Origin of the sequence: Streptomyces sp. NPDC006384 (assembly GCF_042870695.1) — a bacterium.
Taxonomy (GTDB): Bacteria; Actinomycetota; Actinomycetes; order Streptomycetales; family Streptomycetaceae; genus Streptomyces.
Genome location: NZ_JBIAHR010000030.1, coordinates 1 through 100,465, shown reverse-complemented (window position 1 = coordinate 100,465; position 100,465 = coordinate 1). Strand labels below are relative to the sequence as shown.

104 protein-coding genes, 4 tRNA genes and 2 pseudogenes are annotated in these 100,465 nt (G+C 72.2%); 48 read left to right on the top strand and 62 right to left on the bottom strand.

Features of this window, described 5'->3' with window-relative positions; genetic code table 11:
* Positions 1-249 precede the first annotated feature (249 nt).
* Both ACFYOJ_RS31660 and lexA read left to right on the top strand, forming a co-directional pair.
* On the top strand, positions 250-420 hold the full coding sequence (locus ACFYOJ_RS31660) for a hypothetical protein (RefSeq protein ID WP_356558934.1): 171 nt from the start codon (positions 250-252) through the stop codon (positions 418-420).
* Positions 421-582: 162 nt separating this feature from the next.
* Positions 583-1,257, top strand: coding sequence for a transcriptional repressor LexA (lexA, locus tag ACFYOJ_RS31655; protein WP_356558932.1), 675 nt, complete (start codon positions 583-585; stop codon positions 1,255-1,257).
* A 75-nt stretch (positions 1,258-1,332) separates the two neighbouring features.
* Here the strand turns inward: lexA and ACFYOJ_RS31650 are convergent, their stop codons facing one another.
* The 6 genes from ACFYOJ_RS31650 to ACFYOJ_RS31625 form a co-directional block, all read right to left on the bottom strand.
* Entirely contained in the window at positions 1,333-1,758 is a 426-nt protein-coding gene (locus tag ACFYOJ_RS31650) for a hypothetical protein (RefSeq protein WP_356558930.1), read from the bottom strand.
* A gap of 33 nt (positions 1,759-1,791) precedes the next feature.
* On the bottom strand, positions 1,792-2,529 hold the full coding sequence (locus ACFYOJ_RS31645; RefSeq protein ID WP_356558928.1) for a hypothetical protein: 738 nt from the start codon (positions 2,527-2,529) through the stop codon (positions 1,792-1,794).
* On the bottom strand, positions 2,526-3,359 hold the full coding sequence (locus ACFYOJ_RS31640) for a hypothetical protein (RefSeq protein WP_356558927.1): 834 nt from the start codon (positions 3,357-3,359) through the stop codon (positions 2,526-2,528). Before ACFYOJ_RS31640 ends, ACFYOJ_RS31645 begins: the two co-directional genes overlap by 4 nt.
* A 70-nt stretch (positions 3,360-3,429) precedes the next feature.
* A complete protein-coding gene (locus ACFYOJ_RS31635) occupies positions 3,430-4,653 on the bottom strand; it encodes a DUF3440 domain-containing protein (protein ID WP_356558926.1) in 1,224 nt (407 codons plus the stop codon).
* Positions 4,620-6,062, bottom strand: coding sequence for a hypothetical protein (locus ACFYOJ_RS31630; protein WP_356558924.1), 1,443 nt, complete (start codon positions 6,060-6,062; stop codon positions 4,620-4,622). Before ACFYOJ_RS31630 ends, ACFYOJ_RS31635 begins: the two co-directional genes overlap by 34 nt.
* Positions 6,059-6,484 carry a hypothetical protein gene (locus tag ACFYOJ_RS31625; RefSeq protein ID WP_356558922.1) on the bottom strand — a complete coding sequence of 142 codons (426 nt, stop codon included), beginning with the start codon at positions 6,482-6,484 and terminating at the stop codon, positions 6,059-6,061. Before ACFYOJ_RS31625 ends, ACFYOJ_RS31630 begins: the two co-directional genes overlap by 4 nt.
* 285 nt (positions 6,485-6,769) lie before the next feature.
* Between ACFYOJ_RS31625 and casA the strand changes: the two genes are divergently transcribed.
* The 5 genes from casA to cas6e are packed head-to-tail and all read left to right on the top strand — an operon-like array spanning position 6,770 to position 11,415.
* Entirely contained in the window at positions 6,770-8,239 is a 1,470-nt protein-coding gene (casA, locus tag ACFYOJ_RS31620) for a type I-E CRISPR-associated protein Cse1/CasA (protein ID WP_356558921.1), read from the top strand.
* Complete coding sequence (casB, locus tag ACFYOJ_RS31615; RefSeq protein ID WP_356558919.1) at positions 8,236-8,826, top strand: type I-E CRISPR-associated protein Cse2/CasB; 591 nt, start codon at positions 8,236-8,238, stop codon at positions 8,824-8,826. Before casA ends, casB begins: the two co-directional genes overlap by 4 nt.
* 33 nt (positions 8,827-8,859) lie before the next feature.
* On the top strand, positions 8,860-10,017 hold the full coding sequence (gene cas7e / locus ACFYOJ_RS31610) for a type I-E CRISPR-associated protein Cas7/Cse4/CasC (protein ID WP_356558917.1): 1,158 nt from the start codon (positions 8,860-8,862) through the stop codon (positions 10,015-10,017).
* Positions 10,014-10,718, top strand: a complete 705-nt coding sequence (gene cas5e, locus ACFYOJ_RS31605; protein ID WP_356558915.1) for a type I-E CRISPR-associated protein Cas5/CasD — start codon at positions 10,014-10,016, stop codon at positions 10,716-10,718. The genes cas7e and cas5e overlap by 4 nt, the downstream gene beginning before the upstream one ends.
* A 1-nt stretch (position 10,719) precedes the next feature.
* Positions 10,720-11,415 (top strand): type I-E CRISPR-associated protein Cas6/Cse3/CasE, encoded by a 696-nt coding sequence (cas6e, locus tag ACFYOJ_RS31600; RefSeq protein WP_356558913.1) that lies wholly within the window; start codon positions 10,720-10,722, stop codon positions 11,413-11,415.
* Between the two features lie 335 nt (positions 11,416-11,750).
* On the opposite strand, the gene ACFYOJ_RS31595 is transcribed toward cas6e, so the two are convergent.
* Positions 11,751-11,960 carry a hypothetical protein gene (locus ACFYOJ_RS31595; RefSeq protein ID WP_388598360.1) on the bottom strand — a complete coding sequence of 70 codons (210 nt, stop codon included), beginning with the start codon at positions 11,958-11,960 and terminating at the stop codon, positions 11,751-11,753.
* A gap of 848 nt (positions 11,961-12,808) precedes the next feature.
* On the opposite strand from ACFYOJ_RS31595, the gene ACFYOJ_RS31590 reads away from it, so the two are divergent.
* The 5 genes from ACFYOJ_RS31590 to ACFYOJ_RS31570 all read left to right on the top strand — a co-directional run bounded on the left by ACFYOJ_RS31590 (position 12,809) and on the right by ACFYOJ_RS31570 (position 17,184).
* Positions 12,809-13,186: an SH3 domain-containing protein gene (locus tag ACFYOJ_RS31590; protein ID WP_388598358.1), complete on the top strand. Its 378-nt coding sequence runs from the start codon at positions 12,809-12,811 to the stop codon at positions 13,184-13,186.
* Positions 13,187-13,433: 247 nt separating this feature from the next.
* Positions 13,434-14,684: an MFS transporter gene (locus tag ACFYOJ_RS31585; protein WP_356559556.1), complete on the top strand. Its 1,251-nt coding sequence runs from the start codon at positions 13,434-13,436 to the stop codon at positions 14,682-14,684.
* Between the two features lie 14 nt (positions 14,685-14,698).
* Complete coding sequence (locus ACFYOJ_RS31580) at positions 14,699-15,961, top strand: acetyl-CoA carboxylase biotin carboxylase subunit family protein (protein ID WP_388598355.1); 1,263 nt, start codon at positions 14,699-14,701, stop codon at positions 15,959-15,961.
* Between the two features lie 35 nt (positions 15,962-15,996).
* Positions 15,997-16,371 (top strand): hypothetical protein, encoded by a 375-nt coding sequence (locus ACFYOJ_RS31575; protein WP_356559155.1) that lies wholly within the window; start codon positions 15,997-15,999, stop codon positions 16,369-16,371.
* A 33-nt stretch (positions 16,372-16,404) separates the two neighbouring features.
* The gene (locus ACFYOJ_RS31570; protein ID WP_356559157.1) at positions 16,405-17,184 is read left to right on the top strand and encodes a glycosyltransferase; all 780 of its coding nucleotides are present in this window, start codon (positions 16,405-16,407) and stop codon (positions 17,182-17,184) included.
* Between the two features lie 266 nt (positions 17,185-17,450).
* On the opposite strand, the gene ACFYOJ_RS31565 is transcribed toward ACFYOJ_RS31570, so the two are convergent.
* Both ACFYOJ_RS31565 and ACFYOJ_RS31560 read right to left on the bottom strand, forming a co-directional pair.
* Entirely contained in the window at positions 17,451-19,268 is a 1,818-nt protein-coding gene (locus ACFYOJ_RS31565; protein WP_356559159.1) for a hypothetical protein, read from the bottom strand.
* A gap of 165 nt (positions 19,269-19,433) precedes the next feature.
* A complete protein-coding gene (locus tag ACFYOJ_RS31560; RefSeq protein ID WP_356559161.1) occupies positions 19,434-20,225 on the bottom strand; it encodes a hypothetical protein in 792 nt (263 codons plus the stop codon).
* A 223-nt stretch (positions 20,226-20,448) separates the two neighbouring features.
* On the opposite strand from ACFYOJ_RS31560, the gene ACFYOJ_RS31555 reads away from it, so the two are divergent.
* The 6 genes from ACFYOJ_RS31555 (at position 20,449) to ACFYOJ_RS31530 (ending at position 26,343) form a co-directional block, all read left to right on the top strand.
* Positions 20,449-21,156: a hypothetical protein gene (locus ACFYOJ_RS31555; RefSeq protein WP_356559163.1), complete on the top strand. Its 708-nt coding sequence runs from the start codon at positions 20,449-20,451 to the stop codon at positions 21,154-21,156.
* Positions 21,157-21,618: 462 nt separating this feature from the next.
* A complete protein-coding gene (locus ACFYOJ_RS31550; RefSeq protein WP_356559165.1) occupies positions 21,619-22,155 on the top strand; it encodes a hypothetical protein in 537 nt (178 codons plus the stop codon).
* Between the two features lie 117 nt (positions 22,156-22,272).
* Positions 22,273-23,058 (top strand): hypothetical protein, encoded by a 786-nt coding sequence (locus tag ACFYOJ_RS31545; protein ID WP_356559167.1) that lies wholly within the window; start codon positions 22,273-22,275, stop codon positions 23,056-23,058.
* Positions 23,059-23,421: 363 nt separating this feature from the next.
* On the top strand, positions 23,422-23,943 hold the full coding sequence (locus ACFYOJ_RS31540) for a hypothetical protein (protein ID WP_356559266.1): 522 nt from the start codon (positions 23,422-23,424) through the stop codon (positions 23,941-23,943).
* A 336-nt stretch (positions 23,944-24,279) separates the two neighbouring features.
* Complete coding sequence (locus ACFYOJ_RS31535) at positions 24,280-25,029, top strand: nuclease-related domain-containing protein (RefSeq protein WP_356559268.1); 750 nt, start codon at positions 24,280-24,282, stop codon at positions 25,027-25,029.
* A gap of 48 nt (positions 25,030-25,077) precedes the next feature.
* A complete protein-coding gene (locus ACFYOJ_RS31530) occupies positions 25,078-26,343 on the top strand; it encodes an ATP-grasp domain-containing protein (protein ID WP_356559270.1) in 1,266 nt (421 codons plus the stop codon).
* Positions 26,344-26,573: 230 nt separating this feature from the next.
* Here the strand turns inward: ACFYOJ_RS31530 and ACFYOJ_RS31525 are convergent, their stop codons facing one another.
* The 4 genes from ACFYOJ_RS31525 to ACFYOJ_RS31510 all read right to left on the bottom strand — a co-directional run bounded on the left by ACFYOJ_RS31525 (position 26,574) and on the right by ACFYOJ_RS31510 (position 28,659).
* A complete protein-coding gene (locus ACFYOJ_RS31525) occupies positions 26,574-27,062 on the bottom strand; it encodes a hypothetical protein (protein WP_356559272.1) in 489 nt (162 codons plus the stop codon).
* 39 nt (positions 27,063-27,101) lie between these two features.
* Complete coding sequence (locus ACFYOJ_RS31520) at positions 27,102-27,323, bottom strand: hypothetical protein (RefSeq protein ID WP_356559274.1); 222 nt, start codon at positions 27,321-27,323, stop codon at positions 27,102-27,104.
* A gap of 230 nt (positions 27,324-27,553) precedes the next feature.
* A complete protein-coding gene (locus ACFYOJ_RS31515; RefSeq protein ID WP_356559276.1) occupies positions 27,554-28,009 on the bottom strand; it encodes a hypothetical protein in 456 nt (151 codons plus the stop codon).
* 44 nt (positions 28,010-28,053) lie between these two features.
* On the bottom strand, positions 28,054-28,659 hold the full coding sequence (locus tag ACFYOJ_RS31510) for a hypothetical protein (RefSeq protein ID WP_356559278.1): 606 nt from the start codon (positions 28,657-28,659) through the stop codon (positions 28,054-28,056).
* A gap of 440 nt (positions 28,660-29,099) precedes the next feature.
* On the opposite strand from ACFYOJ_RS31510, the pseudogene ACFYOJ_RS31505 reads away from it, so the two are divergent.
* The 5 genes and pseudogenes from ACFYOJ_RS31505 (at position 29,100) to ACFYOJ_RS31485 (ending at position 33,577) form a co-directional block, all read left to right on the top strand.
* Positions 29,100-29,364, top strand: a pseudogene (locus ACFYOJ_RS31505) (HU family DNA-binding protein).
* Positions 29,365-29,542: 178 nt separating this feature from the next.
* Positions 29,543-30,322 (top strand): hypothetical protein, encoded by a 780-nt coding sequence (locus ACFYOJ_RS31500; RefSeq protein WP_356559332.1) that lies wholly within the window; start codon positions 29,543-29,545, stop codon positions 30,320-30,322.
* Positions 30,323-30,358: 36 nt separating this feature from the next.
* Positions 30,359-32,497, top strand: a complete 2,139-nt coding sequence (locus tag ACFYOJ_RS31495) for a hypothetical protein (protein ID WP_356559334.1) — start codon at positions 30,359-30,361, stop codon at positions 32,495-32,497.
* Positions 32,494-33,096, top strand: coding sequence for a hypothetical protein (locus ACFYOJ_RS31490; RefSeq protein WP_356559336.1), 603 nt, complete (start codon positions 32,494-32,496; stop codon positions 33,094-33,096). Before ACFYOJ_RS31495 ends, ACFYOJ_RS31490 begins: the two co-directional genes overlap by 4 nt.
* 67 nt (positions 33,097-33,163) lie before the next feature.
* Positions 33,164-33,577: a hypothetical protein gene (locus tag ACFYOJ_RS31485; RefSeq protein ID WP_356559338.1), complete on the top strand. Its 414-nt coding sequence runs from the start codon at positions 33,164-33,166 to the stop codon at positions 33,575-33,577.
* A gap of 25 nt (positions 33,578-33,602) precedes the next feature.
* On the opposite strand, the gene ACFYOJ_RS31480 is transcribed toward ACFYOJ_RS31485, so the two are convergent.
* The 4 genes from ACFYOJ_RS31480 to ACFYOJ_RS31465 form a co-directional block, all read right to left on the bottom strand.
* On the bottom strand, positions 33,603-34,229 hold the full coding sequence (locus ACFYOJ_RS31480) for a hypothetical protein (RefSeq protein ID WP_388598350.1): 627 nt from the start codon (positions 34,227-34,229) through the stop codon (positions 33,603-33,605).
* A gap of 232 nt (positions 34,230-34,461) precedes the next feature.
* Positions 34,462-34,812, bottom strand: a complete 351-nt coding sequence (locus ACFYOJ_RS31475) for a hypothetical protein (protein WP_388598348.1) — start codon at positions 34,810-34,812, stop codon at positions 34,462-34,464.
* Positions 34,813-34,912: 100 nt separating this feature from the next.
* Entirely contained in the window at positions 34,913-35,233 is a 321-nt protein-coding gene (locus tag ACFYOJ_RS31470) for a hypothetical protein (RefSeq protein WP_356559548.1), read from the bottom strand.
* A 45-nt stretch (positions 35,234-35,278) separates the two neighbouring features.
* Positions 35,279-35,728, bottom strand: coding sequence for a hypothetical protein (locus ACFYOJ_RS31465; protein ID WP_356559546.1), 450 nt, complete (start codon positions 35,726-35,728; stop codon positions 35,279-35,281).
* A gap of 578 nt (positions 35,729-36,306) precedes the next feature.
* Here ACFYOJ_RS31465 and ACFYOJ_RS31460 point away from each other — a divergent pair.
* The gene (locus ACFYOJ_RS31460) at positions 36,307-38,901 is read left to right on the top strand and encodes an MXAN_6230/SCO0854 family RING domain-containing protein (RefSeq protein ID WP_388598346.1); all 2,595 of its coding nucleotides are present in this window, start codon (positions 36,307-36,309) and stop codon (positions 38,899-38,901) included.
* A gap of 458 nt (positions 38,902-39,359) precedes the next feature.
* On the opposite strand, the gene ACFYOJ_RS31455 is transcribed toward ACFYOJ_RS31460, so the two are convergent.
* The 5 genes from ACFYOJ_RS31455 to ACFYOJ_RS31435 form a co-directional block, all read right to left on the bottom strand.
* The gene (locus ACFYOJ_RS31455; protein WP_356559037.1) at positions 39,360-39,674 is read right to left on the bottom strand and encodes a hypothetical protein; all 315 of its coding nucleotides are present in this window, start codon (positions 39,672-39,674) and stop codon (positions 39,360-39,362) included.
* 170 nt (positions 39,675-39,844) lie between these two features.
* Positions 39,845-40,477, bottom strand: a complete 633-nt coding sequence (locus ACFYOJ_RS31450) for a hypothetical protein (protein ID WP_356559039.1) — start codon at positions 40,475-40,477, stop codon at positions 39,845-39,847.
* 82 nt (positions 40,478-40,559) lie between these two features.
* Entirely contained in the window at positions 40,560-42,353 is a 1,794-nt protein-coding gene (locus ACFYOJ_RS31445) for a VWA domain-containing protein (protein WP_356559041.1), read from the bottom strand.
* Positions 42,350-43,321, bottom strand: coding sequence for an AAA family ATPase (locus tag ACFYOJ_RS31440; protein ID WP_356559043.1), 972 nt, complete (start codon positions 43,319-43,321; stop codon positions 42,350-42,352). The genes ACFYOJ_RS31445 and ACFYOJ_RS31440 overlap by 4 nt, the downstream gene beginning before the upstream one ends.
* Before the next feature lie 50 nt (positions 43,322-43,371).
* On the bottom strand, positions 43,372-43,770 hold the full coding sequence (locus ACFYOJ_RS31435) for a WGR domain-containing protein (protein ID WP_356559045.1): 399 nt from the start codon (positions 43,768-43,770) through the stop codon (positions 43,372-43,374).
* Between the two features lie 241 nt (positions 43,771-44,011).
* On the opposite strand from ACFYOJ_RS31435, the gene ACFYOJ_RS31430 reads away from it, so the two are divergent.
* On the top strand, positions 44,012-44,212 hold the full coding sequence (locus ACFYOJ_RS31430) for a hypothetical protein (protein WP_356559047.1): 201 nt from the start codon (positions 44,012-44,014) through the stop codon (positions 44,210-44,212).
* Here ACFYOJ_RS31430 and ACFYOJ_RS31425 read toward each other — a convergent pair.
* From ACFYOJ_RS31425 to ACFYOJ_RS31410, 4 genes and pseudogenes are all read right to left on the bottom strand, one after another.
* On the bottom strand, positions 44,205-44,630 hold the full coding sequence (locus tag ACFYOJ_RS31425; protein WP_356559049.1) for a hypothetical protein: 426 nt from the start codon (positions 44,628-44,630) through the stop codon (positions 44,205-44,207). The two genes, ACFYOJ_RS31430 and ACFYOJ_RS31425, sit on opposite strands and share 8 nt — an antisense overlap.
* Positions 44,631-44,809: 179 nt before the next feature.
* Positions 44,810-45,400, bottom strand: a pseudogene (locus ACFYOJ_RS31420) (DNA methylase); the annotation flags it as partial.
* 182 nt (positions 45,401-45,582) lie between these two features.
* Positions 45,583-46,059: a hypothetical protein gene (locus ACFYOJ_RS31415; RefSeq protein ID WP_388598343.1), complete on the bottom strand. Its 477-nt coding sequence runs from the start codon at positions 46,057-46,059 to the stop codon at positions 45,583-45,585.
* 183 nt (positions 46,060-46,242) lie between these two features.
* Complete coding sequence (locus tag ACFYOJ_RS31410; RefSeq protein WP_356559254.1) at positions 46,243-47,004, bottom strand: RNA ligase family protein; 762 nt, start codon at positions 47,002-47,004, stop codon at positions 46,243-46,245.
* A gap of 213 nt (positions 47,005-47,217) precedes the next feature.
* Between ACFYOJ_RS31410 and ACFYOJ_RS31405 the strand changes: the two genes are divergently transcribed.
* The gene (locus tag ACFYOJ_RS31405; protein ID WP_356559252.1) at positions 47,218-47,385 is read left to right on the top strand and encodes a hypothetical protein; all 168 of its coding nucleotides are present in this window, start codon (positions 47,218-47,220) and stop codon (positions 47,383-47,385) included.
* Between the two features lie 629 nt (positions 47,386-48,014).
* Here ACFYOJ_RS31405 and ACFYOJ_RS31400 read toward each other — a convergent pair.
* Both ACFYOJ_RS31400 and ACFYOJ_RS31395 read right to left on the bottom strand, forming a co-directional pair.
* On the bottom strand, positions 48,015-48,257 hold the full coding sequence (locus tag ACFYOJ_RS31400; RefSeq protein WP_356559250.1) for a hypothetical protein: 243 nt from the start codon (positions 48,255-48,257) through the stop codon (positions 48,015-48,017).
* A 102-nt stretch (positions 48,258-48,359) separates the two neighbouring features.
* Positions 48,360-49,019 (bottom strand): hypothetical protein, encoded by a 660-nt coding sequence (locus ACFYOJ_RS31395; RefSeq protein ID WP_356559248.1) that lies wholly within the window; start codon positions 49,017-49,019, stop codon positions 48,360-48,362.
* Between the two features lie 430 nt (positions 49,020-49,449).
* Here ACFYOJ_RS31395 and ACFYOJ_RS31390 point away from each other — a divergent pair, with 430 nt between their 5' ends.
* Positions 49,450-50,079 carry a hypothetical protein gene (locus tag ACFYOJ_RS31390; RefSeq protein WP_388598340.1) on the top strand — a complete coding sequence of 210 codons (630 nt, stop codon included), beginning with the start codon at positions 49,450-49,452 and terminating at the stop codon, positions 50,077-50,079.
* Positions 50,080-50,159: 80 nt separating this feature from the next.
* Here ACFYOJ_RS31390 and ACFYOJ_RS31385 read toward each other — a convergent pair whose 3' ends face one another.
* Both ACFYOJ_RS31385 and ACFYOJ_RS31380 read right to left on the bottom strand, forming a co-directional pair.
* On the bottom strand, positions 50,160-50,717 hold the full coding sequence (locus ACFYOJ_RS31385) for a DUF6248 family natural product biosynthesis protein (RefSeq protein ID WP_356559244.1): 558 nt from the start codon (positions 50,715-50,717) through the stop codon (positions 50,160-50,162).
* Positions 50,714-51,328: a DUF262 domain-containing protein gene (locus ACFYOJ_RS31380; RefSeq protein WP_356559242.1), complete on the bottom strand. Its 615-nt coding sequence runs from the start codon at positions 51,326-51,328 to the stop codon at positions 50,714-50,716. The genes ACFYOJ_RS31385 and ACFYOJ_RS31380 overlap by 4 nt, the downstream gene beginning before the upstream one ends.
* Before the next feature lie 279 nt (positions 51,329-51,607).
* On the opposite strand from ACFYOJ_RS31380, the gene ACFYOJ_RS31375 reads away from it, so the two are divergent.
* Together ACFYOJ_RS31375 and ACFYOJ_RS31370 are read left to right on the top strand one after the other, a co-directional pair.
* Positions 51,608-51,811 (top strand): ribbon-helix-helix protein, CopG family, encoded by a 204-nt coding sequence (locus ACFYOJ_RS31375; protein WP_356559240.1) that lies wholly within the window; start codon positions 51,608-51,610, stop codon positions 51,809-51,811.
* Positions 51,808-52,188, top strand: coding sequence for a hypothetical protein (locus ACFYOJ_RS31370; RefSeq protein ID WP_356559238.1), 381 nt, complete (start codon positions 51,808-51,810; stop codon positions 52,186-52,188). The genes ACFYOJ_RS31375 and ACFYOJ_RS31370 overlap by 4 nt, the downstream gene beginning before the upstream one ends.
* Positions 52,189-52,218: 30 nt before the next feature.
* Here the strand turns inward: ACFYOJ_RS31370 and ACFYOJ_RS31365 are convergent, their stop codons facing one another.
* The 5 genes from ACFYOJ_RS31365 to ACFYOJ_RS31345 form a co-directional block, all read right to left on the bottom strand.
* On the bottom strand, positions 52,219-52,386 hold the full coding sequence (locus ACFYOJ_RS31365) for a hypothetical protein (RefSeq protein WP_356559236.1): 168 nt from the start codon (positions 52,384-52,386) through the stop codon (positions 52,219-52,221).
* Between the two features lie 868 nt (positions 52,387-53,254).
* Positions 53,255-53,494, bottom strand: a complete 240-nt coding sequence (locus tag ACFYOJ_RS31360; protein WP_356559361.1) for a hypothetical protein — start codon at positions 53,492-53,494, stop codon at positions 53,255-53,257.
* On the bottom strand, positions 53,491-54,060 hold the full coding sequence (locus ACFYOJ_RS31355; RefSeq protein ID WP_356559359.1) for a hypothetical protein: 570 nt from the start codon (positions 54,058-54,060) through the stop codon (positions 53,491-53,493). The genes ACFYOJ_RS31360 and ACFYOJ_RS31355 overlap by 4 nt, the downstream gene beginning before the upstream one ends.
* Before the next feature lie 59 nt (positions 54,061-54,119).
* On the bottom strand, positions 54,120-54,383 hold the full coding sequence (locus ACFYOJ_RS31350) for a hypothetical protein (RefSeq protein WP_356559357.1): 264 nt from the start codon (positions 54,381-54,383) through the stop codon (positions 54,120-54,122).
* Between the two features lie 268 nt (positions 54,384-54,651).
* Positions 54,652-54,861: a hypothetical protein gene (locus ACFYOJ_RS31345; RefSeq protein ID WP_356559355.1), complete on the bottom strand. Its 210-nt coding sequence runs from the start codon at positions 54,859-54,861 to the stop codon at positions 54,652-54,654.
* A gap of 146 nt (positions 54,862-55,007) precedes the next feature.
* On the opposite strand from ACFYOJ_RS31345, the gene ACFYOJ_RS31340 reads away from it, so the two are divergent.
* The 3 genes from ACFYOJ_RS31340 (at position 55,008) to ACFYOJ_RS31330 (ending at position 57,513) form a co-directional block, all read left to right on the top strand.
* Positions 55,008-55,433, top strand: a complete 426-nt coding sequence (locus tag ACFYOJ_RS31340; RefSeq protein WP_356559353.1) for a hypothetical protein — start codon at positions 55,008-55,010, stop codon at positions 55,431-55,433.
* Positions 55,434-55,497: 64 nt separating this feature from the next.
* Positions 55,498-56,424, top strand: a complete 927-nt coding sequence (locus ACFYOJ_RS31335) for a hypothetical protein (RefSeq protein ID WP_356559351.1) — start codon at positions 55,498-55,500, stop codon at positions 56,422-56,424.
* Between the two features lie 954 nt (positions 56,425-57,378).
* On the top strand, positions 57,379-57,513 hold the full coding sequence (locus tag ACFYOJ_RS31330) for a hypothetical protein (RefSeq protein ID WP_356559349.1): 135 nt from the start codon (positions 57,379-57,381) through the stop codon (positions 57,511-57,513).
* Between the two features lie 9 nt (positions 57,514-57,522).
* Here the strand turns inward: ACFYOJ_RS31330 and ACFYOJ_RS31325 are convergent, their stop codons facing one another.
* The 9 genes from ACFYOJ_RS31325 to ACFYOJ_RS31285 all read right to left on the bottom strand — a co-directional run bounded on the left by ACFYOJ_RS31325 (position 57,523) and on the right by ACFYOJ_RS31285 (position 62,104).
* Positions 57,523-58,788 carry a hypothetical protein gene (locus tag ACFYOJ_RS31325; RefSeq protein WP_388598336.1) on the bottom strand — a complete coding sequence of 422 codons (1,266 nt, stop codon included), beginning with the start codon at positions 58,786-58,788 and terminating at the stop codon, positions 57,523-57,525.
* A gap of 120 nt (positions 58,789-58,908) precedes the next feature.
* The gene (locus ACFYOJ_RS31320; RefSeq protein WP_356559468.1) at positions 58,909-59,148 is read right to left on the bottom strand and encodes a hypothetical protein; all 240 of its coding nucleotides are present in this window, start codon (positions 59,146-59,148) and stop codon (positions 58,909-58,911) included.
* Positions 59,145-59,726 carry a hypothetical protein gene (locus ACFYOJ_RS31315; protein ID WP_356559470.1) on the bottom strand — a complete coding sequence of 194 codons (582 nt, stop codon included), beginning with the start codon at positions 59,724-59,726 and terminating at the stop codon, positions 59,145-59,147. Before ACFYOJ_RS31315 ends, ACFYOJ_RS31320 begins: the two co-directional genes overlap by 4 nt.
* A 148-nt stretch (positions 59,727-59,874) precedes the next feature.
* Positions 59,875-59,945, bottom strand: a tRNA-Trp gene (locus tag ACFYOJ_RS31310).
* 78 nt (positions 59,946-60,023) lie between these two features.
* Positions 60,024-60,095 (bottom strand) — tRNA-Arg (locus ACFYOJ_RS31305).
* A gap of 25 nt (positions 60,096-60,120) precedes the next feature.
* Positions 60,121-60,193, bottom strand: a tRNA-Glu gene (locus ACFYOJ_RS31300).
* An 809-nt stretch (positions 60,194-61,002) separates the two neighbouring features.
* The gene (locus ACFYOJ_RS31295) at positions 61,003-61,209 is read right to left on the bottom strand and encodes a hypothetical protein (protein WP_356559476.1); all 207 of its coding nucleotides are present in this window, start codon (positions 61,207-61,209) and stop codon (positions 61,003-61,005) included.
* Entirely contained in the window at positions 61,209-61,802 is a 594-nt protein-coding gene (locus ACFYOJ_RS31290) for a hypothetical protein (RefSeq protein WP_356559478.1), read from the bottom strand. The genes ACFYOJ_RS31295 and ACFYOJ_RS31290 overlap by 1 nt, the downstream gene beginning before the upstream one ends.
* 228 nt (positions 61,803-62,030) lie before the next feature.
* Positions 62,031-62,104: transfer RNA gene (locus ACFYOJ_RS31285), tRNA-OTHER, on the bottom strand.
* Positions 62,105-62,475: 371 nt separating this feature from the next.
* Here ACFYOJ_RS31285 and ACFYOJ_RS31280 point away from each other — a divergent pair.
* The gene (locus ACFYOJ_RS31280) at positions 62,476-62,832 is read left to right on the top strand and encodes a hypothetical protein (protein ID WP_356559480.1); all 357 of its coding nucleotides are present in this window, start codon (positions 62,476-62,478) and stop codon (positions 62,830-62,832) included.
* Positions 62,833-62,873: 41 nt separating this feature from the next.
* Here ACFYOJ_RS31280 and ACFYOJ_RS31275 read toward each other — a convergent pair whose 3' ends face one another.
* Positions 62,874-63,560, bottom strand: coding sequence for a hypothetical protein (locus ACFYOJ_RS31275; RefSeq protein ID WP_388598334.1), 687 nt, complete (start codon positions 63,558-63,560; stop codon positions 62,874-62,876).
* Between the two features lie 630 nt (positions 63,561-64,190).
* On the opposite strand from ACFYOJ_RS31275, the gene ACFYOJ_RS31270 reads away from it, so the two are divergent.
* The gene (locus ACFYOJ_RS31270; protein ID WP_356559536.1) at positions 64,191-64,364 is read left to right on the top strand and encodes a hypothetical protein; all 174 of its coding nucleotides are present in this window, start codon (positions 64,191-64,193) and stop codon (positions 64,362-64,364) included.
* 390 nt (positions 64,365-64,754) lie between these two features.
* Positions 64,755-65,504 carry a hypothetical protein gene (locus ACFYOJ_RS31265; RefSeq protein WP_388598332.1) on the top strand — a complete coding sequence of 250 codons (750 nt, stop codon included), beginning with the start codon at positions 64,755-64,757 and terminating at the stop codon, positions 65,502-65,504.
* Here ACFYOJ_RS31265 and ACFYOJ_RS31260 read toward each other — a convergent pair.
* Positions 65,492-66,052, bottom strand: a complete 561-nt coding sequence (locus ACFYOJ_RS31260) for a hypothetical protein (RefSeq protein WP_356559462.1) — start codon at positions 66,050-66,052, stop codon at positions 65,492-65,494. The two genes, ACFYOJ_RS31265 and ACFYOJ_RS31260, sit on opposite strands and share 13 nt — an antisense overlap.
* 1,005 nt (positions 66,053-67,057) lie before the next feature.
* The gene (locus tag ACFYOJ_RS31255; protein ID WP_356559460.1) at positions 67,058-67,399 is read right to left on the bottom strand and encodes a hypothetical protein; all 342 of its coding nucleotides are present in this window, start codon (positions 67,397-67,399) and stop codon (positions 67,058-67,060) included.
* A gap of 157 nt (positions 67,400-67,556) precedes the next feature.
* Between ACFYOJ_RS31255 and ACFYOJ_RS31250 the strand changes: the two genes are divergently transcribed.
* Entirely contained in the window at positions 67,557-67,943 is a 387-nt protein-coding gene (locus ACFYOJ_RS31250; protein ID WP_388598330.1) for a hypothetical protein, read from the top strand.
* A 194-nt stretch (positions 67,944-68,137) separates the two neighbouring features.
* Here the strand turns inward: ACFYOJ_RS31250 and ACFYOJ_RS31245 are convergent, their stop codons facing one another.
* Together ACFYOJ_RS31245 and ACFYOJ_RS31240 are read right to left on the bottom strand one after the other, a co-directional pair.
* Positions 68,138-68,620 (bottom strand): hypothetical protein, encoded by a 483-nt coding sequence (locus tag ACFYOJ_RS31245; protein ID WP_356558717.1) that lies wholly within the window; start codon positions 68,618-68,620, stop codon positions 68,138-68,140.
* A gap of 220 nt (positions 68,621-68,840) precedes the next feature.
* On the bottom strand, positions 68,841-69,158 hold the full coding sequence (locus tag ACFYOJ_RS31240) for a hypothetical protein (RefSeq protein WP_356558716.1): 318 nt from the start codon (positions 69,156-69,158) through the stop codon (positions 68,841-68,843).
* 106 nt (positions 69,159-69,264) lie between these two features.
* Here ACFYOJ_RS31240 and ACFYOJ_RS31235 point away from each other — a divergent pair, with 106 nt between their 5' ends.
* Genes ACFYOJ_RS31235 through ACFYOJ_RS31225 form a run of 3 tightly spaced genes read left to right on the top strand, consistent with a single transcriptional unit; the run spans position 69,265 to position 72,072 of the window.
* Complete coding sequence (locus tag ACFYOJ_RS31235) at positions 69,265-69,720, top strand: hypothetical protein (RefSeq protein ID WP_388598327.1); 456 nt, start codon at positions 69,265-69,267, stop codon at positions 69,718-69,720.
* On the top strand, positions 69,630-71,903 hold the full coding sequence (locus ACFYOJ_RS31230) for a hypothetical protein (RefSeq protein WP_388598325.1): 2,274 nt from the start codon (positions 69,630-69,632) through the stop codon (positions 71,901-71,903). Before ACFYOJ_RS31235 ends, ACFYOJ_RS31230 begins: the two co-directional genes overlap by 91 nt.
* A 34-nt stretch (positions 71,904-71,937) precedes the next feature.
* Positions 71,938-72,072, top strand: a complete 135-nt coding sequence (locus ACFYOJ_RS31225; RefSeq protein WP_356558714.1) for a hypothetical protein — start codon at positions 71,938-71,940, stop codon at positions 72,070-72,072.
* A 957-nt stretch (positions 72,073-73,029) separates the two neighbouring features.
* Here the strand turns inward: ACFYOJ_RS31225 and ACFYOJ_RS31220 are convergent.
* Complete coding sequence (locus ACFYOJ_RS31220; RefSeq protein ID WP_356558713.1) at positions 73,030-73,497, bottom strand: NUDIX domain-containing protein; 468 nt, start codon at positions 73,495-73,497, stop codon at positions 73,030-73,032.
* 1,112 nt (positions 73,498-74,609) lie between these two features.
* On the opposite strand from ACFYOJ_RS31220, the gene ACFYOJ_RS31215 reads away from it, so the two are divergent.
* Positions 74,610-78,326, top strand: coding sequence for a hypothetical protein (locus ACFYOJ_RS31215; protein ID WP_356558712.1), 3,717 nt, complete (start codon positions 74,610-74,612; stop codon positions 78,324-78,326).
* Positions 78,327-79,082: 756 nt separating this feature from the next.
* Complete coding sequence (locus ACFYOJ_RS31210) at positions 79,083-79,454, top strand: hypothetical protein (RefSeq protein ID WP_356558711.1); 372 nt, start codon at positions 79,083-79,085, stop codon at positions 79,452-79,454.
* A gap of 208 nt (positions 79,455-79,662) precedes the next feature.
* Here ACFYOJ_RS31210 and ACFYOJ_RS31205 read toward each other — a convergent pair whose 3' ends face one another.
* Positions 79,663-79,875: a hypothetical protein gene (locus ACFYOJ_RS31205; RefSeq protein ID WP_356558710.1), complete on the bottom strand. Its 213-nt coding sequence runs from the start codon at positions 79,873-79,875 to the stop codon at positions 79,663-79,665.
* Between the two features lie 1,685 nt (positions 79,876-81,560).
* Between ACFYOJ_RS31205 and ACFYOJ_RS31200 the strand changes: the two genes are divergently transcribed.
* Together ACFYOJ_RS31200 and ACFYOJ_RS31195 are read left to right on the top strand one after the other, a co-directional pair.
* Positions 81,561-82,292, top strand: a complete 732-nt coding sequence (locus ACFYOJ_RS31200) for an aminoglycoside phosphotransferase family protein (RefSeq protein WP_356558709.1) — start codon at positions 81,561-81,563, stop codon at positions 82,290-82,292.
* Positions 82,293-83,755: 1,463 nt separating this feature from the next.
* A complete protein-coding gene (locus tag ACFYOJ_RS31195; protein WP_356558708.1) occupies positions 83,756-85,126 on the top strand; it encodes a hypothetical protein in 1,371 nt (456 codons plus the stop codon).
* A gap of 793 nt (positions 85,127-85,919) precedes the next feature.
* Here the strand turns inward: ACFYOJ_RS31195 and ACFYOJ_RS31190 are convergent.
* Together ACFYOJ_RS31190 and ACFYOJ_RS31185 are read right to left on the bottom strand one after the other, a co-directional pair.
* The gene (locus ACFYOJ_RS31190; RefSeq protein WP_388598321.1) at positions 85,920-86,624 is read right to left on the bottom strand and encodes a hypothetical protein; all 705 of its coding nucleotides are present in this window, start codon (positions 86,622-86,624) and stop codon (positions 85,920-85,922) included.
* A gap of 1,004 nt (positions 86,625-87,628) precedes the next feature.
* A complete protein-coding gene (locus tag ACFYOJ_RS31185) occupies positions 87,629-87,880 on the bottom strand; it encodes a hypothetical protein (RefSeq protein ID WP_356559119.1) in 252 nt (83 codons plus the stop codon).
* A gap of 563 nt (positions 87,881-88,443) precedes the next feature.
* On the opposite strand from ACFYOJ_RS31185, the gene ACFYOJ_RS31180 reads away from it, so the two are divergent.
* The 4 genes from ACFYOJ_RS31180 to ACFYOJ_RS31165 all read left to right on the top strand — a co-directional run bounded on the left by ACFYOJ_RS31180 (position 88,444) and on the right by ACFYOJ_RS31165 (position 91,900).
* A complete protein-coding gene (locus ACFYOJ_RS31180) occupies positions 88,444-88,875 on the top strand; it encodes a hypothetical protein (protein ID WP_356559121.1) in 432 nt (143 codons plus the stop codon).
* Positions 88,876-89,193: 318 nt separating this feature from the next.
* Positions 89,194-89,439: a hypothetical protein gene (locus tag ACFYOJ_RS31175; RefSeq protein ID WP_356559123.1), complete on the top strand. Its 246-nt coding sequence runs from the start codon at positions 89,194-89,196 to the stop codon at positions 89,437-89,439.
* 313 nt (positions 89,440-89,752) lie between these two features.
* Positions 89,753-90,376 (top strand): endonuclease domain-containing protein, encoded by a 624-nt coding sequence (locus ACFYOJ_RS31170; protein WP_356559125.1) that lies wholly within the window; start codon positions 89,753-89,755, stop codon positions 90,374-90,376.
* A 708-nt stretch (positions 90,377-91,084) separates the two neighbouring features.
* Positions 91,085-91,900 (top strand): hypothetical protein, encoded by an 816-nt coding sequence (locus ACFYOJ_RS31165; RefSeq protein ID WP_388598319.1) that lies wholly within the window; start codon positions 91,085-91,087, stop codon positions 91,898-91,900.
* 233 nt (positions 91,901-92,133) lie between these two features.
* On the opposite strand, the gene ACFYOJ_RS31160 is transcribed toward ACFYOJ_RS31165, so the two are convergent.
* The gene (locus ACFYOJ_RS31160) at positions 92,134-92,718 is read right to left on the bottom strand and encodes a hypothetical protein (protein WP_356559129.1); all 585 of its coding nucleotides are present in this window, start codon (positions 92,716-92,718) and stop codon (positions 92,134-92,136) included.
* Between the two features lie 322 nt (positions 92,719-93,040).
* On the opposite strand from ACFYOJ_RS31160, the gene ACFYOJ_RS31155 reads away from it, so the two are divergent.
* Positions 93,041-93,979: a transcriptional regulator gene (locus ACFYOJ_RS31155; protein ID WP_356559131.1), complete on the top strand. Its 939-nt coding sequence runs from the start codon at positions 93,041-93,043 to the stop codon at positions 93,977-93,979.
* Positions 93,980-94,135: 156 nt separating this feature from the next.
* Here the strand turns inward: ACFYOJ_RS31155 and ACFYOJ_RS31150 are convergent, their stop codons facing one another.
* From ACFYOJ_RS31150 to ACFYOJ_RS31115, 8 genes are all read right to left on the bottom strand, one after another.
* Positions 94,136-94,822, bottom strand: coding sequence for a hypothetical protein (locus ACFYOJ_RS31150; protein WP_388598316.1), 687 nt, complete (start codon positions 94,820-94,822; stop codon positions 94,136-94,138).
* Positions 94,823-95,054: 232 nt separating this feature from the next.
* On the bottom strand, positions 95,055-95,420 hold the full coding sequence (locus ACFYOJ_RS31145; protein ID WP_388598315.1) for a hypothetical protein: 366 nt from the start codon (positions 95,418-95,420) through the stop codon (positions 95,055-95,057).
* Positions 95,421-95,471: 51 nt separating this feature from the next.
* Positions 95,472-95,741: a hypothetical protein gene (locus ACFYOJ_RS31140; protein ID WP_356559420.1), complete on the bottom strand. Its 270-nt coding sequence runs from the start codon at positions 95,739-95,741 to the stop codon at positions 95,472-95,474.
* A gap of 94 nt (positions 95,742-95,835) precedes the next feature.
* Positions 95,836-96,036, bottom strand: coding sequence for a hypothetical protein (locus ACFYOJ_RS31135; protein ID WP_356559418.1), 201 nt, complete (start codon positions 96,034-96,036; stop codon positions 95,836-95,838).
* A gap of 100 nt (positions 96,037-96,136) precedes the next feature.
* Entirely contained in the window at positions 96,137-96,376 is a 240-nt protein-coding gene (locus tag ACFYOJ_RS31130) for a hypothetical protein (protein WP_356559416.1), read from the bottom strand.
* A 1,388-nt stretch (positions 96,377-97,764) separates the two neighbouring features.
* Positions 97,765-98,175, bottom strand: coding sequence for a hypothetical protein (locus ACFYOJ_RS31125; RefSeq protein WP_356559414.1), 411 nt, complete (start codon positions 98,173-98,175; stop codon positions 97,765-97,767).
* 481 nt (positions 98,176-98,656) lie between these two features.
* Entirely contained in the window at positions 98,657-99,046 is a 390-nt protein-coding gene (locus ACFYOJ_RS31120) for a hypothetical protein (protein ID WP_356559542.1), read from the bottom strand.
* 38 nt (positions 99,047-99,084) lie between these two features.
* The gene (locus ACFYOJ_RS31115) at positions 99,085-99,327 is read right to left on the bottom strand and encodes a hypothetical protein (protein WP_356559544.1); all 243 of its coding nucleotides are present in this window, start codon (positions 99,325-99,327) and stop codon (positions 99,085-99,087) included.
* Between the last annotated feature and the right edge of the window lie 1,138 nt (positions 99,328-100,465).

Sequence of the window (100,465 nt, the reverse complement as noted above, 5' to 3'; positions counted from 1 at the left end):
CGGCTGGGCGGCCTGCTTCCCCTCGTCACCCGCCACCACCTCAACGTCGCCCTTCAGTGTGAACGCAGCGCACGGCAGGGTCAGGCCCGGCCGGTCCCCGCTGCTCACCGATGAACGCGAGCCGGCCATGCGTCCGGGCGGCCTGGAAGCTTGTCCCCACCGGAAGGACCGGAACCGACTTCCCTCCTGGCCGAGCACTGTGGTGCTGAGTCGGCCCAGGGCGGCACGCTCGTCTGCGAGGCTGAGCGCATGAACCCCGTCGACGAGTGCCTGTCCATCCCGTACGAGGGACTGCCGCCCGGCCTCCAGCCGAGCAACCTGCACTCCGAGTGCCGCCTCCGAGACTGGCGCCCCGAGCCCAGCCAGCCCGCCCTGCACCCGCGCCGCACGCTTTTGCAGCGCCTGCTCGGTCTGGACTGACGCGGCACGGACCGAAGGCGTCCACCGCGAGATCCAGGACCGCCGCGCCATGCCGTGAGGCCGTACTTTGCAAAGTGAGGTGCGCGACATCGAATATCAGTACGCATCTGTCGGTATCGGCAGATACGGTCGAACCGCGTAGATCACCAAGGGGAGGGCGCCATGGAGGCTGTCACCACAACGAGCCGCGTCGGGCGCCCACCGGGCATCCGGACCGGTGACGACGGGCTGACCGATCGTCAGCGGCGCATCCGGCGCTGCATCGCCGAGTCGATCGAGACCAGGGGTTACCCGCCGTCCATGCGTGAGATCGGCAAGGCGGTCGGGCTGACCAGCACCTCGTCCGTCGCACACCAGCTGCTTGCCATGGAGAAGAAGGGCGTCCTGCGACGCGCTCCCCACCGACCCCGTGCCTACGTAGTTGCCGGAAGCGAAACGCCATCGACGATCGGACCAAACCCTGCTGTGGTCCACGCCCCGCTGGTCGGCCGCATCGCCGCCGGCACACCGATCACGGCAGAGCAACACGTGGACGACGTGTTCCCCCTGCCCCGCCAAGTTGTCGGCGACGGCGACCTCTTCGTACTGACCGTGGCCGGCAGCTCCATGATCGACGCACACATCACCGACGGGGACCAAGTAGTCGTCCGCTCGCAGCCCGACGCCAACAACGGTGACATCGTCGCCGTCATGATCGACGGGGAGGCCACCGTGAAGCGCCTCAAACGAAACGGCACGGACGTCTGGCTGATGCCGGAGAACAAGGACTACCAGCCGATATGCGGCCGCGAGGCCACCATCCTCGGCAGGGTCACCGCCGTGATGCGTCGCCTGTAGAGTCCGGCAGGAAGACGGATGGGACTGCCACGTCCCCGGCCGTCAGACACCTTCCGGGGCCAAGGACGAGGGGAGTTAGTCCCGGATATCGGCCCGGCGGACCAGGGTGGTCATGTTGACGGTCGTCTTGACGGCGTGGAAACCGGCCGCTTCGTGATGAGGCGCGATGGAGTGGCGAACGATGGCGTGCAAGTCCCGATCGTGACCGAAGTGCTTAACGGCAGCCAGGACCAGCTCGTCCGCCGCGTCGTCGTGACCGGGGAGGGTGTAGAGGCTTTCGAGCATGGTGCGGCGGGAGCGATTGGCGCTCTGGTTGACAGCGCAGAAGCCGCGGAGTTCGCCGTCCGGTGTCTTCAGGATGATCCAGGTCTTGGTGTCTTCGTCCCAGGGCACACCTCCGAGGGCTTTGTGAACTTCGTGGCGGGCGAGGTAGGGGCCGAGGGTGGGATAGAACGCGGGGTCCTGGTTGGTCAGGAGAACGGGGTCGGGCTGAGCGGGCACAGGGTCCTCCAGGTGTCGGACGAAGATGTCGGTTCAGGCGAAAGAGAGGGCGTAGGACGGCTCGCGGGCGCAGCGGGCGCAGACGCGGCCGGGAATGCCGTTGGAGTCGGTGGCTTCGTGGCCGCGGCCGGGGCCGTCGCAGTTGTCGCAGGTCCTGCGCTGTGGCGGTACGGGAGGTGTGGCGGGGGTAGTGCAGTTGGGCCAGTGCTCGACCTTGGCGTCGCGTCCGGCTCCGACGAGGTGGCCGCCGCCGGGGGCGATGTCCGTTCCGCAGTCGTGGCGGCAGGGGGCGGTGCGGCGGTTGGGGCGCTGCGCTTCGGCGAGGACGACGGGCGGTGCGCCGGGAGCGGGATGGGCGCTGAGCAGGGCGGTGGCCTTGGTGGTGACCTGCCGGCCGAAGGCGGAGGCGGCGCGGATGTAGTGGCGGGTCCACAACGGAGTGAGGGCGCCGTCAGGGGTGAGGAGTGCGATGGTGAGGTGTGCGTCCTCGGTGGTGTACCGGCGGCGGGTGCGGGCGTTGACGGCGGTTCCGGTGGCGGTCTTGTCGGCGGTCAGCAGCAGGGTGCCGGCAGGGAGGGCGATGTTGTCGCCCGGGTTGAGCCAGTGGCCGGGTAAGGCATCAACGCCAGTTCGGCCAGGGTAGACGGCGTCGAGGGTGCGCCGCCAGGAGGTGTGCCGCATGCCGTCGGGGATCGGTGGGACGGTCAGGCGTACCCAGCCGTTGGGGACACGAGCGCCGGGCACTGGGCGTCGGCCGGAGTTCCGGCTCATGACTGCTCCCTGGAGGTGCTGAAGGGATCGGTGTCGGTTTCCCAGGCTTCGGAGAACTCCGTGTCGGCGAACGCGGCGGCGAGTCCGCTGACCTGGGCGAGGCGGGTGACCTCGTCGGGCTGCATGCCCAGATGCTTTTCGAACCAGGCGAAGCTCTTCCGTTCCCGCAAGAGCTGGAGGACCATCTCGGACAGGCCTTCGATGGTGTGCACGCCGCGTGCGGCGTTGTGGCGGATGGTGGCGGCCTGGCGGTCTTCCAGGGCCTCGCGGTCGGTGTTGATGACGGTGACCGGCAGGTAGCCGTGTACGCGTTCGGCCACCGCGGGGGCGTGCTTGCCGATGAGGTGGCGGTGGAAGCCGTCGACGACTTCGATCGGCGCGGCCGGTGTGACCGTGCCGTCTTCGGCAGGTTCGGACGGGGCGTTCGCGGCGCTGGCGTCTCCAGGTCGCCAGGCCACGATGGGCTGGGTGAATCCGTCCACGGTGATGGAGTGCTCAAGGAGGTCCATCTGCCGGGGGGCGACCGCGTTGGGGTTGTAAGAGTTGCCCTCGACGGTGTCGGCCTTCTCCCACAGCACCAGGTCCACGGGCTCGCTGCGGAATGGACTCTGCTCGTGCAGGAGTGTGCGAAGGGCGTTGAGGGTGGTCACCCGCTCGTCGAGGGGGAGGTCGGCGAGCGCGTCGATCAGGGGCCGGGCGGCGTCGATGATCTGGGCGCCGGTGCCGTGGGCGGGCGGTGGTGGCGTACGGCGTGCCGGGCTCTTGGCGGGCGTCCGCCTTGCTGGAGCCTGGTCCGGCAGGGGGATGTGGAGGGCGGTCTGCTCACTCACGGCGTGGTCCTTGCGGGGCGTGGTCGTACCGGCGGCGGGGGCGATGCCGGGGGGAGTGGTTTCGGGGCGGTCAGACGGTGCCACGGAGCCTCCACTCTTCCTTCTTGATCTGCATCCGCTTCCTGTACTCCGCGTAGGAGTTCTTGCTCTTCGGCGGGGCCATGGAGAATTCCTTACACCAGTAGTCGTAGGACAGCAGCATCTTGACGATCCGCTTCCAGGAGGGGGTCTTCTTGTCGAAGGGCCCTTCGTCGGGGATGACACCGTCGGTGTAGCCGTTGTTCTTCTGGTGCCAGCGGATGAAGACGGCGATCTTGATGCGGAAGTGCTCGGCGGTCTCGGGCGGCATGGAGGCCAGCAGGTTCTGGGCGAACTGCTCCCAGGTGATGGAGTCGGGCTTGGTGACCTTGATCCGGCCGCTGACGTTGCCGATCTCGCGGGCGGTGCGGGCGCCGAACTCGGCGCCTTGGACGCGGGCGGCGACCATGCCCCAGGTGTGGGGCTCGATCAGCTGGTACAGCCACAGGCCGCGTTTCTGGTCGTCGCCGTAGGGCTGGCACAGCCGCATCTGGTGCAGGGTGAGGCCGGCCTGGTGCATGCGGTCGTAGACCGCGTTGTAGGGGACGTGGTGACGGCCGTTGAAGGCCCAGATGTCCTCGACGCGCCAGTCGTAGATGGGGTAGCCGTTGAAGACGCGGGCGCTGATCATCGTGGTCCACGGCAGGTCGTCGTGGCGCTGTTTGCGGCGGCTGGCGATGGTCCGGTAGCGGTTGAGGGACTCCTGGGTGCGGATGCCGACGAGGCAGGCGGTCATTTTCCCGCCGTGCTGGCGGGAGTACCAGTCGCCGAATTTCGGCACGAAGTCCTCGAACTCCATGCCGTACTCGTAGAAGTCGAAGTAGCCTTGGTCGCCGATGGCCTCAGGGGGACGGGGGCGGACCCAGGCGTCCTCCTTGCCCGGCTCCCAGCACGTCCACTGCGGCTCGAAGCTGCTGACGGCGTTGCGGAGGTTGATCGGGAGGGCGACCCAGTAGACGTCCAGGACGTCCTCGTGCCGTTTGAGCATGAGGCGGATGTAGTCCTCGGTGAGCTGGTACTGGGCCTCCAGGTCGACGATCAGGACGCCGAGGCGGCGGCCACGCCGGCGAGCCTCGTTCGCGGCGAGCTCCAGCAGGACACCGGAGTCCTTGCCGCCGGAGAACGACACGTACACGCACGGGAAGTCGGTGAAGAGGCGGGAGATGCGCTGACGGGCGGCGGTCAGGACATCCATTCCAAGGCCGCGGCGAGCCATGCCTGTACCTCCTTCTCGGTGATCTCGACGATGTCGCCCTCGGCGGTGACCCGGACGAACGCGCGGTGCTCGGCGGTGACGCGGGCGCGCCGGCCCAGACGGCTGCGCACCGAGCGCCAGTCCTTCGCCGGGGGCCCCAGGGGACGGGAGACTTCGTAGACGCGGCGGGGCCGTAGGGTCCAGGCGTCCAGGACGCCGCGGTGTCCGTGGGCGTCGGCCTGGTCGTAGTCGGTCTGCGGGCGCAGGAACTTTCGGGCCAGGCCGTGGCGGGGGTCGTGGCCGGTGATCTCGGCGACCCAGCCGCGGTCCCCGCAGATGCGCTCGACGACCGCTCGGGCGAGGAAGGTGCCTCCGTCGGGCCGGGTGGCGAGCGCCTGGTCGAGCTCGGCGGCCAGCAGCGGGGCGGCCTCCATCCAGGTCGCGGCCCGCACCAGCGCGAGGGTGGCGCCGTTCCGGGTGGTGCGGGTGTCCAGGACGTGCGTGAGGACGGTCATGTGGCCGGTATCGGCGAGGATCCGCCCGCCGGGCAGGCCTTCGGGCAGCGCGGGCTCGCCTGCGGCGGGGGTGTGCTGGATCCGGCGTACCTGGCCCGGCATCCAGTCAGTGCTCTCGCGGGCGGGGACGCGGACACTCCAGCGGGGCAGGCCGTCGACGGGGAGCGCGCAGTGGCCCGGGGTGTGGTGGGGGCCGTGGTCCCAGTAGCCGGTGCCGGCGGGGATGGTGGTGCGGCACTCCAGGCACCAGGTGGCGGCGCGCAGCGGCGGCCCGGGCAGCGGCTGGTCGGGGCAGGCGCGGTGGACGGGCCGGTAGCGGCCGGGCGCCCCGGGGGCCGGGGCGAGGAGGCCTTCGCCGGCGCTGACCCAGCCCGAGCAGTCCGCGCAGCGGCCCGCGTCCGGGTTGACGCCGAACGGGGGGACGGGGCAGGGACGGCAGGTGGTGACGTGCCCGGCCGGGGTGCGGTGCGCCAGCCCCTGGCCGGTGGGCAGGGCCTGGCCGCAGGCCCTGCAGACGGCGGGAGCCGGGTTCGGCTCGGCGAGGACGCGCACCATGTGGCCGGCGGCGTCGCCGGCGAGGAGGGCACGGAGAGCGTTGATCTCCCGGGGGCCGAGCGGGCTGCGCCGCTGCCACCGCCCGGCTTCTTCCGTCCCGTCCGGGGTGACGCGCAGGGCGGTGATCGTCCAGCGGCGGGGCGCGTCGTGGATGTCGACGGCCAGGACGAGGGCGCCGTCGGAGAGCACGGTCCGGGCGCCGGGGGTGAGCCACATGCCGTCGAGATCCCGGACGACGCGGGCCCGCGTGGAGATGGCGGTGATCATCAGCCGCCAGCCGGACATCGCGCCGGGGGCCGGGCCGGGGATGTCGGCGGGGACGGACGGCGCGGCGCGCTCGGCGATGCGGGTGCGGTTCACTCCTGCTCCAGGGAGGGGCGGTCCGCGGCAGGGTCGGCGGTGCGGCGGGCGGGCCCGCGCTGTCCGGGGCGCCGGCGGTGGGGCCACCAGGCGTGGACCTCTGCGTAGTGCCAGCGCTTGTTGTCGGTGCCGGGGGCCGGGCGGGGAGCGTTGGGGTCTCGGTGCAGGGCCCGGTAGAGGGTGTCGTCGCGTACGCGCAGGTGGAGGGCGAGGTCGGTCAGGGGCAGCGGGTCGGTGGTGACCTCGTCGGGGTGTTGGGCGACGCCATCGCGCGGCGCCTTGAGCGCGCGGGCTCGGGCGACGGCGGCTAGGTGCTCCTCGATCAGTTCCCGGTCGTAGCCGATCTCCCGCTCCACCCATTCCAGGCCCTTGTCGGCGACAAGGCGGTCGATGAGCTCGGAGAGGGTCTCGCGGGTGGTCATGGGCCCTGACTCGTGGGGATGGCTGCGGACCGGTCGATGGTATCGCCGTCCCCCGCACAACAGCGTTCCCGTCGTCACACACAGCGGCCCGGGCGCTGGCCGGTAGCGGAAGCGGCGCATCAGGAACGGACCTCCGGCGGTCGAGGAGACAGGGCGTTCACGAAGCCCAGAGGTAGCACAAATAAATTGGCAAGTCAGCTAGCTTGCCATTTTTTTGGTGGGCTGTCAGGGTGCATGGCGACGGATTCACATCGCGCCGTTTCAGGCGCCGACGAAGGAGGGGCTGTGGCGGAATTCGACCTGCTCACACAGCCGTGGCTGCCGGTCGTGACCGACAACGGGCCCACACGGGTGTCCCTGCGCGAGGCGCTGGAACGAGCACACGAGGTGCAGCTGGCCGCGCCGGATCCGGAGCACGCCGCGCTGCTGCGCCTGCTGCTGGCCCTGCACGCGGCCGCGGACCGGCCCCTCGGCCAGGAGCAGTGGGACGCCGCCTGGCGCGCGCCCACCCTGGACTCCGACCGGATCGGCGCCTATCTCGATGCGCACGCCGACCGCTTTGACCTGCTCAGCGACGCCCGCCCGTTCTGGCAGTCCGCCCACGTCACCGAGGCGACCCAGGACGTGCGGGGTCTGGACGTGGCGGCCTGGAGCTCGGGCGCCCCGCAGTTCGCTTCGCACCTGCTGGCGGAGCCCGGCCCGCTGGACGCGGCCGATGCGGCGGTGGGCCTGGTGATGCTCCAGGCCTGGCACCCGGGCGGGATCCGCACCGGGCACCCGGCCGACCCTGCCACCCGGGCCGGGAAGGTCTACGGCTCCAAGCCCGGCCCGCTCAGCACGATGACCCACCTGCGGATCACCGGCACCTGCCTCAAGGACGAGCTGCTCCTGAACTGCCCGCCCGGCCCCCGGGCAGCGGGCGACCACCCGGTGTGGGAGCGGGAATCCCCCACCGCGCCCCTGCGGAAGCGGGAGCCGGCCGGGCCGCTGGACTGGTGGACCTGGCCAACCCGCCGGGTGCGGCTGTTCGCCGACGACGCCGGCCGGGTGAGCAGGATCGCACTCCACGACGGCGACCGGCCCGACAGCCCCGACCAGTGCGCGGCGCGCCTTGACCCGGGAGCCGCGCTCACCGGACGCGGGACACGGCTCACGGTCTGCGACGGCGCCGGACACCTCCTGCCGTGGGTACCGGCCACCCTCCTCGATGACTCCCGCGCGGACGCCGGGGACTGCGCGGTCCTCGACCACGTCACCGCGGCCGCCGAGCGCGGCGCCCTGGCGCCGGAGATGCGCATGGAGGCGGCCGTGCTGCGGGCCGAGCACACCACCGGCCACCGCGCCGCCCTGTCCGGGATCATCCACCTCAGCGCCCCCCTCGGCATGGCCGGCGTGCTGGCCGACCCCGACCGGCGCACCCGGCTGGTGGAGGCCGCCCGACTGCCCTGGCAGGTGCAGAGGGAGATCACGCACACCGCCGCCGACACCCTGGGCCTGCTGGCGAAGACGGTGCAGTCCCGCGCAGACCTGTCCCTGGCCCCCCACCTCACCGCCGGCTGGGAGGAGTTCACCGACGACCCGGACGCCGAGACGGACCGTTGGTGGGAGTGCCTGGCGCGCGCCGCGCGGCAGGTCGCCGGGTCGAAGGGCAGCGGCAGCCGAGCCCTGTCCGCCGCCCGGATCTACGTCGCCGCGCTCGGCGCCCTGGAAAGCAACGCCCCTGCCACCACCACCGCAGAGGACCTGCTCGTATGACCACACCCGTCCCCCAGAACCCGATCCGTACCGCCGTGACGGTCCGCGACGTCACCGACCACCTGCTGACCGGCCTGCAGGCCCGCCTGGCCCGGGGCATCGACCGGGGGGAGAAGGCCCGGCTCAGCCGCAACGACCCGCCCGGCGCCCCCGGCCTGTGGCTCTCGCTGCGGCTGGAGGACCTCCACGGCAACGCAGGCCCCGGCCTGAGCGAGCAGGACTACGTCGCGGCCGCGACCGCGGTGACCGCCACCGCCCAGCTGTGGGCCCGCACCGACATCCCCCACGTCCGCTCGACCGCCCAGCGCGTCACCGTCCTCGGCCACGTCGTCGCCCGCATCGTGCTGGACCGTCCGACCGCCGAGGACGACCTCGCCCGCGTCCTGCGCTGCCACACCCTCGACGAGCTCCTGCCCCGCCTGCGGCCACTCCTGCGCGACGCCGCCCGGCTCGACTTCGCCCAGCTCGCCGCCGACCTCTACACCTGGCAGCAGCCCGACGGCCCCCACCGCACCACCCAGCAGTGGGCAACCGCCTACGCCCGGGCCAAGAACCGCGCCCACCGCGCCCCCACCACCCGCTCCTGAACCGCACCACCGAAGCGAAAGGCACCCTCAACCATGAGCGTCCACCTCGTCCTGCACGCCCTGCAGACCCTGCCCCCCAGCAACATCAACCGCGACGACCTCGGCACCCCGAAGACCGCCATCTACGGCGGCGTGCCGCGGGCCCGGGTCTCCTCGCAGTCCTGGAAGCGCGCCATGCGCACCCACTTCACCACCGCCGGCCTCGTTCCCGCCCAGGACCTGGCCGTCCGGACCCGCCACGGCATCAGCCTGCTCACCGCCGCCCTGGGCCCCCTGTGCCCCGGCCTCGACGAGGAGAAGACGGCCGCCATTGCGGAGAAGGTCCTCATCGCCGCCACCGGCGCCAGCCCCGACACCGCAGCCCGGCGCCCGGACACCGCCGCCCCCGCCACTAAGGAAATCCTCTTCCTGGGCCGCCGCCAGATCGACCGCCTCGCCCACCTCGCCGCCGACGGCGCCGCCGACATCACCGCCTACCTGAAGACCAAGGCCAACGTCACGGCCCTCAAGCAGGCCGTAGCGTCGAAGGACACGGTCGACATCGCCCTGTTCGGCCGCATGGTCGCCGCCGACCAGGATCTCAGCCTCGACGCGGCCGTCCAGGTCGCCCACGCCCTCGCGGTCCACCGCACCACCGTGGAGACCGACTACTTCACCGCCGTCGACGACTTCACCTCCGACAGTGGCGCCAGCATGATCGGCCGCGGCGAGTTCGTCGCCCCCACTCTCTACCGGCACGCAGTTCTCACCGGCCCCGACCTCGCCGCCAACCTCACCGACTACGCCGACGCCATGACGCTGCAGCAGGTGACGGCCGCGTTCGTCCGCGCCTTCGCCGAATCCGTACCGTCGGGGAAGATCACCTCCCACGCCCACGCCACCCGGCCCACCGTCCTGATCGCCACCGTCACCGGCACGCCCTTCAACCACGTCGGCGCGTTCGAGACCCCCGTCGAGACCACCGCCGGCGGGCACCTGCCCCCGGCCGCCGCGCGCCTGGCCGAGCACATCACCACCACCGAGACCGCCTACGGCGACCCGGACGCCCGCTCCTGGCTCCTCACCCTCCAGCCGCAGGCCACCGAACCTCTGAACGCCATCGCCGAACGCGTGCCCAGCCTTACCGCCCTCGCCGACACCGCCGCCGCCGAACTCGCCCACCGCACGAGCACCGTCCGGGAGCCCGCATGAGCGTCCTCATCCTCGTTCTCGCCGGTCCCCTGCAGTCCTGGGGCACCACCGCCCAGCACACCCATCGCGACACCCAGCCCCACCCCACCAAGTCCGCCGTGATCGGCCTGCTCGGCTGCGCCGCCGGCCTGGACCGCACCGACAAGTCGGGCCTGGCCGAACTCGCCACCCTCACCTACGCCGTACGCACCGACCAGCCCGGCACCCGCCTGCGCGATTTCCACACCACCCACACCCGCGACGGCCGCCCCATGCCGCTGTCCAACCGCTTCTACCTCGCCGACGCCGTCTTCACCGCCGCGCTCGCCGGACCCGCCCCCCTCATCGACCGCCTCCAGCAGGCCCTGTGCAACCCTGCCCACCCGCTCTCCCTCGGCCGCCGCTCCTGCCCCCCGGCTCGCCACCCCCTCCACAGCGTCCTCCCCGACGCCACCGACCCTGTCGAGGTCCTCAAGGCCCTGCCCTGGCAGGCCGCCTCCTGGTACCAGCAGGCCCACCCCCGCCACCGCATGACCATCCACCACGACACCCGCCCCACCAACCCGGCCGCCCGCCTCCACCACGACCACCCCGCCGACTTCACCCCCGGCCACCGCCGCCACACCGCCCGCCCCGTCGCCACCTTCACCCTCCCGGCCGCCGAACCCGACCACCCGGACGACCCGGACTTCTTCGACGCCCTGAACGACTGGACGACCTGAGATGACCCACCTCACCCGCTGCCCCCTTAACCCTGCCCGCGCCCGCCGCCTCACCGACTCACCGCAGCGGCTCCACGCCGCCGTCGCAGCCGCTTTCCCCCCGCCCCCCGGCGGACAGGCCACCGGACACCGCGTCCTGTGGCGACTCGAAGAGAAGGACCACCAGACGACCCTGCTCATCCTCAGCCCCACCCCGCCCGACCTCACCCACCTCGTCGAACAGGCCGGCTGGCCCCGCCTCGCCACCCCCGACGCCCCCGGCTGGGACACCCGCCCCTACACCCCTCTCCTCAACCACCTCCACGCCGGCATGCGGCTGCGCTTCCGCCTCACCGCCAACCCCACCCGTGCCGTGTTCCACCGAGGCCAGCGCGGTACCCGCACCGCCCTGACCACGCCCGCCGAACAGATCCAGTGGCTCCTCGACCGCGCCCCCACCGCCGGGTTCACCATCCCCACAGACGAACGCGATCCTGCCGCCGGCCCCCGCGTCACCGTCACCTCCACCCGCGTGCTCCGCTTCCCCCGCAACACCGGCACCGGCACCCGCCGTGATGTCCACCTGCGAACCGCCACCTACGACGGCCTCCTCGACGTCACCGACCCCGATGCCCTCCGCCGGACACTCACCGACGGCATCGGACACGGGAAGGCGTACGGCTGCGGCCTCCTCACGCTGGCCCGCCCGGCAGCTTGACCAGTACGTCGTTCGTCGCCCACCAACTCCTCGCTCTGGAGAAGAAGGACGTCCTGCGGCGCGACCCGCACCACCCGAAACGACACAGGCGCCTGGCTGATGTCCGAGAGTGGGAACGACCAGCCGATCTGCGGCCGTGAGGCCACCGTCCTCGGTAAGGTCGCTGCTGTCCTGAGTCCCCTCCAGCGGCGCACGACAGGGCCCGGACTCCAGGGCGGGAGGACAAGACCAGTGACGGTCCCGCCCCGGACCGCGGCCCGCCCGGTGGCGGCTCCGGCTGGAGCGTACCGCCGTGTCCGGCCCCGCGGGGGCACCCCCGAGGGCTCGATACGGTGTCACGCATGGGACGCCGGAAAGCCCACAGGCAGCGCCGGGTGCGCCCGCAGCAGATGACGGCAGATCGAGCAGAGCCGTACGAGGACCGCAACCGACGAGCGTTGTGCCGAGTCTGTGGTGGCGATCTCATCCGCGCCGAGCGCATCCGCCGAGACGCGGCACCAGAAACGATGATCAAGCACCTCGACAGCGACAGCGACCATGAGCACGACGCCGACCTCGTCTGGGTGTGGGACGAGGTGCAGTGCGACTTCTGTGGGGGACGCGGAGTCGAATGGTTCTATCAGGTGGCCCCGCTGGCGGCACCACGTCCCGCTTGGCTGTCGCCGGCGGGTGAGCTGCTCGATACCCACGGGGCTGTCAACCAGACGCCCTGGACGGCCTGTGGCGGATGCGCGGACCTGATCGAAGCCGAGAACTGGGACGGCACCAGGAAGAGACCGGAGACCTCATCGGCTCTACCGGCGCCGCGTCGATCCGAGCCGCACAGCGCCAGTGCGTGGCGATGCGGACCGGCGCCCGGGTGCCGTACGGAGACATGGCCGCTTAGAGTTACCAGTGTCTGCCCGCGCGGGCTCGGGTCCCGCCGGGGCAGACCTCGCTGAGGCTGCTGTCGATCAGGCATGCCGAGCCCGCACCTTCGTGCTGCGCGCACTGCTGCACGCGCGAATTCCCTCGTGCCCCATTTCCTGCAGGCCGATCTGAACCTGCGGAACCCGCATGCATCTTGAGCAGGAGGGGTCGGCAGGCGAATAGCAAGAATCCAGGCTGCGCGACGCCCTGAGTTATGCGCTGATTCCGACAAACGTCCACCGGGTCCCCTCGCGTGCTGGGAATTGCCCCTTTCTTCACGCATCATTCAGTGCACATGACGGGCTTTTCGGTCATACGGTGCCCTTCGTTGAAGCGCGAGAATCGTCGGAACTTATCCACAGGCTTTCTCTCCTAGCTTTTCAGGCGTGTGCTTTCCGCTGCGTGGACGGGATGTTGTAGCTCGTCTTGCCCGCGTTTCTGGATCGCGCATCTGTAAATCAGCCCACGGCTCAGGAGATGACGAATGCAGACCAAGTTCATCGGCCGCGCCGGCATCGCGGTGGCCACCATCGCCATGGGTGCCACGGCCACCATGGCGGCCGCGCCCGCCGCACTGGCGAGCACCCCCTCGCAGGCACCGACCACCCTCGCCGCCGCGAAGAACACCTGCCCCACCTGGACGGTGTACGGCAAGGGCGTCAACTTCCGCAGCGGGCCGTCCACCGGCTACCGCGCGATCGGCCAGCTGTACACCGGCGACTCCGGGACCAAGGTCGCGAGCAGCGGCTCCTGGGTCAAGATCAAGCTCGACCACAGGTCCAAGACCGGCTTGAAGACGGGGACGACCGGCTGGGTCAGCAAGTCCTACCTTGAGCAGTGCGTCTATATGCAGCTGGACTGATCCCTGGCGCTCCCTCGTTCTGCGGCTACAACGCCGTGTCACGGACACCCGGCCGGGCACTACCCCGGCCCGGCCGGGACCGGCCGAGGGCCGCCTCAACGCCCCCCGAAGAGGCGCCCGTCCTGCCCTTCCTCCGTAAGCGGGACCGTCCCGGCCGCCAGGGGTGCCGCCGCCTGCGCCGGCGGCACCCCCGCCCCTCCTCCCTTGCACGGCGCCGCCTGTCAGCGCCGCAACCCCAGGAGTCTGTGTGTCCACCACCGCCGCGCCGGTCGGCCGATCCGGCCAGGCCGGGAACGGAACCACATGCCGATGGCCCGCGGCGATCTGGATGCTGATGGCCGGCACCTTCCTCGTCCGCGGCCTCGGGTTCACCTACCCGTTCCTGCCGTACCACCTCAACGACCTGCACCTGTCTACCCGTACTGCCAGTGCCATCCTCGCCGTCTTCGGCGCCGGATGGCTGCTGGGCTCCGTCATGTGCGGCTGGCTCGCCGACCGGATCGGCCACCGCGCCACCCTCATCACGACCATGCTGCTTGCCGCGGTCGCTCTGCTCCTTCTCGCTCAGGCACAAGCCCTCCCCGCGCTGCTCGCCGCCACGTTCACCGCCGGCATCGTCTACGACGCCTCCCGCCCGGTGTTCACCGTGGCGATCGCCGATACCTTCCCCGACGACGGCGTCCGCGCCTCCGTCAACGCATGGCGCCACTTCGCCGTCAACGTCGGCGCGGCGGTCGCCGGAACCGCCGGCGGAACGCTCGCGGCCCCGCTGGGCATCCCGGCCCTGATCCGGGTCAACGCCGCCGCATGCGCGCTGTTCGCTCTCCTGGCCTGGCACTACCTGCCCGCCACCGACCACCCCCGCCGCTCGAACGGCAGCAGGGCCGGTAACTACCGCGCCGCACTGGGCGATCGCGGCTTGTGGCTGCTGCTCCTGGCCAGCCTCTGCGCCCTCACCTGCGCCGCGAGCCTCTTCTCCTCCCTGCCGATGCTCATGGCCGAAGACGGACTCGCCGCTGCCGACTACGGCTGGACCCAGACCGCGAACGCCACAGCGGTCCTGCTGCTCTCCCCGCTCCTCAACCGCTGGCTCAGCCGCCAGGCCGCGGCCGGCACCCCGATGACCGGTCTCTTCGCCGCCAGCTCCGTCCTCCTGGGCGCGAGCATGGGCGCCGCCGGCTTCGCCTCCACTACCCCTGGCTACGCCGCCACCGCCGCCCTCGCCGTCCCCGGGGAGATCGTCGTCTTCGTCGCCGCGTCCGACCTGCTCAACCGTCTCTCTCCCCCCACCGCCCGCGGCCTGTACGCGGGCATCTGGGGCACCACACTCGCCGGCGCCGTCATCATCGCCCCTGCACTCGCGGGATGGGCCCTCACTCACGGCGGCGACCAGCTCGCCGCGGCGACCACCTTCACCGTCGGCCTCCTCGGTGCCGCTCTGACCTGGCCCCTCGCCACCCTCATCCGCCGCGTCCACCTACAGCCCACCCTTCGCTGATCGGAGCCCCCACCATGTCCGACCCTCACCGCCCCGTCCTGCTCGTCCTGGGCGCCGGCGACCGCGCCTACCGGGCCTTCCCTCTCCAGGAATTCGCCGCTCGCCACGACCTCGTCCTCCTCGACCACCAGCCGCCTGACTGGATCCGGCCCTACGTCACCGACGCGCTCGACGTCGACTTGCACGATCACCGCGCGGTCACCCGCGCGGTCACCGAGCTCGCCCTGCGCCAGCCCCTCGCGGGCGTGACCACCTACCTCGAGCACCACGTCGAGCTCGCAGCGCAACTCGCCAAGGAGCTCGGGCTCCCCGGCGCCGCTCCGGAGGCCGCAGCCGCCTGCCGTGACAAGGCCCGCACCCGCCAACTCCTCGCGGAGCACGGCGTCCCGTCCGCCCGCTCCGTCCTCGTCCGCAGCGCCGAAGAAGCGGCCGCGGCCGCCGACATCATCGGCTACCCCGTCGTCATCAAGCCCCGCGGTCTGGGCGGCAGCGCCGGAGTGCGGCGCGCCGACAACCGCGAACAGGTCATCGCCGCCTTCCAGGAAGCGGCCGGTGCCACCTTGATCGGTCTCGAGAAGAATGCGGTCACCGGCGTCCTGGTCGAGGAGTACCTGCGCGGGCCCGAGATCAGCGTCGAGTGTGTCGTACAGGGGCGCGGCGACGTTCACATCGCGGCGGTCACCCGCAAACAGCTCGGCCCGGAGCCGGCCTTCCTGGAGACAGGCCACCTCGTCGATGCCGACGATCCGCTCCTGGACGACCAGGTCCTGCGCCGCATCGTCACCGAGGCGATTAAGGCGGTAGGGGTGAGCAGCGGGATCCTGCACGTCGAGGTACGCCTCACCAGTCAAGGCCCGCACATCATCGAAATCAACGCCCGCCTCGGCGGCGACCTCGTCCCCCGCCTGGTCCACCTCGCCACCGGCGTATCTCTCCCGCAGGCCCAGGCCGCACTGGCTACCGGAGACGTCCCGGACCTGACCGCCTCCGTACGGCAGAGCGCTGCCGTCGCATTCCGCTACCCGCCTGCAACCGGCACCCTACAAACGGCCCGCGCCGACGCGGTCAGCGCCGACTGGCTCGAACGCCTGGTCTGGACACATCAGCAAGGCGACGCCGTGACCGCCGGCGCGCACAGCACGATCAACGACCGGGTCGCCCACGCCGTGGTCTACGGGCCCACGCCCCAGGACTGCCGGGTCCGGCTCGCCCTGGCGCTGCAGAACCTCACCGTGGACATTGCCGCGCCCGTTCGCACCACCGCGTGTGTGCGCTGACCCGGGGCGCCGCAAACGCACGAAGGAGTGATGAGTTGAACCAGCACCGCGTACAGGCCGCCTCCTACGGGATCGGAGTGATCTTCCCGATCGTGGTCCTCGACCTGGTGCACCGGTGGTATCGCCCTCACCACCCCGGTCTGCCAACACAGCAGGCCGGCGACGCCTACGGAATGCTCGTCCTGCGCTGGACCGGCCCGCCGGGGGAGGAGGACGAAGCCCCCAAGCTCCTCATGGCCGCGGCCGCCCGGGCCCCCGCCATGCCGCCGGGCCTCGCCGAACTCCAAGCGTTCTACGCGTCCTTGCCGCCCGGACTGCACCTGATTGATCTGCCGGCCCGGCACGTCCTCGGTCCGTGGTCACAACGACCGGGCGCCAGTCCGCCCTTCGGCCCACGCCGCGCCGCATAGCACCCGCTCGACCCAGCATCCTCGGAAGGTTCCGTGTCCCCCCACTCCCGCCCCCAGGTCGCCGTCATCACGCCAACGCGCCTGGCCCCACAGCGCCGCACCTACTTCCTCGACCTCTATCGAAGCCTCCAGGAGCAGAACGTCTGCTTCGAATGGATCATCGCGCCGAACGGGCCCGACGCCGACGCCGACGCCATCCCCGAGCTGATCACCCAGGATCCCCGCGTCACCGTGCGCGCCCGCCCCAAGCCGGGTGCCGCACCGGCCCGCAACATCGCGATGAACGAGGTCACCGCCCCGTTCACGTGCTTCGTTGACGACGACGACGTGCTGCCGCCCGATTCCCTCGGCGTCCGCTACCGGCACGCGCTCGAGACAGGGCTGGGCTGGGTGGCGGGCTGGTCGGCCGACTTGCTGTCCGACGGAACCCTGAAGACCTGGGTCTGCCCCACGCCCGTTGGCCGACACGAAGCAGGGGAGGTGTGGACGTACTGGCCCTCGCCCGAACGCAAGCCGCCGCTCGGCCACACCATGCTCCTGACGCGCACAGAGATCGCGCGCGCCAGCGGCGGGCACGGCGGACTGTGGAAGGGCGAGGACTACGTCTACGTCATGTCGGTCACCGGCCGCAGCGCCGGCGAACTTCTGCCCGTCGTGACGTACCACTACCGCGATCACGAGCACCAGATGACCGAGGCCGACGCCTACATGGACGACGACGAAAAAGGCGCCCGGATCTTCTCTTGGCTCCAGGGGCGCGACGCCCGGGAACTGCGCCTGCGGGAGAGCAGTCTAGGATCCGCAGCAGCGTGAGCAGTGTCGACGGGTCATGAGCACCGTCCGAGTAAATCCGGGCGATCACGAGCAGTAGCCACGCTGTGTAGCGATCAGTTGAGGCCGACCAGCTACTGCAGCTCCTTGATGCACAGCAGCAGGAAGGCGGCCCAGCCGCTCATCCCGCCAGGGGAGCGGCTGGGCAGGGCTGACCGGCGCCCGTGCTGGGCAGCGGGGACCGACACTACCGCCGGGCAGGACGGGTAGATGCACGCAGTCCAGCCGGGACGCCCGGCGACGGCGTTTCACGCGCTGCCCCGGATCGCCTCCTTCGACCGGTCGCCGGCGACGGATTCGACGGCGCCGCAGCAAGGGAAGGGGTTGCCCTGGCTCGGGCGCGGCCTCACCAGGGCCGTGAGCTGCTCCCACGGTGTGACACGGGGGCCCGTCTCCACCAGCGCGTCCACCGCGGCGACGAGGGACTCGTTGGAGCTTCGCGCCAGCCCTTGGAGAGGCGTCGGCACCTCGGGGTGCCACACGGCGTGCTCGATCGCGGCCGCAAGATCCACCGACGCGCCCTGGGCCGGCAGGAGAAGAACTCGGTCTTGGTCGCTGATGACGAAGCCGACGGCGGGAGCCGACTGCCCGTAGCCGCCGACAGGCTCGGTGCGCAGCAGCACGACCTCCAGCGGCGCGCCTGCTGGGGAAGTGGGCGCGGGCATGACCCTCGGAACGTGGAGGGCGGCGAGCCCGGTGCCGGGGGAAGTGGCGCACCAGGCCGGACCGATGAGCGCAGGCCAAGTACCCAGCTCGGAGCCGGCAGCCGCATCGGGGTGAGCGTCGAGAGTGTCAAGGACGCGCTGCGCACGGTAGCTGCTGGAGGCGCTTGCGAGGGTGACGTGCTTGGTGAACAGGTCGCGCAGCTGGGGAGGCAGTCGGTTCGTGTCGACGAGCACGGTCCCGGTGCTACCGGGGTCTTTGAAGGTGAGCAGTGCATCGCGTGCCAGTCGCTGGGACGGCGCGTTCTCCATGACCCATTCGAGGCCCTCGTCGAAGCCACTGGTGACCGCGGGGGCGGGCGGCAGGTTGAACTCGACGGCGACCTGCCAGATGTCGGGGGCGCAGTCCTTGGGTAGCGCTCCGTAGTTGGGGAAGCTGTCTGCACGCCAGCCCGAGGTGGCCATGTACCAACGGGCCATGCCCAGCTTCAACACAGAGTCTCGCAGGGGGGCTTCCAGGCCGGCTGCGGCGCTCTCGCAGCGGCGCAGGAACGCCTGCGCCCCGGCCAACGGCGGGGGGACGTGCTCTGGTGACCGCGGAACGTCCGGTGTCCAGCTGGAGACGAGTGCTGGGGTGGCGCAGCCGGGTGGCCACCAGGGCAGCCGGTGTCCCAGCGCCTGGGCCAAGTCCCTGAGTTCGTCGTCGGAAGGGCGCCGCTGGCGGAGGCGACTGTGGAGGTGGTCTGCGTCACGGTCACCGAGGTCGGCCTTGTGGAGCTGGAGCATGCGCACGTGCCCGGACATGGAGCCGTACTCGGGTTCGGCGATGGTCGGCAGCAGGACCAGCGTGCCCAGCAGGTCGGGGTCCGCACGGTGATCGGGCTCGATGTCGGCGAGGATCTCGTGGACCAGGTGGTCCAGCGGGCTTCCATGAGGCCACTTGTGCGGCCAGCCGAGCAGGCGGCGCATCTCGCCCGGGGCGAGCACGGTTGCCAGCCACACGGACGGGCCGCTGCCGTCGGCGGCGGTGTAGCGAGCGACGTGGACGTCGATCGGCGGGTGACGCAGGTCGGGGTCGTCGGGCAGGTCCTTCTGCCGCAGCTGCAGCGTCTGCTGACTCTCGCGGCGCAAGTGCGGGCCATCCGGTCCCGGCATCAGCCAGGACGCGGTGCGCGGCGGCAGACGCCGGCCGGTACGTGCGCACCAGCGGGCCACGGTGTCGCCGCGCCACATCGGCCGCGTCGCAGTGCTGTCCGGAGCATCGGGCTCAGGAAGGGCGTCGGACTCGTCGACGCTGCGCAGTTGGGACACTCGCCCGCGAGTGAGACCGGTCAGCCGGGCGATGTCGGCAGCGGAGTAGGCATCAGCAAGTGGGCGGTTGGCACGCGTCCAAGGAAACGTCATGGCCCTAGACTAAACGAAACGTTTAGCGGCGCTAGCGCTTTTGGCATTCCAGTTGGGGCGGCCGTCTCGGAGAAGTGGCCGTCCGCGTCACCGTCTTGATGGCCCGCCCCTCCAGGGCACACCTGACCGCAGGTCGGCCCGAACGGACGGCACCGGCCGGGGCGGCTACCACTGCCCCGGCCGGTGCCCGCGGTGCAGCGCCCCACGAACCGTGACTCCGAACTGGGTGCGTAGGCGCCGCAGCTCCCACGCCGACAGTAGGGTGACGGACAGTGGTGGACCGAACAGGAAGAGGTACTGGACCGCCTGGGGCGCAGCGACGGGCGACCCGTCGGCGAGCTGGAACCCGAACATCACCCAGACCAGCAACGGCGACAGGAGCGGGGGGAGGACCTCGTGCACGTCGCCAGTGCGGAAGACGTAGTGGACGCAGAGGAACGCCGACGCGAGGCCGAAGGGCACAGCGAAGAGCACCGCGGCCAGGTCTACGAGCAGGAAGACGAACCGGAAGGGACCCAACTGCGGGGCTAGGCGGGCTCCGCCGCTGTTCTGCAGCAGCAGGAAGAGGAGGAGCACGGTCGCCAACAGGGCGCTGAAGCCCGTCACCGGCCCCGATAGCCGCCGCACGTACACCGCTCTGCCCGGAGGACGTGCTGCGGCCACGAAGACCACGAGGGACAGTGGGCCGACCACGATGAGTACGCCGGTGCTGATGAGGGCCTCGGTGAGTTTGTCCTGGGCGAACGAGGACACTGACTGCTGCAGCGGGTACGCGTAGACCATCCATATCGTCGCCGCGACTCCAATGACGGTCCTCATCATCTGGGCGGTCTCGATGGCTCTGTCGGTGAGCCGGCCGGGACGGGTCGGGCGGAAGGCGCGGGACGCGAGGGTGAAGGGCAGCGTCAGCAGTCGGGGGCGCCGTCCGCTGGGTGCGTGTGGCGTCGTGTAGGCCATGGGGGATCCCCTGAGTTCGGGCCGGCATGGAGCCGGCAAGCGAGTGGAGTTGCTGGCTGCGAGGGGTCGAGCCGCGTTCGGGCCTGTCGGCAGCCCGCGGCCCGAGGGGGGTATCTCCGCACAACCAGGTGACGCAATTAAGTTGACTAGATGGGGCATCGTAGCGTAATGTAAAAGGGTCAAGCGAGGAGTTGTGCCCTCGCTCCCCGAGCCCGGGAGTTCCATGATTCACCTGCCTCTTGCCCAGGATCTCGACAAGGAGATCTATAGCCCGCACGAGTTCCACAACCGGGTGCGCAAGGCACTGCTCATCACCGCGGAACTGCGGACCAGCCACTTCGCCGGTGTCATCACGCCGCGTGAGCTCTCCGCCCTCACGCAGGACCACATGGCGCTCGCGGCGCGCCGGATCAACGAGAACCCTCCGAGCGTCCGGCCCAACGGCAGCCCGACCGCCGACCTGATCACCGCATTCCTGCACGTCATCCGGACGGCCCAGCCCTCCGCCGGTCGCGGCCGCAGCGTCCACCAGCCGCGGTGGGTCGCGGAGTTCACCACGGACCTCCACCAGGCGATCCCGATCGCCTTCGACGTCTTCTGGAACAAGTTCAACGGCCGCCCGACCGCCGACCTCATCGACGGACTCAGCGTCCGCCAGATGACGGCCGCGGCACGCCGCATCAGGCCCGACGGACGTATGCCCACCCAGGTGGGCGCTCGCGCCGAACTCCTCGTCCGGCACCTCCTGCGCGTTATCCACGACGCACAGCCCGACACCCCCGAGGCCACGCCTGCGCCCGTCACGGCGGCTCAGCTCGGCCAGCCCCGGCAGGGCGACGCCACCAGCCTCCACGAGGCCGTGGCAGCTGCGATCGCGGCAGCGTCGGAGTCGAAGACTCCGACGATCGTCGTTCTCAGCTTCCCCCAGTAGGCGGCCGCGCCGCCCGGCTCCAACGGCACACCCACACCGGGGGTGCGTACAGCACCCCCGGTGCCCAGACGCGCTGCCCGAAGCCGAGGCGAGCCGCATCTCGCACCGCCGCGCGACGACCTCCCCGTACGACGGTGCGCCGGACCCTGCGCCGCGCCCGACGTACCGCCTCGCGGACAACGCGCCCACCCGACCAGCCACTCGGGATGCCCGCGCACGGCCCGCCCGGGCCCGATGACGAGGACGGCGACCTCGACGAGGACGACGCCGTACCCAACCTGGTCGGCGGCAACGCCGCGGTGTGGCACCCGCTGTGCAGTCGGTTCGACCGCAGGAACGGCGAGTTCCACCTGGACCTCGTCAAAGCCCGCGACGCCGGAACCGCCCAGCCCGCCCCTTCCGCACCCGGCCTCCACTACCGCGCACCCCACCGTCGCTCATTCTCCTCGAAGGAGTTCCGCCTTGCAGACCGACCTGGAATCCGCCGTCGCCGCACTGAACGCCGGCGACCACGTCCACGCCCACGGCACGGACAGTCGAGGTGTTGACACCCCGCGCGCCGGATACCTTCTCGCCGCACCCCGCCCCGAGACCGGACAGCGCCACAGCGGTCGTGACGAGGGCTGGCTCGTCTACATCGGTAAGCGCGGTGATGCCCCTGCCCTGTCCAACCGGCTCATGCTCTACCCGGACACGGGACGCATCGCACACACCCCCGAGCAGGATCTCACCCTGTGGCGTGCCACCTCGCTCCGGGAGACCGGCGCGAGCGCGCGCACCAAGAACCTGCGGATCCGCTTCGGAGGCCCGGCTACGCGCAGTGCTGTCGAGCCGACCCAGGACACCACCGTGTGCGTCACGTACAACACCGAAGGCTGGTACAGCCTGGACGCCACGGACGACAGCGGTACGCAGGTCTTCGAATGCCGCCTTGGCACGAGGATCTGGTGGGCACCGCTGCCGGACGCTCCTGTGGGCCTGTTGCCCGACGCCTGGTGATCTGCGCCTGTCCGCCACCTCCGAGGACCCACGTGCTCACCCGCCCGCGGCGCGAGCGCCCCGTGCTGCCCACCTCCGTCAGCACCGTTCACCTCAGCACGCGCATCAACCAGTTCCTTGCTGCAGGACACCTGTCGGAGCACCGACGCCCTGTCCAAGACCACCTGGTCCGAGGCGCGCGTCGTACCCGGAGCCGTCCTGTACACCACGCGTGACCAGGCCAACCAGCAGAAGAACGCGACGGCATCCGCCCACGCCGCCGTAGCGCACCACGCTCGGCCCCGTGCCATCCGCACATCCACACGACCTCGGGAGTCCCCGATCACCCACCGCACCGCCCTCGTCGACCGCGACGCCCGCTACCTTCAGGCAGCCCGGCGCGGCGCCCTGAGCGCTGTCACCGAGTACGGCGCCGTGCGCTACCTCGTCGACCGCTCCGGCAAGTTCCGCTCCTACCTCGGTGCGCCGCCGCCGGAGCTGTTCACCACAGGTCTCCTCCGGTACCGCAGTGACGGCGTCAGCTTGGAACTCACCTCCGCCGGCAGCACTGCCCTCGACGCGTACCTGGAGCACAAGGCCGCGCTGGACGCCCTCCCCTACACGCTGACCCGCAACCCACTGCGTGAGGAGCTGCACCGCGCCGACGAGCCCATCCGGATCCTGCGGGAGACCGCCACCGGCCGGGAGATCGCCCCCGGCGCCACGCTGACGGACCCGTCCGGGCACCCGGTCACCTACCTCGGTCCCACGATGTCCAGCGACGACCGCGGCGCCACCTGGAGGCCGACCTTCACGGCCCGCGTCAGCTACCCGGACCACGGAGCCTGGCTCTACCCGCCCGCCGCGCTCGGCGCGGCCTACGACGCGGAGCCGGCCGCCCCCGACGCCCAGGAGCCGCGGTGACCGGCCACGTCCTCGACGGGCCGCCCGCCGAGGATCTGCCTGAGGTCCCCACCGCGTCGGACTGGTGCCGCCGCTGGACGAACCGCAAACCGTCATGGAGGCACCGGAGCGACGGAGGCTTCGACGCCCGCAGCTTCGAGGTCCGCCCGCTGCCGGAGAAGCAGGCCAAGGATTTCGTCCTCGCGCACCACTACTCCGCCTCCTACCCGTCCGCGACCAGGAGGTTCGGCCTCTACCGGGTGGACGCCGGCGAGCCCCGGCTCTCCGGCGTGGCCGTCTTCGGCACCCCGGCCGGCGCGAACGTGCTTACCCGAGCGCTGCCCGAACTGCGCCCGAACGTTGAGGCGTTGGTGTGCGGGGTTCGTGCTGACCGATGCCTGCCCCGGCAATTCCGAGTCGTGGTTCCTGGCGCGATGCTTCTCCGAGCTGCGCGCGACCGGCGTGAAGGGGATCGTCTCCTTCGCCGATCCCGTCCCCCGGCGTAGCGCGGACGGCACCCTCACTGCAATCGGACATATCGGGCGAATTTATCAAGCCGTGAACGCCGTCTACACGGGCCGCGGGGCGGCGCGCACGCTTGTCCTGCTGCCCGACGGCACCATCCTCCATGACCGGGCTGCCCAGAAGATCCGGAAGCAGGAGCAAGGTCACAGGTACTGCGAGGAGAAGCTGATCCGGTTCGGTGCCGCCCTCCCGCGCGCCGGAGCGAACCCTGCCGAGTGGCTGAGGGACGCCCTGGCCGACATCGGAGCCCGAAAAATCAGACATCGCGGCCCACATCGGTACGTATTTCGTCTCGGGGCCAACCGTCGCGAGCGCGAGGCAATCCGTCTGGGCCACCTTCCCCTGACCGCGTACCCGAAGGCCCCGGACCCGCCCGACTGAGCGCTGCCCCTGCGGCCAGCTGGCCTTCATCCACGGGCGCACTCCTCCGCGCTGCGGCGCCCCTGGGACCGTTCGCTGACCAGCCCCAGCGGGACCGGAGGAACCTGGCCCCCGGCACCCGTTCCCGGCCGTGTGCCGGATCCGGTGGAACAACGCCCTGAGCTTCACGTCCGCCGGCTGTCGGGCAGCCGAAACTCGCTCGCCCCCGGCCCGAGCGCACCCTGGCGCGGACACCGACCGGCGCCGTCGCACCCCCGTCGCCAGACGCCGGCCTCTGTCCACAGGCCATCGGCCACACCATCACTCGAACCGGACCCCACCCCGAAGGACAACGGCATGTCCCTGATCGGCTCCCGGCGCCGCACCGGCGCCGGCGCCAGCGCACAGCGCATGGCCGACACCATCCGCGCTGACGAGCGAAGGAAGCAACATCGCACGGCCGCCTGGGTCGTTCCTCTCCTCGTCGCCCCCACCGCCGCGGGCGCCGCCTATCTGACTGCCGCCGTGACCAGTGCCCGCGTTGGCTTCGCCGTCGCCCTGACCATCACCGTCCTCGCGCTGCGCCGCCTCTACCGCAACGGCGGCAGCACCTGGGCGCGCGGGGCCGCGGGCGAGCGGAAGACGGCACGCATCCTGCGCACCCTCGTCTGGTGCGGCCTCGGTGCCTGGGCCGTCATCCACGACTTCCGCGTCGGCTCCAAGTACAACGGCGACCATCTCGTCATAGGCCGCTGCGGCCCGGTGTACGTCGACACCAAGACCTGGGGTGCCAAGAACGCCCGCGTTACCACCGACCGCCGTGGCCGTCTCTGGTACGGCCGCTACCCCCAGGACAAGACCATCGAGACCGTCCTGTGGGAAGCCGAATCCGCCGCCCAGGCGCTCGGGCATCCTGTCCGCGCAGTCATCGCCGTCCACCACGCTCCCGTCCCCCGCGGAGGTCTGCGCAGCGGGGGCGTGACCGTCGTCCAGGCCAGCGAACTGCGCCGCCACCTGCGCGACCTGCCGCGCACCCCCGGCTGGAACCGGGCCCGTGTCGCCGCGACCTACCGGCTCGCTCGTCACCGTCTCCAGCCCGCCGCGTAAGCCCCTTCCGCCCGCCGCGCCACTTCGCGGTCAACCCGAGGGAAAACCATGACCATCGCCATCGTCGACGGCTACTCGACCGGAGCCGCCCTCGCAGCACGGCTCCATCACCTGGGCGTGCCCTGCTCCCACATCCAGAGCCAGCCCGACAACCACGACTTCCTGCGTCGCACCTACAACCCGGCCCACTACACCCGCGACCATGGCTTCGCCCCGGACCTCGAGGACCTTGCGGACCGGCTCAGGCGCGAAGGAACCACGCGCGTCGTGGCCGGCAGCGAGTCCGGCGTCACGACCGCCGAGTTCCTCTCCCATGCCCTGGGCCTGCCCACCAACGCCCCCGAACACAGCGCGGCACGCCGCGACAAACACCTCATGGCCGCCACGGTCCGCGCCGCCGGCCTCGCTACCCCGCGCACGCACCTCGCAGCCTCCCCTGCCACCGCGGCGCAATGGTTCGCCACGTCGGGCCTCCCCGAAGCCGTCGTCAAGCCCCTGGCCTCCGCCGGCTCGGACGGCGTGCGCTTCTGCCGCACACCCGCCGACGTTCACGACGCCACGCGCACCGTGCTGGACAGCCCGAACATCTTCGGCCAGCCGAACGCCACCGCCCTCGTCCAGGAGCGCCTCGTCGGCACCGAGTACTACATCAACACCGTCACCCTCGACGGCCGGCACAAAGTCGCCGAGATCTGGCGCTACACCAAACAGACCCGTCCTGGCGCCGGCCCCATCTACGACTACGAGGAGCCCGTACCGGCGAACACCCCGGATGCCCGTCTCCTGCGCACCTACACCTTCGCCGTGCTCGACGCACTCGGCATCCGCAACTCCCCGGCGCACACCGAGGTCATGCTCACCGAGTCCGGCCCGGTCCTGATCGAAACCGGCGCCCGGCTCGGGGGCGCGACGTCGCCGGCCGTTGTAGAACAGCACTGCGGCATGTCCCAGACCGCCCTGGCAGCGGCAGCCCTGGCCGCCCCGAAGGCTTTCGACGACTTCGTGGACCGCCACCTCACTTGGACCGGCGCCCTGCGCAACGTCGAGTTCATCAACCACCGGGCCGGCCACGCCGACCGGGCCGCGATGAGCCAGGCCGCCACCTTGCCCAGCGCTGTCGAGGTCTGCCCAGCAGTCGAACACGGTGACCTGCTGCGGCCCACCACGGACCTGCTCAGCACCCCCGGATTCCTGTACCTCGCCGCGGAATCGAAGGAACAGGTCGAGCGCGACTACCTCGTGCTCAGGCAGTGGGAGCGCAAAGGACTGCACACCGGCGCCTTGGCCGTCCCGGCCGGCAGCACCGGTCCGTGAACTGTCCGGGGCGCGGAGAACTGGTCGGACAGGCGCAACCGTACGATGCTCCACGCCTGGGCACGACGTGCCGACGAGGAGCGAAAACCTCCGCTCCCGGCAGGGAGCAGCACTAGCATGGAGCGCACGAGCAGCCCGCGAGGAGTGCCACCCCCCGGCACTCCTCCCCGGCCTCGAGCTGTGAGGCTTCGGCGTCCGCGTTGTCCCCCGAGACGCCGGACTCCGAAGCCTCACGGCTGACCGCCCTCGCCCCCGGCCACGAAGGCTCGCACCAGTTCGCCGCCCAGGTCCGTCAGCCGTACGGCGCCGCCGACGTCTTCAGCCAGGTGCATCTCGATCAGGAGCTTCGTCCTGACATTGCGGCGGTCGAGGGACAGACTGCCTGACGTGGCCTCGGCGAGCAGCATGCGCTGCCGAAACCCCAGCGCGGCCCAGCGCCCGACCGGTGTGATCTTCCAGGCCGTGTGCCCGCGAAACGCCAGCGCCTCATCGGGCTCCAGCCGGAAGCCGTCCCCGTCTTCCCGGTAGATCCACCCCTCCGCCAGCATCGCCTCGATCAGCCGGTCACTGGCCTCGCCCGGCACGTGCCCGTTGAGGTTCGTGGCAGCGCGTGTGAGGTACTGCCGCTCCCGCACGGTGGGATTCCGCCCGCCCGTCTCGAGACCCGGATGTGGCGCACCGGCGCCATCGGCGCCGGCGACGGACGTGTTGCTCGTCACGAGCCGCGTCTCCCTTCTCGTCGAAGAGCTGACCAGTCCCTATGCGCCGGCGGAACCGGCGGTGCTGCACTCGGCCAGCTCGGTGTCGCTGTGGTCACCGAAGGAGAGGCCCTCGATCCGTACGCCGAGCTTGTCGAAGGAAGCGAGGTCATGCGTCTCGTTTTCGAGCTGCGCAGCCCGCGCCTCGGCCTCCTGGGCAGTTGCGGCGACGAGGCTGAACCGGAGGGACGTGGGAGCGACGAGAAGGTGTAGCGGGGGCACGGGCCCTCCATAGGTTGTAACAGGACATGAGCTGGGTGGTGCCCCTCGTCGCGTCAGGCGGCGAGCCGGACGCACGGGCCTGAACCTGTCGGCGACCGATCGCAGCCGAACTGGCCGCGGTCTTCGGTAGGACCTGGCTGTTCTTGGTGGCATCAGGGATCACGTCGAAGGCGTCATGGTCGCGGCTCACCTTCCGTCCTGCGAGGTAGCTGCCAAGCCCGGTCAAGGGGTCACGAAAGGTCGGGGTCGGAGCAGCGGATCGTGCGCGTACGACCCACGGCGTCAGTGACCGTCCACAGGGACTCCGTCACGCCCGGATCGAGCTGACGCTCGCGCGCCTCGTCCGCCGCCTGCTGAGCGTCGTCAACGCCGTCGATGGCGATACGCCAGGAGGCGACGAACGTCTGCGGTGCGGTCGTGGGGGCCGGGACATGGGGGATGAACACGAGGGCACCGAGGTCGACGGCACTCTCCCAGCCGGCACGGCGCAGCGTCGCGGCGTACGCGGTGCTCTGCTCCTCTTCGAGATCCCAGGTGTCGGAGCTGAGCGGGTTGTAACGGACGACGAGGTGTTCCGCACCGAGGTCGGGGCGGAAGACGAGGAGTTCGCTCAGCTTGTGGCCGGCTGTGCCCAACGCAGCGCGGACGGCGGAGACGGCCGGGTCGGCCTGGGTGGTCGTGGGCATGGAGAGTCCGTTCTCTGGAGGCATCGACTGCCGTCGGGCGGGGACTACGCGGTGAGCAGGGCGTGCAGCGCGGTCACGCGCCGCTCGGTGTCCGCTACGGCGGTGAGGGCGCGGATTGCGGTCTCGCGGCGTGCGCTGAGCTGTGCGGTGTAGGTCTTGAGATAGACCTGTGCGGCCTGTCGCCGGGCTGCGGCGGCCAGCTCCTCAAGATCCTGGCGCTCACGCCAGGTCTCGATGAGGGCGCCGAGGACGGCCCGTGCGTGCCGGTGCGTGCGCGGAGGAAGCCACTCGGGGCGGCCGGTCTTGCCCCGGCGAAGGGGCCGGAAGTCCGCAGCCTCCTCGATGGTGACGCGGATCGGTCCGGTGAGGACGATGTTGTTCACCGACAACGGCCGCGGGTCGTGCAGGGCGAAAGCGGAGGCGAACTGATCGGGATGGATGAGGAGTTCGTCGGACGCCCGCCCGGGCATCGTGGGGTCGTCCGCCGAGGTGGCGGGGGACAGCATCACGCAGCCGCGCACGTGCGGAGCATGGAGCCGGTACAGGACGCTTCCGGACCGGGTGTCGGTGCGCTCGGTGATGTCGAGGCGGCCGTAGGGCCCAAGGTCGCGGGTGGTCGTGTGCTGCTCGTGCAGTCCTGGATCAGGCACGTCGGCTCCTCCCGGCATCAGGGGCCGACGGGCCCGCCCCCCCGGGGGGGGTGGGGCGGGCCCGTCGGAGGAAGCCGTCCGGCGGGCGTAGGGAGAGCACCGGACGGCGGGCTGGTGGGTCACAGTCGGGGGCTTCATCCGGCTTGACCCTTTTAGTTTAACGTATGTGAGAGGGGTGGTCAAGGTGATTGCGTCGCCGCAGGAGCGGGCCGGCACCGGTGTCCGGCTGGGGTTTGCCGGGCACCGGTGGTGGCGGGAGTGTGGGTTCACCGGTCTTGGTGGTCTCGCTTCGGGGCGCTGTGGGGCGCAGTTCGGATCACCAGTGCGATGCGAGGCGTGGGTCGCGCACCGGGTGGCGTTGTCGATGGGGCCTGACAGCGTGAAGGGGCGGCAGCCGCGCAGGCAGAACAGCATGGAGAGTTCAGGGGAATCACAGTGAGTTGGTGGCCACCCTGGCCGACCGCGCAGGGGTGGCCCGCCAGGGCGCCGATGCCGTCCTGGCCGCGTTCGCCGAGATCGTCGGCGACATCGTCTCCAAGGGTGACGAGAAGGTCACCGCGCCCGGCTTCCTCACCTTCGAGCGCGCCCACCGTGCCGCCCGGGAAGGGTGCAGCCCGGCTTCGGGGGCGGATGGCCATCCCTGACGGTCACGGTGTGAAGGTCACCGCGGGCTCGAAGCTCAAGGAAGCCGCCAAGGGGCAGTAGTCCTTCCCGGGGATCGGCGGGAAGTAGCAGTCCTGCCGTCGTCGAGCTGTCGATGGGAACGGCCCGGAAGGTGATGGGGGCGGACCGGGGAATCCGGTCCGCCCCCATCACCTTCCGGGCCGTTCCCAGTTATGAGGAAACATAGGTATTCCTTGGAAATCTCTGGTAGACTAAGAGCATGAAGAAGGTGCTGAATGAGGTCGAGGGGCAGATGGCCCGACTCCGGACCGAGATGCGGGCCGCGTCCGAGATGTCGGACACCGCACTCCTCATCGACCTCCGCTTGCGACTGGAGAGCGTCCAGGATCGCTGGTTCGCACTGCTCGGTGTGCCGGCCGATCCGTCGGCTTCCGCCAGCGCCGAGCCCCGGCCGCTGAAGTCTGTGCGCGAGCGGGTACTGCAGACTCTGACCCTCATCGGAGCGCCGGCGAGTCAGAAGACGATCCGGGCCGTGCACGAGGCCTTCTTCGGAGGCGCGCCCCTGTCCTCCGCGTGCATGGCGAGCCTGCGCCGGGACGAAGAGCGCAGCTTCCGCAGCCACAGGGGCGTGCGCACACACGTGTGTCCCGCCCTGCTCACCCAGTCCTTCCGGCCCGCCCGCTCCGTGCTCGCATCTTCCGCATGGCCCCTGCACCAGCGGCTCCTCGCTCCCGGCACAGACCAGGTCAACTACCTGACCATGGCGGTCAACCTGGCTGAGGCCGCAGCGGGAACCGCCGGCGAGAACCAGGGAGACGGCGAGGCGATCAACGCGCTGCTCGCCAGCATCGCGGCCAACATCCCCGGCCTGGCCGGGAACAAGCCCGCCAGCGCGGCACGGATACGCGACGCTGCTCAGCGGGAACTCGACCGCCTGCTCCCCGAAGACCAGGCCGACCGCGACCAGGCCGCCCGGACGGCTACGAAACTCCCCTCCGTCGAGCAGATGTTCGGCACCCCCGCACCCCAGAGCACCTGAACGCCAGGGCAGGATCCCGGAAGGGAAGGACAGACGATGACCCAGGTACGCCTCGCCGGATGCGCCGGATGCATCGGCAGCGGCCGTCCCGGCTACGTCGTGGCGTGGGTCCTTGAAGACGGTCAGATGCTCCCGAAATGGGAGCGCTGCCCGGACCAGTGCACGGCGGAATCCCGCGCTGCGACCATCGAGCGTCACCTGCGGCGTCGTGCTGAACAGGAGGCTGGGGCCGCCCAGCAGCCTCAGCTTGACGCCGCCTCCGCACCCGCCGCCCAGCCGGAACCCGTCCCCGAGCGCACTCTTCCCCAGCACATCCAGGAGCCGACGGTGCGCTGGCAGGTCCCCCCTCGCCCCCCGCAGCGGGGGCGTCCCGCACAGGGGGCCGCCCGGCCCGGCGGACGCCGTGCTCCCGCCCGCGCCGGGAGCGGCTCCACCCCGGCTGCGAACGCTCCTCGACGGTGGCCGGCCGTCGCGCTCGACCACGACGGGAACGGCTGGCAGACGGACATCGCCCAGGTCCCGCCGCCGGCCGGGACGAAGCTCACCGACTGGTTCGCCTGGCTCGGCACCGGCCTGCCCCTGCGTATCGACCGGGTCCACGAAGCGGGACGGACCGGTGACGGCATCGTCTGCCTGTCGGCCGCGGCGCTCAAGGCCCTCGGGCTGCCTGCGGGCCTTCCGTCCACGGAGAAGGCGCTCGCCGCTTTCACGAAGAAGATGAACACGGCGGCCGCCAGCGTCGGCATGGAGCTATCCCAGGAACTCGGTCCCGTCTTCCACGCCTTCCGCCGCGCCGGGGCTGTCGGCGGACCGAAGTCCTCCCTGCGTGTGGTGATCGCGCCCTGGCTTGGCCAGGGGAGCGACAAGCAGCAGGTGACGGGCGCGATGCTGGCCGAGCTCGCCGCCGCGCCCACCGGCGAGCTGGACGCGCGGACCCTTGCGCGCCGGATCCGCAAGTACGTAGCCGATCTGGGGATCGCGCCCGGCGTCACCCCCGCCACCACCAGCAAGCTGCTCCTCGACGCTGTCCGCCCGCGCACTGAGCCGTTCCAGAACGAGGAGGGCGAGTGGGGCTCGCGGCCTCGTGAGGGGGCACTGCCCGGCGGTGACACCGTCGTGCCGCCGGCTGCCGGAGCCCGCCACCCTCTGACCCGGGAACTCCAGGAGCGCGGCGACGCCTTGTGTGAGGAGGAGGACTACAAGTACTGGTCCCGGCCCCTCACCGAGACAGAAGCGGCCATGCCGTACGCCGTCGCCTGCGATGTGTGTGCCTCGTACCTGTCGGTGACCATGTCGCTGCGCCTGCCCGCCGGGCCTCTGGAGCACCACTCCGAACCGGTCTGGGACACCAAGGCGCCCCCCGCCGGTCTGTGGTGGTGCGACTTCACCGACATCGAAGTGGACCCTCTCCTGCCGCACCCGGCCACGTTCCACGGCCAGCCCCCCGTCAGCGCCGGCTGGTACGCCACCCCGACCGTCGCCTACATGGTCACCGAGTACGGCTTCGACCCCACCACCATCACCGAGGCGTACCTGTCGACCATGACGGTGCCCTTCCTCAAGGAGTGGACCATCCGGCTGCGCGAGGCGTACAAGGGTGCCTACGGGCTTCTCGGACTCAAGGACGGGCAGGAGCCCGAGGAGTTCCTCGCCGCCTACGCCGCGCACAAGGACATCGATTCCGAGGACACGGACCGCACCGACGCCCTGGTGCTCGCCGGCCTCTACAAGGCGATCTACAAGGGCGGCGTCGGGAAGTGGACCGACGGGGCCGCGTACCTCGACGAGGAGACCTGGCTGCGGGACGTTGTGGCCAACTGGTCCTACCGGCCGGAAGTGCGGTACACGATCATCTCCGCGGCCCGCATCGCCAACCACAGGCGCATGCGCAAGACGTATAAGAAGATCGGCCGGGCCCCGTTCGCGATCAACGTCGACTCCTACATGTACGCCACCGAGCAGCCCTCGCCGCTGGAACTGCTGACCCCGCCGGAGAAGGACAAGCCAGTGCTCGGCGTTCTGCGCCTGGGCATCGGGCCCGGCCAGTTCAAGCACGAGGCGAGCATCCCCATGCCCGCCGTCCTGGAACTCCTCAACAACAACGAGCATCCCTCCCCCCTGACCCACGACTACACCACCGACGGCACGCCGTACCCGCAGAAGGACCAGCCGTGACCACGAGTCGAGAAGACGCGGCCAAGCAGGTCGACTTGACCGAGATGTACTCCCGGGTCAATCAGCTCTTCTACACCTCCAAGCACGCGCCGGTACGCACCACCACACAGACCGCGCATGCCCTCGAACGAATCTACGGCGGCAAGACGGCCGCCATGGCCGCCGCGTACAACGTCAAGCCCCGCACCGTCCAGCGCTGGCTCGACGGATCACGTACGCCGCAGGGAGCGAACGCCGCCCGGCTCCTGCGCGACGCCACAGCCGCGCAGACGACCAAGCGCGGCCGCGAGCGCCGAGCCCGGCAAGCCGAACATCACCGCGGGCACGTCCTGGTACCGCGAGTCAACAACTTCACCGTTCGGGGCTCGGACGCAATCCGCTCACGGGACATCAACATCACCCTCAGTGGGCAGGATCTCGCCGCTCTGGCGCGGGCGGAGAACGAGAGCGAGGTCGACGCCATCATCCAGGCCGGGATCGCCTCGTACTTCAACGGCGGTGTCGAGGGCGGCTTTCACCCCGGGGACTTCGGGTACGACGCGGGCTCCCTCGTCTTCAACGTGCCCGTGATGACCGGCTCAAGCCGTACGGGCGAGTGAGAGGAGCCAGCGCCCGAAGGCGCCGGCCCGGGGGCCGCTGTCGGTGGGGGCAGGCACACTGGGTGCCATGGTGACACCGGCCGAGACCGCGCCCGCACGGGTCCTCCCCGCGCTGCCGGACCACGACCAGGAGGCAGGCGAGATCCGCTGGGGAAGATGGGAACCCGCCATCATCGCCTCGCACATCGACCCCGCCTGCCCGACGTGCGCCTTCCCCGGACCGCTGTCGACCGTCTTCGGCGCCACCTGGTACACCCCGGAGCCGACCATGGTCCGTGTCCGGCGTTCCCAACCTGGCCAGCCGTCCAAGTGGGTGCGCGCCCAGGGCAAGCCGTACTGGTGCAAGACCCACTACGCGGTGCGCTGCCCGCAGTGCGACGAGATGCGGGTCTACCGCCGGGACGGCTGGGTGGAGATTCACTACCGGCCGCCCACTACGGAACGCGCCGTGCCGCCGACGGATGACAACGTGCTGTTCTAGCCCACCGCGCCCGGATACGACGCTCTCAGGACGGCTCCATGGCCGCCTCGGCCTCGTTCCCCAGGGCGGGATAGCGCGCGGCCGAAAGCATCTGCGCAGCCTGGATTCCACGCTTGATCCCCGACCGGTAGACGGCACCCACGGTCGTGACGTTCGCAGCGAGGCGCTCGTACTCCGCCAGAGGGTCAGGCAGTGCGCTGAGGGCCTCGGGATCGGGTGCGGCAGCCGGCGGGACGAGACCGGGGTACTTCTCGCGCCACTGCCGAATCTTCCGGATCGAGGTGACCGACGTATGCCAGCACGCCGCCAGCACCTGATCGGCGAGACCGCTCGGCAGGCGCAGCGGGATGCTCTCCGGGAAGCCACCGTTGCGCGACCCCGGCCACCGGCCGCCGAGGGCTCGGGCCTCCGAGGGAATCGCGGGCCATGTCCGGGACCAACCCCGTTCTTCGAGCTCCTGCTCGATGCCGCAGGCCGCCAGGGTGTCGACCGTGTCGAGCAACTCCGCTGCCCCACGCAGGCGGAGCACCTCCAGCCGCCAGCGGTTACGAACCTCGGCCTTCTCCTCGCGAGTCAAGCCCCGGGTCTGCCAGGCCGGCGCGGAGGAAAGGATGATGCGGCGGCTCTTTTCGACGCCGAGGACGTCCTTCACCTGCTGCCGGGTACCCGCGGCTACCCATGCTGTCGCTGCGGTCGTTCCCTGTGCCACTGGCGCCCACCACCCCATATCGCACTTTGCAAAGGACAGTTGGCCAGGTTACTGGCGTGCGGACGTCCTGCTGTCCGGAAGCGTCCGAACCTGTCCGAACGGACGCCGTCGGACAGCAGGCGGCAGGGCGGGGTGTAGGGGCGCCACAGGCCATGCCGGCGCTCCCGGAGTTCCTTCACAGGGCCTGCTTGACCTGGTCGATCCCGCTGCCCAGGCGCTCATAGATGTCCGAGGCCGCGCCGCCGTCCGGCTCCTCGAGGTCCCGGTAGTACTCGATCGCGGGCTTCAGGTCCGCCAGCAGCCAGTCCATGTCCCGGTGCAGCTTGTCGGGCACTGGCACCTGTCGCTGCACCTGCTCCAGCAGGCTCACCAGGCGCTCGCCAGCCGACTGGACCTCGTTGCCGAGATCGGCGGAGAAGCCGTTCTCTCCCTCGTCACCCCCGTAGCCCCACGACTCCCGCACCTGACTCACGACCTGCTCGAGCCGGGTGAGCTCCTTGCGGATCTCGTCTACGCACTGCGGCATCGCCAATCCCTTCCCGTATCCAGCCGGGAACCCGACCCAATTCAACGCCTGAGGCATAGTTGTCGACACATTCACCCGGTGATCATTTCCGGTCACAGCGCTAGCCGCCGAGGAGGGTGCTGCGCGCTTCCAGGGCACGGGCCAGAAGTGCGGCCTCGCCAGGGTCGACGAGCAACGGGCCGCGGGTCTGGGGGGCGGCGGGCATGGTGAGCCGGACCTCGCCCTGGCCGAGGCCGCCGGTCAGGTCCGCGATCTGCTCCGGGCTCAGCGCGTGGCGGACGAAGACGTCGACGTCGCCGAGGGAGATGCGAAAGGTGAGCAGGTGGCCGAAGAGCACTTCGATGACGTTGCCGCTGAACATGACCTCGGCCAGTTCTTCGGTCGTGCGCTCGGTGTCGTCGAGATCGTCGGTCGGGGGCATGCAGCTCCAGTTCTCCGAGAGGGTGGGTGTCGGCGTGTGCCGGGGTCAGGCCGCGCTGTCGTCAGGTGTGTACGGGCTGCGGAAGCGGGCGGGGATCTCGGCCGGGGGAGTGCCGGGGCCGGGGGCATCGGCCGGACCGCGGCCGGAGTGGCTCCAGTAGGACAGAGCGAGGGCCGCGACTGAGTCGTTGCGCTCCTCACGGGTGGCCCAGGCTTCGACAGTTACGTCACCCTCCGTGTAGATGGCGAGCGCGTAGCAGATGTCGAACGGCGAGTCGTAGAGGGCTACCGCCTGGTAGGGCCAGTTGGTCAGGTCCCACCCCTCGCTGCCCCAGTCCCGCACGCCGGTCCATCCCCAGGGCTTGAGGTGCGCCAGCCAGTCGCTGGCATCACCCCCGTCGTGGAAGCCCTCCGGGAGGAACGGAAGAAGCTCCAGCGGAACAGGGCCGGAGGTGAACGGGCGGTTGTCCCCGGGCGGGCGGGTGGTGTCGGTCAAGGTGGCCTTCCTGGTCGAGAGCCCCCAACGGACCCATAACGCCAATGTACTCCAATGTCGTCATAGAGTCAAAATAAAAGGGTCAACAGATGGGCGTGCTCGTGGGTTGACGTAAAAAAATTGACGTTAGACCCCGGAGTGGGTACTGTTGTCGTATCGCAGCGAGGCCCCGGCCCCGCGGCAACGGGCCCACCCTCTACGGGGCGTGCAGGGGCACCAACGCCCCTACGGTCCTACGTACGAAAACCCCGTACCACGACGAAACGGCGGTTGGTAGTGTCCCGGCTGCGGGGCGGCTCCGATACGTGCTTCCTTCTCACTCTTTGGAAAAGACCCAGCGCGTTCACTTTCCGCCCCGCCTCCGAGAGCCTCACCTCCTGGTGCGCTGCGAACAGCCGGCGCCTCCGCTGCGCCCGTCGACCACGATGAGGTTGAACTTTCGGCGATGTCGAGCGGCTCTCAGGCGCCCTCCCCTCCGGGGCGGGCACGTGGCCCTTCCGCTCCGGCTCATGAAGACGAAGCCCTGCACGCCAGGGCCCGTAGGCCCGGCAAGCGACCGGGACAGGGGGAGGACGATCATGACGACGACCACCACCGGAGCCCGCCGCGGCCTGGCCGCGACGCTCCTTGCCCGTCGTGGAGCCGTCTACCTGAACGAGTCCGCCCAGTTCCCGCCGACGTCGGCCCTCGGCTCCCTCGCCGGCATCACCCTGCTGGAAGCCGACCTCCTCGAGCGCAGCTTCCTGCTGTCGAACGACCTGCGCCAGGTCCTCGTCCGCAACACCGACACCGAGCTCGCCACCATCGGCCGCGTCCTGCTGGCCGACATCGACGCGGCGCTCGGCGCGGACCGCGACCACACGCCCCTGTTCCGCAGCTTCCCGGCCAGCACCCCCACCGACACCCTCGCCCTCTACGTCGACCGGGTGCTGTCCGTCCTCCTCCAGACCCCCGAGCAGCCGTGCGTGCTGTGCGGCTCCAATGCCACCGTTCACGCAGTCGCCCCGTGTGCGCACCTGGTCTGCACGTCCTGCTTCGACGGCGTCGACCTCTCGGCCTGCCCGATCTGCCAGCGCCACATCGACACGGACGACCCCTTCCTGCGCCCACAGCACCACCGGCCCACCGCTGGTGCTCGCCGTGCCTTCCCTGACCGGCTGCGCATCCTGACCCACGGCGGCGACTTCGCGGACCGCAAGGCCGACGCCACGGCCGAACTCACCGTCCTGCTCTCGCGCACCGGTGCACTCAGCCCGCAGGACACCGACGACCTGGCCACCCTCCTGGACCACGCAGGCGACCGTACGGACCTGCAGTGGCTGCCCGAGACCATCCCCGGCCGCGAGACCAAGGCCCGCGTCCTGGCATGGCTCCTCAACGAGCCGGCCCACTACTCGACCGTGCTCCCGGCCGTGACCGCCCACATCACCACGGCTACCGACGTCCTGCGTCTGGAGGCCGTCCGCTCCGGCGGCGACACCGGACTGGTCACCCCCACCCGCTTCACCGCCATCCCGCGCCCGCTGCGCCGCGCCCTCCTCCAGGCCCTCGACCGCCTCGACGTGACCCTGGTTGCGGAGGACATGCGCCGCCACGCCCAGGCGTGGAAGCACCTGGCAGAGCGGCTGCACCCCTTCGAGTACGCCACCCGCTACCCGCAGGCCGCCCTCGCAGTCGCCGCCCTGCGCAAGACCGCGCTCACCGACAACGTCCTCTCCCGCACCCTGGAGGCAACTGCGCGCCGGGTACCGGCCGCCAGCACCAACCGCCCGAAGGTCGCCCTCGCGCTCTGGTCCTCCCAGGTGGAGACGGCCCTCGCCGAGGCCGACCTGCCCCGCGCGCTGACCCTGCTGACCCAGAGGGCCGGCGAACTGCTGCGGCGCCTCGACCACGTCCTGCGCACCGCCGGAGACGACCACGCCCAGAGCGCCCTCGACGCCCTGGAGCAGGCAGCGCCCCGCGTCGCACCGGCGGTCATCCTGTCGGCCCTCGGAGAGATCCGCACCCGGACTCGCAAGGGCACCAAGCGGGTCTTCTTCCCCAAGGGAGGCAACGCCAAGGCCCACATCGCCGCAGACGAGCGCGCCCCGCTCCCGGACGCCGTCGTCGACCGCGTCGTGTCCATCCTGACCGGCGAGATCCTGCGCCGTGCGGGCCGGCTGACCCCGGTGGACACCGCCGTCATCGACGCAGGCCTGAACGGCGTGATCGCACCGTTCGCCGAGCGGACCGCCTCGCGGGCGCTGGTCACCCTGCCGCGCGGCAGCGAACTGCCCCTGCCCGACGGGCGCACCGTCCGCCTCTTCCTCCACTGGATGGAGAGCGCCGACTCCGGCACCACCGACCTTGACCTGTCCGCAGCGATGTTCAACGACACCTGGGACCACATCGGCACCTGCGACTACACCCGGCTCCGCTTCGCAGGGTCGGCGGCCATTCACTCCGGCGACCTGCAGAGCGCCCCCGCCCCGCGGGGCGCCAGCGAGTTCATCGACCTCGACCTCGACCAGCTGGCCGCCGCCGGCGTGCGCTACCTCGTCGCCGCAGTCTTCTCCTACAACAACGTGCCCTTCGACCAGCTCGCCGAGGCCTTCGCCGGATTCATGGCCCGGGACGAGGACGGCAACACCGGAGCGGTCTACGACCCGCGCCAGGTCGAGCAGCGCTTCGACCTGACCGGGCAGGCCCGCGCCAGCGTCCCCCTGCTGATCGACGTCCAGGGCCGCACCATGCGCTGGCTCGACATCGTCCGGGGCGTCACCGGCACCCACCACGCCGTCCACCGGCACGCGCACGACCTCGCCGACCTCGGCGAGGGCCTGACCGGCCTGTTCACCTCCGGCGCCCGCATCGGACTCGGCGAACTCGCCACCTGGCAGGCAGCCGCACGGGCCACGAACGTCGTCGTCCGTCACCTCGACGGCTCCACCACCGCCTACCAGCGCCAGCCGGAGGAGAGCACCGCGGACTTCGCCGCACGCATCGGCACTCCGCTCACCGACCGGCACGTCGACCTGGACGCCACCGAGGTGAACCTCGCCTACCTGCTGCGCGGCGACCTGCCCCTGGCCGTAGGCGGCGAGGCGTACGCTCTGCACCCGGCAGGACTCGACGCCCGCCAGGTGCGCCTGCTCGGCGCCTCCGATCTGGTCTCCGCTCTCGTTCCGCGCTAGCGGCCGGTCAGCAACAGCAACGAGCCCTTGACGGCGCCCTGCCCTGCGCGGCGTCCTCAAGGGCCCCTGCGTACGGCCACGTCCGGTCACCACGTCCGCGCCGGTCCCGGCGGACGGCGGCGACCAAGCACCCGTGTGGTGCACACGCCAGCCGCAGAAGCGCAGCGCGACCAGGCCGACCACCTTCCGAGCTGAAGAAGCAGGGCCAGGACCTGCGTAAGGGGGGAAGCGGCACAGTCCCGCTGGCGGTCGCGCCGGCAGAAGCGAGGTGCACGCGGCCGCGGCAACGACGAGCACGCAGACGGTGAGGCCGCTCCAGACGGTCATCGGAGCCCGTTCAGGCCGGCGTGCGAGCTCGTCGGCGACTGGCCGCTCCGTCACGCCCCCGCGGGTTGGGATGCCCCGGGTGGCCGGTCCCACGGAGGACGCCGATGACGAGAGGGCGCGCAGGCGGGAGTTCAACTCCCGCTCCGCGTACGGAACAGCCGCTGGGCCGCCGCATGTCCGAACCTTCCCAGGCCCATCCCGACGGCGGCGATGACGAACACCCCGATCAACCGCTCCGCGAGCAGATAGGTGCTGACCACGGGCTGCCACACCAGCGGCAGCAGCAATGGGAGCACGCGTACCGGATCCACGCGGCGCCACCCGAGCAGGCCCTGTTCCGGCGGGCGTGTGAACAAGGCGCCGCTGGGGCTGGTGCAGGTGATCGCCGCGCCCAGCAGCAACGGCAGCAGGAGGGTCAGCAACAGGTCGAGCACGGCGATCGCCACAGGCGGTCTCCTCGGTTTCAGAGCTCTGGGGCCGGGCGGAACCGGCCCGGCTCCGGCGAGCCTCGTCCAGAGGGCCTGTGGACAGAGGCCCCACGGGACAGCCGGCGCGCGCAGCACCTGCACACACAGCCCTGGCGACAACAGCGAGGAGGAGGGCCGTGAGGACCGGACTACGCCGGGGGGTACAGAGCGTCGGTGACGACGCGGACACAGGCGAGGGTGTCTTCCCGGTAGACGGACACCGGCGTCTTCGGGTAGCCGGGCGACTCGTACAGCGGTGCGACTCCGGCGGCAGTGACGAGGCGCGCCCGCCACCCACGGTGCGCCTGGACGGCGTGCTCGATGTGATTCTGGTGCTCGATGAGGACGTACGCGGTCCGTTCGTCCGGCTTGTGGTCGAAGGACCCGGCGATGATGCAGCTGTTGCGCCCCAACTGGGGGGAGTAGCCCGTCTGCTCGGGCACCTGCGCCTCCTCGAGCAGCCGGCGCAGCAGGCGGTCGGCCCGGCACTCGCAGAACTCGACCTGGCAGAGCTGTTCTTCGGCCCACGTGAGGAGGGTGGCGACGGCGGAGGCGATCTTGGCCACTTCTTCCTTCCCGCGCTCCATGAGGGGGTCGTCCGGACCGTCGGTCATGTCCAGTTCCGCCGCGGTCGCCAGGCTCTCCTTGCGCAGGCCGGCGAGGGCCAGACGCAGGCGGGCGAAACAGAGCGGGGTGTCGCCGGCGGCGAACTCGGCGATCGGGCCCGCCGCGGACATGTTCTTCGCGGCGTGGCGGGCCTGTTCGAGGGTGGTGATCGGCATGCAGCCTCCTTGGTGTGACGGCGCCCCGTGTCCGGGCGCCGGATGGGGCGGGCGGGCCTGTGGCAGCCCGCCCGCCGGTCGATCAGGCCTGACGCAGTGCGGAGACCAGCGCGTTGCTCAGAGCGGCGGGAATCTCGGAGACCTGGCTGATGTCCACCCGGTGGGCACCGGGCAGAACGTTCGAGCGGGGGTCGAGGCAGAACCAGAGGACGTGCACTCCGGCCCGGATCAGGCGGCGCACAAGACGCTCGCCGCCGACCCGCTCCTCCGGCTCCCAGTGGCCGTCGGACACGATGACCAGAACGCGGGCACCGTCGCGGCGGGCCAGGCCCAGGGCGCCGTCCAGCGCATTGGTGGCTTCGGTGAAGCGGTGGTTGTTGTCGTTCGCGTGGAACTCGGTGACCTGGGACGGCGGCTGCCCGGGCGAGACGATCGGCGTGACGGCCGTGCCGAAGGCGACGGTCGCGGCCTTCCCGGCGACTTCGCGGGTGCCGTGCGCGAACATCCAGGCCGTCGAAGCGATGATCGAGGTGTAGGCACCCATCGAGCCGGAGACATCGACGGCTACGCCGACGGCGACCGGCGGCTCCTGGGAAAGCGTGCGCTTCCTGGAACGGAAGGGGCGGACGGTCACCGCCATCCCCAGGCTGCGCTGCGCCGCTCCGAGCATGGCGTCCCGCCCGGACAGGCGGCCCGGCGGGAGCGCGGCGGCGACGCGGACACGGGCGGGCTCGCGGAACCGCGCCTTCGCCAGGGCGCTGCCCAGCCGACGGGCGGCTGCCCGCTCCACCGGTGTGGGCGCCCGGTGACCGCTGACGGGATACCGAGGCCGAGAGCGCTGGGAGGACGGGGCGGGGGCGGGCGTGAAGACCCGGCGAGCCGCCCGCTGCGCGGCCTGCTGAGCAGACGCCTCGGCCCGGCGTTCCTGCTGGCGCTGGGCGGCTTCCTCCTCGGCCCGGCGCTCCTGCTCGGGATCGGGCAACGCTCCCGTGAAGATCTGAGCCTGCACCGAGGCGGCCTCGGCCACGGCGGCGACAGCTGCTCCGATCACGTCCGCGCCGTCCGCGCCGTCCGAGGCGGCTCCGACGCGGGGCTCGCCCGCTGCGCACCCGACGCCGGGAAGGTCCGCGTCGTCGTCCGCCCCGACGACCTCGACCCACCGGCGGGCAACGTCCAGCAGACCGTGCTGGTCGCCGTCGTCGAGCGTCAGCACCTCCTGCCACAGGGCACGCAGCGCCGCGAGATCCCCGAGGCCGAGGACGCCCTCGACGGCCGTGCTCACCGGCTGCACTTCGGCCTCTGTGAGCACACCCGCGTCCACCCGGCCCAGGACGAGGGCGGCGCCGGCCGCCGCCCTCCACCGGTCGTACAACGAGGAGGCGCTGTCCTGGGCGGGCAGCACGATGTTGCTCGCGCAGGCGCGCAGGAACACACGGTCCTGCGGGCGCTCCTGGAGGTGCCGGGCCTCGATCCGGGGTTCTTCGAGCAGTACGGCGGCGCGGATCACCGCCCGACCTGCCGAGGTGTCCCACTCACCCCAGCGGGTGCTGCGCGCGTGAGCGGCCTCGTGGGCGGACATGCCTACGATCACCGGATGCCGCAGCCGGCCCGAGATGCTGAGCGGGTCCACCTGGTCGGGGTGAACCCCGTCCTTCAGGGCGACCGCCCCGTTGACGGTGACCTTGATCAGCCGCGGGTCGAACCATGCCGCGTCGGCCGTGGGCGCGCCGTCCCACACCATCGTGAGCAGGACGTCGTCGCGATCAGCGAGGGTGTTGATGATGGAGCCGAGCCGCCGGGCAAGGGCGTCCCGGGCGTCGGCGAGGTCTGCATCGACTTCCTCATGGCGGGCGGGCGCCGCCGGGGCACTCGTCACCGGCGCCCCGCAGGAACCCGGGTACCGAGGGACAGAGGAGCGTGCTCGCCGAACCTCTCCTTCATTGCGGCGGCGAACTCCTCACGGTCCTGGAACGGGCACTTGCGCAGCAGGCCCGCGACGGCGAACTGCTGACCGAACCGCCGGCTCGTCTCGGCGAACGCCAACGCGTCGCGCAGTTGCGGAATCCAGCCCTCGTACGTCTGCTGCCGCTTGCGGCTCTCCAGGTTCTTGGCCACGGTGATCAGGTCCACCGGTACGCCGAAGTCGGCGGCCAGGTCCCAGTCGGTGGTCACTTCGACGTGGTGGTGGAACCGGCTCAGCAGGGCATCGCTCAGGTGCGCGCCGGGCACTTCCGGATTGCAGGCGCCGATGACAAACCAGTTGGGGCCGACCTTGAGCGGGGGCAGCGCCGGGTTCTGGGTGACGTGCAGCTCGTCGCGCCCGTCCATGAGCGCGTACAGCACGGTCAGTTCCCGGGGGTCGATCAGGGCGATCTCGTCGACCAGGAGCGGGACGTCGTTCTTGATGCTGCGGATGAGCGGGCCCGGGACCCACTCGAAGGCGTCGGTGGTCGGGTTCTGGACGAAGGTGCCGACGAAGTCCGCGACCTCGGTACTGGCGGTGCCGACGATCGTCTCCAGGCCGGAGTGCTGCCCGGCGACGGCGTCCTGGACGAACGCGGCCTCGCTCAGGGCGGTCTTGCCGGTGCCCGGCGGTCCGACGAGCAGAACGTGTTCGCGGTGGCTGCGGGCGTCGCGCAGGAACGCCAGGTCCTCCAGCCCGCCGAGCAGGCGCGGCTGGTACAGCTGCCCGTTCGGGCGGATCTGGGGGCCGATCGGCGGGAGCGCCGAGGACAGGACGGGTGCAGACGGAGCGGGCGTGCGCGGCCGGGTGCGCTGGCGTCCGACCTCTTCCAGCTTCTCGCGGCCGCGCTGTGCCATCTGGTTCGTGAACGGAGTGGACAAGGGACTCCTGTGTGGTGAAGGGGCCGGGACGACGGTGGCGGTCTGTGCCGCTAGAAGGCCGATCCCGGGATGCGGGAGGCCTTGGGGAGCTCGGTGCCGGTCTGAGCGGCGTACTGGCCGAAGTGGCGTGCGATGGCGCGGGCGTTGTCCCTGGCGTTGTCGGCGCCGGCGAGCGAGGCGGGGATGTAGAAGACGGTGAACTCCCGGCTCGCCTCGTAGCCCTTCCGTTCCTTGTCGCGGGACTTCTTCACCACCTCCTTGAGTGCCTCCTCGGCGGTGATGCCCGTACGCAGCAGTCCGATCTGGCCCTCCTGGCCGCGGCCACCGTGCAGGCCGAGCGCCAGAGGTTCGGGCCCGGTGACGACCATGAGGCGGTAGAACTTGTCGCTGCCGCCGCTGTCGTCGTGGAGTTCCCAGCCGAAGCCGAGGACGTCGTCGCTGGAAGCCAAACGAAGAACCTTCCATGTAGGTTAACTTTTTTGCGTCGATCGGGGCGCGGATGTGTCGCCGTGCGCTTGCGGACTCGCGCACCCCGTGTCGCATGTACTAATGTACCTGTGCTGCAATCGGACGTCAATGTAAAAGGGTCATGAGTGGTGTCCGTCAGTGTCGTCTTCGCGATGTCGGCCGACGCTCAGGCGCTTCGCCTCGCCCGTACACTCGGCACTTCCAGGACCGGGGGAGGGCATCATGACGAACACACCGCACACTGCTGGCCGGCTCGAAGCCGTCGATGTCCCGATCTACGCCGGCCTCGTCGAAGAACGCGGCGATGTCCTCGCCGAGACCCGCCGAACGGCGGAGCGGGCGCTGCGCGAGGCGGGCAAGGCACTCGACTTCGGCCTGACCGCCGCCGACGTCGGCAGCGGACCGGGCTTTTGGGTCACATAGTCGCTGAATCGTCCGCCCTGTCGCACTGCGGTGAGCGGCCGGAGAGGCAGATCTCCTCGATCAGGCGCATCTGTGCGGAGGCCTTCTCGTCCCACTCGCACCGGCGCTCCTCGGAGAGCCGGTTCAGGTCACGGCCGACGGGGATGAACGGGGAGCCGGGGTGGCCAGGCCACCGGTTTCCGCTGACCGGGTCGTAGTTCATGTTCCGGTAGGCCAGCCACGATTCGAGGTGGTGCGGACACATCTTCGCGGGCGGCCGGACCGAGTAGCGCTGATCGGGCGGGAAGAGGTTGTTGGTGGCCAGATGCCGGTTGCGGCGCCATGTGGCCGCGCCCCAGCTGTGCCACTCCTGCCTGACCTCCTGGGGAACGGGTTCACCCAGGTAGCGGTGCGGGGCCTCCGGGTGCGGCGTAGTCAATCGGTCTCCTTCATGTGGGGAACGGGGAACGGCGGAATGAGGGGTGCCGTCGAGGGCGCGGAGAGCCGGGGCTGGGTCGCAACGAGCCGGCCCGCGGCGTTGAGCTTGAGGTAGGGGCGCATGATGTCCGGGATGGGAGCCGTGTCCGGGACTCCGCGCGCGATGGCGCCCCACTCGCCGGTCGTCAGGAACTCGTTGCCGATGTACTCGGTGTACGCGGGCGGGATGGCCTCGGTGAGCTCCTCATGGATGTCGGTCCAGTGGATGTCCATCGCCTGCTGCATCTCGCGGACGGTGCCCTTGCCACCGCCCTTGCCGTAGGCCGCGATGTACGGGCCGTCGCGCCACACGCCGTGGCGCAGGCCCCGGACGTAGCCGCGATGAGGCTGGTGCGGGCGCTTGTTGCCCCGCCAATAGTCGATCTCGAAGTACCGGTGCCGCAGCACGCCGAGTCCGAACATCTCACCGCACAGGACCAGGTCCCGCCTCAGCTGCGAGCCCTGGACGTTCTCCATGACGGACGGGACGCCGTACCAGGCGAGGAGCTCGCGCGTGGCCGGGATCAGGTCGATGTACTCGCGGCCCTTGTTCGTGCCCTTCGTGAGGGTGCACGAGTGCTGGCACGGCGGGGACGCATGGACCAGGTCGAAGTCCTGGATGTGGGCGTGAGCGAACTCCAGGGCGTCGCCGCGGTGGAACTCGAAGGGATAGTTCCGCCGCGCGCGAAGATCGACGCCTACGACGTCGAAGCCAGCCCGGTAGTAGCCCATCCCGGCCCCGCCGGCGCAGCAGAACAGGTCCAGCACGCGCGGCCGCCGCCCGCGGAAGGACGGCCTCTTGGGCAGTCCCGCAGACCGCGACGGGCGGCAGTCTCCCGCGCGGCAGCACGGCAAATCCAGGCGCCCGGGCCGCCACCGCGCCGTCGGCGGGGGAAGCACGGAAAGCGGGCCGGTCACGCAGCCTCCGGTGCGCCCGGAAGGCGCCGGGCCAGCACGGCAAGTGCGTCGAGTACCTCGGCGGCGTGCTGTACCTCCTCCGCTTCGTTGCCCTCGGTCCGCGTCCACGCTTCCCGGCAAGAGGCGCTCAAGAATGGGACGATCTTGCGGAGCGAGACCAGCGGCGTGCCGTGGACATTGCACTCGGCTTCCAGGTCTCCCACGCCCGGAACGCGGCCGATATAGGAGCCGTTGGCGGGGCGGGAGGGGTCCTGCCAGATGACGAACGCCGCTGAGGGAGCGGTCGCGATGAGCGCGTCCGCCAGGGCGCGCGCCGAGCCCGCCGGTACCTCACCGGTGCTGTACACGGTGCCGAGGCCCAGGTACACGGGCGTGGAGCCGTGGCCATAGTCGGTCGTCACCTGCCGTGCACGGAAAGCGGCCAGGACCGCCGGCACCTCGGCGTCGTCGACGGTGTAGATGATGACCTGCAACTGCGAACTGGCGTACAGCGGTGCCTCCTTGGGCGGCTAGAGGGTAAGAGGGCGGACGCGGGGCAACGGGAACCGCTGCGGACGAGAGCGGGACCGCGCGGCCTGTTTGGGCGCGCTGGGGTCCTCCGCAGGCGGCCCCTGCCACGGCAGTTCGCCGTGGCAGGGACTCGCGCGCGGGTGTGGTCACATGGCGGACAGGCGCTGGAACGTGCGGGCGTAGTCCTCGACGCGCGCCTTGGCGATCACGGAGCGGTCGGTCGTGCGCAGGACGAGTCCCTCCGGACGGCCGCCGGCGCCTTCGTCCAGCGCGACGAGCGTGTCCGGCAGGCGCGTGGCGAGGAACTGCTGCATTCCTGCCAGGTCGGTCGGGAGCTGATCCGCGGGGATGTGGCCCAGGCGCGGAGTGACCTCGATGCCGTTCTCCTTGGCCGTGAGGGTGAGGTCATCCTCGGCGAGGAACTGCTGGCCACCGTTCTCGCGCCACGTGCTGATCACGGGGCGTGGGAGCTCCAGGACCGCGGCGTCCACGACCGCGACGTCGAAGAGGCGGTAGCCCACCGCGCGAGTACTGGTGTACTGCTTGCTGGCCTTGCTGATCTTGTCGCCGAAGACCTCGAAGAAGTAGACGCGGATTCCCAGGGCGGGGGCCGTCAGCCGGTCCGCCAGCGACCGCAGGGCGGGAACGATCGGGTCCTTCGGGTTGACGATGCGGTCGCCGCGCGCGTGGAGGAGATCCTCCCGGCTGCCGATCGCGTAGTCGCCGCCGGGCAGGACCACGATCCGGGCGTTCGTGCCGTCCACCTTCTCGGTGAGGACCACGTCGTCCTGGAAGGCCACCGCGCGGTCGAGCAACGTGCCCCGGTCGATCTCGTGGTACGTGGGGATCGGCGGGTACTTCGTCGCAGAGTTCAGAGCGGCGAGGTCCAGCGCATCGAGCTTGGTCAAGAAGTCCTCCGTGGGCCGGGCCTCTCCCGGTATCGACGAGCGAGGCGAACACCCCGCATACTCAAAAGTACGTCATATGGGGGCGTGGGTCAACTTTAATAAGTCGCCAAGGGGTCGCGTGAGCGCGTGTCGCAATGAAATTGACTCATAACCCCATATGACGTACATTAGATGTGTGACGGGATCGGACCACTGACCTGGAGGAAGAACACCGTGAAGCCTCGCCTGAGCGACTACACGCGGAACCGCGCGCACGCCGTCGCCACACAGAACCTGCGCCGCTCCGGAGCGAGCGGAGTCCATGCGGCAGGCCCGAAGCGTCAGCGCACCCGCCGTGCGTCCGAGAAGGCGGCCATCCGCTTCTCGGTCACCGCCGGATGACCGTTAACTCACCCGACCAGAGCGCCACACCCGCTGGAGAGTCCGTCACCGCCACCTCATCCGCGCTCCTTGCCGTGATCGTCACGAAGGCGGACGGGGGACTCATCCGGATCGGCCCCATCCCCACCCCAGACGCAGCCGAGGCGATCCGCGCCTCGCTGTCTCGCCCTACCACCAACCCGGAACAGGCCGCGGCCACCGCCGAGGTAGCGCACTTCGCCCCCGAGCAGCCGCACCTGTCCCTCCTGGACGCCGAGGTCGAGACCGTCGCCAGGCTGATCGACCACCCCGAGCAGGGAATCGAGATCCCCCTACCCCAACCTCTGGGACCGCCTCGTTGCCCAGCACGGACTCAGCACCGCCGATGCCGTCTTCAAGACGGCGCTCACCGCTCGCCGTACGTGCCGCAAGGCCCCCGGAAGGCCGTCAGCCCGACCGCTACTCGCGCCCAGGCCGGCGCCCCACTTCGACCACGCTCTGCGGGAGCTGCTCACAGAGAACATCGGCCCTGGAGGCCTCTCACCCGCCGCGCTGGACGACACGCTCACCAGCATCCGCCGCTTGGCGGACGCCTGGGCGCAGGCACGACAGCATCCGGCCTCCGGAACCTGAACCCGGCCCGCAACCTCTCACGCGCCGGCCGACACCACCCACCTGCCAAGGAGAAGCAACTGAACCCCCGACTCATCCATGAACTCCACCAGGCCGCGTTCTACCTCCCGCCCGACCCCGACGCCCCCGGAGAAGCAGTACCCGTCCTCGGCCTCGCCGGAGCCCGCATCGCCAGCTACATCACCGAAGACGGCGAGCTGACCATCGACGTGAACTCCGAGGAAGCCCTCTCTCTCCTCCGCCTCGACGCAGACGGCCACCTCAAGGTCAACGTGCGTGTCGACTCCCGCACCGCACAGACCTGGTCCGACGCCCGGGCCTGACCCCCCGATGACCGTTCCGTCCGGAACCGGAAAACCGGCCTACCCGCGGTTGTTGACGAAGGGGACGAGGCCCGCAGCCGTGAAGCCCAGCCCACGACCCCGGCGGAACTCCTCCAGCCTCCTGCGGGCGGTGTAATGATCCGCCGGCATCCCCGGCGGCGTACGCACCCCGAGCTGGATCCCGTACAGACACAGGACGAACCCCGTGGACAGGGCGGCGGAGATCCAGGCGGGGTTGAGCGGGACGGCGATCCGCGAGAACGCCTCCCCGTTGGGGCTTCGCAGCTCAAGCCGCTCGTCGGGGAGCCGGTGCAGGGCCCAACCCGCCGCCGGGCGAAGGGCGGCGAACCCGCGGGTGAGCCGTCCCATCCCCAGCTCGATCGCGGCCTCCGCCTGCTGCTCGCGGTCCGGCTGCCCGGGGGCCCGCACCATCAGTGCTCGCTCCGGCTCGAACAACGCCGCCGGCAGCTGGCCCGCCTGACCGGCGTCGAACGTCACTTCCCCGGAGACGCGGTCGATGCCGTCGGCGACCTGGCCCAGTTGGAGCGCGGGGTCGTCCCAGAACGCCACACGCCCGTGGTCGTCGACCGTGCCGGCCACGGCGGCCGCGTGGGAGGACAAGGTGGCGTAGTCCACCGGGCACCCGTCGACGTGAAATCGGCTGCGGCGCTGCTGCTTCTTCTGCTTGAACCTGCCCACAAGGACTCCTGCTCATATAGGTCGGCTGCCCCGACTGCCGTGCAGACGGGCGGAGCACGTCGGCGCGGCTCCTCACGGCCGCGTGCCGATCCTCGACCGCAGCATCTGTGGACAGAGGCAGGCTCCCGCTCAGCGGGGGAGTGGAGCCCGGCTCGGCACAGGGGGGGCAGGAGGCGCCTCACCGGGGCGGCTGCGGCGCCCGGCGGCCGACCACGTGGGCGAGGGGCAAGGCGGCGGTGCAGCAGCCCCCAGCGGTGTCACCGTCGTAGGGAAAGCGCACCGGTGTCCCCCGCACACGGTGAACGAACGGCTGAGAAGGGACTGAGGGCCGGACTGCGGGGTGATCGGGAATGGTGCCTCGGAGGCGATTCCGATCACAGTCAAAAGGACTGGCAGGACGCGCGCTTCGTCAACGATCTAGGGTGTGCGCATGTCACGCAAAGGTACTGCAGCTCTCGTTGTCCTCCTGGGCGTCGCCGCTCTCACCTCGTGCTCGTCGGACAACTCCGAGGGGAACGCCGACAAGCCGGTCACCGAGCAGCTCTCCCAGGGCGAGATATCGCAGGCACTGCCGGGCGCCGGAGACGTGATCTCAGGGTGGGAGCCCTACAAGGGCAAGCGCGTGACGAAGGAGGCCAGCTACTGCACGGCCTCCGGCAGTACCGCCGCTCCCGAGGGCTGGGTACGGGGCGGCTCGGCCTGGTTCGTCTACAACGGCTCCACGAACGACATGATGGACGTCTCGGTCTGCTTGTACGACACCACGGAGCACTCCAAAGCCGCTTACGCGGCCTGGAGGGGCAAGGAAGCTGACAAGGAGCAGGACCTCGACAAGGCGGTGGGGGAGGAGTCCGTGCTCGTCACCAACCCCGGGCGTAGCGAAGACAGTCTCTCGGCCTTCAGCCGCTCGGGCAACGTCAACATCAGGGTGAAGATCGAGGGGACTGCCGGGGACAGCACCGGTGCCCAAGATGTCCTCGCGGCCACACTCAAGCGGCTGCAGCAGGTACAGGAAGGCGAGCGGGCCACGGCCACCGCGGCCGAGCAGGCCAAGCAGTAGGTGGGCCGCGCCGACCGAATATGACCGGAGGGCTGACGCCTCGATCGCGCGGTGGTTGTCGGCACGCTCCGGGGAGCGGTCTAGAGGCCAGGGAGGGCTGCCTGGTCGCCGGGCGGGCTCTCAGGCCCCGGACGGCACGCGTCGTCCCGGCGCTGGGTCGCAGTGGGACGGGCCGCGCCCGAGACCGGCTGCTCGTCCCGCTCGTCGCTCTTCGGGCAGGGGCACCTGCACCACCACACGCACGGCTCGCCACCAGGGCGCGGGAGTAACGTCGCGACGTTCCGCCCCAGGTGGTTGTGCACGATCTCGGAGTTGTTGCAGGCATCCGGGCCGCCCTTCTGCCGGTGAATGCACCATTCGCAGCGTCCGGCCAGGCAATTCCAGCAGGTGCCCCGCTCGCAGAAGGACCAGCGCCAGAATCCGAACGCGTAGCCGTCGTCGAGCCTGCGGAGGAACGCCGGCCAGACGTGCTGGCGAACCCAGGCACCCTCGTCCTCACTCATCAGGGAGGGGTTGGGCACCGGGTCGACGAGGCCGAGGTGGAGCATGCGGTGAAGGGAGAGGGCCTGCACTCCGCGGATGACTGCGCGCTCGATGTCGGAGAGCCGGCGCTGAGGGCGTCGGACCGGTTCGGTCACTGGTCCGCCTTCGTCAAGGCCGTGGCCGCGACGAAGGCGGCGTTGTCCATGTCACCGGCGGTCTGCGGCGTTCCGCCACCGTTGACGAGGAGGTAGATCTCAGCCTCCTCGGCGACCGTGGCGACCTTGGCCATCGCGATGGACAGATGCGCGCGGTTGGCGAACTTGAGCCGGGCCGACTTGGTCAGGCCGGAGATACGGACGTAGGGGCCGTCCGAGGTCTCCTCGACGGTGGTCACGTCGCTGGCCGGGAACCAGGAGGCGGGGACGGCCAATTCGCCGTCGTACCACAGGTAGGCCGTAGTGATCCGCTGCCTGCCGTCGATGCACGCGTACATGGGCTCGCCCTGGTCGGTCGGGTCGTAGCCGTTGGCGTCCTTCCAGTCCGGCGTGGTGCGGTCGTTCAGAATCACCACGCCGGTCGGGGTTCCCGTGAGCCACGAGCGGATGAGCGCGACGCGCTGGTCCTCCGTCCACACGTCACCGCGCTGATAGGCCGGGTCCAGATCGAGCCCGAAAGTGTCCCGGAAGCTCGTGGCGAGCTCGCGAGGCGAGCGGTCCGAAGTGCGCAGGTTGTGATGCTCGAGCGGGCGACTGGTCTGGCGACTCATGGACGGCTCCCCGAGGTGGTCATGAATGTGAGTAGAGGGCCCCAGGCCCGTAAAGCTAATGTACTCAAAGATGGGGGATGCGTCAAAATTAATGGGTCTACTGGAAGTCCCGAGCATGGTCGCGCGGGATGCTGCCGGCCTCGCCTGGGCGGGCGCGGCCGCGCCGGATGAACCGTGCCCCGAGCTGCACCCCTCCTCCCGCTCCGGCCGACGGAGGCTGCTCGCAGTGCCTCCATGGATGCCTCCACAGGTGGAGGCATGACGCGGTACGGTGGGACCATGCCGAAAATCTCTGTGGAACTCAGCGAGGAAGAGCTGGCCAGGGTGAACGAGCACGCCCAGAGCCTGGGTGTCTCAACCCGGTCGTGGGCCAAGCAGACCCTGATCCAGGACGCCGACAAGGCGCGGTTCCTCACCGCTGCCCGTACAGCTCTGCCCACCGCTTTGGAGGCCGTTAAGGACGCGCCCGAGGGTATGCGGTGAGCTCGATCGTCTACGTTGACCCTGGCTGGCTGCTTGCCATCCAGGAGGAGGTCGCTCCCCGGAACATCGCCATCGCTGACTGGGGAGCCCTCCACTGGACTGGCAGCGCGCACAGGTATGAACAGATCGCCGGGCAGCCGTACTACGAGGACGCTGCGTCCCGAGCGGCCACCTTCCTTCACCACGCCCTAGTCTTGCGCCCCTTCGAGGACTACAACCTCGTCGTCGGGTACGCGGCCGCCGATGCCTACCTTCAGATGTCCGGGCACACGGTCACGGCCAAACCGGACGCCCTGTGGGGCCTGGCGGGAGCAGTCCGTGCCGGGGAGGAGGACCTCCGCGGGGTCGCCCGCGCCCTCCGCTCCTGGACCTCCTGAGCCCGGAGCCTGCTCCTGTCGCAGTTGAGGTCAGGCAGTGACTGCCTGGAGTGCGGCGAGAGGCGAGCGCTGCCCCTTGCCGACGGCGCGGAGGGCGGCCCACTCGACTTCGGGATGGGCCGCCGGCAGGCCGTCGACGTCGCCGGCGCGGAACAGCGGCACGTGGACGGCCCTGGCCCGTGAGATGCCGAACCGCACCTCGACAGCGTCGGCCGGCGTGATTCACCCGGGTCGAACCATGTGGTCGAAGTCGGTCCGCCGGACGGACAGCCGCTGCGCGGTCTGGTCGGGCCCCAGCGGGGTGTTGGCGGCCACCAGCTCGGCGAGATCCTGCGCGAGCGCAGACGAGGTCCACCTGGTCGGGGTTGACTAGTGACCCGTCCGGATTGGCGCTGAGGTCGGTGAGGATCCGCAGGTCGATCAGTCGGCGGACGACGAACGCCGTGACGGTCGCCTTCTCGCCGCTCAGGTTCGGGGGTGCCGGGCGCCTCGGCGATCTGATCCGCGGTGACAGCACCGGAGATCGGCGTCTGCGGAAGCGCCTTGCGGATCGCGGCCGGGTCCATCGCCGCCACGGCGGCCGGTGACCACCGGCGTGTAGGTAGATCCGGTTCCGGGACGAGCCCGCAGTGACGTGCCCAGCGGAAGGCGGCCACTGGGATCCGCAGCCGCTTTGCCGCCTGGCCGTCGTCGTACTCACTCCGTCGCACCATGGCAATCCCTTCTTGACCATTTTCCGTGACATCACGGCCCGAACATGGCAGAACGACTGAAAGGGTGTCATGGTCGCTTCCCGCACTCACTTTGTGCCGCGCCGGGCTTCGCGAGATTCCCGCGGCGGCCCCGCACCCCGGGCGCCCTTCAGCGGGGCGGCGTTGAAGGCCGCGCCCGTGGGGTGGTCGGCGAGCAGGTCTCGCCGACCGATCGGCCTCTGACACTTCGTGGGACATGGCCGGCTCCCGGGGCGGGGGGAATTGCGCGCCCGGCACCGTACCGGTCCCGCCTGCCGACTGGAGGTTCCGCTGGTCGGCGGGCGGGACTCGAGTGCTGCACCGGCGGCAGCGGGCTACCCGACCGCGATCGGCTGGATGTGATGGAAGTCGGAGCGAGTCGTGCCGAGCTCGTCGTCGCTCAGGCCGCACGTACGGCACAGGCGCCGGGTGTCGCCGTCGCTGAGTGGGGGTGCCTTTTCGGCGAGCAGGGTTCCGCACCGGGCGAAGCGCGCGCTGTCGATGCGGTACGACGGATCTTCCAGGTGGACGATGATGCGATGGGCGTCGTTCGCCCGATACCAGACGGCCGTCATGACTCACATCCGATCCCGGAGGTGCTGCTGGCCATGTCGGGAAGCACGAGCTTCTGCCACTGCTCGCCGTCCCACACCTGCCAGATCTCGGGCGCGGGCCGGTGCTTGGCGAGTCCGCGGGCCAGCCGGTCCATGTACGGGTAGTCGCCCCTGGCGAGCCAGACGGCGGGGATCTTGGCCTCGATGATGTGCTCGGTGTACCCGTCGGCGTCGAGCCCGCGCAGCAGGCTCGTCCGGTTCCGTGCGTTCCGCTTGGCCGTACGTGCCAGGTCGTACTCGTCGATGAGGTGGTCGTACACCTCCTCCTCGCTGATCGGTTCGCCCTTCCAGCGGCAGGCGCGCGTGAACTCGGCCATGCCCTGGCGGCCGGTGCGGTCTGCCGGGGTGAACCACGTGCCGCCGCCGCGGCCGTCGTTCTCGATAACCCCCACGAGAGCGCGGCTCTGGCGCACGTTCGCGCTGAACGCGACGCCGCAGCTCATGGTCACCTGCTGGAGGCTGGTGATCCGGTAGCGGGTGTGCGGTACTTCGAGGCCGGTCAGCGGCAGAGTGGTCAGGTCGGTCACGCAGTCTCCTTCTGGTGGATGCGCTTCGCCAGGCAGGGCCGGAACGGCCCGTGAGCGGGTTAGAGGCTGTGCTGCAGGCGGTAGTGCTTGACGACCGCGATGGCGGCGTCCCGCTTGGCTTCCTCGTCCGTCTTGCCGCCCTCGATGGACTCGGCGTACGTCTTGGCCGAGCGGACGATGGCGGAAGGGTCGCCGTCGAGCCGGTTCCTGGCGGCGGCGAGGTCGTGGCCGTCGATGTTCTGCTCGGCGATGTTGTGGATCGCCGCAACGAGGATCTCCCCGACGACGCCGGCGGGGGCGAGACTCTCGACGTTCGTGATCATTTGCGGGGCCTTTCGACTGTGGGTGGCACGCAACTCGCGGGCGCGGGCGCGTGACGATGGGGTGAGCGCGCCCGGCTTCCGAGGGCGATGTCCGGGCGCTGATCAGGGACTGTGGCCGTGCCGTCGTCCGACTGCGAGGCGGCGCGTCCTCGTTAGGACGGATCGGGGGAGAGGCTCCGCAGGACCGGCAGGATGCTCGACCGGTCGATGCCATGGGGCAGGACGAGCGTGCTCTGGCCCGCGCTGATCGTCTTGGACACGATCTCCGTCAGCAGGCCCGGCGTGATGGGGCGGAGACCTCGGCGGTGAAGCCGGATCCCTGGTCCGGAACGATGAGGACCCAGTGCCCCTTCGTGATCACCCGCTGGACGAAGCCGAGGGCCCGCCAAAGGTCGTGACCCGGCGTGCAAGTCAGGTCCTCCACGAGTCCGTCCTCGTAGACCCGGTGGACGGTGACTTCGACCGGCAACTGCTCCATGTCGCTCTCCACGTCCTCCGGGTGCGGAACACTCCTGATCCCTCGATCGCTAATGTACCTATAGTGCGGGATAGTGTCAATGTATAAGGGTCAACGTGTGGGTTGTCGACGGTGGTGACTCTTATAAGTTGACCTAGATCACCTCTATGGGTACATTGTGTTTTCCTCTGGGGCTCATAGCACCGGGGTCCGACCGCTACGAAGGAGCCAACCTGCTGTACGCCGACGAGAGCAGCGCCGACGAGTTGGAGGCCGTTCTCACTCAGCGCCTGGACGTCGATCTGGAAATGGCGCAGATGAGCGCCGACGCCGATGCGTGGCACGCGGTACGCGACCGCGGGTTCTGCAACCACGGATCCGCTATCGGCTACGGCCACCCGCCGGTGTACGAGGTGCAGAGGCGCCTCAAGCCCGGCCAACTGATCTGCACCGCCGGATGCGACACCGTCTTCACCGACGAGGAGGACTGGCACGCCCAACTCGACGACCCGATGCTCAACCCCGTGCCGCTGCCCGGCCGTTCCCCTGCCATCGAGAGGCCTGCTCGTGCGGCCTCCGGCGCGGGCATCTGATCAAACATCCCTCGCTCTGCCGCCTGACTCCGGCATGCCCAAGCGCACCCTGAACGGAGGCCTTGTGCCCACCTACCTCGACAACCCCCACGAGTACGGCCCGCGCGGGCCGGACGGCCAGGGGTGGAACCGGCTCTCGCTCAACGCCCACTTCGACACCCCCGCCCACTGCGGACTCCGGCCGATCCGGTTCGCCTCGCTCTTCGAGGCCCGCACCGGCCGTCAGCGCTGGGGCGGCTACGAGCGGTGCATGGGCGCGAAGCTCGCTTCACGACCCGCCCCGGACGCCTCGCCGGACACGCCGCGTGTTCAGTGCGGAACCTGCCCGGTCTACCAGAACGCCCGCGAGCACCCGCCGTTGCCGAACTGGCCCGACCAGGCTGTGCTGCTGCTCGGCCGCGTGCGGGACTGGCCGCGTACCCCCGGAATGTGGATCGCCGACCCGGCCGCCGGCCGCAGCAGCGTGCACCTGCACACCTGGCAGGGGCAGGACACCGGCGTCGCCGTCGACTGGCCGGACCTCGCCATCGCCGCCGAAATCCGTATGACCTGGCAGTTCCATGACCAGGACGGCGACGCCTTCTGGATCGTCCGGCTCAACCCGCGCGCCGAGCAGACGGCCGCCCACACGAAGAACTACCGGGACCACACCCGGCACGTGCTGTACGCGCCCGACGGCCGGCGCCTTGCCGGGGTGAAGTGCCACCGGGCGTGCGCGCATGAGGACTGGCACCTGCGTCACCTTGCCGCCGACCTGTCCGACCTCGACGGCGCAACGCCCGCCGACAGGCCCACCGCAGCACCGGACCTGCCTGAGCGCCTGCCCGGCGTACCGTCCTCCTCGCTGTCCCGCGACGGAGGCACTACCACGATCACGAACTCGGCCAGCCGTGCCTTCGGCGCCACGACCATGATCGTCAACGCCGAGGTTTCGACCTCATCGGAGACGGCCGCGCTGCTCGCGCACATCGCCCGCGTCGCCGCCTGGTAGAGCACCATTGCCGGCGGTCCCCCGATGGCCGGCCGACGGAGGCGCGGCCGCCGGGGCCCCGGCCGTGCGGCGATGTCGGGGGACGGTCGTCGAGGCCGAAGCGGAGCCCTCGCCGACGGTCGGACGCACACCGGCCCCACGCCGCCCACCCCAACAGCCGTTACCGCCTGCGCGGTGCCGCTCCCTTCTGGAAGGCCGCCGTCAGCAGCACCGGCCGGAGCCGTCACCACTCGACGGGCACGGCTTCTTCCCGCGGCGTCCGCAGCCGACGGCCCTTACCGCTCGGGGCGAACCAGGGATCGTAGAGCGGCCGTTCGCCTGAGACGGGGCCGCGGGACAACTGCAGTCGCACATCCTGCGTCCGGGAGCCGCGCACGACTTCCCCGACGAGGACCCGCGGCGTGGTGACCACCCCGGTGACGGATCCGCGCGCGTGCAGGCCGGGCATGATCCGACCTTCCAGGGGCGGAGCGGGGTTGAGGGCTGGAGGATCCGTACGGCGAGGTCTGCAGGAACACGGTCCAGCTGAAGATCGACTGTGGTCCCCGTGCGGCTGAGTCGGCTCTTCACGCGGCACATGGTCTGCTCCCCCTCCACCTGGTCCACCGAGGCGTACGACTGGAGCCGGTCCGGGCCGCCGCCAACAGCACCCGCCCCAGCGTGGGAAGTGCCCGCTCGAGGCATGCGTTCAATCGGATCCGGACCTGCGTGTGCCGCCTGTGCAGCATCGCCGTGGGCCACACGTTCAGGTACGCGGGCAGGAACCTGGTGACGATCCTGCGCGCGAGCCAGGTAGCCGGCTGGTCGAGGCCGACGCCGATCGTCGGAGCGCGGTCGCCGTGGAACTCCCGCGGGTAGTGGCCGTCGACTGCGAGCCGCCGCCCGGCCGCTCCGGCGAGGTCGGGGTGAGGCGGGCGACGTGGAAGGAGAATCCGGCGGGATGGTGCAGGGTGAATGACCCGTACAGATGTTGAGGATGTCGGCCACGGCCTGGCCGCGGGCGGCGAAGTCGTCGTGCGCCGCCTGCATCCGCTGCTCGATGACGTTGCTGTGCATGATCCCCAGTCCATGGCGGGGTATGGGCGGTGAACGTGATTCTCAGGCGGCCTCGGCAGGCAGGTCCTCGCGCGGACTGCGGGAGACCAAGGAGTGCAGTTCGCGCTCGCGGGCCCGATGGCGGCGCGCGTTACGCTCCTCGACGGCCAGCTGCTTCTTGACCTCGCTCAGCTGACGCCGTGCGTCTGCGCGCAAGCTCGGGACATTGGCCTGCGCGGCCGCCAGACGCAGCGCCGCCAGGTCGGGCCGGCGCAGGTAGTGGAGCGCCAGAGCGCGGACGACAGCTGCGGTGCGGCGCTCGGTGGCGTACGGCGTCGAGCCCCGGGACGGAACCCGCGCGCCGATCGTGTCCGGGGCGGTGAGGGTGATGTCGTCGCTCGTGGCGTGGTCCCACTGACCGCACAGACGCACCCCGTTGACCACGGGCGCGTGCGCCCGCTCGTCCTCGTAGTACCGGCCGCTCGCGTGCCCGTAGGCGACCCAGACACCCTGCGGGATCGGCTCCGGCCGGTACCGGTTCGGTCCGACGGTGAACCGACCAGATACCCGGGCTCCGGTCACCTCGTAGACGACGCCGCCTGCGACCTCGGCGTTCACCGCGACTTCGCGGACCATGATCTGCCCGAGCGGGCCCCGGCGGGGATCCTCGATCTGCAGTTGCACCGGCTCGGGGACCGGAGCCTGTACAGGACGTGGCCGACGCCGCAGGATGCCGGCCAGCGCGCAGAGCCGACGCCGGACGGCCCGGCGCTCCTGCTCGAGCTCGACGGCCTGGGCCTCCGCCGCAGCGGCGAGGCTGCCCTCGTGCTCGGCGTACTCCTCCGCCTTCTCGCGCGCCGCCGCCACCATGAGGTCGCGCCGGCAGGGCAGGCTGCGCCAGTGCGTGACGATGGCCAGGATCACGGCCTCGGTGCGGCGCCGCGTGCCGCGGGTGAGCTCCCGGTGAATGCCGTTGCTCAATCCGACGGCGTAGCGGCCCAGGAACCATCCGGTCGGCAGGGCATCGGGGTACAGGTGCCCGGTCCAGCCATGGACGCGAACGCCGTGCACCACCGGCTCGTCGGGCCGGTGCTCGCGGTAGAACTCGCCGAGCGGCTCCGTGCCGTCACCGAACTGCACCGCGACGGTGGCCGGAAGAACCGGACCGTTGGCGACGTGTTCCGGAACGACCACGAAGGTCCCGTGCACGTGCGGAGCACGGACGACATAGCGGACGCGGCCGCGCTCCATGACGGTCACGCGTGCAGCGGCGGAGCCGATGCCGGGCATCAGCAGCTCAACGCGCTCGGTGAGGTGGCGGACGGACAAGGAACTCCTCTGTTGTACGGACGGCTTCGGTTCGGGGTGCACCAGGTCACTGCGGGGGCCGCCCTCGTCGCAGGGCTCAGCGCCCCTGGCAGGGGACCGCGAGGTGCGGGGGGAGGATGTTCAGGACGCTTCCGGGGACTTGCGCGTCCGCCAGACGTCGAGTGCGGCCCTGGGCTGTGTGACTGTCAGGGCTGCGAAGAGGGACCACTCGCGCATGCGGTTGCCGAGCCAGTGCTTGTGGTTGTGCGGCAGGAGCAGGTCCTCCACCCACATCCCGAACCGCTCCCACGGCCGGAGCCGCCCCGCGGCGTAGCCGAGAGCGAGCAGGGTGAGGGCGGCGATGACGGAGACGGCGATCACGCTGCGCCCTCCGCGTATGGGTGCTCACTGATCAGTTCGCGGATCTTGCGCAGTGAAGGAGCGTCATGCCACTGCGGGCGATCAGGCGTGCGGGCGAGGCCGGCACCGGCCCGTCGGGTCGAGCCGGGGACACAGCTCCAGGTGAGTTGGAATCGCCACTGGGTCCCACGTGCGGGAGGGTCGGACGGGAGCGTGTCCCGGCCGATGACGATCTTCAGCAGCATCTCGTCCGTTCCGCGCGGCGTCCAGGCCCGCACAGAGCGCCATCCGTGGCTTTCGGCGTGCGCGAGCAGCTCCTGGACGGCCCTGGGCAGTTCCCAGCCGTCCGGCGTGATCGCGGCCAGCTGCCGCTTCGCCTGGGTCAGCTCCGCCTGTGTCTGCCGCGCGATCGCCTTCCACTGGTCGCGTTCGGTCTGAGCGACGTCCGCGTTCCATTCCGCGGTGCGCAGGCGGCGCATCAGTTCGAGCGGCGACAGGTCGCGGTACTTGACGAAGGCGAGGGTTTCGTCCGGGGTCTGCGGCCTGTCGTGGAACTCGATGCGATCGACGGTGCCGTCGGGGCGCAAGACCCTCTTCACTCCGGAGAGCGGGTACGACGTACTGATGGGTGAACTCCCTCACTGAGCAGCAGGGCCGGTCCGTCGGTGAGACGGCCGGCGACCTCCTTCGGCTGGACGGGCCGAGGACAACGGCCGGCGGGCCACCGGGTCGGGACGCGGGGCAGGGCGGGGGTGGCAGGGATCGAACCTGCGCTGCCGGTTTTGGAGACTGTCGCTCTGCCTCTGAGCTACACCCCCTGGGGTTGGCGATCGCGCCCCGCGGGCCGGGACCATCGCCTCTGGGCGCCGGTGGACGGCGCGACAGCAGTGAGTAGGTGCTCCTGCGGGGATTCGAACCCCGATCTCCGGATCCGTAGTCCGGTGTCCTCTCCGTTGAACGACAGGAGCGGCGCGCCTTTCCGCGCAAACTGCGTACCCTCGGCGGGATTCGAACCCGCGATCTCCCGGTTGAAAGCCGGGCGAGATATCCAGTCCTCCACGAGGGCGTGTCCGGCGTTGCCCGGGGACAAGATCAGGTTGGGCCCGCGAGGACCCGAGCATCACCTTCCCCGGCCGACGGCCGGTCCGCCTGCGTCTCCTCCCCAGGAGTCGCAGGCGGAGCGTGTCAGCTAGGCCGGATCCGTGGGGGGGGGGGGCTTCACCTCCCTGCTGACACGTCGTGAGCGGACGGGACTCGAACCCGCGACCACCCCAACCGGGGGCTCTGCTACTGAGTTACCGCTCCAAGGCGAGCGTCCTCACCTCTTCAACCCGTCCGAGAATCAGTCGGTCGGGTCCGTTTGATGTGCTGGCGTGTGCCCTGCCGGAGCGCCGGTGGGTAGAGTACGCCAACATGTCGCGGCCCGTGGGGAGTTGAATCCCCGCCCCGAATGCCTTCAGGGCCAGCTCCTGTAGCTGCGAGCCTGCCGCACGGGTGGATCGGCCGCCTCCGTGTGCCGTGTGGCGCCGGCGGGCCGATCACTCCCGCCGACCCTTTTAGTTTACTCCATGTGCCGTCATGTATCAAGTCAAAAGGGTCAAGAGGTGGGGGCTCCTGGCAACGAGGTCAGCCGCACCCCCGAACCGAGCCCGGCTAGCTCGGGTCGTACACGAACGACCAATCGAGCTCGACAGCCTCGACATGCCCCGCGAGCACGGCAGCCCGCCGCACGGCTTCGTCCCGCACGGACCTGCCGGCGCCGGGTGCGAAGTCCACGACGGCGACCCCGACCCCCGCCCGAAGGGGGCCCGGTCATCGGAGACGGCGAAGAGCTGTATGTCCCCGGCGGATTCGTCAGTCCCGGCTCCGGCGCCGTCACCCATCACCGCCGTCTTCACAGTCAGGGCAGTCGTCGGCGCAGCGCTCCTGGGTATCGAAGGTGTGGACCCGGCAGCGCATGCAGGGCTCGCGGGTGAAGGTGACCTCGCCGTCCTCATACGTCTCGCCGTTGTAGTCGTCGAGGGCGATGCCCTGCGGTTCGCGGCAGTGGCCGCAGTTGACTTCTCCTTCGCGGTACAGCATCAGGCTGCCTCGGCAGCGCGGCGGGCCTGGAGGTCGCGCACGATCGCGGCGATGTATTCGGGGTCGCTGGTGTCGTCGTCGACGAACTCGGCGTGCACGCGGGCAACCATCTCGGCGATCTCCTCGACGTCCGCCTCGAAGTCGGACCGGTCCCATACGTCGTAGGCGCACCCGAGGAACCCCTGCGCGTACGCGTCGGCAGCGTTGCGGGCGTGGCCGGTCCAGAAGTAGCGCGACCAGTCATCGGAGCGGATGCCCGTGATGTCGTACTCGTCGCCGGTGATCTTCACGCCCTTGAGCGCGTAGCCGCGCGTCCAGGCGTCGGCGTCGGTCTCGCCGATGAAGTCGGAGGACACCCACATCACGGAGTACCTGGGGCGGTTCCACGCCTTGTACTGAGCGTCGGTGGCGAGGTAGCGGTGACGGCCCTTGCGGGTGCTGCGGGCCGTGACGCCGACCTTGCGCCACTCGCGTGCGGAAAGATTGACCAGGCGCCCCTCGAATTCCAGGTGCACGATCGCCTCATGGGCGGCCTTCCGCTCCTGGGCGTTGGTGTCGTCGGCGATGGCGTCGGCGATATCCCAGTGCGTCACAGGCGTGTCCTGGGTGCTCATCCATGCGTAGGCTGCGTCGGCGAGCGAGAGGTTGGGCAAGGTGTGAAGTCCTATCGGCTCGTTGTGAACTTGGTGAATTGCGCCGCGGGGTGCCTGCTGCGGACACGTCGCGTGGCCGCCAGCGCAGACCGCGGGGGCGGGCTCGGCACATGTAGACGGGCACGGCGCGCCCAGGCGGTGCCCGGCGCCGCATCTGCGACAGATGCCTGGCGGCCCGAGGGGAATTGCACCCCTGGCTGTTCCCCGGCGTGGGGGCCGCTCTACTGACTGAGCTGCGGGCCTGCCGGACAGGTCGGCCGCCCTTCGCTGACCGGCGGCGAGAAGGCCGATCACCTCTTGACTCTTATAATTTTACTCAAGAATGGAATGTGTGTCAATCTAGAAGGGTCCTTGGTGGTGTAGTGGGAAGCGCCTTCGACGATGTCAATCGGAGCAGCTTGAGGTCGGCGTATCCCGATGTGATGGCGCCTGCATGTGGACGCCCGCCACCTCGGCCTCGTCTCATCTAGGTGCTGCCGAGCCCGCCAGCGTTCGGGCGAAGGCATCGCATCCGTCCAGAGCGGGCGACAATGGCCTCCGGCACCCGTCCGCTTCAGAAGCGGGAACGAGCAGATGCCCGCTCCCGCCTCAACTACTCGGCAGGAGGACCCACGTGGGGCGCTGCATCATCAAGGCGACACAGGATGAAGACCTCTACCTGGAATGGTCCTCGGTCGTTGACGCGTGCACCAGGGTCGGCACCCGCGCCGAGTTCCTCGCATTGGGTCATCGGCAGGAGGCCCTGGACCGTGCAGACCGCACCGGCACCTCCGACATCGTCGCGCACCTCGGCGGCTGGGACGATGACTCCCTCGGCGTCGGGACAACCGAACACCGGCAGCACGAAGGGCCGCTGATCCTGAATCGCGCCGATCTCGTGGCATTCGCGCGGCACCTTGCTGTCGGCGACTCCCAACAGGCCGAGGCCCTGCTGATCTCCGACCCCGAGCCTTGGGACGAGATGGTCTGACCTTCCCGGGCACCAGCTTCGAGCCCTCGTCCGCTGGTGGACTACTCGAGTGGCGGGGCGTCTGCCTTGGTGCCCTGCCCGATCCCGAGAGCCTTGGAGACCTCGCCGAAGACCTCGGGGGCGATGTATGGCCGAGTGGCATTGGCCGGCCAGTCCAGATCGACGATGCCCGGGCGGTAGGGGGCTGAGTGCGGTTTATTGACGAGCAGGTCGAACAGGAGGGGTCTCCGACCGCTCGATGCGGAGAGAAGCCGAGCGAGATCGCCCGCGTCCGCACGGGGCTTGCCCTCGCCTCCGGGCCGGATGTGCTTCTCGCCCAGGAGCTGCCGGGTCAGGTTCTGCAGGTCTGGAATCCGGTCGGCTGCGGTGGGTGAGGCGGTCAGGGCGCGGGTCTGGTCGGGGGGCATGCCGGTGGCCGCGGTGAGGGTCCGGGCGGTGTGCTCGGGAAGCGGGCCGGCGGCGAGTTCGTCGAGGCGTTCGGTGGCGGAGGCGCCGGGCTGGCGACCAAGGAGTTCAATGGCTCGATGCCGCTGGATGTAGCCCTCCAGGCGCTCGGCGGGGCGGGGCAGGGGAGCGGTGGGGATCCGGGCCGGGAGGCCGGGCTGGCGGCCGGCGCGGGCGGCGACAGCGGCGCGGGCCTCGTCCAGGGAGATGCCGGGTGTCCGCGCTTGTGCGCCCGAACGGCGCGGTCGTGTTCCCGGTTGCGGCGGTGGGTCATGACGTCTCACGTCCTCATTCCGGCCTGCTGCCCCACACGCGCCGGCCGTCCAGGAGGAGGGCATGACAGAACTGCTCGCGCGAGTCTCAAACATCTGCGGTCCCCTGCGGCGGTGTAGGCGTCGAGGTGGCGGACCGGGTGCGGCGCGGTTGCCTTTGGAGCACGCGACATCGTAGCGGCCTGGCCGCCATGTCGGTCCTGTCGGGCTCGCAGCCCGGTAACGCCGGGTTCGATCCGTCTCCCCGGGAACCGGGTTCACCACACCTTTTGACCCATTAATATTGACCCAAGGCGGCAAATGAAGTACAATAGAGGTTAAGGTAAGTGGAGTGTTTCACTGAAATGCATCTCGGATCGAGAGAGCTGAAGGATCGAGTAATAGCGCAATCGAAATTGACCGGGTCTCCGTCGTGAGATGGGCTGGCTTCGACCTGTCGGAACGTGAGTTTGCTGCCGTCAGGGATGCGATTCCAGAAGGCTCGACCCCTGGTGTGATTGCGGAAATTGCCTCCGCAATTCGCGAGGAAAATAAAGAGTCTGTACGCGGGTGCAGTTGCGGCATAGCTGATTACGGCGAGGCCGGTCACGATGGCGACCCGGCTGGCGAGCGGGACTCGAATACACCTTTGGAGAGTGCACTGTGAGCGAACCTTCTGCAGACTGGCGTGCGTCGCTCGACGAGTGGGACTTGCTCAGCGTCGCGCACACCGCAGTGGAGCTGTACGACAACTACGGTGACGCCAACGACGTCTTGAGCACGTCTCAGATCGAGACGATTGAACGCATTCGCCCATTCCTCGAATCTGAAATGTAGCCGGGTGCCACGTTTACCGTCCGCCGTCACGCGGTCGGCACGGCGCTGCCCGCGCCGCCGTCGCCCCCGCCAGGTCTTGGACTTCGGTAGTGCGACCGCCCCGCCGCCCGGTCCGTGTCCCGATCACCTCGCTCCCGGCTCGGCCGTCGTTCCGGCGACGCGCGTCGAGCCCATCGCTCGCGACAGGCATGCTGGCCCACCCGTCAGGCAGGACCCCATGGCCCGAACCCCGAACGACACCCTTCTTCCTGAGCCTTCGCCGCGTTCGTTGTAACTTCTGCCTCAGCAGCCTCAAATTTGCACTTTTCCGGAGTTGTTACCGCGGTTCTTCTCCTGACCGGATACAGGGCGGGCTTACCTGGCCCAGTCGACACGAAGAAGGAGAAGGCGATGACCGAGACGAGCATCGACTCCGCGACGGACGCGGCGGCGATCACGGTGGGGATGGCGCAGCGGCCGGGTACCGAGTCCCCGTGCGCGGATGGATACGACGTCCAGCGGCGCGGACACCGCGTGTGCGCGGCCGTCGTCGACGGCGCGGGCCACGCCGCGGCCGTCGTCCGCTACGCCCACATCACGCCGCCGGTGATCACCCACATCGGCATGACCATGGGCGGGCTGGCCGCGCTGACCACCGCTGGGCAGATGGCCCACGCCTACGACGTCCCCCCGCACGCCTCGGCCGTCTACGCCCGCATGGAACCGGGCCAGCCCACCACGATCCACTGGATCGGGGACTGCCGCGCCTACGGCTGGGACGGCACCGCGCTCACCCGGTGGAGCACCGACCAGACCATGGGCGAGTACCTGCGCCGCAACGGGGTGGCCGTGGAAATCGCGGCTGCCCACGACAATTGGTCCAGGACTGGACTCGCGCAGGCGGGAGCGGCCATGTGCCGCGAGGCGCAGATCCCCGAGGCCGTCCGCCTGGTCCTGCTCGTGACCGACGGCGTCTCGGACCAGATGGGCCATGAACGGATGGAGGCCCTGTGCCGCGCGCACGCGGCGGATCCTCAGACCCTGGCCGACGCCCTGGCCGCTGCCGCTGAGGCCGATGCCAAGGGCTACCGCGACGACGCCACGGTCATCGTCATGGCGGCCGCGCCGGTCGCGTCCGACTCGGGTGGTCACCGGGATTGATCGGGCTCCGTGGCGGTGAGGAACTCCTCCAGCGCTACGACGTCCAGGAGGTCGATCCAAGCCATGTGGTCGGGGAGGGGGCCGGTGTCGGCGGCCAGTAGGTCGGCCGCCTCCCCGCCGACGGCGAGCACCGTACGCATCGCCGCCTCGTGGCGTCGGGACAGGGGGAGTTCGCCGGGCCCGGCCTGGAAGAGTCCGGCCAGGTAGGCGCGGGCGGGCGGGGTAAGGACGACGGCGTGGGAGCGCAGGAAGTCATCGAACGCGACGTCGGCCGGGTCGGCGGTGTTGGCCGGATCGCCGAGCTCGGGGTGGGGAAGGGAGCAGTCGTCGAGGAGGATCGTGACGAGGCTGCATTCCTTGTTCTCGTCCTGGTGCGGCATGACCCGCCACCCGGTCGCGGCCTCCGGAGGGCTCGCCTCGGTGCGGTACTCGTCACCGACGGCCTCCAGCAGCGGCCGCAGTCCCAGCACCAGGACGGCGGGGGCGCTCAGGGACAGCGTGTCGGGCTGCCGCGGCACCAGCAGGCGGTGGCGCAGCCGTTGGCGCACCGTCGACGCCTGCGCGGCGTAGGCGGCAAGGGTCTGCTCCGCGCCGAATCGTGCTGCAGCCTCACTCGCCTCGGTACTTCCGGCATCGCGGTGAAACGCGCCACCGGCAGAGCGCCATCCCACCGTCCAGCGCTAGCGCCCGGAGGTCGCGGCCGTCTTGGAGGATCCCCACATCGGCTCGTCACTCGTCCCACGAGCCGTCGTCGCAGTCGAACTCACCAGGCCGAGCGCTGGCACCGTCACCCACGGCACCAGCCGCCCCACTGTCCCGGTTCGGCCGGGGTACCGCCACCGCCCACTCGGCCGCCAGGCACAGCGCCCGTCCCTGCGGGGACAGCGGCTCTTCCGGCAGGCGATCGGTGGCGGCCTGCCCGACGAGCACCGTGCGCACCAGCGCCGGCGGGACCGTGCCGGCGTCGCGGCTAGGCGCTGGCCGTCCGCAGGTCAGTTACGGCGAGGTGCTCGAGGAACACGGCGGCTGGCTAGCAACCGCACCGTGCCTTCGACCGCCCGGTCTCACCACTCCTCCGCCCCCGCCGCGTTGAAGGAAGTCTCGGTGCCCGGGCCCGCAGCCGCTCCGTGAGCGGGAGACCGGCCGCGGCGTCGGCAGAGGCGGACCTCGTCCAGACCGGCGTCGAGGACCAGGTGCCGGGCGGCGGGCGCGGTCACCTCGACGTCGCAGCGCAGCAAACCCGCCAGCGCCCCGCGTACGGCGCGGGCCCACCGGAACGGGCCGCCCCCGTTGTGTGCAGTGCCTGTCGGCCAGGCAGAGCGGCGCGGATTGCGGACCGGCGAACGCCGCAGTGGGTGACGAGCGCTGTTTGGGCGCGGCGGATGACGACCGGTGTGTAGCTGTGGTCAAGCATTTGCTGTGTCAGCCAGGCGGAGAACGCTGCCAGGTTGGTGGCGTAGTGCATCAGGCCACCCGAGTCCGTAGTGCCCGGGGCGAGAACGGCGCGGACATGGGTTCGCCCCCGCTGAGGAGAACGAGAGCGAAGCACGAGGTCAGGACGAGGGCTCACTCAAGGCCTTGACGTCCGCCAGGTCGTCATCGAAGTGCGGCAGGTCATGCCAGATCCTGCGATGCTTGTCGGTCAGAGGTCCAAAGATCAGCCCGCTTGGCCGTGAGAGTTCCGCGACGGCCTCCTCGAAGGTCATGCCGTGCCCCATGGACTGGCATGCGACATGCTCCCGGACGGACGGGCCTCCGTAGCCACCCGACTTTCCCGTGACCGCGTATGCCACGGAGTTGGCGAACGCCGCTTGCAATTGAGGGGACACCTGGGGGAAGTCCTGCCGGGCGAGAGCCATGGCGCGCTCGACGACGGTGTAGTAGTCCTCTGCCATGGGTGCAACTCTCCCACAGATATGTGGCCTGCACAGCGTTCTGAAGAAATGTTGTGTCTGCACGTCATTCCCTGCGAGCTGCCTACCAGGCTCTCGGCCTGAACCGGACGTACACCGCCGTCGACTGCACACCGGCCGAGCTCCGGCGCCGCGCGCGGTGCTCCAGGAGGTCCTGCTGCCGAGCACGTGGCCGGAGTTGGAGCGCCTCGCCGAGATCCCCACCGGCCGCAGCCGGGCCCGGGTGTACGTGCGCGACCTCGGCGAGGCCGGGCCCGAGCGGCGCCTCGTGCTGTGCCTGCGGGGCGCCGACGGGGCTGTACGGGTGGAAGGGCCTGTGGGGTCCGCCGCCGAGGTCCTGGCCGTCCGGGCCCGCGCTGCCGCGCTGGACGTCGCCGCCGTGCACCGCGCGGCCGGCCGGGCACAGGAGGCCCGGCTGTGGCGCGCCCGGGCCCGCCAGATCCTCAAGGACGGGCGTGCCGCCCGCCGCGGGCGGAGTGTACGGGCCGCCTCGGCCGGGCTGCCCACCCTCGGGCACCGCTCCTGAGCCTGCGCGCGGGCGGTGCGGCCGACCCGGGCGGCTACGAGGTCCGGGGGGTCAGGGGAGGTCGTCGACGAGGAGGTGAAGGCCGGCCCGGGCGGAACGAGCCGGTCGGCGCCCGCGTTCTCCTGGCCCTGGCCGGCCGCGCCCGCGCACGTCGCCGGGACGCGGCTGCCGGCCCACGAGGAGGTGTTCGCCGGTCAGGTGGCGGGCGTGGCCTTGACGATGCGTACGGGTTCGCCGTCGAGCAACACCTCGTCGATGAAGTCGTCGGTGATCTGGGTGTCCTCGTCCGTGGGGAAGTCGCGGGTGAGCGCCAGGGTGAGGTGGGAGTCGCGGAGCGCGGCGCGGATCCGTCCCGGCAGGTCGGCGTAGTCGGGGGTCTCGGCGGGGTCCACGACGATGTTCAGGGTTGCCTCGCGGGGGGCGTCAATTCCGGTGACGCGCGTGTCTGCGGCCGCGTTGAGACCCGCCCTCTTCAGGGCGCTGCGGGCGGAATCGTGCAGGGCGACCGCGCCCAGGTACTGGACGACCTGGTCCCGGCTGAAGGCCGGTGAGACGGAGTTGGCGAGTGCCCTTGCGGACGTGCCGCTTCGGAACTCCCTGGTGAGGATGTCGATGAGCGCGTTCCTGCTGGCGGTGAAGTTGTCGAGCTCGGTGCGCAGTTCACTCCTGATTTCCATGGGACCATCCTAGCGGGTGTACTGAATTCAGTACACCCGCAATTCAGTGCACCCGTAATTCAGTGCAGGAGTGGAGCGGTGCCCGGCGGGACTCCCGGACACCACCGTTTGGGAGACGCTCTGTGCGTCGCCTCGTCGCCGGGCCCCGGGGCCCGGCGGGGCGTCCTGCCGGCCGGTCGACGTCGTGACCGCCCCGCGCTCGCTGCGGCCGGGCGGGTGGCTACGTGGCCCAGGGAGTCCAGGGGAGGTCGTCGTCGCCGGTGCCGTCGAACAGCCGGTGGAACAGGTCCATGCGGCCCTCGGCGTGCTTGGTCGCCCCGTATGCCTCCGTCGCGATGCCGATCCGGCGCATGGCGTCGTCGTCGACGAGGGCGTCGGTGAAGGCCGGCCCGGGCGGGAAGATCCGGTCGGCGTCCTCGTCCTCCTGCCGCAGCCGGGCGAGGTTGGCGTCCTGGACGCGGGCGACGGCGGCCTCGTGGGTCAGCTCGGCGGCGTCGCGCGCCGGATCCGGCCAGTCCCGGCCGTCAGGGGGGTTCACCCGGTCATGGTAGCGGCCGGCCTCGGAAGTGCTCGCCGCGTGCCCGACGGGGAGGAGCCACCCGGTTCGCCCGCGGGCACCGGCTCGTTCGCTCTACGGTGCACCAGTGGACACCGAGATGCCGCCGATGGGCGGTCGACCAGCCCCGCCGGAGCTGCCGGAGGCCGACGACATGCTGGCTGCGGCCCTCCGGGCCCAGGGCGAGCCGGGCGTACGGGCGTTGGGACTGCTGCAGGACGCACGCCGGGCCCTGACCGGGGCGGGGCTGGTGCGCCCGGCGGAGGTCGCCGCGGCGTGCGTGCGGTCCGCGGCGGACACGCTGCTGAAACTGCCCGGCGCCCCGCAGAGCGTGGGCCTGCAGACTGCGGCGCAGGACCTGCTGGACGCGGTGGACGCCCTCCGGCCACCGACGTCGTCGGCGACTTGGGTGCTCCGCCGGGCTCGGCGGCGGTGGGCCCGGCGTGGGGCCGGGTGGCGGGAGCGGCCAAGGTGCTGCGCGGCGAGCTGGAACGCCCCGGCGGCTACCACCGGGGCCGGGCCCGCGGCGTCATCGAGCGGCTGACGGGCGTGACGCTGGGCGCGGCCCAGGAGAGGGCACTGGACGTGTGGGGAGTCGTCTACGGGCTGGCCTCGGGAATCCTGCACGGCCGACCGGCCGGCCCCGACGACGCCGTCCTGCTCTACACCGAACTCCTGCACGCGGCCCGGGAGCTGCTGGTGCCGCTGCCCGAGCGCGCCGCCCGCGTCCTTCAGCTCACCGCCCTGACGCAGCCGGGCGCGGACGAGGCCGCCGAGCTCGCCCGCTGGGCGGACCCGCGCGCCACCGACTACTTCTTCCGCTCCGGCCCGGCGCCGGTGTGGCTGGGCGTCCTGGCCGAGCACGCCCCACACCTGCTGATGCCGGATGCCGAGGCCGGCGGGCGGTGGCCGGCCGCCCCGTTCCTCGAGCACGTCGCCGGAACCGACCCGGACGCCGCCCGGGCATGGCTGGCCGCGCCGGCCGACCAGGACCCGGCGGTCAGCCGGGCGCAGCAGGTGGCCGCGGCCGGCCGCCCGGCCCTTCACGCGCTGCTGGGCCTCGCGCTGCGCGCCGTCCTGGCCGACACCGCACGGTTGCGCGCCGGCACCGGACCGGCGGTAGGGGCGACGCTGCGCCTGGCTGCCCGCTGGGCCCGTACGGTCCCGCGGGCGGGACGGACACGGGATTGGATCATCGCGGTGGAGGGGCTGCTGGCCGGCGCGGTCGAGGACGAGCACACAGGCCGCCTGTCGCTGCGGGCCGTCGCAGAGCGCGTGGCCGCCGCCGAGGCGGCGATGGCGGCCGCGCTCGCCTGCGAGGAGAAGCTGCGGGAGCAGATCACCGAGGAGGCCGCGACCCGGCTGCCCGGCTCCGAGGTGGCGGTCCTGCTGCGTGAACTCGCGGTGACGGCCTACCCGGCCGGCCGTGCCGGCCCCGCGCACCGAGACGTCGCGATGATCCGGGCGGTCCTGGCCGGCCTGCTCGCCCGCGACGTCGCCCTGCTGCCCGAGGATGTCCGGCCGCTGGTCTTCGGCGGCGACCTCGCCCTGGTGCACGCCGGTGATCCGGCCGCGTACGGAGGACCTCGGCTGGCGCGCACCCTGCTCGACCTGGCCGCGGCCGACGCGGACACCGGCGTCGCCCTGGGGGTGCGCACGCGCGCCGTGCGCCGGCTGGCCGACGTCGACGCCCGGCTGCACGACCGCCTGATGGCCGCCCACCTCGCCGCCCGGCCGCCCACACCCGCGGCCGCGGCCGGCCCGTCCCCGGTGCCCGCCGGCGCTGGAGACGGCGCCGGGGACGCGAACGAATGGTGGGAGCAGGCGCTCGCGCTCACACCGCGCATGGTGGCCGCCGAGGCCGCACCGGAGCCGGCCCACCTGGTCACCCTGGCCTTCGGCGCCTGCCCGCCCGAGCGCGCCGGGGAGTTGGAGACACGGGTGCGCACCGCGCTCGGCGCGCCTCCTGCGGCCGCCGAGCTGGAGAAGGTCCTTCCCGCCGGCGCCGACCGGGCGGACGGCACCCGGGAGCCGCTCGCCTCGTGGCTGCGGGTGTGGGACTGGTCGCCGCTGCTGCCCGCGGGCGTGCTGGCCGGCTGGGAGCCGGTACTGGAGCGGCTGCGCCGCCTGAAGCCCGCCGGGCCTGCGGACCCGCGCACCGTCCCCGCGCCGGTGCCGGTCACGGCGAGCACCGCCTTGACCGCCGAGGACCTGGCCGAGCTGACCCAAGCCCGCGGGGCGGCGGCGGCCGCCGCGCTGGCCGAGGCCGAGGACGCCGGCGACGGCGGCTACGCGATGGTCCTGCACCACCTCCTCGCCGCCGACCCGGCCGCCTGGACCACCGACGTGCCCGCGGTCCTGAACGCCCTCAAGGGGCCGGAGCTCGGCGCGTTCTACCTCGCCGCCGCCGCGGTCGGCGCACGCCGTCCCGAGACCTTCCCCGCTGGCCCGGCCCAGGCCGTGCTCGCCGCCTTCGACCTCAGCTGCGCGCTGCCCGCTCCCGCCGACCCGCACGTCCCCGACGCGGCGGAGTTCGCCGGCCGGGCGTGGTCCGCCCTGCTGACCTTCGCGTGGCGCACCGGCGACGACCGCGACGGTGACCTCCCGGCGGTCCTGGAGCGCCTGCACACCCTCGCCGAGCCCCTCACCCGCCCACCGTCCCGCCGCCGGCCGAGGCGCCAACGCCCGCCACCAGCACCCCGGCCGGGCGGCAGAGGAAGACGATGAACTGCCCGCGGACCTGCCGGAGACCCACCCTGCGGTGCGCGCGCTGGACTGCCTCCTGGACTACGCCGCCCGCCGGGCCGTCCGGGACGGCGGGATGCCCCGCACCGTCCTGGACCTGCTCGCCGCGTCCCGGACGCCCGCGGCGGCGACGAGGCGGTCGCCGCCGTGATCGGCGTGCACCTGCCCCTCCTGCACCGCCGCGTCACCGCCTTCGCCGCCACCCACCGTGTGGTAGCCCGGGCCAGCCAGTCTCGCGGCCGTGGTCCGCCCGGCGCTCGTTCCGGGAGCTCCGGAGGATCTGCTGCTCTGTCGGTCGCCTGCCGCCTCCGTCGTCCCGACCGGTCGCGTACCGGCCTGGCCCCGCTCAGCTCGTCGGCCCCGAGTACGACACCACCGCACCGCGCGGCCAGCGGCCCCTAATGTGCCGTGTTCCCGGCCATCGCGCCCGGCCCGCCGGTGCCGTGCCGCCGCCGTCCCGCCGGCTGCCCGCGTCCGCTGCTGTTCCGAGGCCGAGATCCGCTTGGGCTCGTTCGGAGGGCCCAGGGGAGGAGCCGCTGCCGAACCGGACCCGGCCCGCCATGGCTCGCCGCCCGCCGCGGTGGCGTCCGTCCGCCAGCCCTGCGCCAGTCCGTCGTCTGGTTCCCCGTGCCGCTGCCGTCCGCCTGCCGCCGCGCCTTGCCGTGTTCTTGGTCGTCCGCACCAGGCACCGGCCTTCCGCGGGTACGCCGTGCCGCTGACTCGGCCGTCTTCGCCGGCCTGTGCCTCGCCTCCGGGGCACCGACCGTCCAATCGTGCCTTCGCCGCTCGGCCCGGCTCGCTGTCTGTCCGCTTTGGGCCGGGGGCTTCGTCGAGGGCGAGTGCCCGGCTCCGCCCCTGCCCGCGTCGGCGCGCGCCGTTGTGTAGCTCCGCCGCGGCACACCGGCGCGGGCTAAGCCTCGCCTTCCGTCCTGCGCCTCCGGCGGCTGCTCCCCAGCCGGCTCCCGGTTGCCACGTCCCGGACGGCCGCGTCTGCGCCGGGCCCGGACAGAGATGCAGCCGACACCCGTTTGCTGCAGCTCGCCCGGCCGCCTTCGCCGGTGCGTCGCTGGTCGGTCCCGATGAGACGTCCGCATTGGTGTCCTCGCGGTTACCGCAGGACGACCGGACGTGCCGGCACCCCGTGCTCGAGGAACTTCTCGACCAGGCCGGCGAGGCCACAGGGGTAGACCGTTTCACGGGTGGCACGCAGCTCGTCCAGCGACCACCAGCGGTGATCCCGGATGTTGTCTGACTGAGTAGCGCGGCCGGGGGTGATGTCGCCGGCCGTCAGACGAGCAGGGAAGTAGCGCTCGACCTGGCGGACCGTACGGCCGCCTACCGCATGCTCCCGGCTGCGCTGAGCGAGCTGCGCCCCCAGAACGACGGCGTCCTCGGCGACGCCGAGCTCTTCGCGGAGTTCCCGCACTGCGGCAGCCGCGTAAGTCTCGCCTCCCGACAGGGCGCCGCCCGGGGTGGCCCAGAATCCCCCATTCTCGTCATACCGCAACAGCAGCACACGGTGGTCGTCGTCGAGAGCAATGACCCGAGCAGCTTCCCGAACAGGCACGGCAGTCATGGCGTCCAGATTGGCAGGCCCGCGCGGCCAGACCGTCCTCGGCGGTACAACGTCCAGGCCCGCGACGATCTCCCTCGTGCTCGAAGCAGCGGCCCCGGCGCCCGGACGATGCAGGCACGCCGTCGCGCTGGACACGGGAGGATCTGGGCGGCCCCGGTTCGCCGCGCCCCGGACTTCGCGCCGACGGGCCGTACGGCGACCGTCGCCCGGCCATTCTCGCCTCGGCGGTGTGCTGTTGCCGCCCGCCGTTGTACTGCCGTGTCCGCCCATGCCGGGCCAGGTGCCCACGGCTGGGGCCACCTGCCCCAGCCGGGCGATGCCCCGAGGACGGGCCCGGAGAGCTGCAGGCACCGGCCATGTGGTGTCCCCTGCTGACCTGCGCGCTCTTGGGGCGTGACGTGACAGTGCGCGGCCTGTCGGCCAGTGCGTACTCTGCCTCCCCGCGGGGCCGCGCCCGCCCGGTCCTGCCGCTGGACGTCGCCGCCGCGCCCGAACGACTGCAGTGCCCGACCCCCGGTGCGCGCCGTTGCCCCGCGACCGCCGCGACCGCCGCGACCGCCGCGACCGCCGCGACCGCCGCGACCGCTCGTCGGTGGGCGCGGGGGTCTTCGTGTCGTCGGCTGCCTCGGACCGCATGCGGGTGTTGCGCGACTCGGCAGCACCTGGTGCAGGCCCGGCTCGTCGACGTCGTCCGCGCCCCGCACCTGGCCGTCCCAGCCCGCCGAGTACGGAGCCTTCAGCCGCACCGCCCGCCTGCCCTGCCGCGGTGCCGGGCCGTGGCTGTTGTCCGCCGGATCGCTGCTGGTAGGGGAAGTTGTCCACCGCCGTCCAACTACCCGGTGAAACGCCGTGCTCCGCATGCCTCGCGGCTACCGACGGCGCCGGGCGGACTCCGGATCGCGTGGTTCCCGGGCCGGTGTTGCGGGGCTCGCAACATCCTGGGCCGCGCGTCGAGGTTGGCGGCTGTCTGCGGCCCGGAGCGGGTACCGCAGGTGGCGTTGCTTGTTGTCACGCTGCAGTGCGCAGGCCGTCACCGCTGCACCGGCTCGGCCCTGGCAGCGGGCTGTCCGGTTCCGGCCCGGGCGCGGGTCTGCGCGCTCTACGGTGCACCGGTGAGCGACGAGACGATGCGGCGGCCGGCCGGCGGGGACGAACTGCCCGATGTCGAGGAGGCCTTGGCTGCGGCGCTGACCGCGCAGGGCGAGCCGGGGGTGCGGGCGCTGGGCCTGCTGCGGGACGCGCGCCGGATTCTGATCGGCACCGGGCTGGAGCGGCCGCACGAGGTCGCGGAGTCGTGCCTGCGGGGCGCTGCGGACGCCCTGCTGAGCCTGCCGGGTGCCCCGGCCGCACCGGTGGGCGTGAAGTCCGCGGCCGCCGGCCTGCTCGACGCTGTGGACGCCGTACCCGCCCCTGGAGCTGCCGCCAGCGGTGCTCTGGCAAGCCGGGACGCCGCCGCGGTGGACGTGAGGACGCCGGCTGCCGCCGGTGCCGCACCGGCAGCCGCGCCCCGCGCACCGGCCGGCCCGCCGGCCCCCACGCCCGCCGGCGCCGCGGTCGAGGAGGCATGGGAGCGGGTGCGCGCGGCGGCCGCGGTGCTGCGCGGGCAGCTAGCCCGGCCGGGCGGCTACCACCGCGGTCGGGCCGCGGGGATCGCCGAGCACCTGATGGGCGTCAAGCTCGGCGCCGCCCAGGAAGAGGCGCTGGGCGTGTGGGGCGAGGTGTACAGCGCGACATCGGGCACCCTGCACGGCGCCGCGGCCGAAGCCGGCCGCGCGGCCCGCCTGTACGCCGAGGTCCTCACCGCGGCCCGGGAGTTGTTGGTGCCACTGCCCGGCCGCGCCGCACGGGTCCTCGAACTCACCGCCCTCACCCGGCCGGGCCCGGAACACGCACTGGAGCTGGCCCGGTGGGCTGACCCGCGCGCCACCGCCTTCTTCTTCCGCTCCCGGCCCGCCCCCGCCTGGCTTGCGCTTCTGCAGGACCACGCGCCGCGCCTGCTGCTGCCCGACGGCCCGGCCGGCGGCGTGTGGCCGGCCGCCGCGTTCCTCGAGCACCTCGCCGCAACCGACCCGCCCACAGCCGGCGCCTGGCTCGCCGAGCACGCCGAGGCGGTCGCGGCCGCGGGCCGGCCGGCGCTGGACGCAGTGCTGCGCCTGGCCGGCCGCGACCCGGGAATGGTCCCGCCGGCGCTGGTGCGCACGGTGCTCGCCGGGCAGGCCGCCGCCCGCCCGGCGGGGGAGCCGGTCGACCCGCAGCAGGGATGGACGCTGCGCCTGGCGGCCGAGTGGGCGGTGGCGGTACCCCGACCGGAAAGGGACCGCGACTGGATCCTCGCGGCCGAACTCCTGTTGAAAGCCACGCTCGACGCCGAGCACGCCGACGCCCGCTACCGCTCCGTCGCCCTGGCCGAGTACGCCGGCACCACAGTGGACCAGCTCGACACCACCGCGACGCCCCTACTGCGGGTCCTCCTCGACGACCCGGACAACTACGCGCAGGCAGAGCGCGCGGAAGCCGCTCGGATGCCGGAGCACCTGGTCGCACTCCTCCTTCGGGAGCTGGTGGCGACAGCCCATCCGGCCGGCCCCGGCGCCGGGGCGCATCCGCGGGTGCGCATGATCCGCGCGGTGACCGTGTCCCTGCTGGCCCGGGACGTGGAACTCACCGACCCGGCCGCCCGCCGCATCGTCTTCCGCGAGGACCTGGACCGCCTCCGCCTCACCGCCCCGGCCGCCTTCGGCGGGCCCCGCCTGGCGCGCGCCGTCCTCGACCTCGCCGCGGCCGACGCCGACGCCGGCGTCGCCCTGGCCGAGCGCACCGCGCAGTGGAAGAAGATCGCCACCGCCGACGGGTGGCTGCACCGCCGGGTCCTGGCCGCGCACCTCACCGCCCGCACCCCCGGCCTGCACGACGCCGCGCCGGAGGCGGGCCAGTGGCAGGCGCATGCGCACGCGCTCGTTCCGCTCCTGCTGGCCGGCCGCCCCGACCCGGAGACGGCCCGCCTTGTCGAGAAGGCGTGGCGCACCTGCCCGCGCGAAGCCGCCCCCGGCCTGGAGGCGGCGGCCCGGGCGGCGCTCGGCACGCCGCCCTCCCCCCGCGTCCTCGACGACGTCCTGCCCGAGGCGGCCCTGAGTGCGGACGGCCGCTTCGAGCCGCTCGCGTCCTGGCTGCGCGTGTGGGACTGGTCGCCCGTCCTGCCCGCGCGGCTGCTGGCCGGCTTCACCCCGCTGCTCGCCGCGCTGCGCCGCCTTGCCCCCGAAGGTCCGGCCGACCCCCGCACCGCCGTCGTGCTGCAGCCGGCCAAGAAACCCACGGACGTCGACGGCAAGGACCTGGCGGACCTCACGGCCGCGCAGGGCCCGCTGGCGGCGGCCCGCGCCCTGGCCGCCGCCGAAGACGCCGGCGCCGACGTCCACGCGGGCATCCTGAACCGCCTCGTCGCCACCGCCCCGGCCGCCTGGACCGCGGACGTGCCCGCGGTCCTTCAGGCCCTGGGCCTTCCGGTCCTGCGCGCCTTCTACCTCACCGCGGCCACGGCGGCCGCGCACCTGCCCGGCGCCCTGCCGGACGAGAGCCTGGCCCACGCCGTCGCCGACGCGCTCCGGCTGCACCACCCCGACGCCGAACCGCCCGCACCGGGGACGCCGGCCGGTGAACGGGCCGACACGGCGCGCAGCTTCGCCGGCCAGGCGCTGTTCGGGCTGCTCGCCGAAGCCTGGCGCCGGCCTGCCGGCGCGGCCGGGCTCGGCGAGGACCTGCTGCACGATGTCCAGGCTCATCTGCACACCCTGGCCGGCGTCCTCACCCGCCCCGCCGGCACCTGCGCCCACACGGCGGACGAGGAGACAGCCGGCGGGCCGCAGCGCACGGACCCTGCAGTGCGGGCCCTGGAGTGCCTGCTCGACTACGCCGCGGCCCGGACCCGCACCGGTGGCGCGATGCCCGCCGACGTCCTGGACCTCCTCGCCAAGGTCCTCACTGCCGGCCCGGCCCGGCCAGCCGTGTCCGCGGTCATCGGCCCCCGACTGCCGGCCCTGCACCATCACGTCCCCGGCTTCACCGCCGCCCACCGAGCCGCGCTCACAGCCCTGGACGGCAGCCCCACACCGGCCGCCGCCTGGTTGCACACCGGGCCCGTCGACCTGCCGCTGCTGGCCGCGCTGGATCGACCGGCCCTGCTCGCGGCGCCCCGCCACGCAGCCGGCGGCCCGGTCGAGCACCTGGCCCACGCCCTGACCGCCGACCCGCGCGCCCTCGGCGACCCGGCCGCAGTCCTGGGCCAGATCGCGGCCGGCCCCGGCGGCCCGGCCGCCGTCTCCTGGCTCTTGCAGATCATGGCCTGCCGCCTCCACCCGGAATGGGGCGCCATCGCGGCCGGCCGCCTCAACTTCACACGCACCGCCGCCCGGCCCGCGTCCGAACCGGAACTCGCCGCGGTGACCACCGTGTGGCGGGCCGCGCTCACCGCCGGCCTGCCGCTCGGCGCGCTTGCCGGCGCCGGCTGGTTCGCCCACCTCGACCTCGACGACGCCGTCTGGCTGCCCCTAGCCCGTGCCAGCGCAGAACACACCCCGCCCCACACGCCCGGCACCACCGCCGAACGCGCGGCCGCCCACCCCGACAGCCGGGACGCCCTCCTGCTGACCGCCCACCTTGTCGCCCGGCCCGCGGACGTCTGGGGACCGCCCGCCGTCCTGCCCCACGCCCGCGCCCTGCTCCAGACCGCGGCGGCCCTCACCGACCACTCCTGCCCGGCCGCCGTCGCACAGCTGCGCGAAGCGCTGATCAACGCCGGCGAGGTGGACGCCGCCCGGTCCCCGGCCGGCTGACCGCCGGCGACCCCTGCGTCCCGGCTGGACGGCATGGAAGGAGCGCCGGCACCGCGTCCCCGCCCCGGACGGAGTCCGATCGCGGCACCGCCCGGTCGGCAGTCGGCCGGGCGCTGGTGACACGCACCGCCGCTCGCACCTGCACCACGCCGCACCGGCGAACGCGCTGGTCAAGCAGCCCGATCGCGTTGCAACAGCACGCTCACGCGGCGCGCCTACTCAGCCAGCCACGCAGACACGCTGATGATCCGTGCTCACCGACCGGTCATCTTCGGACAGTTGGGTCGGCATCGTGGAAGCGCCGACCTGCGGCGCTCCGGGGCCGTAGGGTCCCCAGGCGTGACGGAGTCGAGGGACCGCGGCTGGTGCCGACGGGCTACTGCTTCTGCGGATGCGGCGGCGAGGCGGAGATCGGCCGCTGGTTCCTCCTGGGACACGACATCACCGCCGCCGCGGCCCTGCGCGCGGTCCAGGGCGAGACCCTGCCGCAACGGCTGGTGCGGGCCGGCTACGGACCGGACCGCTCGGTTGTCCAGGACGCCGTCGGACAGGCAGGCTGGGTGCGCTGCACCGGCTGCGCGCCGGCGGCTGCACCGGTTCCCCGCCCCACCCCCAGCCGGAGCAGGCCGGGCAGCCGCCGGACCACCAGGACGCGCCGCCGGCCGGGCCCCTGCCCGGTGAACACCGTCCGCGCCGGCCGGGCACGGCCGAGGGCACCGGGCCGGCACGAGCCGAGACCGGCCCGCCCAGGGGCTGTTGCTCCCGGGAACCGGCAACCCGATCTGGAAGCAGGTGCCGCTGCCGCTGCCGCTGCGCCACACCTTTGCCCAGGCCGCGCACCGGCTGGTGACGCCGGAGCAGCCGGTACTGCGCGAGAAGGGCAACCGCGGCGTGCGGTACGCGCTGCGGGCGGCCGGCAACAAGCGGATGACCGGCCGGCACTGGCGCGCCCTGCTGACCGCTCCGCGCGAGGCGTTCGGCAGCGCGCGCAGCGAACGCGCGGACCGGGCCTTCGAGGTCCTGCGGGGGGCGGCCGCCCAGCACATCGCGCCGGCCATCGCCCAGCGGCCCGCCGACGAGGCCGGCGACCAGGGGGCGGGCCCCGCGCCCGCACCACCGGCCGGGTGATCGGGCACCGGACCGGGTGTGCTGCCCGGCAGACCACGCGACCGGCCGGTCCCCGGCCCACCCGCCGGTGGTGTCCCCCCGGCCGGCCTGCGGGCTCGCGGGCACCGGCACCGCGTCGGCGCCCTGAGCGGCCTGCCCGTGGGGCGGCGGGCACCGGCACGGCGCACGATGCCGGTACGGCGCAGCGGTGAAGTCGTGGCACTGGTACTCACGCGACCACGCGCTCGCGGCGGCGCTGCTGTGCCGCCAGCGCGCGGAGCTGGAGCACAACCCGGACCCGCCCAGCGAGCAGGACCAGGTGAGCTGCTGCGCGATGGCCGCCGTGCTGACGGCGTTCGCCTTCCTTGAGGCCTCCGTCAACGAGCTGCTCGCCTCGGCGGCCGAAGACCAGCTCGAGATGGGCGGCGGCAGGAGGAGTCACCGGCGAGGAACGCTCCGCCCTGGTCGGCCTGCAGCAGGCGTGAGGCGACGGCGGCCCGTCGCTGCTGGACCGCGCGCAACTGGTCCTCCACCTGCTGCGCCGGCCCCTCTTCGTCAGGGGCCGAGCACCGTTCCAGACGGCCGACGTCCTCAGACGCCTGCGCAACGCCCTGGTCCACTACCGGCCCGAGTGGCGCCCGGCCGGAGCCGGAGAGACAGACGGCAGGATCGCCAGGGCCCTGGCCAACCTGCCGATCACGCCGCACCCGTTCGCGACCGGAGGCCACCCGTTCTTCCCGGACCGCTGCCTCGGCCACGGCCTGGCCTCCTGGGCGTGGAAGACGTCCCTCCGCCTTCACCGGCGACTTCCTCACCCGGGTCGGCGTCCAGCCGATCCGCCACGACCTGCGACCCCGGCTGACGACCGGATCGGCCGGCGGACCGCGGGTGCCGCTGCCCAGCTGCGCCGCGCGATTCCTGGAGCGTTCGCCGGACCCGGCGACGTCCGCCCGCGCATGCAGCCCATGGCCGGGCAGCACGACCCTGCCGCCCCCGTGCTGCAGCGAGCCCCGGCCCCCTCGCGGGCGGTGCCGCTGCTGCATGCTGCACGCGGGCCGCCGCTGCACAGCCCCCGGGCCCAGGCCGCTGCACGGAGCGGGCAGCACCCGGTGTGCTGCTGTACCCCGGCCGGTGACCGTCTTGCTGCACCCGCGGCTCGTCGTCCCCGCCCGCGGCACTTCTGGGCGGATGCGCCGAGCCGGGCCCGCGCCGGGCCATACCCGGGGCCCTTGCGGGGCCGGTTCGTCGTCTCCCGGCGCGGCCGCCGATCCGGGCCTGCCGCCAGACCAAGTGCCGCCGTCCGCCCGCGGCCCCGCCACCCGTGCCGGGCCCGGGCGGCTCCTGCCCGCCCGGGCCCACCTCATGTCACGGCCGGCGTCACGCCACCTGTCACGGCCGCCTGTCACACTCCCTGAAAACACGCTCTGACCAGCGCATATACCTGCACCACGGTGCTTCGCCGAGGAGAGCGTGACAGCGTGACAGCCAGGCCCGCCACATGCCCACGGCGCCGAGCTGAGCAGGCCCTGCTGACCGAGCGAGACCGCTGGCGGACCGCCGACGGCCGGTGCCACAGGTCCCGGCCTCCCACCGCCCGGCCGCGCAGACCTTCGCCGACGCCTGCCGGAAGCCGGCGAGACGGCCGCCCACCCAGTCCCGCCTGGCCCGGGCCGATCGCGCGGGCGTTGCCAGCCTCCGAGATACAGCGCCGGCGGCGCGCGGCACAGGGCAGGTGCAGCACGGGCGCGGCTGCATACCCGGCTGCACCCGCTCCGCTGCACACCGCTGCTGCACACCGGCAGGTGAAGCGCTGCTGCTTCCCCCGACGTGCAGCAGCAGCGCCGAGGCGTGCTGCACCGCCGACTCTGCTGCACCTGCTGCCCGAGCCACCGGCCCGTCGCTGCAAACCGTGCTGCCGACGCGCGGCCGCGCACCCCGGAGACCGGGACCCGCTCGCGCGCCGACGAAGAACGAGGCCGTCTTCCGGCACGCCGACGTCATGCTCCTGACCGTGGCAGTCCAACCGGCCGGCCGGACGCCCGTGCCCGGCGCCCGCGACGTGGACACGTCCGGACACCGGCCGTCCTCCTGCTGCACTCACGGGCGCTGCCCCGGCAGGATGCAGCTATGGAGAACGAAGTGCCGCTGCCCGGCGGACGCATCACCCCCGGCGTGGTCAGGATCGGCAGCACCGTCCGCCGGCCGACCACCGCAGCGTCACCGTTCGTCGCCCAGCTGCTCGGCGACCTTCAGCGGCATGGCTTCACCGGCGCTCCGCGCCACCTCGGCTTCGATACGGCCGGTCGCGAGATCCTCAGCTACCTCCCCGGCTGGGTACCCGCCCGCTTCCAGCGCTGGACAGACCCCCAGGTGGCCGCTGCCGGCTCCCTGCTCCGCTCCTTCCACGACGCCACCCGCGGCAGCCGCCTCACCGGCCGGCACCCTGTGGTCTGCCACCACGACCCGGGGCCGAACAACACCGTCTTCACGGATGACATCCCTGCCGCCTTCATCGACTTCGACACCGCCGCCCCCGGCGACCCCCTCGAAGACCTCGGCTACATGGCGTGGACCTGGTGCATTTCCTCCAAGCCCGACGCAGCGCCCGTCACCGTCCAGGCCGCGCAGGTACGCGTCCTCGCCGACGCGTACGGGCTCGACGCCGCCGCCCGCTCCCGTCTCGTCGAGGCCGTCCTCGACCGCCAGATCCGCAACGCCAGATGGTGGCACAGCCACCTCGCGCGTCCCTCCCCACGCGTCGCTGACGACCACGAGATCGCCGAACGTATCCGGTGGTCCGAGCAGGAACACGCCCACACTTTGACCAACCGCAAGACCTTCGACGCGGCCCTGGACTGACAAGACGGCACTCCGCCCGCCCTCCCACCTGCGCGATACGCATCCCGGGCCCGGCCTGAGCCCTCAAGAGCGTCACGCTCGGTGTCACGCTCCCCGAAAACAGGCTCTGACCTGTGGAAACATGCGCTTCTCGGCCTTCTGGGCGTTGGGCGTGACAGCGTGACACCCCGCACCCCGAGTGCTCGGTCCGGCGCCGGCGCCGGCGGTCCGTGTGAGCACTGGGTTCGTCCGCCACCCGCTCCCGGGCGCCCGTCGCCCTTCCGTGGGCCGGGCTGTCCGGTTCCGGCCCGTGCGCCGACCCGCCGGCGGTCGACGAGGCCCTGGCCGAGGTGCCGGACGACGAGTCCGCCTTCCCGAGCCACCCAGCGCCGGCGGGACGGACCAGGGGCGCTGGCCGTGTCCCGGCCGCCGGGCTCCCACAGTCCGACGCCATGCCGCGGCAGTCCGCCGGCCCGCCTGCGGACACCCCCGCCACCGGTGCCGAGGAACAACTCCGGCTGCGCCGGGCGGCCGACATCCTGCGCGCGGAACTGAACCGGCTGGGCGGCTACCACCGGGCCCGGGCCGCGGGGATCGCCGAGCACCTGATGGGTGTCCGGCTCGGCGCCGTCCCACCCTGCCCCGCTGCTCGCCGACTTCGACCCGCCGCTGACCGCGCTGCGCCGCCGGTAGCCGGCCAGGCCGCCCGACCCGCGCGCCGCCCGCCCGCGACCGCGCCATCACGTCGCCCGCGCGACGCAGGACCTGCTCAAGCTGACCGCCGCAGACAGCCCGCTCGCGGCCGCCGCCGCGCTCGCCCAGGCCCGGACGCGGGCGGCGACGGCTACGCCCGCGTGTTGCAGCGCCTCGTCGCCGCGGACCCGGCCGCCTGGACCGCCGGGTCCCCCGCGCCCTTGCCACCCTGGCCGCCCTCGACCTGCGCCGCACCCTGCCCGCGGCCGGCGGCCCGCCCTCCACCACGGTCGACTCCGCCGATCAGGCACTGTTCGGCCTGCTGAACATCGTGTGGCGCACCGGCCCCGACCTCGGCGCGGACCTGCCGCCCGTCCTGGCCCACCTGCACACCCTCGCCGAGCCCCTCACCTACCCGCCACACCCCCACTCGGCCCCGCCGGCGAGGAGCAGGGGCCGGCCGCAGGACTGCCGCAGACGCACCCGGCGGTCCGCGCGCTGGACTGCCTGCTCGAGTACGCCGCCCGCCGCGCCCCCTGCCACGGGCCGGCCGACGGGCGATGTTCCGGCCTGCGGCGCCTGCGTACCGGTCAGCCTGTTCCGGGGCCCGCACTGCCGCTCAGTTCGTGTCCACAGGGCAGCACATCCAGGATCGAGTGAACACGCTGTCCACCGCCGGTGAGGCCGCGGGGCATGGCAGCACAGCGTTTTGGAAAGGACTGCCCGGGCGCGTACGCCGAGCCCGGGTATCGGCGTACGCGCCGACTTGATGTTTCAGGAGGGGAATCTTCATGAGCCTGTTCAGCCGGCGCGCGCCGGAGAGGCCCGCCAGCAGCAGTGAGGGCGGAGTGTGGCTGGAGCGCTGGTCCGGCAGTCGGCGAGCCGAATTCGACGAGGTGGAGATCGTCGACGACTACGCCGTGCTGCGGTGGGAGACCGACCACGGCGGGTTCGGCCTCGCGCACGCGCTGCACGACGGCAACGGCCAGGTGCACGCGGCGATCCGCGCCCTACGCCGACGTCATCGGGAGCGCACCGAAGCCCGGTACGCATGCGTGGCGGTGGCGATGGCGGCCACCCAGGTCTCCGACCCGTACGTGCCCAAGCTCATCGCCTGCGACCTGGAGGAGGGAGCCGGCCAGTACGAGACGACATGGGCCCGCCTGGCCATGGTGCTCGGGCAGCGCGCGCCGTACTGGTTCGCCACCCTGCGCGACCGCGACGCCATCGCCGCCTGGCGGCCCGGCACCCCGCCGGCGGTAGTCCCGGCCTGCCACGTCACCAACCCCGTCGGCGCGCTGGCCGAGCTCGCCGCCGGTGAGCCGGACGGCTCCCCGGCCGCCGAACTCTGCCTGCACCTCGCCCGGGAGATCCGCGCCCGCGACCACGACGCGGTCACCCGCCACGTCGCCGAGCTGCTGGAGAACGCGGCCGGCGGCGGGGACGGCGCCCACCTCGCCCTGGGCGCTGTCCCGGCCGAGCTGCGCCACCCGGAACCGGCCACGCCCTCGGAGATGGTGCGCCGGGCCGGCTGGCTGTCCATCACCGAACGCCGGGACGTGCTGGCCCACCGCGTCGCCGCCCTCGCCCAGCGCTGGGACGGCGGACAGGACTGGCACACCGGCGGCGCCGTCGTCGTCGACCCGACGGCCTGCCCGGTCGCCCGGGAGTGGGAGCAGCGCCTGGTGCCGGCCGACCGTGGGCAGGCACCGACGGTGCTGGAGAAGCACCTCCTGGACAACGCCCACGACGAGTCGGACATCCTGCTGCTCGACCCGGTCACCGGCATCCCGGCACTGCGCCGAGCCCCCGGTACCGACCGCGAGGACCTCTTCACCCTGTGCCTGCAACGCCTGCCCACCAGTTCCCCGCTCGCCGCCTTGATCCTGAGCGGCGAGACGAGCTGGGTGCGCACCGAGGACGAGACGCTGTGGTTCGCCCCCGCCCGCGAGGGCTGGGGCGTGAGCTGGGGCTACTCCGGAACCGGCTGCCACACCCTCGCTCAGCTCGTGGGCGTCCTCTTGGATGACATCTCCGCCCCCGCGATGAAGGCAGGCGCTCAGGAGCCGGAGAGCGGCCTGTTCGAGCTACTGCGGACCACCCCCCAGTCCGGGGTGACGACATACACGCGAGTCCAGCTGGAGACGGCCCGCACCCACTGACCAGATGAGCCCGACCCGTCGCCCGGGCCGCCGGCGACCACGCATCTCCGGAGAGCCGGGCGGACGGCCGCTTGGCGGCGAGCGGGAGGCCTGCGGAAGACGCCCCTGCCGGCTGGCCACCAGCCGGCCGGTAGCCGTGCCGCCGACCGGGCGCGACGCCGGCGCTCGCGTGGTGTCCCCCCTGCCCCGGCAACCGCGGGTGTCACGCCCAGTGTCACGCTGCAGTGTCACGCTCCCCCCATACGTACTCTGAACTGCGCGAATGCCAGCCAGGCGGCCGTTGGGCGGCGGAGCGTGACAGCGTGACACCGGCGTTCTCGCAACGGAGCCGGCCGGCAGGCCGACTGTCCCGTCTCCGGCGATCTGCTCCCCGTCTCGGACGATCTGGTCCTGCCGAGCCATGCTGGTTGAGATGCCCTGGTCAGCGGCAGAGCGCACGCGGCGCATTCGCGGTTCCGGGACCAGATCCTCTGAGATTCACGGGCTGATTCCGTCTCAACTGAACTGGTCGTCGCAGGGCACGGCCGCGGCCACGGCGTGATCGTTTGAGACGGGACACCGACTGTCCTGTGACAGTGATCGTTGACCGATTGCCACCGAAGGCTGATGGATGGCCGTTTGTGTCATCGAAGGATGACTGCGCAGGTCAGCACGTCGAGGAACGCCTCGGCACCTGGGCAGCCCGTCAACGGCCCGCACCGGATCCAACGGCAGTCCGTCACTCCTCAGTGGCACGCGATCACCGTTCGTTGGCACGGGACACTCTGCTCCGCGCCGGCCGGGGCGTCGCGGACTACTCGTCCTGGGCAGTGGTGGGGGAGATGCCGAGCTCCTTCAGGACCTCGTCGACGAGGCCGGGGTCATAAGACGGTGTGGTGCCCTCGTCCGGCCAGGGCAGGTCGACGAGCACGGGGCGGAAGGCCGGCTCCGTCCAGCTGTCGAGGCTGCGGGGCGGGTCGGTGTCGATGAGAAGAGGGCGCCGCGCGCCGGCTTCGGCCAGGAGCCGGGCCATTGCGCGGGCGCCCGTACGGGTCTTGCCGTCGCCGCCGTGCTGGATGAGCTTCTCGTCGAGCACCTGCCGCGCCAGGCCCGCGGCCTCGTCAACGACGAGGATCTGGCTGGGGGCGAGGGCCCGGGCCTGTGCGGGGGTCATGCCGGTGGCCGCGACGAGGGCCCGCACCGCGTCGTCGGGCAGCGGGCCGCGGGTGAGTTCGGCCAGGCGCCGGGTGGCGGAGGAACCGGGTGCCAGGCCGAGGAGTTCCATGGCCCGGTGCCGGTGGACGCCGGCCGCGGCGGCGACCCGCTTCGTGTAGCCGTCCAGGCTCTCCCCGGGGCGGGGCAACGGTGCGCCGGGGATCCGGGCCGGCCGCCCGCTCGGCGGCCGGGCGGCGGCGCGGGCGGCGACGGCCTCGCGGGCTTCGGGCAGGGTGGTTCCGGGATGGGTGCGCTGGTACTCGCGCACGGCGCGGTCGAACTGGCGGGTGCGGCGGTTGGTCATGACGTCTCACGTCCCTTGCTCGGCCAGTGCCCCACACACGCCGGCCGTCCGGGAAGGGAGGGCATGACGAGGCTGCTCGCGCGAGTCTCAAGACGTCTGCGGTCCCCTCCGGCGGTGTGGGCGTCGGGGTCGTGGACCGGGCGCGGCGCGGTTGCCCATGGTGGTGCTCCCGACATCGTAGTGGCCGCCTCGGACATCTGTGGGCCCGCCCGGCGGCCGCAAGTCCTGGGGGCGCACGGTGTCGGCGTTGTGCGCCCTGCCCGTACGGCCCGGCGGCCCCGTTCCTCGATCACCTGGCCCACGCCGCTCCGGATGCCGCCCGCGCTGGACAGGCCGCCGCCGGAGGACCGGGCGCGCTGCTGCGCCGTGCCCTGGCCGGTGCCCTGACCCCGGCCGGTGTCCGCTCGCTGCTCCCGCACGTCACCGCGCCGGCCCCGCACCGGCGCCCGGCGTCGAGCACGCCGCGGCACTGGCCGATCTGGAGCTGGAGGAGACGATCGCCCGGCAGAGCGCCGACCGCCTGTCCGGCCACGACGTCGCGGGCCTGCTCGTGAGTTGACGGCGACCGTCCACGGCGCCGCGGCCGCCGGGGGTGGTCCGCTCCAGTGGGCCCGCGCCGTGCGCTGCGCTGCGACATCGAGGCGACCGCGCCCGCCGGGCGGCACCTGGTCTTCGACGTCGACCTCGACGAGGTCCGCCTCGGTGACCCCGCAGCGTTCACCGGCCCGGTGCTGGCCCGCACGGTCCTCGACCTCGCCGCGGCCGGCCTCCCGCTCTCCGAGCGGCTGCGGGCGTGGCCCCGGATCGGCGAGGTTGACGTGCACCTGCTCGCCGCGCACCCGCCCCACGCCGCGGGCCCAGGAGCCCCAGTCGACGCGGCGGGGAGTGGCGGGACCGTGCGGTCGAGGTCACGCAGCGCCTGCTGGCCGGCCACCCGACCCCGAGGGCGGCCGCCTGGTCGACATCGTGCTCACCAACTACCCGCCCGAGCGCGCCGAAGGCCTTCAGCAGCGGACCTGGGCGGCGCTCGGCCCCACGCCCGCGGCCGCCGGGGTGGACCGGGTTCTGCCCGCCGGCGCCGAGCGGGTCGACAGCACGGTGGAGCCGCTCGCGTCCTGGCTGCGGGTGCGGGACTGGTCCCCGATCCTGCCCGCGCCGCTGTTGGACGGGTTCGGCCCGCTGCTCGCCGCGGTGCGCCGCATGCGCCCTGCCGGGCCGCCCGCCCCGCGCGCCGCCGAGCACCTGGTGCCGCTCAAGCACACCGTCACCCTCATCGAGGAGGAGCTGCGGAAGCTGGCTGCCGCGGCCGGCCCGCTCGAAGCCGCCACGGCGCTGGCCGCCGCCGAGGTCGCCGGCGCCGACGGATACGCGATCGTGCTGCACCGCCCCGTCGAAGCCAGCCCGGCCGCCTGGACCGCCGACGTCCCCGCCATGCTCACCGCCCTCGCCCGGGCGGAGCTCGGCGCGCTCTACCTCGCCGCCGCCACGAGCGCCGCCCTGCCCGCCCACGCCCCCGGCCAACCGGTCCCCGCCGCCGTCCTGTTCGCCGACCAGGCGCTGTTCGACCTGCTGGCCGCCTTGGACCACCTCCACGTACTCCCCGAGCCGCTCACCCGCCCCGCTGCCCCGCCGTTCCCGTCTCCGTCCGGCACCACCGCGCCGGCACCAGCGACCGACGGCCCGGCCGATGCCGCGGCTGCCGGCACAGGGCACGGGCCGGCGCCGGACCTGCCGGGCACCGACCCGGCGGTGCGCGCGCTGCACTGCCTGCTGGGGTATGCCGCCGCCCTCGTCCGCGCGGGCGCCGCGGTCCCTGACGATGTCCTCGATCTGGTTGCCGGCCGCGCGTCGCGGCGACGAGGCGGTCGCCACCGCGATCGGCGTGCACCTGCCGCTCCTGCACCGACACGCCGGTCAGTTCACCACCGCCCCCCGAGCTGTACGCCCTCACCCCGGCACGGCGACGCCGGCCGCCCGCCGCATCCTGGCAGCGGCAGCACGGTGGTGGACCGCCGCCCTCGATGCCGGCCTGCCGCCCGGCGCGCTCGCCGGTGCCCGGCGGCTTCGCCGCGGCGCTGCCGGACGCGGTGTGGCTGCCCCGGCCCGGCGCAGCGCCGCCCACACCCCGGCCCAGACCTGCGCCGGCGACGTCGTCGAACGCGCCGCTGCCCACCCGCGCGAGAACGACGCCCTGCTCCTGGCCGCGAACCTGCTCACCCGCCCACCCTCTGCCCCCCCCGTACGACGTTGAGGTCCGCGCACACGCCCGGACGCTGCTCCTGCCCGCGCCCGACCGGCCTGCCGCCACGGAGCGGCTGCGCCGAGCACTGGTGGAAGCCGGCGAGGTGGACCTCGCCCGAACGACACCGACGGGCGGCTGACCGCCTCGCTCGCGTCCGCTTTGCCCCGTGTCGTCCGGGCGCCGACGCGCCTGGGCTCCGAGCCTCGACCAACGGCCTGTCCTTCCCGCCGGGTTCCTCGCCCGCGGCGCAGCCAAGGCCTGCGCTGGCGAGACCGCAGCCCGTCCGCCGGCCCCTGTCCACAGGCCATCGGCCCGAGGCTGCACCGCATGACGATCTCTTCGAATCCCGCCTCGCCCGTCACCGCCCCGGTAGTGCACCGCGCGGTCTTCTGCCCCGGCTGCTCCACCGATGTGCCCGAAGACCTCGTGCGCGTCGACTCGTGCGTGGGCCGGTGCACCCCTGTGCACGAGGACAGCGACGCCTGCCGCAACTGCCGGGAATGGCTGTGCGTCGGGTGCGGCAAGCATCCCGTCGACGGCGTCCCTGACCTGTGCCCGATGTGCTGCGACTGACCCGGTGAACAACCCGACGCGCCCGGCGGACGGGCTCCGGGCGCGCCTGGCCATGCTGTGGGGATGGACGCGAGGGGCGAGGCCGGCCTGCGGTGCCCGGGCAGCCGTGCCGGACGGGGAGACGACGCCCACCTCGACGCCCGGCCCCGCCCCCGCCGCTGCGCCTCCTGCCGGTGGCGGCGGGCATCGCGGCGCCGGCAGCCCAGGAGCGCCGCCGGCACCGGGATCACGCGGCGCCCGGGCCGTCCCGGTGCCGGTGGTGCCCCGAGCCCGGTGGAAAGCCCGCCGCACTCCGCCGCTCCTGTATGCGCGGATGTCCCACAGCGAGCGGGCCGCCTACCGAGACCGTCACCCGCAGTGCCAGCTGTGCCGGCGACGCCCGACGGCCGCCGTCGACCACGACGCGGTCACGGGGCAGGTGCGCGGCGCGGTGTGCCGCAGCTGCAACAGCTGGCTGGGGTCGATGGAGGCGGCGCTGCGCGTCCCTCGAGGCGTGATGCAGCAGCAGGCGGCCTACCTGCACTGGAGGTTCGAGGCCGGCGGCCCGGCCGCGCTGGCCCACTACGCGGGCGAGTTGTCGTACCTGGGGACGACCGTCAAGGAGTTCGCCGACGGGCTGCTCGTGGTGCGCCGGCTGCTGAGGGTGCCGTGCGTGTACTGGACCGATCAGGTCGCAGGGTCTGCCCGTGAGACCCGGTGGACGAAGACCGGGCCCCTGGCGGACGCCGAGGAGGCCGAGCGGCACCACCGCCGTCTGCGACACGCCTGTGGAGCCGCAGTTGTCGTCACCGCGTTCGAGCCGGACGACGGCGTGAACAGTCCGTCTCCCCGCGGCCTGGTCAAGCCCTTCACTGGCAGCGCCCAGCACTACTACGGCAGCCTGCGCGCTGACCTGAGCCGCGGCGACCTGCCCGCCGACGACCGGCTGGGAGAATGACCGGCGACTCCATCAACGAGCCCGTGCGCAGCGGCCCCGGCCTCCTGTCGCTCGGCCGCCGCTGCGCACACCGGTCCGTGCTCACCGCCGTCCCGCGCCATCTTCCCCACCGTCGCGCCGCGCGGGCGCCCCCTGCCGGAGTCCGGCACCGCCGCGTGTCCCGCCCGTGCCGCGGTCCCGGCACCGAACGCGGCTGCTCCGCCCAGCCGAAAGCCTCGGGTCCTCCACCGGCCTGGCCGTCGTGTCCCCCCGCTCCTGCGTGCCGCCGAACCCTGGGGCCCGGCGCCGAGGAACTGCTCCTCGCCGCCGGCCCGGTCCTCTACGAGCGCCGCTGCTGGCACCCGGCCGCGCCCGTTCCCGCCAACACCAAGACCGCCGGACGCGCGATGAGCCGGCGTGGGATGCCGGCGAGCTGCTCGAGCAGGCCAGGGAGCGAAACGGCTGGTCAAGCAGCCTAGGCGCGCTGGCACAGCGCGCTGTTCTAACGCGCTCATTCTGCGTGCCGGCCTGCCGAGCCCGTCCATCACACCAGCACCGCGCGCAGGGTCAGCATGCTGATGCTCCGAGCCTGTAGGACGCGCAAGGCGGTCATGCATGTAGTGCTTCCTGACCAAGCTCGATGGTTGTCTGGTCGCTTCCGGTCGATTCCGTTCCGGGGACGTGATGGTGCTGACCTCGGCTTTCCGGCGGCACTAGGGTCCTGGGACTGTGACAGAGACGAGGCGAAAGCGGCTGGTGCCGACAGGCGACTGCTTCTGCGGGTGCGGCGAGGAGGCGGGGATCGGCCGGTGGTTCGTGCAGGGGCACGACATCACGGCCGCCGGCGCGCTGCGCGCGGTCGAGGGCGGACTGAGCCTGCCGCAGCGGCTGGTCGAGGCGGGGTTCGGGCCGGAGCGCTCGGTGGTCCAGGAGGCGGTCGACCAGGCCGGCTGGGTGCGCTGCGGGAGGTGCTCGTACGCCGGGACGCCGGCGGGACTGGCCACCCACACCCGTACCGGCTCCTGCGCCTTGCCCGAGGACAGGGGCGGGAAGGACGAGGGAGACGGCGCCGTGACGCCGCAGCCCGCGGCGGAGGGCGCGTCGCCCGCGGCCGGGCAGGGGACGCCCCGGGAAGCGGAGCCGTCCGAGCCCGGGTCCGCGCCGCCGGTGAGGGCGGAGACGGGGGCCGCCCGGGGGCGGCTGCTGCCCGGGGAAGACGACCCGTCGTGGGGCGAGGTCCCGCTCCACCTGCGCCAGGCGCTGCGGATCCCCGCGCACCAGCTGGTGACGCCGGTGCGGGGGCCGTTGAAGGCGAAGGAACAGCGCCGTGTGCTGTCCGCGGTACGGGCCGCCCAACGGATGCGGATGACCGGCGCACACTGGCTGACGCTGCTGACCACCGAGCGGGATGCCTTCGGGAGCCCGAGCAGCGCCCGGGCCGGCGCGTTCTACGAGGCGCTCGAGCAGATCCTCGCCGAGCACCTGCCACCGACTCAGGACCAGCAGGACGAGCCTGCAGTGCCCGAGGAGGCCGACGCCGGCTGAACCATCAGGAGCCACCGCCCGTCGTGCCCGGCCCGGCCGCGCCGGCTGCCGCGGTGAGCAGGGCCGGCCTCGCAAGGCGGGGGAGGGAAACGGTGAGCGCGCTGAGCAGCGAGCACGGCGCCGTCGGATGCCGGCACCGGCCGCCGGGGCGTGCTCGGCCCGTGCCTGACCGGCTGGGCACGCCGGCGCCGCTCCCCGGAGGGCGAGGAACCGGGCCGCGGCGCCCCGGGGGGCTACGGCGCGGCCGCGTCCCGCTGCGCCCGCTTGTCCCGGAGCCACTTGCGCGGGTTGACGCCCGCCGGGCGCTCGCTCTCCCACCGGACCTCGTCCGCGGCCTGCTCCGCCTGGATGACCGCGCGCTCGGTGGCCAGCCTGGCGTAGGCGAGGGCCTTGGCCACGGTCGACAGGACGGCCGCGGCGAACCGCGGGTCGGCCTGGTCCGCGACCGCCACGGCGAGCGCGGCGGGGAACGCCATCTCCGACCGGGGGTTGATCACCTCCCACTCGACATGCCCGATGCCGTCCACGTCGACGGTCTGGGAGACGAGGAAGGTGGCGTGGGCGCGGATCTCCCGGTACAGGGCGGTGCTGTCGGGGTTGTCGCGGTCGAGGTGGTCCTCGTGGCCGACGATCACGTGCACCTCGTAGCCGGCCCACGAGAAGCGGGCGGTGCGCTGCGGGGTGAGCCGCACCTCGGCGAGGGGCGCGCCCCACTTCGACGGTTCGATCTGCCGCAGGCCGGGATATGCCGCGGCGAGCACGGCCAGGGTCTGGTCGAGGGGACCGGGCGGAACGGGCAGAGCAGTGTCTTCGGGCACGGTGGGGCCTTCCTGCTGCAAGACGACGAGGAATGTGTCCAGGCCCGCAACGGTGACCCGGTGCGGTTCGCCTGGTGACGCAGTCCCGCGCACGCGGGCAAGAAGGGCCGGGGCTGCCCGGCTGCCACCAGGATGCCAGGCGGCCGCCGCTCGTGAGGGCCCTTCTCCACACGCAGTTGCCGGTGCCCCCCGCCCCGACCCGGCGCCCCGGGCCGACAGTAGGGGCGCGCACAGCCCGACTCGCGCGCCCTGTCCGGCCGGTCCGCCCGGCCGTAGCGTCGTGACGAGCCCGTGGACGGGCCCATGAGGAAGAGGAGCGGGTGTGAAGCGACGGAGCATGCTGGTGGCGGGAGTTGCCCTCGGAGGCGGCGCCGTGCCGGTGCCGGCGTGGGCGGCCGGGGACCGGGGGCTGTCCGTCGGCGACGTCGCCGCGGCCCGCCGGCTGTTCGCCGCCGGCGCCTACGCGCGGCTCGGCCAGGTGCTGCCGCTGCTCCTGACAGCCGCCGCGCGCAGCGCCGAGCAGGGCCCGGCGGGCGCCACCCGCGCGGCCGGCGTGTGGGTGCTCGCCTCCCAGCTCGCCGTCAAGCAGGGCCGCACCGACCCCGCCGGCGCCTACGCGGAGCGGGCCGGCACTGCCGCCCGCCGCTCCGGGGACCCGGTGGTGCTCGCCGCCGCAGCCCGCGCGGCCGCGACCCCGCTGCGCCGCACCGGCCGCACCGACGAGGCCCTGCTCCTGCTCGCCGAGGCGCGCGCCCACCTGCTGGCCGGCGCCCGGCCCACGGCCGCCGAGCTGGAGGCGGCTGGCCTGGTGGCGCTCACCGCCGCCCAGGCGCACCGGTCCGCCCTCGCCCGCGACTTGGCCGCCCAGGCCGAGGAGAACACCCTCCGCCTCGCCCGCCACCCGCACCTGCCCGGCCGCCCCCGGGAGCTGACTGCCGGCCAGTGCGCCCTGTACGGGATCGGGATCCACCGCCACCTCGGCGACGTCGACACCGCCCTCGCCCACGCCCGCCGGCTGCGCCCCGACCGTCTGCCCTCCGCCGAGCGCCGCGCCCGTGCCGCCACCGACACCGCCCGTGCCCTGCTCGACGTCGGCGACGCGGCCGGCGCCTTCGCCCAGCTGCGCCTGGTCGAGGCGACCGCCCCGCTGGAGGCCCGCCGGCCCGTGGTCCGCGCGCTGACCACGCACGTCGCCGGGCTGCGCCCCGGACTGCCGGGCCTGGGCGGCTTCGTGGCCCGCACTGTGGTGTCCCCTGTGTGACCTGCAGAGGGAGCCGTCGATCACCGCCTGTTGCGGGTGTTGGCCGTTCCCGGCACGAGCGCCGGGGTCCGTCGGCGGTGATACTGCGGGTCGGACGCGACCGGGCGGGGCGCGTTCCGCTGCACGCCGCCCCTGCTGGCGGCGCCGCGCGGGCCGCTACTTGTCCTGCGGCGCACCCGGGCCGGTGTCCTGTCCGATGCCGAGGGCCGTCGCGACCTCGTCGAAGACCTCGGGGTCGACGGGCCTGGGAGCGTCGAAGGGCCAGTCCAGATCGACGATGGCCGGGCGGTAGGGGGCCGCGAGGAGTTCGTGCACGGGCAGGTCGACGGGAAGGACCCGCGGCCCGTACGTCTGGGCGAGGAGCCGGGCGAGGCCGGACGCGTCCGTACGGGTCTTGCCCTTGCCGCCGGGCTGGATGAGTTTCTCGTCGAGCACCTGCCGCGCCAGGCGCTCCAGGCCCCCGGCCGCGTCGGCGGGGGCGAGGGCCCGGGCCTGTGCGGGGGTCATGCCGGTGGCCGCGACGAGGGCCCGGATGGTCTGGTCGTCCAGGCCGGCGGCGAGGTCGTCCAGGCGGGCGCTGGCCGAGGTGCCGGGCTCAAGGCCCAGAAGCTCCATCGCGCGGTGCCGCTGCACGCCGGCGGCTGCGGCGACGCGCTGCACGTAGGCGTCGAGCCGCTCGGCGGGCCGGGGCAGGGGAGCGGCGGGGATCCGGGCCGGAAGTCCCCGCTGCTGCTCGGCGCGTGCGGCGACGGCGCGCCGGGCCTGTTCCAGGGTGATGCCGGGGTGGGCCCGCTTGTACGCGCGTACGGCGCGGTCCTGCTCGCGGCGGTTGCGGTGGGTCATGGCGTCTCGCATCCTTCGTCGGCCGGCCGCCCCACACGCGTCGGCCGTCCGGGAGGGAGGGCATGACGGAGTTGCTCGCGCGAGTCTCAGACGTCTTGGTCCCCTGGCGACGGTGTGGGCGTCGAGGTGGTGGTGGACCGGGCGCGGCGCGGTTGCCCTGTGGTGCACTGCCATCGTAGCGACCGACCCGGACGGGGCGGCGCGCCCGGGCCGGGCCGGTGCGATGGGCCGCTCACGTCTCGTCCCAGTCCTCCCAGCGGGGGCGGCTGAGGATGATGCTGAAGGTGTACGTGGCGTCGCCGGCGCGCACGAGGCGGACGTTGCCCGCGTACTGGTGGGTGGCGAGGAACTCGCAGACGGTCAGGCCGGCGTGCGTGCTGTCATCGGCGGTGCTGTCGAGGGGCCGGAGCGGTTCGCCGGGGCAGGGCGGCCACTGGTAGGCGCCGAGCACCTCGGCCTGCGTCCACGCCCAGTTGGTGGCGGCGGTCGGGGTGGCGGCGCGCACGCGGATCACATCGGCGTCGTCGGGGACGAGGGCACGCAGGGTGTCGACGGCAGGGGTGCGGCGGGGCTGAGCAGGGCTGGCGTACGGGCCCATGGGAGGGCGGGTCCTGGAGGCGCTGGCGGGATCGGGAACGCGGGGCGGGGGTCAGCGGCGCTTGCGGCGGCGGGGCCTGGAGTGCTCCCCGGCGAGGGTGCGCTCGCGCGTCGTGACCGTGTACGCGCGCTCGCGCAGGTCGAAGACCACCCACGGGCTGTCGCCGTGGCTGCTGGAGGCGTACGGCTGGTGCTGCCAGTTGTTGGCGGTGCCGTAGCGGTCGTGGAAGTCGGGGTGGAGGCCGGCGGTGGCGAGGGCGTTCAGGGCGTCGGCGAGGTTCTGCCAGAGGGCGGCGGTGTCGGGCTTCGTGGTGGCGTCCATCGGATGGTGCTCCGGTTCTGTGCGGGGTGGTGCCTGGCGGCCCGTCGTGGCCGGCCGAGTGGCCGGTGTGCGGCGGGCGCCGTGCTGGGGCGGCTCAGGAGGTGAGGGCCGTTGCGCGGCGCCAGAGGCGCTCCTCGCGGCGGCGGATCTGGCGGCGGTGCTTGGGGCCCTTCTCGCCCTCGTCGCCGTACCGGTGGGGGAGCACCTTGCTGCCCACGGTCCCGGTCCGGGCGTTGTGGTACTTGCGCCACTTGAAGTGCTTGCGGCCGGTGTGCGGTACGGGTGCGGACCTCATGCTGTGCCCCCTTGTCGGGTGGGGTGACGGGAAGCCACCGGCGGGATGGTGTGCGAGTCGCCGGCGCCGGGCGGCCCGGCGCCGCCGCGCGCGGTGGGTATCAGGGAGCGGTGAGCTTGGCGAAGGGCGTGAAGTCCACGACGACGACGTGCTCGCCGGGCTCGACAGGGATCTCGGTGCGCTCGCGCGTGGCGAAGTCGCAGTTGCCGACCTTGAAGCCGTCGATCACCTGGCGCAGGCGGCTGCACTGGAACCGCGCCGTGCCGGAGGCGAGGACGATCGTGCCCTTCTGGCACTCGGGGCAGGTGATCCGGCGGAAGTTCGGGCCGGGGTTCAGCATGGGGGCTCCTGGCGGCTCAGGTGCGAACTGTATTCACTAGTGTACTCGAAATGGGGGTGTAGATCAATGTAGTAATCCGTGGGCCTGGTGGGGGCCGAGCCCCCGGGCGACACCGCCGCGGCCCGCCGGCGCCCGCCTCCGGCTCGACGAGGCGCTACCTCCTGGCCGCTGCCGCCGCGCACAGCGCCGAACAGGGCCCGCGCGGCCGCCGTGCGAGTGCTCTCCGCGCGGCTGCGACGCCGCTGCGCCGTACCGGCCGTACGGACGAGGCCCTGTTCCTGTTCTGCACGAGGCGCGCGCCCACCGAGCTGGAGGCGGCGGGCCTGGTGGCGCTCACCGCCGCCTACACCGCCACTCAGGCCGAGGAGAACCTGCGTCTCGCCTGTTACCCGCGCCCCGCCGGCCGCTCCCAGGAGCTGACTGCCGCCCAGCGTCCTCTACCGGATCGGGATTCACCGCCAGCTCGGCGACGTCGACACCGTCCTCGTCCATGTCCGCCCGCTGCGCCCCGCCCACCTGCCACCGTCGAGCGCCGCGCCCGCGCGTCACCGAAACCGCCCGCGCCCTGTTCGACGCCGGCGACACGGCCACGCCTTCGCCCAGATGGGCCTCGTCGAGCTCGCCGCCCCTCGGTGCGCGCGCTGACCATACGGGTCGCCGAACTGCACCCCGATCTGCCGGGCCTGGGCGACTACGCACCGCACCGTGGCGTCCCCCCTCTGACCTGCGTAAATCCCGGCGCGCCGAAGGCCCGCCTGGCGCCTGGGCGCGTCCGCTCACCGGGCCGCTCCGCCACCTCTCGACCGTCGTTCCTGGCCAGCCTGCGGGCGAGGTCGTCTCGGGGCCCCTGCGCCGACCCGTGGTGCCGAAGAAGCAGGCGTCGCAGGGGCGGGCAGGGGGGCCGGCCGCCTCGTCCTCGTCCCCGACGTCCAACCTCGTCGGGCTCATCGGGCTCGGCGGTGCGGGTGGAGACGGGTGCGGGCCGGGGCAGGCTGCTGGTGAGGGAGGAGGATCCGGCGTGGGGTGGGGTGCCGCTGTATCGGGGTGCTGCGCATCAGCTGGTGACGCCGGTACGGGCTCCGTTGAACGAGCCGGCGCAGCGCCGTGTGCTGTCCGCGGTGCGGACGGCCGAGCGGACGCGGATGTCGGGGCGCACTGGGTGCTGCTGATGAGTACGGGCCGGGAGCCTTCGGGAGCGCGGCCGGCGTGCGAGCGGAACGGCTCTACGGGGTGCTCGAGCAGGTCCTGGCCGAGCACCCGCCGCTCACCCGGGTCCAGGACGACCCTGCCGCGCCCGAGGAGGCGGGGGCCGTGGGGGCTGACCCGCCGGGCCGCCGCTTGGCCGCAGATGTCCCGCCCGCCGGCCCCCGGGAGCCCCGCCGCGCTGCTCAGCAGGGAGACGGTTGCACGATGCCGCGGTCCTCCTGGCCGTGGATGATGCCGGGGTAGACCCGGATCTGGGTGTGGGGGCCGTGGGGGCCGTCGACAGTTTCCTTCACGCCCCAGGGGGCGTTGGGCAGGGAGACCGGGGCGGTGTACTCGACGCAGCCGAGGCTGCAGCGGAAGGTGTCCTGCCACTCGGTCACGTTCTCGCCGTCCCCGATCCGCATGGTGTGCACGAGGACCGCGCCCTCCTCGCAGTCGCACTCCTCGCCGTGGAGGCCGTCGGACTCGCCGCAGGGGCAGGGCTTTCCGGGCTCTTGCCGCGCGTCGTGGAACAGCTGGGTCTTCAGGGCGCGCTGGGTGGCTTCTGCCTCGTCGGCGCCGCCGGCCGCTGTGGCCTTTTCGTGAGTTGTCATGCCTTCGACGCTAACGGCACGCGCCGACACCGCCGGACGACTTCGAGGACCGCCTCGCCCGCTCGCCGGTCCCGCCGCACCGGCGCCCGCGGCCGGCCGTTGTCGCCTGTCCGGTTCCCTTGAGGCCCGCGGGGCTGCGAGGTGCACACCGGCTGTTGTCCGGCGCCCTGTCGCGCATCGCTGCTGGCAGTGGAGTTGCCCGCGGTTGTCCGGGAGTTGTCCGGGCGTCAGTGCAACCGGATCCATGGGACCGCGAGGGACTGTTGCGGGCCCGGCAACACCTCGCGCGCTGCGGGCCGCCCGGGGAGCTGACCGGCCGGGGAGCCTGGGCCCGCTCGCCGCGCCCCTGGAGGCCTGCGGGCCGCTGCGCGCACCGCCGGGGACGCCGGGCTGCGCCCCGGCCTGCCGCCTACCGGCCGGAGCCGGGGCGGGCTGACCCGCCGCGCCGGGCGCGTGCCCGGCGCGGGGCGGTGTGTGGGGGTCAGCGCTTGGCGGAGGGGAGGGTGGGGCCGCTGTCGACGCGGTCGAGGGGGGCGAGGGCGCGCAGGACGGAGGAGATGCCCCGGCCGTCGCGCCAGCGGAAGCGGATGCCGTGGGGCATGTCGACTCCGGTGACCGGGTCGGTGCGTACGTCGCGCGGGTCCTCGACGCGGGTTCCGGGGACGACGTAGTGGCGGTAGACCGCGGCCCACTGCTCGTGCGGCTGGTGCCCGACGACGACGTAGTAGTCGTTGGGCAGGCGCAGGAGAGCCACCGTCCACCCGTCGGGGGCGTTGGTGGGGTACGTCGCCCGGATCCGGAGGTCGCTGACGCCGTGAAGTGCGGGGAGCGGGGAGCGCAGCTCCAGCGTGCCGGTCGTGCGTCGAGCCATCGTCAAAACTCCTTCGGGAAGAGGGCGGAGGGGTGTCGTCAGGCCCGGTGGGCGGCGCGGCGGGTGAGGTCGATGAAGTGGGTGATGTGGCCCGCGACGCTCTGGCGCAGGCGCTCGTCGTCCGGGTCGGCGGCGAATTCGAGCAGCTCCGCGTGCATCAGCTTCAGGTAGTCGACCGCCTTCCGGGCGTCGGGGAGGCTGCTGTCGTTCTCGAACGTGGTGATGAGGGCGGTGACTTCACCGGCGAAGGCGCGGGCCTGGTCTGCCTCGGACTGGTTCATGGGGACCTCGTTCCTGAAGGGAGAGGAGGGCGGTGCGCCCTGTATTCTCTAATGTACCTCACAAGGGGGAGTTAATCAAATTAACGGGGTGGTGGGTGGCCGGTTGCCAGGCTGCGGCCCGGCCTGACGGCAGGGCGAGAGTGGGAGGGGCAGCCGGGGCGAGCCGGCTGGCGCTCCTGCCGGCCACGGCGCGCGGCGGCAACACCGCGGCGCGCCTGGCCCACCCTCTGCCGGCGCACTGCGGGCCCCATCGGGATCCTCTGCGAGCTCAGCGACGCCGACCGGGCCCTGGAGTACGCCGCGGTGGCACGCCCGAGCGCCTGGCCCGCGCGGCCCCGACGCCGCCCGCGCTCTTGGCCGCCCACGACGTCCCCGCCGCAGGAGGCCCGTCGGCCCTCCGTCCGGGCCCTGACCGCCGAAGCCGCTGCCAGCCGTCCTGGCCGCCGGCCGCATCGCCTGAACAACCCGTCACCCGACGAGAAGCCGCCCCACGCCGTCCGAAAACGTCCAGAACCGTCCAACTGCGACGAGGACGCCCTGTCCCCGCTGCGCCCGGCCGCACCCCTCGCCGGCTCACGAGCAGCGGGAGCCAGAAGAGCCGGACTTTGTACTTTGCAAAGTAGCCCCCGAACCCTCGCCGGCCTCCTCCTGGCCGAAGAGGAGAAGAGCGCGCGGGCCCCCTCCAAGATCAACCAGTACACCAATACTCGTCACCTTCAGTAGTCAGATACCGAGACCCCGCACGCCACTCGCCAGCAATCCCGACAGCAAACATCAACCAGACAGCCGCCCCAACTTCGGAGCGCAGCGGAGGAGTTGACCACCCACCAACTCCGGGGCGCGGAGCGCCCCGACACCCCTTCCCCCGGGGGCGACAGCCCCCGGCACACCCTCCGACACCCCAACTCCGCAGCGCAGCGGAGGAGTTGCCCCACCCATGACCCAGGGCGCGGAGCGCCCCCCCCCCCCCCCCCCCCGGGCCCCCCCCCCGGGCCCCCCCCCCCCCCCCCCCCCCCCGGCGGGGCCGGAGGCCCCGCAACTCCCGTGCGAAGCACGGGAGTTTGCCGTAGGCACCCGCGAAGGGCCGAAGGCCCGAGCAACCCCGGCCGAAGGCCGGGGGTTACCCAGCGTAGCTGGG

Coding starts and splice junctions, on each gene's coding strand:
- cas7e (WP_356558917.1), top strand. CDS start 8,860: ATGAGCGTCCACCTCGTCCTGCACGCCCTGCAGACCCTGCCCCCCAGC.
- ACFYOJ_RS31475 (WP_388598348.1), bottom strand. CDS start 34,812: ATGCCGCAGTGCGTAGACGAGATCCGCAAGGAGCTCACCCGGCTCGAG.
- ACFYOJ_RS31535 (WP_356559268.1), top strand. CDS start 24,280: ATGTCCCTGATCGGCTCCCGGCGCCGCACCGGCGCCGGCGCCAGCGCA.
- ACFYOJ_RS31635 (WP_356558926.1), bottom strand. CDS start 4,653: ATGGCTCGCCGCGGCCTTGGAATGGATGTCCTGACCGCCGCCCGTCAG.
- ACFYOJ_RS31450 (WP_356559039.1), bottom strand. CDS start 40,477: ATGCCGATCACCACCCTCGAACAGGCCCGCCACGCCGCGAAGAACATG.
- ACFYOJ_RS31245 (WP_356558717.1), bottom strand. CDS start 68,620: ATGGAAATCAGGAGTGAACTGCGCACCGAGCTCGACAACTTCACCGCC.
- ACFYOJ_RS31390 (WP_388598340.1), top strand. CDS start 49,450: ATGTCACGCAAAGGTACTGCAGCTCTCGTTGTCCTCCTGGGCGTCGCC.
- ACFYOJ_RS31130 (WP_356559416.1), bottom strand. CDS start 96,376: ATGCTGAACCCCGGCCCGAACTTCCGCCGGATCACCTGCCCCGAGTGC.
- ACFYOJ_RS31255 (WP_356559460.1), bottom strand. CDS start 67,399: ATGGCAGAGGACTACTACACCGTCGTCGAGCGCGCCATGGCTCTCGCC.
- ACFYOJ_RS31495 (WP_356559334.1), top strand. CDS start 30,359: ATGACCCAGGTACGCCTCGCCGGATGCGCCGGATGCATCGGCAGCGGC.
- ACFYOJ_RS31515 (WP_356559276.1), bottom strand. CDS start 28,009: ATGCCCACGACCACCCAGGCCGACCCGGCCGTCTCCGCCGTCCGCGCT.
- ACFYOJ_RS31295 (WP_356559476.1), bottom strand. CDS start 61,209: ATGCTGTACCGCGAAGGAGAAGTCAACTGCGGCCACTGCCGCGAACCG.
- ACFYOJ_RS31345 (WP_356559355.1), bottom strand. CDS start 54,861: ATGGAGCAGTTGCCGGTCGAAGTCACCGTCCACCGGGTCTACGAGGAC.
- ACFYOJ_RS31200 (WP_356558709.1), top strand. CDS start 81,561: ATGGAGAACGAAGTGCCGCTGCCCGGCGGACGCATCACCCCCGGCGTG.
- ACFYOJ_RS31340 (WP_356559353.1), top strand. CDS start 55,008: ATGGGTACATTGTGTTTTCCTCTGGGGCTCATAGCACCGGGGTCCGAC.
- ACFYOJ_RS31360 (WP_356559361.1), bottom strand. CDS start 53,494: ATGACGGCCGTCTGGTATCGGGCGAACGACGCCCATCGCATCATCGTC.
- ACFYOJ_RS31555 (WP_356559163.1), top strand. CDS start 20,449: ATGATTCACCTGCCTCTTGCCCAGGATCTCGACAAGGAGATCTATAGC.
- ACFYOJ_RS31175 (WP_356559123.1), top strand. CDS start 89,194: ATGACGATCTCTTCGAATCCCGCCTCGCCCGTCACCGCCCCGGTAGTG.
- ACFYOJ_RS31135 (WP_356559418.1), bottom strand. CDS start 96,036: ATGAGGTCCGCACCCGTACCGCACACCGGCCGCAAGCACTTCAAGTGG.
- ACFYOJ_RS31565 (WP_356559159.1), bottom strand. CDS start 19,268: ATGACGTTTCCTTGGACGCGTGCCAACCGCCCACTTGCTGATGCCTAC.
- ACFYOJ_RS31195 (WP_356558708.1), top strand. CDS start 83,756: ATGAGCCTGTTCAGCCGGCGCGCGCCGGAGAGGCCCGCCAGCAGCAGT.
- ACFYOJ_RS31115 (WP_356559544.1), bottom strand. CDS start 99,327: ATGAACCAGTCCGAGGCAGACCAGGCCCGCGCCTTCGCCGGTGAAGTC.
- ACFYOJ_RS31170 (WP_356559125.1), top strand. CDS start 89,753: ATGTCCCACAGCGAGCGGGCCGCCTACCGAGACCGTCACCCGCAGTGC.
- ACFYOJ_RS31190 (WP_388598321.1), bottom strand. CDS start 86,624: ATGACCAACCGCCGCACCCGCCAGTTCGACCGCGCCGTGCGCGAGTAC.
- ACFYOJ_RS31645 (WP_356558928.1), bottom strand. CDS start 2,529: ATGAGCCGGAACTCCGGCCGACGCCCAGTGCCCGGCGCTCGTGTCCCC.
- ACFYOJ_RS31485 (WP_356559338.1), top strand. CDS start 33,164: ATGGTGACACCGGCCGAGACCGCGCCCGCACGGGTCCTCCCCGCGCTG.
- cas6e (WP_356558913.1), top strand. CDS start 10,720: ATGACCCACCTCACCCGCTGCCCCCTTAACCCTGCCCGCGCCCGCCGC.
- ACFYOJ_RS31375 (WP_356559240.1), top strand. CDS start 51,608: ATGCCGAAAATCTCTGTGGAACTCAGCGAGGAAGAGCTGGCCAGGGTG.
- ACFYOJ_RS31590 (WP_388598358.1), top strand. CDS start 12,809: ATGCAGACCAAGTTCATCGGCCGCGCCGGCATCGCGGTGGCCACCATC.
- lexA (WP_356558932.1), top strand. CDS start 583: ATGGAGGCTGTCACCACAACGAGCCGCGTCGGGCGCCCACCGGGCATC.
- ACFYOJ_RS31265 (WP_388598332.1), top strand. CDS start 64,755: ATGACCGAGACGAGCATCGACTCCGCGACGGACGCGGCGGCGATCACG.
- ACFYOJ_RS31530 (WP_356559270.1), top strand. CDS start 25,078: ATGACCATCGCCATCGTCGACGGCTACTCGACCGGAGCCGCCCTCGCA.
- ACFYOJ_RS31500 (WP_356559332.1), top strand. CDS start 29,543: ATGAAGAAGGTGCTGAATGAGGTCGAGGGGCAGATGGCCCGACTCCGG.
- ACFYOJ_RS31145 (WP_388598315.1), bottom strand. CDS start 95,420: ATGGGCCCGTACGCCAGCCCTGCTCAGCCCCGCCGCACCCCTGCCGTC.
- ACFYOJ_RS31460 (WP_388598346.1), top strand. CDS start 36,307: ATGACGACGACCACCACCGGAGCCCGCCGCGGCCTGGCCGCGACGCTC.
- ACFYOJ_RS31625 (WP_356558922.1), bottom strand. CDS start 6,484: ATGACCACCCGCGAGACCCTCTCCGAGCTCATCGACCGCCTTGTCGCC.
- ACFYOJ_RS31120 (WP_356559542.1), bottom strand. CDS start 99,046: ATGGCTCGACGCACGACCGGCACGCTGGAGCTGCGCTCCCCGCTCCCC.
- ACFYOJ_RS31380 (WP_356559242.1), bottom strand. CDS start 51,328: ATGAGTCGCCAGACCAGTCGCCCGCTCGAGCATCACAACCTGCGCACT.
- ACFYOJ_RS31580 (WP_388598355.1), top strand. CDS start 14,699: ATGTCCGACCCTCACCGCCCCGTCCTGCTCGTCCTGGGCGCCGGCGAC.
- ACFYOJ_RS31330 (WP_356559349.1), top strand. CDS start 57,379: ATGACCCGTACAGATGTTGAGGATGTCGGCCACGGCCTGGCCGCGGGC.
- ACFYOJ_RS31660 (WP_356558934.1), top strand. CDS start 250: ATGAACCCCGTCGACGAGTGCCTGTCCATCCCGTACGAGGGACTGCCG.
- ACFYOJ_RS31220 (WP_356558713.1), bottom strand. CDS start 73,497: ATGACTGCCGTGCCTGTTCGGGAAGCTGCTCGGGTCATTGCTCTCGAC.
- casB (WP_356558919.1), top strand. CDS start 8,236: ATGACCACACCCGTCCCCCAGAACCCGATCCGTACCGCCGTGACGGTC.
- ACFYOJ_RS31180 (WP_356559121.1), top strand. CDS start 88,444: ATGTCCTCGATCTGGTTGCCGGCCGCGCGTCGCGGCGACGAGGCGGTC.
- ACFYOJ_RS31470 (WP_356559548.1), bottom strand. CDS start 35,233: ATGCCCCCGACCGACGATCTCGACGACACCGAGCGCACGACCGAAGAA.
- ACFYOJ_RS31150 (WP_388598316.1), bottom strand. CDS start 94,822: ATGACCCACCGCAACCGCCGCGAGCAGGACCGCGCCGTACGCGCGTAC.
- cas5e (WP_356558915.1), top strand. CDS start 10,014: ATGAGCGTCCTCATCCTCGTTCTCGCCGGTCCCCTGCAGTCCTGGGGC.
- ACFYOJ_RS31140 (WP_356559420.1), bottom strand. CDS start 95,741: ATGGACGCCACCACGAAGCCCGACACCGCCGCCCTCTGGCAGAACCTC.
- ACFYOJ_RS31430 (WP_356559047.1), top strand. CDS start 44,012: ATGACGAACACACCGCACACTGCTGGCCGGCTCGAAGCCGTCGATGTC.
- ACFYOJ_RS31560 (WP_356559161.1), bottom strand. CDS start 20,225: ATGGCCTACACGACGCCACACGCACCCAGCGGACGGCGCCCCCGACTG.
- ACFYOJ_RS31350 (WP_356559357.1), bottom strand. CDS start 54,383: ATGATCACGAACGTCGAGAGTCTCGCCCCCGCCGGCGTCGTCGGGGAG.
- ACFYOJ_RS31125 (WP_356559414.1), bottom strand. CDS start 98,175: ATGACAACTCACGAAAAGGCCACAGCGGCCGGCGGCGCCGACGAGGCA.